The organism is Paenibacillus sp. GCM10027630, assembly GCF_042676305.1.
GTDB lineage: Bacteria > Bacillota > Bacilli > Paenibacillales > NBRC-103111 > Paenibacillus_S.
The window spans coordinates 1-114,520 of the sequence record NZ_JBHTGY010000055.1 but is presented as its reverse complement, the minus strand read 5'-3'; the positions used below and the strand labels follow the sequence as shown (position 1 = coordinate 114,520).

Here is a 114,520-nt window from a genome sequence, read left to right as displayed (position 1 = left end):
GGTGAATAAACCCCAGTAGAGCAGCCATCCTATTACTATGTGCTCAAAATAGACGAAAGAGAGATGATTCTGCCATGCAATCGGCCATGCATCAACCTCAACAGGTAAGTGCGAATCTTGCACAGCGAAAGCTGGAACAAATTCTTAATCCTGCCCACACCTTATGTAAAGAAGATGTCGTTTGGATTTTGGAATTCATTAAAAAAAAGGTGGCTGAAGAGGATCCCCACCTAATGGAGCTCTCCCAGCCACGTTTAATGCAAAATTTCCGTTATTTCGCGGACATTTCTTTAATGCTGATACAACGGCGCAACGGCTTCGACCAGGAAGCTGATCGTTTGAAAAACTGGATCTCAGAGGCAACCTACGGCTTAACTCCTCCACCTAAGTCATCCAAAACCATAAGCCGGTTGTAGCTTTATATTAATTTTCCATCCAATTGAAGTGGAAAGAACCTTCCTTATCCAACCGTTGGAACGTATGAGCTCCGAAATAATCGCGTTGCGCTTGAAGCAGGTTAGCAGGCAGACGCTCTGTGCGGTAGCTGTCGTAGTATGCCAATGCAGAAGCAAACGCAGGAATTGGAACACCGCGGGTAACGGCAGTAGCTATGACCGATCTCCAAGCATCTTGGTAGTTATCAACTACATTGTTGAAGTAATCGTCAAGCAACAAGTTTTTCAGCTCGCCATTTTTGTCGTATGCATCTTTAATATTTTGCAGGAAGCGGGCACGAATGATGCAGCCGCCACGGAAAATCATGGCAATGCTGCCGTAATCCAAGCTCCAGTTATATTCTTCGGAAGCTGCTCTCATTTGGGCAAAGCCTTGTGCATAGGAGCAAATTTTGCTGGCGTATAGAGCTTTACGAACAGCTTCTATAAACTCGCCGCGATCTCCTTCAAATGCAGATGTCTTCGGTCCATTAAGCACTTTGCTTGCAGCAACGCGCTCTTGCTTCATAGCCGATAAGAAACGGGAGAATACCGACTCTGTAATGATTGATAAGGGAATACCCAGGTTAAGGGAATCTTGGCTTGTCCATTTGCCTGTACCTTTTTGACCAGCAGAGTCAAGGATTACATCAACCATTGCTTTACCAGTTTCCGCATCTTTCTTCGTAAAGATATCGGTAGTGATCTCGATCAAGTAGCTGTCAAGCTCACCTTTATTCCATTCAGCAAAAATTTCATGCAGCTCATCCGTGCTCACGTTAAGAACGTCTTTTAGCAACTGGTAAGCTTCGCAAATCAACTGCATGTCGCCGTACTCGATGCCGTTGTGAACCATTTTAACATAATGTCCCGCACCATCGGGTCCGATGTATGTGCAGCAAGGGTCGCCGCCTACTTTTGCGGAAATTGCAGTAAGAATCGGTTCTACCAATTCATAAGCGTCTTTTTGCCCGCCTGGCATAATGGAAGGACCTTTTAATGCGCCTTCTTCACCGCCGGAAACACCGGTACCGATGAAACGCAATCCGTGTTCTGCCAGTTGTTTGTTTCTGCGTTGTGTATCAGGGAAGTATGCATTCCCGCCATCAATTATGATATCGCCTTTATCCAAATGTGGAATCAATGAATCGATCGTTGCATCAGTACCTGTTCCCGCTTGAACCATGATCAACACTTTGCGGGGTGTTTCCAAGGATGCTACGAACTCCTCAATGCTGTATGTACCTACTAAATTTTTTCCTTTTGCTTCCTCGATCAAAGCATCCGTTTTTTCACGGGAGCGGTTATAAACCGACACTGTGAACCCTCTGCTTTCGATGTTTAATGCCAGGTTTTTGCCCATGACCGCTAATCCGATCACGCCAACTTGTTGTTTCGACATTTGTTTACTTCCTCTCCTTCTTTTTATCCAATCTAGTTTATTATACGATTTATAATTGATTTTGAAAATGCAGCATCAAATTGTCATCGCAGTAAATCCGCCGTCAACTGTAACAAGCGAGCCCGTCACAAAGCTGGAAGCCTTCTCGGAAGCCAAGAATACAGCCGCGCCTTGCAACTCCTCAGCATCGCCAAAACGATTCATTGGTGTATGCCCCATAATGGATGCTGTACGCTCCGGAGACAAAATTTTACGGTTCTGTTCAGCAGGGAAAAAGCCTGGAATAATGGCATTAACACGTACACGTGCAGGTGCAAATTCACGCGCCAAAAACTTGGTAACATTGTTAACCGCAGCCTTGGAAGCGGAATAAGTAAACACACGTGACAATGGAATTTCAGAGGAAGCGGATGAAATATTAATAATACTTCCACCTTCACCTTTGTCCACCATATGTTTTCCAAAAACCTGGCAAGCTAATACAACGCTTTTCAAGTTAACTTCCATGATAGAATCCCACTCTTCCATCTGGATATCAAAAAATGGAGTCGGGCTGTTTTTGCCAGGGCAGTTCATTAATATGTCAACGCGGCCTGTCCAAGCCAGAACATCGGCAAGCACTTTTTGCAAATCTTCCGCATTCGTTGCATCGGCTGAGAAAACCTCCGCTTTGCCTCCAGCTTCTTCAACGCTTTTTTTCACGTTCAGCGATTTCTCTTCATTACGGCCGACAACCGCTACATTAGCACCATGACCGCCTAAAGCTACCGCCATAGCACCACCCAAAGTACTGTTTCCGCCGATAATAACAGCAGTTTTTCCTGTCAAATCAAATAAATTCATAGTGAGCCTCCTAATATTTTTGTAAGAATCTTAATCTGATTACTTCGTATATTTCTGTTGGTACTCAGCAATCATGTCAAATTCGTCCTTCAGCTGATGGTACACACGACTATAAATCGTTGTCAGCTCTTGGTAATGCTCATAATTCTCATTGTTGGTTTTATGGCTGTGCTGAATTTGCATCCATTGATGAACCGCCGAGAAATCTTTGATCTCGCCCATAGCTAACAATCCCAATTGTGCTGCACCCAAGCCTGAGCTTTCAATTGAGTTTGGAACAACAACGGAACTGCCAGTTACATCGGACATCATTTGCAGCCAGAAGCTTGAACGTGCGAAGCCGCCCGAAGCGCGAATTTCTTTGGTCGGACCAGAAAGCTCCTCCAAGGCAGTTAGCACCGATTGGATCCGGTACATCACACCTTCCATTACTGAACGGATCATATGCGTCTTCTGATGGTACAATGACAATCCGAAAAAGACGCCGCGAGCATTGGCATTCCAATAAGGAGCACGTTCACCGGCAAGGAGAGGCAAGAAAATCAGCCCATCAGAGCCTGCAGCGACTTCCTGTGCCAAAGAAGTCAAATAATCATATGGGTCCATACCCCTGCGACGTCCCTCTTCTGCCTCTGCAGTTGCCAGCTGATCGCGGACCCATCGGAACATAATGCCGCCGTTGTTAATAGCTCCGCCAACTACCCAGAAATCCTCCTTCAAGGCATAACAGAACAATCTGCCTTTCGGATCTGTTATAGGTTCGCGAACAACACCGCGTACAGCACCGCTCGTACCAATCGTCACAGCGTAGACGCCTTCTTCAAAAGCACCTACTCCAAGGTTAGCCAGAACCCCGTCAGAGGCTCCTACTACGAATGGAGTATCCACTTGAAGCCCCATCGCTTGCGCGTATTCCTGTTTCATGCCGGCAAGGTGATGAACCGTGGAAACGGGCTCAGACAATTGCTCGGGACGAACACCGCATGCTGCCAAAGCCTGTTCATCCCATTGAAGCTTGCGTAAATTAAACAAGCCTGTTGCACTGGCAATCGAGTAATCAATGACAAATTGACCGAACAGCTTGGCAAATACGTATTCCTTGATCCCAATAAATTTATAAGCTTGTTCAAAAATATCCTTACGGTTATCTCTGAACCACATAAGCTTAAGCAATGGCGACATCGGATGAATCGGAGTCCCGGTATTCAGATAGATCTGGTGTCCGTCCATCTCTTCTTTCAGTATGCGTGCATAGTCAACACTGCGGTTATCCGCCCAAGTGATGCATTGTGTTAGCAGATTCAAATCGCGATCAACCGCAATAAGGCTATGCATAGCCGAGCTGAACGAAACACATAGAATTTGGCTCGGCAATATTCGTGCTATTGCAATAACGGCTTGTATTGAGGTCAACACAGCGCGAAAAATTTCATCCGGGTCCTGCTCAGCCATATCCGGTCTTGGCGTATGCAGCGGGTACTCAACCGAATGCGATGCCAGCACGCGGCCGTCACGGTCAATTACAAGCGTTTTGGTGCTGGTAGTGCCGATATCTGCTGCTAAAATATAAGGCTTTTGAACAGACAAACTCATTTCACAAGATTCCCTTCACTGTCAAATTGCAAATCATACGGCTCGCTTAAAATTTCAATATCTGCATGCAGCTTAGCTTCCTCCAACAGATTTACTGAAATCTCGATTTCACCTAAATGCAGCGTATCTTGAATGCGAACCAATCTGCATTTCGTATAATCCAAAATATTGCAAGTTTTCACGCCCGCTTTAATCGCATAGAAGTCATTATCCAATGTGCTCGCTATTTTGGTTGGTGCACACACTGTCGATGTAAGCCCATTGACCACAGTTGCATGCAGGTCTGTCTTATCAACAAGACGTTGTGTTGTAAAATCCGCTGTGCCTACTCCATTCGCATTCCCTTTTGTTTCAGGCGTCAAATCAAGGACTACCATCTTCGAAACATCAGGTCCGCCATGCGCATAAGGAGTTGGATAACGGCCTGTAATATTCGGATCCATACCATCGCCGCTTATGTTCTTACCGATATAATCAATTACGAGCACATCGACTTGATCAAACAAAATTTTGGGCAAACGTGCTTTCGCCTCGACAAGCAGCTCCACTTCACGTGCTTCAATCTCAGCCGCTGGCAGCACTTCAATGCGGCAGGTCTCGTCATAGGCATTCTCGACCAAGGCCACTCCAAAAACAATCGGCAGCTTGTCAATCATAATTTTGGCCATAGCAGGCACGTTCTCAGCCATGTATTTGAAGCCAAGCTGATGGCAAGCTTCTGCACCTTTTTGCTTGCCCAGCCCTATCGCGATCATTTTCATAATACCGCTCTCAATAGGTCCACGGAAAGCCGTGTGAGGCTTAACACGATTTATAACGACAATTGCGTCGGCTGTGGAAGCGATCTGATCGACATAGACCGGCAATCCGTTAGGCAGCTCATCGAGCTTGATTACTTCCATCGAAGAGCGGATTGGAGCGCCCATAGCCTCCTCTGTAACGCCTAAATGATGCAATACGTCCTTTTGTCCTTCGGCTGTTGCACCGCCATGGCTGCCCATGCACGGAACGATGTATGGATGGCCTCCGGCTTTTTTTATAGCATCAATTGTCACTTTTGTAAATAACGCAATATTAGCAACGCCTCGGCTGCCTACAGCAACTGCTACTTGCTGACCTGGTTTAATCTGATCTATCGCACCTGGCTTTTGCAGCTCGTTCTCAAGCCCACCTGCCAAGTCTTCCAATTTTGTGCCGTCAAACTTCTGACGAATTTTTACCATTTGCGGTATTGGAATGTCCTCAAGCACTTTTCTCAGTATACTCATAATCATGCGCCTCCTGTAATCGATTTAACGGAATCTCTAATCACAAGCTCCGTATGGAATAGAATCTTGTCTTTCTCGATCTGCTTGGTGTCAATGAAGGTCAGCAGCTTGGCTGCTCCTTCTCTGCTGATCTGTTCGATGGGTCTGCGAACGGTTGTCAAGGCTGGAGACATAAATCCGGAAAAAATATGATCATCGAAGCCTACAACCGAGATATCACCTGGAACAGTAAGCTGCTTCTCCGTAATTGCCTTAATAGCACCTAGCGCCATGTCGTCATTGCAGCAAAAAACCGCCGTAGGCCTAGCCTCCAGCTTCAACAGATGATTCATAGCCGTATAGCCGCTTTCCAAATCATAATTGCCATGCACCTGATAATCTTCACGTAAAGGAACCTGGTTATGATTCATAGCTTCAAGATAACCATCTAGACGAGATTGTGTAGATTTGAAATTTTGTTTCCCTTCTATAATAGCAATATCTCTGTGACCTTGGCGAATTAAATATTCGACGATTCGGTAAGCACCGCCCTGATCATCAGGAATCAGATTCATAACCTGAACATTGTCAATCTCCCGATTTAGTACAACCAAAGGAATTTCCTTTTCCGCTGCATATTCAATAAAAGATTGATCACTTGAGCTCTGACTCATAACAATTATACCATCATAGCTTTTTCGATTTACTTTCTGAAAACTTGTGTAATCATCAATTCCGCGTACTATCAAATTAAACTGATCTTTAATGACATCATTTACACCCTTGACAGCCTCATAAAGAAAGCCTGCCGAGGTGCCCGTATGGAGAGTTGAAAAAAAAAGTCCCAAGTTGTACGATCTATCCAATACAAGACTTTTTGCATTATAGTTGGGTGTATAATTTAGACCGATGGCAAGCTGTCTAATTCTTTCCTTCGTCTCTTGATTTATAAGAGGGCTATCATTCAACGCCCTGGAGACAGTTGTATGAGACACGTTGGCCAGCTTGGCAATATCCTTTATTGTAACAGTCAACTCTTACCACCTCAGGTTTTATAATATCATACAGCTGCACACGTTAACAACGATCATTTTTTGCGCAGTATGCACTTGTTTTGCTGTATTTTATCATAAAAAAGGTCTGTGCATCTACACAGACCTCGTCAATCATCTAATCTACATTTCCAGCAGCAGCATCTCATGCCTTAATTCCAACAACCTTTCTTTACTCGATCTGATTGCTTCATTGTCTTTGGACTGAATGGCATCATGAAGTGTGGCTAATTCATAGTCAAGCTCCAACCGAAGCACGGGAATACGTTCGTCAGGACGCTTGGATTTGAACGCTTGCATCATTTCCTCTACCGTAACAACCGGCTCCTTCTGAAATAATACTTTATGTTCGACTCCAGAAATTTCAACCATGCGGATAATTTCCCCAAACATAATATTTTCAATCAATATTTGACGGTCCTTAAATCGTTTCACAACAGCGTGCCCTCGAGTATCGCCAATCATTTTTTCCATCAATTCCGCCAGCTTCTCATCTTTAAAGGAATAATTGCCAACAATTTTGTAACGTTCCCCAATGCGTTGAAACTTAAGCTTCACCAGCTTCCTTCCAGTTCGGATTGAAACAATAAATTGCTGCTCGCTTTCATTCCAATATAAAGAATAGCCCTCCTGAATTAACGCTTTGATGAAATTACGGATTAGCCGACGGTCAAATCGTAACTCAAGGTTGCAATATTCCACTTCATGACTCTTACTCACGGCAATCCCCTCCCAAAAATGGCACTCCATACATATTTTGATAGAATTTTCAGATAATTCAGTTACTTACTTCTATCTTATTATGAATCATATGATTTAGCAACTTGGTTTATTGACCTTTTTACTTTTTTATTTTAACCATTTTTTGAACAGGACAAAACCAAGGTGTACAATTTATGACTTACTCCAAAAAGACCGGCTCCCTCTATAGGGATCGGTCTATATTATCACAACATTGGGCTTTATGGCTTTACAGGGTCAAGTACCTTTTTGGCTTCCTCCTCGGTCTTTCTTCTCTCTTTGATATCCAACTGCTCATTTAAATCAGTCATGGCGTGGGTATTAATTGTGTAACCATCGCTATCGAGCTCTCTTTTGGTCAAAGTCAGTTTAGTTCGAACATAACGGTTGTTTATATATTTGTCAAAATAGGTGGTTTGATAATATATATACTGATATTCATTTTCGTTTTCAGTCTTTTCCACGATAATTGGCTTGGAGGTATACTTGAATCCTCTATCCCTGTCCTTATTATCTTTGTTTTGAGAATTCATTGTAGTTTTTATGTAATTTTGAAGAGCGTCGAGCTTCTTTGTATTAAGTTCCCCTGCTATTACATACCGATCAGCGCTTGAGCTTCTGGTTTGGGTCGGCAGCTGTTTCACAAATTGCTTTAATTCGGTTTCAGTCACATACAACTCTTCGGTCAACATTTCCTTCGACTTTTTCATCCCGCCCGTTTCGATCCCCATTTTCCTCAAATCCGACAGACGGTAATAAAGAAGCCGATTAGATATATTATTCTTATCTTCTGCATTTGTTAGTAACAACGGATACTCAGCACCCAAATAATTGACCATAATAGAATAAGGGTTCTTAAACTTAAACTCATCCGTCGTAAGATCCTTCTCATCTACAACCTGCTCGGGATTAATGCGACTGTTAATATAAATGGTTTTATTGACGTCCTTATAAAGGATATTCGCGCCAAGCAAGTTTCCTAATTCCTTTAATGGCAAATAGCTCGCGTCCTGGTAAATAAGCGTTGGGCCATCCAGCTTAACTGGAGTTCCATCCACTACAATATTGAAATCGGGTCGCAAATAAGCTTCCACTCGCTGAAGCACATCTTCTGCAAATACACCTGCGGTGAAAGTGCTGCCTAGCAGCGTTCCAGCGATAAGCACACGTTTCCATTGCTTCATAAATTATCCAAACCCTTTCTTAATAAATTTGCAAAAAAAACCATCCTCCTATAATTCGCCATGTATTGACATTTTTCCTCTTTAAATTTTTTATTGACAAAAGCTTTAATTCCGATAAAATAGGTTGGTATAAGAAAACTTCTTATGGCGAAAGAAACTCTAAAACAATTTTGCTTGATCTTACATAAGAAAAGTACCATTGTTGGGACTTTAGGGGGAGTGAATCAATTTGATCGAAATCAAGGATGTAAGCAAAACCTTTCATCAGCGTACTGGCGGTACGTTTACTGCTATTGATAACGTATCTCTTTCCATTAAAAAAGGGGAATTCGTTTCATTGCTGGGACCGTCGGGATGCGGAAAGTCAACGCTCCTAAATTTGGTCGCAGGCTTGGAGCAAGCACAGCAAGGAGTTATAACCGTAAACGGTAGACCCTGCAGTACACCAGGCCCGGACCGCGTTGTTGTGTTTCAGGAACATGCCTTATTTCCTTGGTTAACTGTATTGGATAATGTTGCTTTCGGCTTAAAACAAAAGGGAGTTTCAAAAAAAGAACGTGAAGAGCTCGCAATGGAGCAGATAAAATCCGTTCATTTAAGCAAATTTGCTGACCGCTATCCACACGAGCTTTCGGGCGGGATGAAACAAAGAGCAGCAATTGCCCGCGCTTTGGCTATGGACCCGGAGATATTGCTCATGGATGAACCGTTCGCAGCACTTGATGAGCAGACAAGGCTCATTTTGCACAAAGATCTGGAAGAAATCTGGATGCGCACACAAAAAACAATACTGTTTATTACACATAATATTCGTGAAGCCGTTATCCTCTCCGACCGTGTTCTTGTTATGTCGACCCGTCCGGGTACGATCAAGAAAGAATTTTCAGTTCGCGCCGCTCGCCCAAGAGATTTGGCCGATCCGATACTCCACCACGTGGAAAACAGCATCATGGAAGCCCTCGCTGATGAGCTGGAAAAAGTGGTAAAGGAGGAAATGGGCGATGAGTACAGCATTAAGAAGAACACTCTTTCTAGTTCTGCTTCTGATAGCTTGGGAGGCGGGATTTAGAATCTTTGATTGGGGCTGGAAGTTTCCTTCCGTTGTCCAAACCTTTCAGGCCTTTTACGATGGTCTTGTCCACGGACGGCTGCTCGAAGCAACATATGAAAGCTTGCGCCGCTTGTTAACCTCATTCGTAATATCGATACTAATCGGTACTACGCTTGGATTCCTGTTTGCAAGATATCGTTTGCTTGATGACACTCTTGGCTTTTTGGTTGTTGCACTGCAAACCATTCCAAGTATCGCGTGGCTCCCATTCGCCATTATATGGTTTGGAATGAATGACTTTTCAGTTATTTTCATCACCACTCTCGGAGCAACCTGGACCATGGCAATGTCCAGCCGTACTGGAATTATGAATATTCCTCCCATCTATATTAAAGCTGCACAAACTATGGGCACAGGAAACGGCTTCCGAATGTTTTACCAAGTTATGGTTCCCGCAGCTTTCCCGCATATGATTACAGGGGTTCGTGTTGCCTGGGCGTTTGCATGGCGGGCACTGGTAGCCGGCGAGCTGATTGCCAAAGGTGTCGGGCTCGGACAATTGCTTCAGGACGGCCGCAATCTCGCCGATACGGCGTTGATGTTATGTATCGTTATTATTATCGCGGCTCTAGGTACCCTTTCCGACCATTTCTGCTTCAAAAGGCTGGAGGATACCATATTAATACGGTACGGATTAGCCGGTCAGAAGAAGTAACAATTACTGAATGTGCGACCTGTCCAGCTAGATGAACAGGCGATATTAAAAAGGAGAGAATACAATGAAAAAAAATATGTCCTTACTTTTAGCTATTATGTTGGTTACCGTGCTGGTGTTATCCGCTTGCGGTAAAAAAGAAGAACCGGCCAAGGATGGGGCCGCAGGAGGAACGAAAGCTTCCGCACCTGCATCTACGGTTAGACTCGGTATTTTTAAAAACGTCACTCATGCACCTGGTTATGTTGCTTTAGAGCAAGGCTTGTTCCAGAAATATTGGGGTGAGAACGTCAAAATTGAAGTTACTGCCTTCGATAACGGTTCCGACTTCTCGACAGCACTTGCTACAGATCAAATCGACTTAGGCTACACAGGTCCTGGTCCTGCTACAAACCAATTTCTTAAAAGCAAAAACTTCCGTATCGTCTCCGGTTCAAATAACGGTGGAGCGGTGCTTGTAGCTGCCAAGGACTCCGGCATTTCAAGTCCAAAGGATTTGTTAGGTAAAACAGTTGCCATTCCAACTAAAGGTAGCACCAATGAAATTTCACTTCGTTTATTGCTTAAAGAGAATAACCTTAATGTAACAACGGATAAAACAGGCGTTCAAATTATTGCACGTGCTCCAGCGGATACACTAATCGCAATGCGCCAGAAAGAAATTGAAGCTACATTGGTACCTGAGCCTTGGGGCACTCAAATGGAGCAAGAAGGAGTAGGCAAAATCATCGTTGACTGGAACAAAATTCCACCGAACAATGGAGACTACCCTCTAACGTTGCTTGCTGCCAGCGACAAGTTTTTGAAAGAACACCGCGATATGGTTAAGCAAGCGATTAAAGCAAACGCAGACGCTGTTGATTTCATCAAGAAGAATCCGGACAAATCTTATGAGCTAATCAATAACCGCCTTAAAGCGTTAAGTGGCAAAGGTATGGAGATCAATCTGATCAAAGCGGCTATCTCCCGTCTGAATTTGACTACAGATGTTAATAAAGCAGCTATTGAGGAAATGGCAAAGGTGTCCATCGATGCCGGTTATATCAAAGATATCAAAAAAGAAGAATTGGATCTGAGCAAATTTCTGGATCTGAGCTTACTTGAAGAAGTAAAAGCTGGAAAATAAGTTGAGTTAGAAGAACCCGTTATCCATCATCGTAATAGATGTTGGATAACGGGTTTTCTTTTTTCATATACAAACAGCCCCGAATTATGCAATAGTATGCACAATTGGAGCTGCTCGACAATTCAGTACCCTTTTTATAACTATCTAGTAAGGCTTTGGAACCTCAATCTTATGCGTAACGCCGTCCTCAGTGAAGTACAGGTGCACACCATGTCCCTGATCGTCCATAAAGTACGAAACATACTTAGGTTCATCCTTACGAATCGGTACAAGTAAAGTTGCAATTCGATGGCTTCGCGCCGTACGCGTTGATGCCGTCAAATGCCACTGGCGATCCAAGCCTTCAATTTCCGAAGGATCCACATCGGTAAATTCACTGCTTTGCGACAGTTCCAAATCTCCTGAGGAGCTATATACAAAACGTCCGTCCATATCCGCCTTCTGTCCTCTTACCTTAAATGACTGCCCATCCAGCTTCATCTCATACAAGGTGTGGAATAACCAGTCGATTTTTCCAGGCTGGGATAAATCCACTTGATCAACAACTACGATATAAGACTCGTTGAAGAAATACAGCTCTCGTACATAACGCTCCAGATAAGGCACATTTTCCTTGTAAGCCGCTGTTGCGTTACAACGAGAATAAGTATAGGCAGGATGTGTTTGAACGTCCTCCACTATGCCGGATGCAGCCATATTCAGTACTTTATTTGTTCCCGCATATTGCCCTAGACCGTCAATTAACAGGTTGTTCGTTGAACGTGTCTGCCTGCGCCAATTCATATGCATCGTGCTGTTAAAAGCGATATAATAGCCGCTTTCAATCGCAAGCGGTTCCCCGTATGCATGGAGCAGGAAGCCGTTCTGGTCGCCATGACTATGACTAATAGAACCATATGGGCTGCTCTTGGTCAAAAGCATGATATGTTGATCAGGCTGGTCCATATTCGCGTGAAAGGCTACCCATCCGATATCACGGAACCATTTGACCGGTTCAATTTCCTTTGGCTGTTGAGCAGGAATGGATGGATAATCATTCAGGTAAACCATTTCGTCAAATCGGAAATCCCACCATCCGTAATTGTAGAACTTCATCTCTGAATCCGTATCGATCGCTTTTGTTTGCTCGAAATACCATTGATACAGTCCGTTGCCCGTAATGCCAGCAAATTGACGGATATTAAACCCTGTTTTCAAGCTGACAGGATCCCCAAGCGTGGATTGATCACCAAAGCTTGCGCGAAGCGTATCGGGACTGAAGCAATAGAGCGGATAATCACCTGTTTTTTGAAAAAATGGACGTTGGTAAAAATCAACCCCGGTATATTTTTTAAGCAAATTGATCGCTTCTGTTACAAATGCCATGCCTGTAGTCCAGTACATCGGCCCTTCAGCCCAGCCTCCGTCAATTCCACCCCACGGAGAATAGAGGCAAGCATAGTATTCTAAAGTATAGTTAAGCCATTGTTCTGCCTTCTCCTCTTCTCCAAGCATTGCAATGCAGCCTGGTACAAGTACAGAAGATAAAGAACGTACGGCATGACTATCAAAAGGAACATGATGGATTTTACTGCGCTCGATAACATGAAAGGCAATCTGCTCTGAACGAAGCAGCAGGTTTGTTCTTACAAGCTCACGCTCTTCATGTGACAGCTCGTTGTACAGCCAATCGTAACCCCAAGCCAATGCACCCGTGATCCGAAAGGATGCTTCATCATTGTAATCGCGGCTTGTCGTTCCATTGACTTCCCAGCTAGTAATATGAAGCAGCCAAGTTTTAGCGCGATCTATAAGGCTCTGATCTTCCAACACTACTCCGGCAACGCTTAAATGGCGAACCGCATAAAGTGCTTCCTGACAATCAATATACATTTGACGCCACAAGCTGGCTACACGTTTGTTGTTAGGATACGGCTGTGGTTCAGCAATAAGATCCCGTTCAATCCAAGGCTTAACAGAACGCTCATAGAATGCTTCCCATCCTACGGATACAGGGTTCTCTCTGACCTTGCGGCGAAAATCCGGCAGCTCACTAGCTTGCAACCACAGTCGTGGATGCTCCTTGGCAGCTTGCGCATATCTTACCCCTCTGCCAGCTAAAGGAGTCTCCGGTAAACCTTCAGTAACCGTAAAGCTGCGAATCGTACTCCATTCGGTTTGAAAAGCTATTCCATCTGGAGCTGCAGTTCCTTCTTCTTTTTCAAGAAGCAGGGCATAACGCCAATAATGCACTCCAGGCTCCAATACATGATCAGGCGTATATAAATTATAATCGATCGAGAGAACCGTCACTGTATCCTCCGTATTGAATTGGGAAGAACGTGAATACTGCAAAACATAGCGATCATGTTCTAATTGAGCGGGTATCCAAGTAAACCGCGGCGGATTTTCAATCAGAATAGATTGCTCATTCGGAGCATATTGGACGGTCAATACGCCGCTCTGCGGCTGGTATAGTGGTTTACTCATTGTCTTCCTCCCATGTCACTTTCAATCCTTGTTGTGCATCCAATTCACAAACAACTCTCTTTTGTTGATCCCCGATAATAATTCGCCCTGAGCCCGTTCCATCTGTTGCAGCAACGGATTGCCAGCTTACAGCAGGAGCAGAGTCAAGCTTATAAATATGAATAAAGCTGGCCTTTCGGCCGTTACGCCGGTGCAATAATCCGTTCAGCTGCTTACTAGGATCAACAGACGTTCCAGGTGTTGCGATCCGGTAGAGAGCATCTGCTTCACTATCGAACTGTACTGTCGATTGATACAATGTGCCAGATGCGGCATCCCCTAGGTTATAGCTAACTGTCAGCACGGGAGATGATTCTCCCGTTCCACTTCCGGCGTTTGCCGCGTAGCGATCAAGCAGCTCTATGCGGTCATAGCCATACTCCTTAGAACCTAATGTCTCCGAAGGATCGCCCTCGATACTAACCCAATTGCCCCCAACAGCTTCAGGCGATGCGATCGCATGCATCCACCAATCTATCGTTTGCTCATTGTCCAGACTAACTTCAAACCAGTCTAACAGCCATTCATCTGTCAGCAGCAAATGGCGTTCAAGCAAACTTCCCTCATAAGCACCTTCAGACTGCAGCCAAGCATAGACAGATTTTTCACTTTCGGTAAATTGCTTGCAGCGCCCTTCATGAATGGCCTGCGACTTACCTCCAACTGAAACTGTGTTGTGGCTAGCTGTCTCTGCAAACCATTCTTTACGCAGCGATGAACCATAAGGAACCATACCCAGATCAGGCGCAAATGCTCCGCCTTGATGCTGTAAACTTAGGTGCAGCTTGTCATAATGTCCATGAGAGCCGCCATGAGGACCGAAATCTACTAGAAATGACAATCCGTTATTCGAGTTCCTACCAACTGCGAATCCGGAATCAGCCAGAAGTAATGAGCTTCTGGCAGGCATGGAACCCGTCAAATCAGCATTCCCTTCGCCGTAGACTAGAGCCTCCAGCGAGATACGGGTGCGCTGCCCATCCATTTGCCGATAAGCTTCTCCCAAGATTGGCGCATAGGCTTCGTTACCATATGCGGCAAGTCCTATCTCCATAATCTCTGCAATCTCTCTAGCAAATGGTACCCTAGCTAGCGGACCGTCATGCAGTGCAGGAAGAACACCTTGATCATCGGAAAGTCCGACAAGCACATCGAACATTCCTTTCATCGACTGTCCCTGCTCACCTTCGGCATGATACAAATCAATATCGAAGCGCTGAGCCATCTCAGCAGAGATCAAATAAGCGCGTAATACAAAAATATGATAATAAGTGCTTCCTTCAAATTCGAATTGATCAGGCTTTACCCCGATCGATAAATGATGCTTCCAGCCTCCCTCATTTTCTATGAGGTCTACTAGCTGCTCGCGCTGCCCTTTTATTGTGTAGACGCAGGAAAGGGCAGCATTTAACCATGCTGTATAATTGTTCTCTGCATTTTTACGTTCATGAATTAATATATACCGATATTGTGTCATACTTGACTCAAGCATCGAAAGAAACATATCCAATGCGGCTTGTTCAGCTTTATCAAGAGTTATGCCTTCATCCTGAAGCAGCACATAGGCACGCAGCAGCGTAGTAGACCATATAGCTTCCGTTAGCGCTTGATGAAATGCTCTGCCCTTGAGCATCCAAGGCTGGGCGTCTGGATGCACCGGATATTGCGGGAACTGGTCTGCATAGCTTACGAGGATTCGCTTCGCGAGATCCGCATAAGCTTGCTCTTTGGTTCCCGCGTACACTGCTGCTGCTTGGAGTGCGACCCGGGCCATGGACTGGTGCTTAAACACCAGCCATGCGCCGCGGTAAGCATCTCCTTCTATGCGGCATCCATGAGGGCAGATGAACACATGCGCATCGCGTTCATTAGGATCGAACTCCAGCTCCGTGTGATGGGTCGGGCATACGTACTGATGCCACCAGCCACCGGGCTCTTGAGGGATATGCAGGCTGCCGTTAGCTTCCAGTTGATCAAGCTCAGCTTTTAGTGCTTGTAACGTTGGTCTTGCCCAAGTTGTGTTAGTTAGCTTCTCTGATATTCTCATCGAATGAACATCCCCCCGTTGATTTCTATCGTCTCACTTTCGATTTGTGCTGCATTTGTCACATCCGCCTGGAATAGCTCAGCTTGTCCTCCCGCTTGACGGATTAGCTTTACCGTTTCTTCGCCCTGCTCTTTGTTGTTTAAGTAGTTGACGCCTACTTTAGCGCCATTGGCAGCCAAAGCAATGGCAATAGCTCGACCAATCCCCACATTGGACCCTGGAACCAGAGCAATCTTGCCGTGTAATTGTGTACTCATTTATTACGTCCTCCTATCATTAGCTGCTTAACCAGCCTTTTATTTATCATTTAAATAGATCTCTTATTGGGCTTATCCGGCATAGTTAATATAAACCTGCTGCCCTTCCCCCACTCGCTTTCAATGCTCAAGCCATATTGCTCACCAAATACCATCTGAATTCTGCGGTGAACATTCATCAAACCGATACCGCCACGTCGATAGTAGCCGGATTGAGTTTCCTCCTCAGCCAATCGGTTCAGCATCAGCTGCTCCTTCAGCTGCTTTAGCCTGTCAGGGGCAATCCCTGCTCCATTATCCTCAACGATGACCTGGAATAACCCATTTCCCTTGTGTGCATCAATACTTATCTTATGATGAGCCTCGATGCCGTTAGGGAAAGCATGCTGAAAGCTGTTTTCAATAATGGGCTGCAAGGTCAGCCTTACCATCTTCTCGAGCAAAAGGGATGGCGGAATGATTACATCGAGCTCAAATTCTCGATCGATCCGGTGCTGTAAGATGATCAAATAATTACGTACATGATTCAATTCATTAGCAATCGTTATTTCTTCCAAATTAGTTTGAATCGAATAACGAAGCATAAAAGCCATCGCTTCAACCATCTCAGTTATCTCATGTGAATCCTGGACAATAGCGTAGCAATTGATCGTTTCCAATGTGTTGTACAGGAAATGCGGATTTATTTGCAGCTGCAGTGTTTGAAACTCGGCTCTATGCCGCTCAAGCTCAGCTTCTTGAATTTGTAGAGCTCCCTTCTGCTGCTGCAGCTCCGCCGCATACACTTTATCAATCATTTCCGATAAACGGGTCACCATTAAGTTATAGCTATGGATAAGCCCGCCTAACTCATCGGTTCGCCCATTTTCATCCAGATGCCGCCAGTTCCCTTTCTCCGTTTCCCGCATGCTTTCCTTTAATTCCCTAATCGGAGCCACAATGGACCGGCCAAATCTAAAGGCAAGCAGCAAAGCCAGTACCAGCGTAACTAAACCAACTACCAAGGTGACAGTACGGATCGTAGAGATCGGCTTGCGCAGCTCATCCAGCGGCATCGAAACAACGAGCCGCCAATTGGAATAATCGGATTTGCGTGCAACAAACATTCGGTTTTCACCTTGATATTTTGTTGTAAACACTTTATTTTCGCTATCGGATATATGGGTTGAAATTTCTTTAAACATGGCTTCATCAGGTTGGAAATTTGGCGGATGGTAGATCGGATTTCCATTGTCATCCATAATAAAAAAATAGCCGTCTTTGCCAATATTCACCCGATCCCAAATTTTGGCCAGCTCCTGCAGCTTAAATTCAATGGCAACAAGCCCTCTATTTCGGTCGTATGAAGCGCCGCGAACCTTCCGCACCATTGTAACAACAGTTCCCTGATCCTCAGGTCGGATGCTGGTATTAAGCAGAACTATTTTATTGTTGTCAGGTGCCGATTTCATCAGAAAGTCGTATTTCTCAGGAAGCAGGCTAGCATCTAGAGATAAAAAGTTCTGATTGTCATATATAACCGATCTGCCCTGTTGGCCTACAACGTAAATCGCATTTAGCTGCTTATAAAGCGTAATAATCGATTGAACCGATTTCGAGGCAAAAGTTCTAATTTGATCGGAGTAATAATAATACTCATACACATCATCTTTTCCGATTTCAAAAAAAGCTCTTACATCCGAATTGGATGAAAATGAATTGCTAAGCAGCTCATAGGTTTGCAAATAAATATCGGTTTGATAAGCTGCATTATCAATCATTTGATCCATATACTGCTCAACCTGGTGATCCAACGCGCGTGACGATTGAACATAGGAGACAATCCCGACGGATGCTAGCGATAGCACAATAACAATTGAGAAGTAAAAAAAAACTTGTCCGGACAGCGATCGTCTCTTCATTATTCAATCCCCAGCTTGTTCCTGAATTCAGATGGCAATAAGCCTGTGTATTTTTTAAACGTTTTAGTAAAATGAGGATGATCCGCATAACCAACTTCACCTGAAATATCGGTAATTCGGTAGTGCGGCTGTGCGAGCAATTTTTTGGCCTTTTCAATTCGTCTGCGAGTACGATATTGGACAAAGGTTTCCTGTGTCGATTGTTTGAACAGTTGGCTAAAATAAGAGGCGTTCAGCCCAATTCGGTCAGCGACCTCCTCTAGTGACACTTCCTCAGCCAAATGATCTTCTATATAATGCTTGGCTTCCTCTACAGGATCCCGCAGCTTTCCCTTGCGTTTAATTCGCAAATCCTGAAATAAGAGCTCCAGGCTGGCTTCAAACCGTGTCCATGCCTCGTCTATACTCGAAACATCATACAGCTGCAACCGCTCCGAAAATGAAAATACATCTCTTTCATTCAAACGTTTATTCAGCAGTACCGAAAATTCGCCCAATAAATCAACCAGCTGGTTCAGCCGAAGGTTATAAGAAGTAAGCTCTCTACGAGCTTTGAGCAGAAGCTCTAACAAAACGGTGTGCTTAAGCGACCAGATTGCATCCTCAGCTACAGCCACCCATTCTTCCAACCGATTAACCGAAACAAATGCCTGAGTCATTTGCTTGGCACGAAGATGTGCAAGCTTAACCAAGGCAGTTTCAACTGCTTTCTTATTAATAGGCTTTAAAATATATTCTTTGACTCCATAAGAAACACATTTTTGTGCATATTCAAAATCATTATAACCGGATACCACTACAATATGGATGTCAGGATCAAGCTCCGCAACTTGTCTGCACAGCTCCAGTCCGTCCATTTTGGGCATGCGGATATCGGTAAATAAAAAATCGGGACGCTCCTCTTGAATCTGCTGCAATGCGTCCGCCCCGTTCTCTGCAAGCCGCAAGCTCGCAATAGGCTGACCGGATTGCTGGATCAGCTTCTGCAGTCCTTTACGGATCATCGGTTCGTCATCTGCAATCAAAATTCTGAACATAAGGAACACCCCTTATTCTGGTGAAGTAGCTAGTAGTTAGTCTTAGTATAGTATACATGGCCTAATGCTGAATAGTTGTAATAAAAACTCACTCCCCACGCTGGTTAGACGTGAGGAGTTGAGGACGAATGTTGTTAGCCCGTGCGCTGCGTAGAAATGGCTGATATTAGCGGCGCGGCATGCTGATCGTTACACTCGGATCTTTTTTATTAAATTTCTCAGTTGCTTCTTTAATTACGTCGTTACCGCCTTTGGACTTCCACTCTTCAAGCACCTTCGGCCAATCGGAGATCGGCTCTTTGCCGTAAACCATTTTGACCATATGCTGAAGAATTACAGGAGGTGCAGTATCGGAAGCAGGCGTAATATCAGGATTTTTCATGTAAGCATCCAGACCTGGATCGATTTGAATACCATCGCGGCCTTCTTTTGCAAGCATATTATCATAGACGCTCATAAGTTTCTTACCTTCTTCGGTCATGCTAAGAGTACCTTTGTTGTAAGTAGTGTCTTGTACCATCCACAAGAAGGCTTGACGGTAACGCTCTTCGTCTACAGCTGCTGGATCCGTAGGTGCTTTGTAGTTGATTTTACCGTTTTCAGTAGTGTAGTTTTCACCTTCAACACCAAATGTAAAGAATTTCTCAGCTTCATCAGACAGCATCCAGTCATAGAATTTAATGATAGCTTCTGGATTTTTTGCTTTTTTGTTAATGAACCATGCGCGGGTTACAGAATTGTACAAATAATGGCCACCCTTGCCATCAGGTCCTGTCGGGGAAGCGATAAGCTCAATTTTGGCAGTTGGAACGTTAGCCTTCAATTGTTGTTCCCATTGCAAAGCTTCGTTAGCATTCATAGACCAGATTCCTGATTTACCAGCAAGAACCGAGTTTTTATAAACAGTCGGGTTAATTGTAGCAAACTCTTTATTGATCAAGCCTTCATCGAACATAGTTTTATACGTTTGCAACGCTTTCATCATGTTGTCACTGTTGAAAAACTTAGGTACGATTTGATCGCCTTGCTGTGTCAACATGGATAAGTAAGGGAATGCATCATATGCCCCAAAGAATGTATCGGCATACTTGAAGTTTTCACGGCCCTGGTAAGGATTCTCAACACCCATTTCCTTGAACTTACGCATGACGTTCAAGTACTCGTCCACTGTTTTAGGAATTGGCAATCCGGCTTTATCCAGCAAGTCTTTACGAATTGCAGTAGTACGGCGGGAAGGATTGGACAAGAACTCAGGAATTGCATAAATCTTGCCATTCAAGGTCTCTTTCTGCCAAGCTTCTTTTGGAATCTTTTTCAATAAATTTTGACCATACTTTTGCAAAAGATCATCAAGCGGCAAGAACACTCCGGCTTGAACGGAACCAGCCATCTCTTTACCTGTTGTACCTCCACTACCTTGTACAACATCCGGGATGTCGTTGGTTGCAAACATTTGAGCCATCTTCTGCTCAAACTCTTTGTGAGGAACAAGCACGATATCCAGATCGGTATTTGTTTTTTGCTCCAATAATTTAACCCATTTATCCTCATTGATATTGGGCGATTTCTCTACGTGATTAAATGCCAATGTACGCATGGAAATGGAGAACTTCGCTTTCTCTCCTGGTTTGCTCCCTTGTGTTGCTGGTGCTTCTTGCGGCTTAGAACAAGCGGAAAGCGTGCTTACTGCCAGCACAGATACCATACTTACTTTTATCCATTTTTTCATTTTTATACCCCTTTTCTCTCAACATGTTTGTCTTTGCAATTATGTTAATAGCGCTTTCACACAATAACTACATTGTAGTGCGGTCTTCTACGATGAACAATGGAGTGACTTTAGTTGCAGTTGTATTTTCTTTAGATTAAGAATTTAAGCTTATAAGACTTTAGGACTTGACAGAACCGATCATCATCCCTTTAACAAAGTGCTTTTGCAAGAATGGGTAGATCAATACAATCGGAACCGTTGCGATAATAATAGTCGCCATTTTAATCCCTTCAGGATTGGAGTGAACCAGTGAACTGAATTGGGATGCTGATGGATCGATATTAATATCGTCAGCCGTAATTAATTGGCGAAGCTTTACTTGGAGCGGCCATAAAGTCGGCTTGTTCACATAATAGAGAGCGGCCATGTAAGTATTCCAATGTCCTACCGCGTAGAAAATTCCTAATGATGCCATAACCGGCTTAGATAAAGGCAGCACGATATTCCAAATCATTCTCAGCTCTGTGCAGCCATCAATGCGGCCAGAATCAATGATTTCCGGAGGGATTTGCATAAAGAAAGCTCTCATTACAAAGAAGTTGAACGCACTGATAGCTCCTGGAATCAAAAGCGCCCAAAGTGAATTTGTCAAACCCAAGCTTTTCATCAAAATAAAGTTAGGAATCAACGGAACACTGAATACCATTGTGATCAGGACAAAGAATACTACATATTTTCTTCCCATATACTCTTGTCTTGAAACAGGATAGGCCAGTGAGGCTGTCGCAATCAGATTGATAATAGTACCTACAACTGTAATATAAACAGTAACAGCAAATGATCTCCAGATTGAAGCATCGCTAAAAACGTACTGATAATTAATCCAAGTGAAATCTACAGGAAGGAAAAATACTTTCCCTGTAACTACGGCTTCCGAATCACTTAAAGATTGAGCCAACACATTCAAGAAAGGTAGAAACATAAGCAATGCCAAAATGGTCAAAAATGTAATATTAAATACATTGAAGGTTTGCTGCCCCACGCTCAATTTCCTCATTCAAGTCACCCCCTTAATAAAGGCTCTCGCCCGTTGTTTTTTTGCTTAACATATTACCGATGACGATCAGGAGTAAACCTACAATAGATTTAAAAAGCCCAACCGCAGTTGTGTAGCTGTATTGTTGGCCTAACAAGCCGGCCTTGTACACATACGTATCTAAAATTTCCCCATTATTGATATTTAAAGGATTCAAGAAAACATATACGCGTTCGAAGCCTAAATCAAGGAACTTACCGATATGAAGCAAGAACAAAATCATAATAGTAGGCATTAAGGAAGGCAATGTAATAGAAATCGTCTGCCGCCAGCGGCTAGCACCGTCAACTTCAGCAGCTTCATACAAATCCGGATTAATACCAGCCAATGCAGCCAAGTAAATAATAGTACCATAGCCGGAATCTCTCCAAATACCAGAACCAATCAATACGGAACGAATGTAGGATTCTTCACCTAGAAAATAAACAGGGTCATAACCCAGCCAGCTGATGAAGTGATTCACAATTCCTGTTGAAGGGGACAAAATACCGATTGCAATCCCACTTACGATAACCCAGGACAAGAAATGCGGCATATAAACAACCGTTTGCAAAACCCGCTTGTACAGTACCAGTCTCAGTTCATTCAGCAGAAGAGCTAGAACGATCGGAGCAGGGAAACCTAGCACTAAATCGTACAAACCTAGAAGTAAAGTATTATTCAAAATATTAATGAAATCATAATGCGCGAACATTCTTTGAAAATGCTCAAGTCCAACCCATTTACTACCGAAAACCCCTTGAAAAATATTGTAATCTTGAAATGCGATAATGGAGCCAAAAAGCGGGACATACTTGAAAATAATAAAATAGATAATCCCTGGCAAAGAAATCAAATAGAGCGCTCTATATTTCCACATAAAGCTTAGAAAGCTCTTTTTCGTTATTGACTTGTAGCTTACTTGATCAGATGCCTGCACTTTACTAGCCATTGAATGGCCTCCTTCTTAAATAATGTCGCTTGCCTTATTTGGTTAGTCTTATCCTAACCTTATAAAAGCGATCCAACAATGGATTCCCTTTTTCACTACTTGTGTTTTTTTTAGGTCACCGGTCAAATTTCGACAAATACACATACAGAGCTCCCCTGTTTTGTTTTTAATATGCTATAGTATGGGTTAGCAAAGTTTACTAATAACAAATCAAGAATTAGAGAATACTTGTGCAGTAATTTTTAGGAGGACCCTATCATGACATTTTCAGGCTTTACACAAACCGACTTTGATGTATTTACCATCCCTGGACTTGAGGCACGAATGGAAGGTATTCAAGGACATATTCAACCGAAATTTAAAGAGCTGGGCAAAGAGCTCTGTGACGAAGCCGCTATGCTGGCAGGCAATGAAATGTTTCTGCATATTGCCAAGCATGCTCGCCGCAAAGTAAACGCCCCAGTTGATACATGGATGGCTGTATGCGATAATAAACGCGGCTATAAGCAGCATCCTCACTTTCAGGTTGGACTTTTCGATGACCGGGTATTTATATGGCTTGCTTTAATCTACGAGCTTCCCAATAAGCAAAACATTGCTCAACGATACTTGAACAACCTGAAGCAATTCCGAAGCAGCATCCCTAAGCAATACGTATTATCCTTCGACCATATGAAGAAAGACGCTATTGCATTTCAAGAGCTCAACGATCAACAATTAACGGAGGCGCTTTGCAGGTTCCGGGATGTTAAAAAAGCAGAGCTGCTTATTGGTCTTAACCTTGATTCCTCCAATCCCGTACTCACTGACGGCGACGCTTTTGTCAAGCTTGCCAAAGAGACGGTTACATCATTGATGCCGTTATACAAAATGGCTTGCCAGGCCTAAAAAATTAATCCAATTCTAAGGTTTTCTTAAAGTGCCTTTAAGCTTGTATGCATACGCTAGAAATGGTTAAGTCTCGAACTAACCAATAAATTTAGGGAAAGGTGGTGTAAGTTATGAAAAGTTTGTCTCCCAAAAGAGTGATCGTTACCAGCCTCGCGCTTGCCCTCATGTTGGGCGGAAGCGTGCTTTATGCAAATCGACAGCCAGCATTAGCCGATCCAGCTGACAATGCTGTGTTATTGCAACCAGCCCCGCAGGATAAGCAGGAAAAGAAGCAAGCCAAAGAAGGCCGCGGCAAGGAAACCAAAGGACACTTCAATAAGCACATGCCGATTATCGATGAAGCCTCTGCTATATTAGGAATCGATAAGGACACTCTAAAAGCTGCTTTAAAGGAAAAAACTCTAGTCGATATTGCAAAAGAAAAAGGGATATCCGAAGCTGATCTAATAGCCAAGCTCAAGGCTGCCCGCAATCAAAAGATCGATGAAGCGGTGCAAGCTGGCAAGCTCGCTGCGGATAAAGCAGAGAAAATCAAAGCAGGCATGGAAAAGCATTTGAAGTTTATGGTCAACCATAAAGACTTAGACTTTTCCCACAAGCACGGCAAAAATCACAAATCGATGATGCCTGCACCCGATAAGTTATCTGCGCTGCTTGGCATCACCGAAGATGAGCTGCATACTCAGCTCAAAGAGGGCAAATCTTTAACCGAAATTGCTCAAGCCAAAGGAATCAGCAAGGATCAGCTCATCGAAAAAATCAAGAACGAAATGACACCATGGATCGAAAAAATGGCCGATCATAAAAAAGAGTCCGCTTCCAACAAGCAGAAATCTAAGTGATGAGAACATATACTACTCTAGGATAGACGTTTCGCAATTCCATCAAAGGGAGAACGTTTATCCGAGGTTGGTCGATAATACTTAACTGCCAAATACTGCCGTCCTTATCATAAGGGCGGCTTTTTTTTCATACTATGGTCCTAGTCCCAGCCTTATCTCAACCGTTTCATAAATTTTCTCACTATTTCACACAATCGTCATATTATTCATTTATAATGGAGAAAAGAATCGAAACGTCCAGGAGGCCCACTTATGAAACGCCCTATTTTTACTAAGCATTCTTCAATTTTTGTACTTGGTGCGGTTGTATTGATTTCCTGCAGCTTTCTATTAGCACCTGCTCCCGCTCGCTCTTCAGAGTCTTTGAATATCATAGCCGCAACATCCTCCTCACTTAATAATGCTCAGAACGGTAAGGAATTGTATGAAATGCATTGTTTGTCATGCCATGCAGCCGAAGGGAAGGGAATCGATAAATACCCTTCTTTAGTAAGTGATCACGCGAAAAATAAGCTTTCAACTTATGATAAAGCATTCGAGTTTATCTCCCGCAATATGCCTCAAAATGCGCCCGGATCATTGCGCGAGGATGATTATAAAGCAATTACCAATTACATTCTTTCGTTAAACGGTATTCCTACCGGATTTAATGACATAGAGGGTCACTGGGCCCAGAAGGAAATCAACGAATTATTCGATAAAAAATTTATTGATGGCTATATAGATAAGCAGGCCGGAACTATGTCGTTCAAACCAAATCAGAACATAACCCGCGCCGAGTTTATTCGCTATTTAGTTAAAGCCAAAGAGCTGTTCTTGTCCAACAGCACGGATTCAGAGTTCAAAGATATTGCAGATACTAACAAGGATAAGGTTTACATCATAACAGCAGTGGAATACGGTTTAATTAACGGTTATCCCGATCAGACATTTAGACCTATGAATAGTATCACAAGAGCCGAAATCGCAACCATCCTTTCCCGAAGTGAAATGCTAAAGGCCTCATCAACGAGCTCATTCACTGATGTTGCGGCCGATTATTGGGCTGGGGATGCAATCCGCGCTGTACAACAGGCTCATTTGTTTAATGGCTACGAGGATGGTTCTTTCCGTCCTGATTTTAAATTGACGCGAAGTGAAGCTGTGGCCGTCGTTTATCGTTTGATCCATCCTGCCTCATGACATACCTTCTATCCTGCAGATTTAACTGCTCAACGAGAAAATCCGCCGAAAGCTCCCAATACGAGCCCGGCGGATTTTTATTTTAATACGGAGCTTCAAGACATCTAAGACATCTTCCGTTATCTTGCAAGCGCTGTTTGTTCCCCATCTGCCGATATAAAACGGTATAGCAGATATAGAGCTCCAAGCGATAAGGCAGCTCCAATGTAAAAAGGAAGCTGCAGGCTGTATTGATATACTCCTACACCTAGCAAGGGTCCCGTAATTCTGCCCAAACTATCCATGGAGGAGCTGAGTCCTGAAGCTACACCTTGCCCTACTTTGGTTTTCTGGGTAATCAATGAAGTAACACAAGGCCGGATCAAGGCATTTCCTGCCGCGAACACGGATAAGTATACGGATGCAGTAAACAAACTTGATGAAAAAATAATGAGGATGAACCCTAGCGCCGATAGCACCAACCCGTAACCAATAACCTTCGCCTCATCACCCTTTTTAATAAAACGTCTAACTACACCCCCCTGAATCAGGGCACCTACAATGCCGCTAACTCCAAACATTATACCTAGCTCCAGTGAAGTGGCATGAATCATATCTTTCTCGAACAGAAGCAGCGTTGCTTCTAATCCGGCTAATGTAAAGGATACGAAAAAAGAAAGCACATATAAATATTTAACCGATCCGACAAAGGCCGACCAACGTGATGTTTTTTCCTGGCTGTACCCGCGGCGCTTCTCAACGCTCAAAGATTCAGGAAGCATGATCAAAGCGAACACAAAAGTACAAAAGGCCAAGCCCGCCGCTGCGAAAAAGGGTATTTGATAGCCCCATTGACTCAGTATACCTCCAACAGCCGGTCCGAAAATAAATCCGAGTCCGATCGACATCCCTACCAGACCCATACCTTTCGTACGGTTCTCTTCCGTTGTAATATCGGCAACATAAGCTACAGCACAAGCAGTGGCAGCGCCGGAGAACAAACCTCCAAGAATACGTGAGACGTACATAAGCAGCAGGCTCTCGCCTGAGATTCCGAATAAGAAGAAGCTGACACTAAATCCTAAGGCTCCGATTATTATTAGCGGCCTTCTGCCAATTCGGTCCGAAATACTTCCCCAAACAGGTGACATCAGGAAAGATGCCAATGAATAGATCGACAAAAGCATACCTAGATGAAAGCTGCTTGCACCTGATCCCGAAATAGCGTCGGGCAGCACCGGAATAATGATGCCGAATCCGATAAATATCGTCATCAGCAGTACCATAATTATGGCCAGCTGTTTTTTCATAAATGATTCCAGACCTCCCGATCAATTGTTATCCAGCATCTTGGTGAACATGCTGCTCTATCGTATCATAACTTTTTTCATCATGGAAACAAATCAGGAGAAGATTAACAAAATGGACAAACCCCGACCCCATATCAGCCCTACTTTTGACAAAAATGATAATAATAACGGTTCCTGCGACAAATACTGAGAAAACTTAATATAACGTTTAACAAAAACCGCTTGCAACGTTGTCAGATTATCGTTACTATGAATTAGATTTGGAGTTTTTATATTATAAGAAAGGTAGGGATGACAGTGGATCATCAACGTACGCCCCTATTCTCCGCTCTAAAAGAGCATGCAGCACGCAATCCGGTTCAATTCCATATTCCAGGCCATAAAAAAGGAGTCGGGATGGATCCGGAATACCGCCATTTTATTGGCGATAATGCCCTATCCATCGACCTTATTAATATAGCACCTCTGGATGACCTTCATCAACCGACCGGAGTCATTGAAGAAGCACAGCAGTTGGCTGCCGATGCATTTGGAGCCGATTATACATTTTTCTCTGTTCAAGGTACCAGCGGTGCCATTATGACAATGATCCTAACCGTATGCTCTGAAGGCGATAAAATTATCGTGCCTCGTAATATTCACAAATCTGTCATGGCTGCAATCATTTTTGCTGGAGCCAAGCCGGTGTTCATTTCACCAGTACGCGATGCCAATCTTGGAATCGACCACGGAATAACGACTCGCTCCGTCAAACGTGCTCTGGAGAGACATCCGGACGCCAAAGCAGTGCTGGTTATTAATCCGACCTATTACGGCGTATGTGCCAATCTGAAGGAAATTGTCGAGCTGGTACATAGCTACAATATGCCTGTATTGGTTGATGAGGCGCACGGTGTTCTCATCCATTTCAGCGACAAGCTGCCGATTTCCGCTATGGAAGCAGGAGCAGATATGGCAGCTACCAGTGTACATAAGCTTGGGGGCTCCATGACTCAAAGCTCCGTGCTTAATGTAAAAGCAGGCCGTATCAATGCCGGACGGGTGAAAACGATCATCAGCATGCTGACCACTACGTCCACGTCCTATATCCTGCTCGCTTCACTTGACACATCACGCCGTCACTTGGCATTAAACGGGGCACAAATGGCAGAGCAAGCCATAGAATTAGCTCAATTCGCCCGCAAGGCTATCAATGAAATTCCCGGCTTAAGCTGCTTCGGGGAAGAGATTCTCGGTACCGAAGCGACCTATGATTACGATCCTACCAAAGTGAATATTCATGTCCGGCACCTTGGTATTACAGGATACGATGCAGAAAATTGGCTTCGTGAGCATTACAATATCGAAGTTGAGCTTAGCGATATGTATAATATACTCTGTCTCATTACGCCTGGGGATACACATGAAAATGTGGACACGCTGCTCAATGCGCTTCGCGAGCTTTCCAGCCAAAATTACAATATCCGACCTGCTACGGATTTGGTTATTAAGGTTCCGAAAATTCCGCAGCTGACGCTTACTCCGCGGGATGCTTTCTACGGTGACACCGAGGTTATTCCGTTCAAGGAATCCGCGGACCGGATCATCGCTGAATTTATTTATGTTTATCCCCCTGGTATTCCCATTCTGTTGCCCGGGGAAGTTATCTCGCAGGACCTGATCGATTACATCACTGAGCATGTCGAAGTAGGTCTGCCGGTCAAAGGTCCAGAAGACCGCAGTATTGAAAATGTAAAAGTTATCGTGGAAACCAACGCTATTTTCTAAAGCAGCATTTGCCCACCCCAAAAAGGGAATAAGCCTGCATTCGTATGCAGCCGCTTATTCCCTTTCCTTTTTCCCTATCAATCCACCAGAATTATATGCGGCTTTCCAGCCATTCAATGACATCGGCCACAGCATGTTCATCATGATGCTTACAGGTGCGATTTGAGACGCTCAGAAGCGACTGATGGGCATTTGCAACAGCGATGCCAACCCCTGCTCTTCTCAGCATTTCCAAATCATTGAGATGATCACCCATCGCTATGCAATTGGTTCGCTCTATCCCAGTGAGCTCCATGAGATGTTCCAGAGCATGTCCCTTGGTGGCATTTGCCGGCAAAATCTCAAAATACTTATCATCGGAACGAACCCAGGTAATATCGGCTACCTGTTCGGATTCAGCGTAAGCTTCAACTTCATCCAACAGCTCGGGCTCCCATGCAAGCAGCACCTTGTACCAAGGTTCTTTAATTTCATTAAATCCATCCTGCTGCAAGGGTCTTGTGAAACCTTCCATCCTCCGATGGTGCTCCGTAATTCGGTTCTCTCTTATAAAATAGGGCTCTTCTCCGCAATAAATCTCTACAGCGAGCTGAGGGAATTGTTTCATTAGCCGTTCTAAAACCGGACGTACCGAGTCACCTAATGTCCTATGCCATACATTCTCACCTTTTATAAAATCATGAATAACTGCCCCATTATATAGAATAGCAGGTGCACCAATCGGAAGCTGATCAGCAAACCTCTTAGCCGAAGATGCGATTCTCCCCGTAGCCAGTGTAAATAAGCCCCCCTGCTCGACAAACCGTTCAATTGCATTCAAATTCTCTTTGCTGATTGTTTTACCGCTGCTAAGCAATGTTCCATCCATATCCGTAACTAACATCGTACCTTGAAACCTTTTCGAATTCATCTTTTCCTCTCCTCTGATTGTCATATTGTCAAATGTATACGCTTAATGCTATGATGTTCATGGCATCCCATGGGATGAAAACCTTTCCAGTCCATTTACAGGCAGGTGTGTCGACATGGCTCAAAGCGCTTATATTAAATTTGTAGAAGGCTCCGCAATACCTTCATTAACGCTCGAAGAACTAAAGGATCAGCTGCTGCATTATAAGGAGCAATTGAATCTTACCGGCAAGCAATTGGGATGGGATTACGAAGACGCTGGATTTCCGTATACGATAGAAGCAAAACCGGAGGCGGAAGGCAAGTGGTTTTATCTCAAAGGAAAAGATCAGCTGTATAAATACATTGTCATGGGTACGGGCAATGATCAAGTTGGCGATAAGAGCCGACACTATGTGCAGGTCGTCCTTCCTGACGATAGTACCCATGGCGATAAAGCCAAAGGCAACGAATTTTGCAAATATCTGGCCAAGCTTTGGAAGGCCGAACTCCATTTGTTCAACGGACGCATTATGTATTTTAACCCACGTAAATAGCAAGTCGTTCACTACAAAAACCGTTTTGCCGGCTAACAGGCAAAGCGGTTTTCTTTCTTTAATTATGTATAACAACAAACCCCTTCCTGTCCACACAAGAAGGGGTTTGTTCTTGCCTATTCCGTTTCTTGTTCCTCTACAATTTGATTGTAGATTTTCACAACTCGTTCCCATTCTTCTTCATCTTCGATACTGGCCAAGAATGCATCTTCATCCTCTTCTTCGATTCTGAAGATTACACCGTCAGCCTCAGGATCGTTGCGGTCCAATAAAACAGCATACGGTTGATCGTTAGCCTCGAAAGTGTATACCATTACCATTTCGTGCTCTACACCGTCTTTATCGGTAACTATAAAAATATCATCTTCGTGGTCATGATCGCAGGATTCATCATGAATATGATCGCTCATGGGAAAACCTCATTTCGTGTAAATTAGTCATCCCTCGTATCGTATCATGTTCCCTCATGCAGGTCAAACCTAAGCTGCACAACCTATAAGCTCTCATTTACTTCGATGTAATTACTTTTTGTGATACTGTAGTATAATCTCCATCATCATCAACCTTAATGGAGAACTTGACCTTATAATTGCCTGCTTCACTAAAGGTAAATCCGGTAAACGGCCAAGGATACCAGAAGTTTTCCTTCTCTCCGTCTACAATTTCTTCCTTAAAAGCACTCTGTTTACCACTTGGTGATTCAATCGATATTTTAAATGAATGAAAAGGTGTGTTTAAGCTATCCACCTGAGCAAATACTGCAAAATCCATTCGAGTTCCCTTTACTACAGCTCCAAATGGGGTTTGAATTGAATAGTCATCTTTCACTTTCTCTGCTACAAACATATGAACATTAGGCTTGTAGACAGATACGGTTTTGGAACCATTATCCCATTTTACAAGTGATTGAAGCGAATCCGCCAACGTACGAACAGGCATTATCGCATTTCCCTTAATTAAAAAAGCAGGCGTTTCGCTGTCCGAGTATTGCTTTTCAACACCATTAATAAGCAATTTGACTTTACCAAATCCCTCGTAGTCGCCCCACATCGAACTGGCAAATGCCCCCGTCGCACCAAAAAGCGAAAGTGATAGCACTAGAGTTAGCAATCGTGGCACTTTCATTCTGTAACCTCCATCGTGACTTGTACTTGTATTCTATTATTTTATACTCCGGATGTTGGCAAGAGTTGCGCTCGTTTCCTGAAAATCACAAAAATATTTTCATCCGTAAACCTAGATATAGTACCTAATTAATAAGTTAAGCAATTACACTACAAAATATGCCAAGCTTCGCTAGATTTCAGTAATAGTCGCTCCCTTTGCTTGGATTCTGCCATTCGGAACAACCGCTCTTTCGGCCTCATTATCAATATGGTGAAAAATAACACAAAATGCATAAAATATCGATAAAATTTGACGAAATGTGTCAAAACTATCTTGAATTAGTTGCTCAAACCATGATAGATTGATAAAGATATGTACGCGCTATGGAACCATGAGTGGAGGATCGTACGTGAGCTTGCAAATCCAAATGATTGGCACAGGAAGTGCCTTTTCCAAAAAATTTTACAACAACAATGCATTGGTTTTTTGCAATGGTTTCACATTATTGATTGATTGTGGAGCGACAGCACCGCGTGCACTATATGAACTTAATATCCCACTGACTAACATTGACGGTATCTTAATTACCCATATTCATGCCGATCATGTAGGTGGTATGGAAGAATTCGCGTTTCGCCTTCACTATGCTCACAACAAGCATCGCATGAAGCTGTTTGTTCCATCTACTCTGCTCTATTCTTTATGGAACCATTCATTACGAGGGGGCTTGGAAAATAAAGCTGAAGGTTTGTTGCAATTGGAAGATTATTTTGAAGTTATTATATTGGAAGAAGCTGTTACCAAAAAGCTTTCACCCGATCTAACAGTTGAACTGATTCCTTCCACGCACATTCCTGAGAAACCCAGCTATTCTCTGCTGCTTAATGAAAAGGTTTTTTACAGCTCCGATGCCAAGTTTGATGAAAAACTGTTGACTGATCTTCACGCAAACGGTCGCTGTGATTACATCCTGCATGATTGCCAGTTTGCAACACCCGGTATTGTTCATGCTTGTCTCGATGATTTATTGACTTTACCCAAATCTGTTCAAGAGAAAGTAATGCTGATGCATTATGACGACAAAGTGGAACAATACATAGGAATGACTGGGAAAATGACCTTCATGAAACAATATACATTATATGATTTCCCATAAAAACCTATCCTCGGATGAGGATGGGTTTTTCCCAGTAACAATTTGAGAAAATTTGCACAGCTTTTTAGGTACATTTAATTGAAAACGTTTACTGAAAGAAATATAAAAACAATTTTATACAAAATTTACTGTCTTTTCTACCAAATGCAGCAGGATTTAGTATGAATACAGAGAATTCCATTAATATCCTTTCATCTCTACAATTTGAGTAAGGAGTTTGAAAGCATGAGCTATAACTGGATCTTATTCGTATATACAACTGTTGTCTGTGCATCTTCCATACTTTTCGACCAAACCTCAAGCCCGGTTTTGCTAAGCATTATTGCGGTCTTGTATGTAATCATCCATTTCGCGGAGAAGCGGATTGCAGCCGCAACAGCTTTTCAGATGAGTCTTTTGATTGCCTTTCATTTGTATAGTCAAATGGATTGGTGTCTCCCACTTTACTTAGCACAAATGGGCAAGCAGTTTTATAAAATTCGCAATATTAACTCGGCTTCAGCAGTAAGCTTGCTCTATACCATTACATATGCGTTAATTTCATTTACTTATATGCCTTATTCAATCTATGGAATGATTACCATTTTGTTCAGTTCTTTTAGCTGCCTCATATTCACTATTCTTTTTTACCGTTACATTCATGTCATGGAAGATCAGACCCAATTGCTGGACAACGAAAAGAAGCATCTCAGCACTCATGATGCCCTAACCGGATTATGCAACTATGAGGAATGCCATCGGCAGCTAGCCCAATTAGTGGCTGCTCGCAAATCAATCGTATTGGTATTAATAGATTGCAAGGACCTTAAATCCTTGAATACAACAAACGGCTTTATTGGAGTCAATCGAATTTTAAAACAAGCCGCGCAGCAGTTGCGTATGATGTTCCCTAAGGCATTAATCATCAGTCGATACGGCGGCGATGAATTTGCTATTGTACTTGAATCCACCGATTCTATACAAGCAATGAATACAATGTCTGAGCAATTTGCTCTGGATTTCCCCAAACTGACCGGTATTGATATTAATTACGGGATGGCATTTTATCCGAACGATGGTTTATCCAAGGACGATCTAATCTTTATTGCCGAACGAAATCTATATACAATGAAGAGAGAATCCTGGCTTAAACGCGAGGAGCATATGCTGCGCTCAGAAAAGCTGCGGGTTGTGGGAGAGCTCGCTTCCGGTATGGCTCATGAAATTCGTAATCCGCTGACTACCGTCAAAGGTTTTTTACAGCTTTCCAAAGCGGACAATTTCAATATAGGCCCTTGGTACGAATTAATTATGGATGAAATCACAAGAATGAGCATGCTGACTGCTGAATTTCTTCAGTTCTCCAAGCCTCATGCTACTAAATTCAAAGTCCATCCGATCGAGCCCTGCATTCAACGTGTTATATCTCTACTTGACTCCGAAACGGGACGTCTTGGCCATCAAATCCATTTTAATGCAGAACCCGCTCCATTCCATATGCTGATGGATCAGGATAAGATGCTTCAACTGCTGCTGAACTTAATCAAAAACTCTTTCGAGGCCATGACTGACCAAGGAAGCGTGAGCATCCAATTATATTCTAGTGATAAACATGCGGTTATTGAAATAGCCGATACTGGAAGCGGTATCCCGGAGGCTGAGCTAGATAAAATTTTTCTCCCTTTTTATACAACGAAAGATTCGGGAACAGGTCTGGGGCTATCGATTTGTCATAAAATAGTTCAAGATCATGAAGGAACTATGGAAGTCGAAAGTGAGCTAGACAAAGGAACGAAATTTATTATTACGGTCCCCTTGGTTTTTGAAGAAGATCAGCATGATCTTCTTCAAGTCCAAGAAGCAAAAACCTCTTCCTTTTAAAGGTTTTAAACAAACACCCTTTCACAATTTGTTGAAGTGCCCCCCTTATAATAGACATTGGAAAAACCCCTGGGTAAACCGATGAATTATAAGGGGGGCATTTTTTATGGCGATTAAAGGACAAACTTTTAAACATTATCCAGAATCCATCAAGACTGAGGCTATCCGATTACATGAGGTGGAGGGATGGAGCTACAGAGAGATCACAGAGCATTTGGAGATACATGACAAGGGACGGGTCAAGAAGTGGATAAGAAAGTACCGCGAATGCGGTGAAGAAAGTTTCAAGGACAAGCGTGGAGGGCCGTTTCGAACAGAAACAGAGCAGGAGCGCTTGATTCGACAGCTGCAGTTAGAGGTAGATGTGCTAAAAAAGTGGTTACAAATCTTGAATCGGGAGGTGCCCAAAAGAGATACTACGTCGTTGATGAACTGAAGGAAGAGCAAAGTGTTAAGAGCCTATGCTCTTACCTGGGAATAAGTAGAAGTGGTTATTACGCCTATGTAAAGCGTGGTACAACAGATCCTGACGGAGAACTAAAGCTCAAAATCTTAGCAATCTATGAGCAGCGCAAGAAGATTCTAGGATACCGCCGTATTCAAGATGAGTTGTATCGTCAATATAACCTTATCGTCAATCATAAGAAGGTTCTGCGCCTTATACAAGAGCTTGGAATCAAGTCGATTATCCGCCGCAAATATGTTTATCAAACGAGTTATGATGCAGCTGTATCCGATGGGAGAGTGGCTGAGAACTTGCTAAAGCGGGACTTCCGTGCCGATGGTCCAAATCAAAAGTGGGTTACAGATGTTACGCAATATCGTGTGTTCGATGATCGAATTTACTTATCCGCCATAAAGGATCTCTGGAACGGTGAAATCGTGGCCTATCACATCAGTAAGCGCAATGACAATCCGCTTGTACTAGAGACGTTTAGAAAGGCGTTTGAAACGCAAACAGACGTAACTGGCAAAATCCCGGGATTGATCGTTCACAGCGATCAGGGATGCCAGTACACGTCTCATGCTTACCACGACATGCTGCCAAAGGTTGGCGCCCGAATCAGCATGTCTCGCCGAGGCAATTGTTATGACAATGCCTCCATGGAAAGCTTCTTCTCTCATTTGAAAGTGGAAGCTCTCTATCCCTATGATATCCGAAGTATCGAGGAAGCACAAAGGCGAATTGAGGAATTCATTCGATTTTATAACGAGGAAAGAGCGCAGAGAAAACTAAATAAGCTGACGCCGGTTGAGTACCGACGCCAGCTTGCAGCCTAGGGCTTTTTTTAGTGTCCATTTAATGGGGGCTTGACCATTGTATGTGAAAGGGTGTTTTTTTGTTTTCCTCAAATTCTTATAGAAACCGCCTTAACAGGCGTCGCTTGGCACTCGGCTTCTCCAGCACATAACTAAGTGCTCCTGTACATATGCCTAGAAATGCACCGCATAGTACTTCCGCTGGCAAATGACCCAAGCTTTCTTCCAATTGGATTTTCTGCTCCTCTTTTTCCATAGATGACAATGAGCTTTCTTCCATAAGTCGTCCAACCGTAACCTCTAACGAGTTCACCTCTGTAGCAATGTTTCCCGCTTGCCTGCGTATCCCCATAGCATCATACATAACGATCAGGCTTAGCATCCCAGCAAGGGCAAATGGAATCGTTTCAATACCTCTTTTTAAACCAACGTAAGTGGCTAAAGAAGTTACCCCGGCTGAATGAGAGCTTGGCATGCCTCCTGTTTTAAACATCTCCTCCCAATCCCATCGTCCGGTTTGCTGCTTGGCAATTGGAATCTTAACAAATTGCGCCAAACCAACCGTCACGATCGATGTAAGTAAAGCTCGATTCATCTTATCACCTCTATGCTATAGAATCCTTAATCGATAAGTATTCTATACACAGGCTTTTTTTAAGCAGACTCAATATATAAACCCATACCGGATTCATCCAATTTGACTGATACCTCGAACATTTGCGCAAGATCGTTTATCGAAATGAAAGGCTCGCTGCCTACCCACTTCACCGGTTTAATCAACGAAGTTCGAATACCATTCACGACAAAGTAATCGTTATCCATAACATATTCCACATTATGCTCATTATAACTAGCCGTAAGCATCCAGACATTCTCAAATCTTAAATCGGTCATCTTGGTATCGGTCGGCAATTCCTCTTTACTGAACAATCGCCAGGAGATGTATACACTTGAATCTTCACTTTCATGTCTTAGGACCGTTGTTACAGGTTTTCCATTAATGAAAATGTTAAGAAGAGGCCAATGCTCCATCCCTTCCTTCTTAAGCTCTTCTTGCCATCCATAAACTTCCATAGGAGGAGAAACAGCATTTAGCTGCTGAGATGAAGCATCATATTGAAACCAGTTCATATAAAACGGCGTATAGGTAAGCTGTTGATTCTCCCGATCCAATGACCAAATTTGAAAGTAGTAATAAGAAGGCGGATGCTCTTGAAACAGGTTAACATCAAGCTGTGTCTCTACTAATTCAGTACCACTTCCTGTCAAACCTGTCGTCCATTTCACCGGAATACTAACTCGTTCGCCAAAGCCCATCGTATTAACGCCATATTTGATTTGCTGCTGGCCGTCCGCTGCGGGTGTGAAGGACACATGAAGCGAACCGCTATTTTCACCTTTAACCCCAACGGTATTCCACTGTTGTATTGTAGGAACTCCAAGAGGCTTCTGAGGCTTCATTCCAGCAATTTCCTCCCAATAGCTTCTGAGTTCTGGAATTGACTGAGGTGAAGGAATATACTCGTTCTCGTGCCTAACTAGATTGACAACATCTTTAGGTTGATCAGGCAATGCAATGCCTCCGACTCCGAATAAAGCAACATAATCCTCCGCCATTATTTCGGCTGGGTCCCATTTATGATTATAGGGCAATTTGCTCCCAAACCATCGTATTGGATAGCCCTCGAGCTGCCTTATTTTAGACCAGCCAGACAACTCTGTTAATAGATTCGGATAAAACCCCTCTTTCTTTTGAAGCCAATAATAGGTAAAATGATGCCCATACTCATGAATTAACGTTCGTTCAACCTGTTGTAAAGAATCCACTTCGTATAGCTGTATTATTTGCGTCTTGCTATTATAGTTCCCTACTCGAAAGCCGCTTTTTCCAGTGCTCGATTTGGAATTTAGAACAACTTCTTTAAGCTCAGAGAATTCCTCTCCATGCCCGCATCTCAGCAGCATTTCATAAAGTCCCTTCAGTTTAGCTTCATTCCAAAGCTTGCTATAGCTTGAAAATTGAATTCCCTCCGGACTAACAAAAACGGCCGTTTTCCCATCTTCTGCATAAACTGGAAATGAAACATTTAGGCTAATAAACAACAACAAAAACCACATTATCGCATTCTTCAAAAGCCATTCCCCCAATTATGCTAAATATGTATACGCTTTCAAAGAATTTATTTATTTAGGCCTATTTTACCATATGGAATAATAAAAATAAGCCCTTTTGCAGCATCTATATCATTTCTTAATATTATTGCTGTACACTCGTTCTCTTTGGAAGAACAAAGGCGCCGCCGCTTTCTATGCAGGACGACTTTGCTCTCAAAGACTGAATAGTTGATAAAACAAGACCTATAAGGATTTCCGGCTTTCGATCGCTCGCTTCCAAGCTTCTTCGCCCAACCGCTTGAGAACCAAAGCCTGCTCCCAACGGTCTGAAATTTCTACTCGTTCACCGCTTACATATTGAGTCTCGGTAATCGCATAGTCAGGAGGTCCAAGCTCTGTTACAAATGGTAATACAGCCCCGGGCTTGGCTTCGGCTAGCCAATAACTCATACCTTGCTGCCACCACTTCATAAAAGGCTCGACCATGCCATGCTCAGCATTCGGACCAATATCTACTTGCACTTGCTCCCCATTTGAGATTCTGGCATGAATGCTTGAAGTGCGCTGCAGTAGAACATTGAACAACTCCCCTGCCAGCTCTAATTCTCTCGAAGCAGCCGCTGTCAATTCGCCAGCCACTATATAATGTGAAAGATCAATAGTTAAACGCAGATCCGGAATCGCTTTTACATAATCTACTGTACGGTGAAGATCTTGCGTCACACGTCCCCTGTGTGTTTCCACTGTGTAAGGTATATCAGCTGATTGCGCTTCTTCTACAAGCCCTTGAAGCAAATCGATAGCCTGCTGGCCAATTACGAATGAATCCATTACTTGAGAATTAACATACAAGACGCCAAATTGCTTAGCTTCCTTCAAAAGCTGAGTCATATCCTCCGGTTTACGCGGAAATGAGTGAATACCGAAATTAAAGCTGTACTCATCCAGTAAGCGCCTCCAACTCTCAGCCTCCTGCTCTTTCGGAAGATGAGCCATAATACCGGTGAATCCGGCTTCAGCGATTTTTTCAAACTTCTCTTCCATCGACCACTCCTTGCCGCCGCTGCCGATGCCATTCATGGCCCACCATGATTGATGTACTTCTATTCTCGGAGGTTTGGAGCTTCCATCCACAATCAAGCCGCTTCTCTGGTTCACGAATACACCTCTTTTTCATCAGACTACTAAAGGTATTTCTTTCCCAAAGAATACGATACATTGCTGCGTCTGTCACGTTATTTTATTCATTTTGCCTTCCTTGTTTAATGACTCTTGAAATTCAATTTTATGTCCGCTAAATAGTGCTTCATCCACCACTCCCCATGAGATCTGCTTCAGCAATTCACTTATGCGATGTTCCTTGGCATGAATCAGCTCAGTGATGATTTGAACACAGCTTTGACTATATACTCCATGAAAAGGTATTGGATTGGCCTGTATTAATGGAAGAGCAGCTTGGTACTCGACAAGCCTTTTACGCTCGCATAATAACCTCGCTGCTGACGATGAGACTGTTCGCATGTAGCAAGCCGTCACCCATAAATCACTATACTTGGCTAATGAGAATGCTGCATGCATGCTGCTCAATACGCCAAAGCCTGGAATAAAATCGGTAATTACCCGGACCCAACGCGGCAGAACAGGCAGTAATAGCCTTGGTTCGTTTGCAACAACAATGATTTCTTGGCATATCGATTGCATTTCATTAATGAGACGGTTAATCAACGGCTTACCATCAATTAAACAAAGTGCTTGGCCGACATCATCCTCGCCACCGGCCAATATGACTCCAGTCAGCATAGGGCGAACACTACCTTTCCGCAAAAAGTTTTCTTATTCTTAATAAATATAGCGGATTAAGCCGCGTCTGGATGTTATATTTATCACAGCACACTACAATATTGAAGCTCACATTTCTATATATCCTACATACTAAGCAAAAGTAAAAGCACCAACTGTGATTATTGTCACATCAATTAGTGGTGAAATACATTAAGGTTATAATAACGAATGTTTTCTAATGATCAGGAGGAATCCAAATGAAGGATTTAAACCATAAAGCGGATGGAATTCATAATACAGAATGCTTCTCCGAGGACAATCTTGCCAGATTAAAAGAAATCATGTATGAGCATAAGGTCGAGGCGGGCTCCCATTTGTTCTGGGAAGGGGATATAGCCGATAAGCTGTATTTTATTAAAAGCGGGCGCATCCAAATTACCAAAACCAATGATGATGGTAAAAGCTTCATTTTATATATGTACGGAAAAAGTGATCTTTTTGGGCAACTGGACCCTTTCCATCACTCTATACACAGCTTTAATGCTGAGGTTATGGAAGATACGGTCATTGGTATCATTCAACAAAAGGATTTAGAAATACTTCTGTGGCAGCATGGGGATTTAGCGGTGGAATTTATGAAGTGGATGGGGCTCATGCATCGGATGACGCAGACCAAATTTCGGGATTTGATGATGTTCGGCAAGCCTGGCGCTCTATGCTCTACACTAATTCGTCTAAGTAATTCATACGGAAAGCCCACTGGCAGTGACATCATTATTACAAAAAAAATTAGCAACAGCGAGCTGGCCGATATGATCGGCGCAACCCGTGAAAGCGTCAACCGGATGCTCAGCGACTTGAGAAAGCTCGACATACTCGCTATGGAAAATAATTATATTATCATTAAAGATATCGACCATTTGAAAAATATTTGCCAATGTGAAAATTGCCCAAAAGATATTTGCCGTATCTAATAAGGCAGCAGCATGGAAAGGGGGAAGCTTGCTTCCAGATCTTCTCCCATTTCCCCCCAACCCATAATCCCATTAATATAGTTCAGCTTAAAGCTTGCATCCACAGGATGTCCTATTACTTTATAAATTCCTGGTGGAAACTCCAATGGATTAAGTGTATAAGCTTTAGCTGTGTAGTATTTGCGCTCCAGCAGCTCCTTTTGACTCGGAAATTCAGCCTTCTCCATCGCCTCCAAGCTTTGCAGCATCTCCAATTCCAACTCTTCACGTGACATTTGGCTGAAAAGCTTTTTCATTCACTCACCTCCTGCTCAAAACTCAGATAACAAAGCTTCAAAATCCGCTCTTTATTATCGCTCATCCAATTATGTACAGTTGCAAAGCTTTTAAGGTACTTCTCCTCAGTATGTATCAGGTCAATACCTGCCCACTGTCGCCCTAAGAAATGGAGGCATAGGACTATACTTCGAAGTAGAATCAGCTGTGGAAGCGCCTGTATTTCATCCGTATTTAAGGTACCCGTTTCAGCATAACCATTGATGAAAGCTTCTATGAGGTCCCATCTATCGCTGTGATACCTTATTATTTCATTGATGAAAACAGCCGCATCCATCACACGTAAATCAGGAGTAACAAATTCAAAATCAAGAACAGCCGAAACCTCTTCTCCTCCTGTAAGCACATTGCCGGCTACTAAATCCGAGTGTACAAGCTGAGTAGGCAGTTGTTGCAAGCTTGAGAGATTATTCAGGAGATTATTAATTTCGTATTCTAGTAGCTCCGCTTCCTTTGTAAGAGAGCCTTCCTGCTTGCTGAGGAGCCATGCTGCCAGCTTTTCACGTGTAACCAAAGGATGTATCTCAAACAGATCATAATAAGGCTCATATGCTGCATCCAAGTCCATGGTTATATTTTCTAATGCAGAGACCAATGCACCCATTGACCGGCCGATCGATGCCACATGTCCTCTATCGTTCAAAACAGCTCGCTTGCCTTCCATGTATTCAAACAAGATCGATATTTTACCTGATGGTGTTAGAACATAATACTCTCCATTTAAAGCTTGTACCGGTTTGGGTATTTGAAAAGCAAGTTTAGCTGTCTGAAGCTTTTGCAATAAACTATATTCGAACCTCACCTTATTCAGATCGGTATGATTTTCATAGATTCGTAATACAAACTTATGGTTACCATGATTAACAAACCGAGTCGTATTATTGACTCCGCTTTCCTTGGCTTCAATACTCCAACTTCTATCGTCAAAATATTGTTCTAACACTGCATCAATTTGCGACTCTAAATCTACTGCCATGAAAACAACTCCTAATTTTCTCCAAAGGTAATAAAATCTTCAACTTTTCTATATGAAAATGAGGTATAATAGGGTATGTACCCAAATAATAGGGAAGGGAGAAATCGTCCATGACAACTGAAATTATGTTTCATGATCAAAAAATCCCCGTCCGCTTTATTTCGAGTGACCAGAAAGCGATCCCGCTCTTAATCCAAGTGCTCGAAAGCTGCCGCACCCAACCTGCCAACAAGCAACAAGATTATGTTTACCATATCGATCTCATTGAAGTAGTAGGCAACAATGCGATTTTGCACACTTCTATAGAAGACGAAAAAATCCATTTGCCGCTCTATTAGAGCGGCTTTTTTGTTAACTTACAGGCGTTCCGGAAAACCCGGCTACTATGAACTTCTTTTCACTTCCTGGCAGCCACACCCAGCTTTTAAACAATTGACCTTCTTGTTTCATTTGATCATGCAAATCCTTAAGCCCCAGAACTGCCGACTCTATCCCATATTGTCCAAAAGCACGGAATAAGAAACTCATGCGCTCTGAGTCGCTCTTCAACCCATATAAACGATCGAAAATCTCCTCATTCTGTTCATCCATTCGGATCATTTCCGACCACATTACCAGCTTGCCGTCTGGTTTCAATAAAGATAGCAGCAGCTTGTTGTAGTCCAATACAAGACTATTGCGCAAATATGCAAGTGCATCTATAATCTGACTTATTTCCAGTTCATTATACTGGCTGGCATAGCTTGCAAATTGGGTTAAAGCATGAATATAAAATAATTGCGTATGTACCGAAGAAGAAACTACTAAATTAAAACTTTTCTTCAAATGGGGCAATGCTTCATGTCTTCGGACTGCAAACGCGCTATCCTTCAAATACCTGATAATCTCAGCAGCTGGCGCTTGATTTAACAGCATGTCCTCCCACGTTTCGTAGAATTGAACTTGGTCCAAACATGTGTAATCCACATTGGTCAAGGATTTAAACTTATTGGATACAGCTATACCGCTCTCCTCCAGAACCTCTTCGATAGAGTTAGCTTCCGTGTCAAACACGCTAACCTGTGAGAATTGGTTCATTAATCCAGGCAGGTCCACATCGCCATGATTACCGGCCCCAAGAACTGCCGCTTTATCTTTTATCGTCATAATCTCCATAGCATGCTCCAGGAGCTGGCGGATTTGAAAGCGGTGTGTACCCCATTCCTGACTGCCCCAATCCACAGCATTCTCAGCATCCAACTGCTGTTGATGCTGCGCAGGATGTATGGGTGATCGGCTAAATTCCTTCATTTTATACCCTCTTCCTACTCTTCTATAATACTGGTATTATAACACAAGGTCCCGTATTCCGCGCAGTTTGATCCTTCTACTGATAACAGCTTTATAGCTATCATGAGACTGGTATGCTTTGTGAGCATCAATATAATACTTAATCGAAATATTAGACATACCTTTCTGTAATGCTCCCCATACTTTCATTCATCAACCCCGAAATCTTCTTTGCTCTATCGCTCATCATAGCAGCGTTAGTAACCCATTTCCCTGCTACTTTTTCTACGTAATCCCCTGTTCCCCATTTTATTAGTCCTTAAACTTAGATGGATTTTCAACATAACTTTCCACAATAAAACCACAACTCAAACAAATAGAATGTATAATAGGTGAACCAGTTTTAAAGAAACTATTTAGAGGGGTTACTACGGCATAGCCAGCTTGCTTTCCTTTACCAATTTCCTTACCCCCACATTTAGGACATTGGATCTCCATATTAGCCAATGGTTCATTCCTCATTTCTCATAAAATGCCAATTTTATTAGCAAAAACAAACAAAGCATGAGTAAAAATATATAATCAATAAGAAACCAATTATTATTATTGTATTTGCCGATGTTTTAGCTATATCTTTGAGTTTATAATGAAATAATATTCTCATAATAAAATTAAAAAATATTAATATTCCGATTCAGAACTATCACTTTGTTTATCCAGTCCATCTCAATCCCATGAAAACGATATTTTATAATAACTTAGTATGTACTTCTTCATGCTCTAATCTACTAAGAATGTTTCTATAAATTATACCAAGCCTATTTGCATTATACTCTTCAAATGTCTCAAAATCTCTTATAGATCTTTTCTGTATTCTAAACTGATAGTGCCATGCTTTATTTGCTGTTACGATAACTTTCTCCTTAACTTCAGGAAATTGATCAGCAGTTAAATCAATTATAATATTTTTGTACTCTAACCATGCATGACTCTGTTCTTTTCTCAGCCCCCATACATAAGAAGCTACAAACCCTTTTGAACTGAGAAATTTCGCAAAAAGATTACTCGTGTCTCCACAACACCCTGTGGGAAAGTTATCAAAAAACGGTGATTTAGGAAATTCATTTATTGGCATAGACTGTATAGCATTGCGAAATAAAACACCGTAGTTTTTTATTTGTTCCTTAATCATTTAAAACATCCTTTCATGATGAAGAAAGAGTATTTTACTTTCGCAAATAATAATTATATTTTTCAAAAAATATTAAACTCATTTAAGTACATTAATATTTTCATACTAGTGTGCTTAAATGATAATTTTGAACAGTTCTTCCTTAAGCTTATCTACTGTGACACGCTGTAGTTGATTGTAATCTCGTGTTCCATAACAAGATGGGAACGTATTACAACTCCAGAATATCCCCCTCTTACCGCTCCTAACAGACATTTTACTTTTGCATTTCGGACATTTAGGTGTAGTTTTCTTTTCCTCCGCGTTGATAAGTCTTCTTAGTTCATTTCGTCTCTCGATCTTATCTAAAACTTCAGGGGTATCAACTACGCCATATAACAGTTTATATTCTTCGTATTTTTCTTTGCTTATTTCATTTTTCTTTACGGTGTAATCTGTTCCTTTGAACATTTTCATCAACTTGTAAATAGATACGCGCATATATCTACCATCGATTATACAAGCAGCCTCTTCATCAGTGTGTTCATCTTGATATCCTTTGCTTTCTTCTCGCCATTCAGAAGATATAATAACAATACCAGAAGCATTTAATTCATCAATATAATAAGTTACGCTAATCACAATTGCACCACCATTCCAAATAAAATAGATTTTTAATGTTTCTTAAAGAATGATGCAGGCTCTCCCAAACGCACATCATATGTTCTCGTAGCACATGTCCATCCAGAATATACAATACCTACCATTAGAGGTTACTTGTGAGCTATTTCAACTAACAGAAAACTTAAAATTTACTCAATTTTATTAAATAAAAGTGTAATGATTTCGACCCACTTTTACTTCAAGAAATTTCTGGGTGGCTAATACTTGGATTGTCTAATAATTTCTTCCTCATAAAACTGACATTTTATCACATACTCCAAATCCTATATAACATGTAGATTCCTACTGGAATACTTACATAACCAGAAACTTTACTGGTTTGCAGATCTTTTTGTGTTGGTTTAACTGAGCGAAAGAAATATCCAAACTGATATTTGACTGCTTGTTCGGGATTTATAATACTATGTATAGCCATAGCGATAAAAGCGAGTATACATACTGAACCTAATATTTGATTTACCATGCTCCTGATCCCACCACAGAAAAAGTAAAATGCTCATGAAATTGACCTTTTATTAGATTATTATTGATAATATCCGATTTGTAATTCCACTCTCATTTGTTTCTGTAATTTGTTCAGATAGTTCTCGATGTGTGCTCTTAGTACTGTCGCATCTTTAAAAGGAACATCATTTTCTAATAAGAATTGAGCACCAATTGAAAAATTTGATAATAATGTGATTAATGAGGATAGTATCTCCTGTACTTCATCTGAGAGGTATAATTTATTAAAGAGAAAATAGTTATTAGCTTCAGTTAATTGAACCTTGGCTTTTGTAACTTCAATCATTGACAGATACTCGTTGATCTCTTTATACAGATATTGTCTCTCATCACCAATACATGTAGACCATTTCCCCAAAAAATCTTCAATTACTTTTTCAAGCAAATTATAATTTCTCAGTCTCTTTTCTATATCAAGAAGACCATATTCACTATAGTCAGGCAATGTCTTAAACCCCATAAGACCACGTATATGACCATCTGCTTTCAGAATTAGATCATAAACATTCATATATGCTTCATGCCTTTTGTTTGTATAGAGATTAAAATCAGCCATTTTACGCTGCAAATCGAATTTATTATTTTCAAGTAATAATTGTAACTCACTTTTATGACTTTCAATTTTTTCTTTAAAACGATTATCTATAAATGAATTCAAATAAAGTTTTGCAAAACCACCTGCTATTATTAAAGTACTTGGAACAGATATAATCACCGTTCCCCAATCCACCTGCATTGTTACCACATCTCATTTCTAGTAAAAGTGAACTTTCATTTGAACTGTTTTTATTGTTAAAAAACTTTAAAACTCTTTTTTCTAAAGAGTTTTCCATATCTTTCTAAAGATTCTTCCCAATGTATTAATGAATCTACACATTGTCCTTTCCGAGAGGCTCGCTCAGCACTTGATAAATCAACATTGGAAATATAGTCAATGCAGCCTAAAATCTCATGGAAAAACTCTTGTCGAAAATGCCAAGCTTTTTTAGTATGCTCATCAAAATTATGAGGACAAAACTTATCTTTTGGAGGATCTGGTAGTCCGTTTAGGTCAATTTCATCAAGATTTGGTAGTGATAAATCCTGGATTAGTGTTATTATTTCGTTGATTGAAACATTGGCTTCACCACCATAATACCCTGCTGCAATATCTAAAAGTCTATCAATTGTTTGCAATCGATCAAGCATTAGTGCAACCTCCTATTTCCCATAAAAGTCAGTTTTTATTGATACTTGCGTTCTTATTTCTATTCTTCCAAAAATCAACCGAAAATGTGTTATCAATCTCTAAGTCTTTAATGCTTCGTTTGTTTTTTTCACACCAATTTACATATTGATGAAATTGTTTAACAGACATACTGTTTAGCTTTGCAAGTCTAGAAACTAATGAATCCCATCTACTAGAATCAATATCATAATGAACGCTTTTAATCCAAAAAAGGGTTTTTGGTATACTTAGATGAATTTATCTCTCGCGAAATAATGAAGATATTTCCATAATAGTTGCCGCCATGCCCCCACGAAACAGGTATAAAATGTTCTATTGTAAGATCATTTGTTGCACCTGTTAATTCACACACTCCATTGTCTCTTAGTTCCTTTAATTCCTCTTTAGAAATGGCACTTTGCAATTTTTTCTCTATAGTTATTCTATTTTTCTTATACTTCGCACTAATAATTTTTTTATAAAACTTTTCATAAACTGCATCATAGATACGATTATCCAAATATTCCCTTTCATCTTTAGAATAACTTGAATCTCTATTCAATTCTGGATAGTACATATTACACTCTTGAATTACATTGATACTTATATCATGAAAACAACTAGCGCATATATTCCAAACATCATCTAGAAAACAATAAGCGTCATAAAATTTTACATCCATTATTTTTTTACAAGTAAAGCATTTCCTCATTCTTACAACTCCTAGAAGGGTTATAAAACTAGTATTTTATCAGAATTAATTAGAGTTCGACTACTTCAACATTTAAAACAGGTTTTTTATAATTTTTCATTAGGGTTCTTTTTTGTTCTTCAAGTTGCTGTACAGACAGTAAGTCTTTCTCCCATCCATCCACCATATTCATGTTATTCGGATCATCAAGACTACCAAGGGTGTAAACATACTTATATTTGAAGCCTTTTCTTTTAAACACTTCACTTAGATTCATTTAATAACTCCTCATAAAACCAGTCTTTCATCAAAGATGTATGAATACTTTTCCTTCACCCACAAGGGGATTGCTGTCGAAACTTTCCATACGTAATTCAATATTCTTAACACGGAGGTACTGAGCGGCAGCATTAAAGACCCAATCTCTATTTGTGTATTTGTGAGACCTACACCACGTTTCGCAACAATCTGCCAGTTCAAGGTATTTTTCATGATTGTCACGTCTGTACTCAAATGCAACATCCCATGCTTCTCCTTCAGAACCTGTAAATGAAGTGCTCCATAAGTCAGATTTCCTCTTGATATGCAACCCTTCTTTATCTGAAGTTGCATCACCTTTGTGATTATGGAATACATGTCCAATCTCAAGAAGTGTTCTAAGTAATATTGTTTGCCCAAGCGATTTAGCATTCCATGGTGGGGAAATATAGTTTGCCCAATATTCCTCTTGTGTTAATAAAAATATCGTTATAGCTTCTCATTGAATTTGAGTGTCTTTCATCATCGAAAAAATTGACACTATTTACGCCATATGATTTTGTTAAATCAATTATTTCTTGAGGAGGGGCAATTAATTCAACATCATGCAAATGTTCTGGAATTATTATTGTTTTCATATAAAACCCCTTAAACATAGATTGAAATCAGTTTTTTTGGTCGAAATTAAATTTTTCAATCAATTCAGGATAATTTTCAACAATCATTTTTTCTATTATTTTCGTTTCATAAATATGAATAACAATTGGCCAATTCAAGTTTTTCCTGATTCTCAATTCAAGTGCTTCTGGATTAGCCACAATATCCTCTTTAGCGGTCTTTCTTAATCCTTTAATGTATTTTTCGATTCTATACGCAGCACTTCGATCATCTAATAACCAACATTGAAGGAGTCTACTCCATCCTCTATGCTTAATATGTACAGCCCCAACACCTTTTATATGATCGCTAAGTCGTCTAGTTACATTATTTGTCGTACCAACATAGTAACTATTATCTTGACATTCAACAATATAGATCCAATTAGCCTCGCCATGCTCCATGTACTAGTACTCCTACATTATCAGAATGAAATCCGTGTTTTATTTAACCTGTTGCTTACAATAAGTCTGAACTAGAAAGTTGAAAGGCAGGATAACTCCGAATGTAGTTTCTAATGATTTCGTCTTTAGGTGACTCATCGGATGAACAGATTACATTTCGACCTTCTTCCTGTGCTTTCGTCACTCTATCTATGAGGAAAGTATCGTTATGAATTCTTTCGCTCACATAGAATAATTTCTTGTCATCATCCCTAACTACAATATGAAAACCATTTTTATATCTTCTCATCAATAATATCTCCTTTTTATGAAATTAGACTTTTATTGTAATTTATCCTATCAGGCCAAAGAATCTCTTATTCTTTTCTAATTTAACCTCTTCAATTGTAATATATTGTTCACCGTAAGAGTTTTGTACAGAATACATACCTAACTTTAGTGATTTAAATAGTATTGCGGCCTCTTTACTAATTCGTCCATTTATAACACATTTGACATAATTCTTAGTAACTTCCACGTCAGCATCATCTTCAGTAAAGTGCTTTATTGAGTGAACTGTGTTTACAGTTAATGCAGAAATGGCAGCTGCAATAATATCAAGTCCATAATTAGTGAACCCTGTAGCACCTTTTGCAGTAAATCCAAAAATTACGCGTTTAGAGTTAATATAGAATGTAATAATAAAAGGATCTCTTTCTTCATCGTCTATAATAGCACTTAGTGATTCAATTTCTTTATCGATGTCATATTTCTCCTGAATGAATGTATTATTGCTTTTTAACCTACCATTCATTGGGCTGCTCCTTAGAATTATGTAATTGATTCATTAAAATCACTTCAACCTGTTTTTCATTTACCAATAAAATCTGAATTTGATTGTACCTCTTACAATCAACAATTCTTAATTGACTAAACCTTCCTAAGTATTTTTACGATTAGTCGCTTATTAATATAGAAAACATAGTCTAAGTGCAAGGATAATAAAAAAAGTCCAGAGGTTCTCTTCCTCATGGACTTGTATGTCGGATACTGTCATAACGTCTATATTATAAAACAATTGGATATATCTGTAAATATTCTTCTATCTCAATATAAAGCGACAATTAGGATAGTTACTACATCCCTTAAAAGATCCATATTTGCCTGTCCTAGCGACAAGTTGACCAGAACACTTAGGACATATATCATTTGTGTTTGCATTAGCTTTTCGAGTTTGATTCGTCTTTAAAGACTTTACATGTTCCTTTCTAGCTGATTTTTCTGTATTATTTGATGCTTGGATTACTTCGGCAATTCTTTTCATTCCTTCATAGTTGGTAAATTCATTTGTTTGCTTCCTAATGGTTTTTAACAAATTGACCGAATAAACTACAGCAGCCGAATTAACTTCGATCTTTTTTAGATCAGCTCTGACACTAAACGAAATGATAGAATGAAATGGTACATGGCTGTAGTCACTAAGGATTTGTTCAAGTGCCTTCACATGACCATAATTCTGTCGGACGGGATTATATAGCTTTTCTTTTCTCTTATAAATCACTTGCGTCCAATACTCGCTATGTTCATTACCATATATCCAGCCACGGTAGTTCTTCGTTTCTATTACAAATATGCCATATAAAGAAACAACCACATGGTCGATTTGTGTCGTCTTCCCTTTAACAGACGGAATCATTACGTCATTTAAGACAATGTATTTTTGAGGATCAAGTTTCTTTAATTTAATACTGATCGAACGTTCGCCAAAGTAACCTTTGACAGAAGGTAATTGTAAAATAGTAAGTACAATAATAAGAACAATCAAGATTATGTATATCATGATTTCATTAACCTCTTCTCCTACATTATTTTACAAATTATAACACAGTCATATATTGGCATGGTGTATGTTTTTTGTCTTAATCTCTATCCCTTGATGTGCTCAGCACTCATAGCACTAATTAATTCGTCCAAATGGTAAAAACCGTATCCCCCCTTGCCCTCCTTCTTCACACAATAAAAAAGCACCACCGAATGGCAGTGCTCGCCTGGATTAAAAGTAATATTATGCCTCTTGATATTGTTCCTCTAATTCCTTAACTCGTCTATAAAAAGTATTAGGCTTCATTCCCACTGTTTTCATAGCAGCCACAGCTGTTATTCTCCCTGCTTTCCATTCGTCATAAATAGCTTTGAACTCGCTTGTTATAGCTTGTTTAGGGCGTCCGAAACTCACGCCAATCGCTATTGCAACCTCAATTCCTTCTGATTGTCGCTGCTTTGTTTTCTTTCGTTCTTGTTCTGCTACGTATGAGAGCAAACTTAGAAATTGATCTTCCATAAGCTTACCGAGATCGCCCATCGTCCTAAATTTACGACTATCGAATAGCGTTTCATTCTCAAGAACAACAATGTCAGCATTCCATTCTCTAGTAAGATACTTCCATTCACGTATGATTCCATCATAGTCTCGTCCTAATCTATCCAACAAATCTAGATAAAGTAAATCACCTTCACGTATTATAAGACGCATAGCTTGGTACTGTGGACGGTTAAAGTCTTTACCACTTTGTTTATCTATAAATATGTATCGTTCCTCAATTCCTAACTCACGCATCTTCTTAACTTGTCGTTCCGTGTTTTGTTCTTTTGTTGATACGCGAACATAACCTAATTTCATGCGTAGGAACCCCCTCTCGCCAATAACAACATGTCAATAAGTATATCAAATATATGACATGTTTCAAATATAAATTTCATATATTTTGACATAATGATTGGAGAGGTTAAAGCAATCTTTCAATAAGTGTACTTTTTGAAAGAGTATGAACACAAAAAGTGGCGCAACAATTTAATTGCACCTGCAATCACCATGCTTTCAGTACTTATTACATTTATTGCCATCACCCAAAAAAAGTTATGTGTATTAAAATCACGAATAGGTACTAAAATTGCCATTTGATTTACCTCCCCCCCATAAAAAAGTATAATTAATTTATCAATCAATTAAAAAATCAAGATTTAAACCGTAGGCCTCTGCATGTTGCTGGATTCTTTCACGCACTACGGATTCAGTAAATGATTCTCCTTCAATCCCTCGGATTATATAGCCGCTGGTGTCAAGCTTATTATAAGTCCTATCCTTTGATAGGTAGACTTTCTGCTTATGCGCTGCAATGGCTGCTTTAATTGATTGTAGGGAAGCTGTGACGTTTTTTAACAATCTTATATCAACCTCTACAAAATTTCATAGTGCTGCTTCCTTCAATAGCCTCGTTCTATAGCGCTGTACAGCGGACTAATGCTCTAATATAATAGAAATATTATTTTATGAAGTTAACGTGAGTCAATAAAGAAAGGAGAATAACAATGGACAACTTTATATCGGGAAAAATGATAAAAGAAGGCGAAGTAACAATCCAAATCGAAATAAGGGAAAAGTTAGGTCTACAGGAGGGTGATAGATTAAACTTCGAGGTAAATGATGACGGAAACAGTGTTACCGTAACTGTCAGCAAACGCAAATTACTTAAAGACCTTTTTGGTTCCTTTAAATCCGAAGCAAATGCAAAGTATGATATGTATAAATCGCGCGAACAAATGCAAAATGAAGTTGCCAAAAAAATAATGGCAGAACTTGAGGAAAGTAAAGAAAACGATTGAGTTATTTTTCTGTTCAGCTGCGGCTACCATGCACAATATTCAAATTTTTCATATTCTCTGTTTTGCAAAATATATGGGATCATAGTTCGGAAGATATTGGTTTGAAATATGCTTTAATAAAATTAATAAATCCTCTTACACAAATAGCTTTAAACTGCTCATATGTTAATTTTACTTCATATACCCTTTTTAGGCCTTCTACTTTCCCTTCTCTCTTTAATTTTACCTCCATTTGATTTTCTGCTACGATTATTGTATTTAAAACTGCTGAGTCACTATCTGCAAAATGGAACCCCCAATAATCTCCTTCATGTGCAAATATATTCCGCAATTCGTTAATTACCCTCGCAAATATCTCCATGTCAATTTCCGTGTTCCATCTATCATTCATCGTTTGGTTGTATTCACCCGAAGTTTCACGAAAGCTATACCTCTCATCACCAAGACTTCTTCTAACACACTTTACAATTAACTGGGCATCTGCTTCTTCGATATACTTATTGAAAAAGTCAATAAGTATCATTGTCTTGTTCATTTCAATGTTAGCCAATGAATACAATGTTTCGATACACACAACAAAGTAGAATATCTTTAAAGAATGCTTCCCTCTGCGTATCACATCCATATCGTCTGCAAGTGATACTAATCTTTCAACACTGTTAAGCATTCTACGTGGACTATTATTGCTTCTGAACTTTAATATGTTGCTTACTAGTATAGTCAACTCCGACTTTTCTTCTATATAGTTGGCAAAGAACTCTACCAGCCGCGGCAAGAGTTCATCATCATTTATTGCTGTTATGAATTGAAAGTACAATTCCATTTGCGCCTCACTATCATTTTCATCCATAAGGCGAAATACTTCTTCTTCTTTTAGAGCTAACTTGTCTACGAAAAATGCCAACGGAACTTGAACTTCTTTCAAAACCTTACGCAATTCAAACATATAAATTCCTCATTTCGTTTCAATAAATATTCTCACTATCATTTAGTCCCCCGCATGTATCTCTCATACCATTCTAATTTATCTTTCTTTATCAAGTTAAGGACTTCGGTTAAGGCTGTACCTTTTAACAACAACAATAAATTGAAGTCAATTTGTTGCTTCCTTAACCATATTTCAGCTAATGATTCGCCACAACTGCCTCTGATCATATCACTAACATTAAAGTCATTCGCTGCATTAAACAAAGCTTGGATTGTTTCTTCATCATCAAAGTCAGCTAAATAAATCGCACAATCGTCTCTATCAGCCTCACTTGCCGTTACATCAAAGAGGGTCTTTATCAATATTCCCTTTTTTTCGTTACTCATTAACTGCTCCCTTAAATTTAAATCATACTTATTTAATAATTAAAACTTCCATATCGAAGAGTCCATTTCCATTACTTCTCCTACACATTTTATTTCTGTATATATGAACACCGAAATTGGCAAGTTCTCTTCAAATATGGTCGCGCACAAATTTTCTAGAGCTATACCCCATTCATTATGTTCTAACAGTTCAAGCTTTGATTGGCAAACCATCAACTTGTCCCACTAAATGAAGGATTCTATTAACTATGTCCAATCCCTATTCCGCCTTAAATTAAAACTTCTCTTTTATTGATTCAAATCCCAAACTATTTCTAATTCAGGAATAGAAAGCACTTCTCCAGAAGAAGTAACCAAATGACCACCATCTGCAAAGAATCCCCAGGACGAAGTCAAGCCAATATTAGTTTTGAAAACTACATCTCCATTTGTATCAAGTTGAACAATTTCCATCCCTTTTCCTTCATTACGATTTCCGAAATGTTGTATCCCTAACCAATGTCCTAGCTTCTTGTGCCAAGTTATTTCCATGAAGTTATTTTCTACATTCCATAATTCCTGCCCATTCAAATTAAAGCATCTTGTACCATCTGCCCATGTTAACAATACTTGTTCGTCATTAAAAGCGGCTCTGTTTAGTCTTCCTTTCTTTTTCCATGCAACCTTCCAATCGGGCAAATTACAAAGTCTTACTTCGCTATCGGTAGTTTGTATTGCAAATTCACCATTTTCGTGCAGATAAACCTCTCTAACTCCACGTAACGATTGTTCTGTTTCTCCTGTCAAAGCATTAAGAATTAAATATGGTTTTGTATCAAAGCCTGCCCCTACTAACACTCCCTTTGAAGAAATAGGCATCCAACGTATAATTTGTACCTTTTTTAAGTCTTTTCTCTGCCATAATAATCCTCCAGTTATTGCATTATAACCACATACCCCGTACCTTTCATATGCACCAGCAACAACTAAAGGATTCTCTGTAGGGATAACAGCTAACCTTGATCCTCCAAAATCCATAACGGTATCAAAAGTGGCTAACTTCTCCATTTTAATCATAGACCATACTGAAACAGTTTTTTCAAATTCTGCTGTTACAAAAATATCATTGTAATTTATTGGACAATTAATATCACAAATTCTACTCACTTACATCACCTATTTCATACAAAATGAAATCCATGTTTTATCCCTTAAAATGATTGTTCCTTAAAGATAACCTGTTTGTAACATATATACTATATTCGTCCTCTATACGATTTAAACAAAACATGAACGCTTCAATAAAGTCTAAATCTGCATTATTACTTTGTTCGTAAAAATAACGCCAGATTGTAAAAGTATCTTTATGTGCTTTTAGGAGCTCTATAAATTCCTCTTCTGAAAGGCGATGAGGTTTACCATGTTTCTCAGACTTGTAATAATATGCTGCTATTGTTCTTTCCATAAAGTCCGAACGAGTTCTTTCATTAAGTTTATTAAAGAGTTTATATAAGTCATGACCTTTTGGTGTTTTCCCACTTTCAGAATGTGAAATACTTTTTAGGGCAAGCTCACAGGAAAAGGCGGCATTTGTAATAGCTGGAAAAAGATATGCCGAAAAAGCATCGTTATAAAATTCGCATACCTCGATGTGTTTATCTATTAGGCATTTGTAAGCTAAGTAGTAGGCACTGGCTGCTGATTGTATTATTTCGCTCATTTTCTCAACTAGACCACCTATTCCTGACAGAATCAGTTCAACTCAATAAAATTGCTCTTTCATTGAACTATCGTAATCCGTTTGTGAAGTCATCTAACACGCATTACTACTGGAAAATAATATACTTTTTCTGACGTTCAATTTTCTTCCTTGTTAATTTTTGTAATGCCTCGATAATCGATTGCTTATGAGTATTAACATAATACCTATTTCCTATTTTTATTTTTCTACCATCACCCAGAACAAGATAATAAACGTTGCTATCTACCTTACCTATTTGTACTATTGTAGGCTTATCAATATCTATACGTTCGACCGCTAATATCGATTTAATATTGGAAAGGCTCTCATCCCAAACTGATAGATATAAAAAGTACTTTTTTAAGTTACCTCCTTCAATTTTATAATGATACAATGATGGGACTGATAATGTTATTACAGCAATGAATATAGATAATCCTCTTGCAATTAGAGATAGATTTAGCGGATATGTTAGAAGAACAGCTACTATGAAGGCTATGATTGCAACCAGCATTCGGTATTTAAAGTGGTATTCAGATGTTGTACCCTTAATTGGATTTACCACTTTCTTAATTTCGTTGATGTATCTCTGTATCACTTTATTTGCCTTCAATATTTTCGTCCTTTCTGATAAAATCGTGCTTTTATTCACTTAATGTAAAAGCTTTATCACTTGTTTAGTTCCTGCACAATTTCATTTATTATATTGCTAATGTGTTCGCCATTTTGTTTTGCATGTTCAAGTTTGTTGATCTTAAACCAGTGTTCTCCTAAATCAACCGCTTCAGGATAGTCCTTAGAATCATCTTCAAGCATTTTCTGTGCTTTCACTTTATTAAGATTACGAAGAATGTAATCAGTTCTTAAAACTCTCTGAAATTCACCTAATCGTTTTTGATCGCATTGTTTAATATCAATTAATCTTTGCTCGATGAAAGTGTTATTTGATTTATTTAGGTTGGAGCCACCTGCCAAAAGATCACTAGCCGCATATCGTACTCTACCAACATTACACATGACAATGGCTCCGAAGCACAAAATACATGGTTCAGTTGTTGTGTATAAAGTTGAATTTCTCATCGTTGTTTCTTTACTTACCTGCATCAATACATTAATTTCGGCATGTGCAAGTTTGTTGCCGCATGTTTGTTTTAAAGGTGCATTGGTTTCATGTATCCGATTTCTCCCCCTACTAATAATATTGTCTTGTTCGTCTACCAATACCGCTCCAATAGGTATAGAACCTTTGCAATAGGCTTCCCACGCTTCCTCAAAGCATATTTTCCAAGGAGTGGTTAGTTCTTCCCACATATGTTCCCCTCCGATACTTCAAATAAAATCATTCTTTTGAGAACCAATCCGCACCCAATCCTTGAAAATAACCAGAATTTCCTCCAAAATGCATGCCCCTTCAAACCAAGCCTCTTTAACTCTACAATTAACCTAATCCTGTTCAGTTCATTCATCTTGTATATTTTGAAAACACTTATTTTCTATCTCTGTATCTACCAAGTAGATACGAATAGCCCAACCAGGATTATCAAGTGCTTCTACCCTTACACCTTAACTATGTTCCTAGTTCCCATCCCGTTCGAGAAATACCAATTTTCAAGCCACTTCAACACGTTCAATTGGAGTCCTCTCAATATTTAACTGATATCCTTAAGCTTACTTCTTAATTTATCTATCCCTTTTGATAGTTCTTGACGATTCTTTGCACTCTTTATCCATTCAGGAAGTCTACTCGCCAAGCTCTGATTCATATAAGGAATACGCTCTCTTAATGATGAGTTAATATAATTGTCCAAGAAAGCAAAATGTTCTTTGTTATATGCCCACAGCACTTGACCACAGCAGCCAGTTCTCAGCCAAAGATTAAGCCCCATGAATGTACAATCCTCTTATAGCTTTTGCGCCATTCAAGCAATCAGGACATTCAATTAAAACATCAGATATATATTGAAAATCGTCTATCCTTTGACCTGTGTCTTTAAATCTTGATTCAGACATGGAATTACCTCTATTCTCATCCTTCTGAAGCTCTGTAAATTAGAATCATAAACCACTCTCATTAAACATTGATCGCATTAGCATTACTGATTAACGTGGCTGCTCAACATTAACATCCTGATATTCCTTTTAATCCCATTTTCGCATAAACATAAAGAAAAAAGCTACCTGATTTTCAGCAGCGATAAAAGGTACTGCATAAATGGTTAGCAGCTCAAACTAGAACACACAATAACTGCTCATGTTTGCTACACGGAATAGTTGTTAGCATACAGTGAAGTATCACTTTCATTTCAAAGCAGCTTCAATAAGAAGCATATGAGAACAAGCAATTAAAAAGAGAATATACCTTCCGTCACTTGATTCCGCGCAGTTTGATGCTTCTACTGATTAGTGTGCAAAAACAGCTTATTAAAAAAATATGAAGAAACTGTTGACAAGCGGCCGTCTCGTTGATATTATATTACTTGTCGCTAAAACATGACTTGTTAGCTCAGCTGGGAGAGCACTATCTTGACAGGGTAGGGGTCAGTGGTTCGAGCCCACTACAGGTCATACAGAAAAAGCCCTTGATTATCAAGGGCTTTTTTCATTATTAAAGAAAGCTTGGCTGTTTTTGAGCTTATTGGTCACGTATTGGTCACATGGGCTATATAAATTAGAGTTTAAATCTTATCATTCTCGTCTTTTTCTTCGTCCACTTCTATCCAATCTGCACTCCAATCAATTAAATCTTTAAATAGTTCCTTGTTTGTCCCCTGGTACTTATATCCAAGATCTATTTTGACGTTTTCAGCAATATCGTTAAAAATTGGCATTAGATGCATAAACTTTTCATAGCTTGAGTTATTGCTTTTCGTTGAAAAATAATTTTCAATAAGTGTGTGTACAGCTCTAAGAGATTGACTTTGAGCGTTTTGATTCTTAGCTTTGTTGCTAATTTCTTGTAAGATAATTGTTAGATTATTACCTTCAAAATCCATATTAGAAATGATCTTTACAGGATAGTCAATATTAAGTCTTAATTTTTTGTAAGCATCATTCATTTTATTTCTCCTCTATTTCATTTTATGTATTAACCAAATAACAATTTACCAAAGTTTTGAGCAGTTTCTTTCTGCATACTCGGCATTAGATGGCTATAAGATTTCTAATGTTATGCGGATATTTGCATGCCCAAGCCTCTCAGCTATAATTTTGGGATTAACACCTTGCTTAAGAAGAAAAGAAGCGTGAGTATGACTTAAATCGTGGAAACGTATTTTGGGAACATCGGCATTATGCGTAATACGATAAAAGGAACGCATCAAATTTCTTGGAATGACAGGTGTACCAAGCTGCGTACATACAATAAGATCATTATCTTGATACCCGTCAATTAACTCCCGTTTTTCAGATTTGATTAATTTATATTGAATCCTAAGCACTCTAAGTGTTTCTTCGGGTAAATCAACCCTTCGAATACTTGCATTTGTTTTTGCACCTGTCAATAATCGTTTTCCATCGTGGCTTAGTGTTTGGACTATACACAGTGACCCGTCATTGAAATCGATGTCTTTCCACCTTAACCCTAATATTTCAGACTGTCTCATTCCCGTTGTTATAGCCAACAAAAATGCAACGTACAGACGATCCTCCTTAGCTTCCTTAAGAAACACTAATACTTCTTCCTGTATCCAGAAGTTCATTTCCTTTTTAGAGGCTCTAGGACGGTCTACAAGGCTTGCAGGATTCCGATTTAACATACCCCATCGTTCAGCACGCTTTAATGAATCATGGACGAGAGAATGCACTTTCTGCACATTTTCTCTAGATAATTTGCCTTGATTAACTAGATCATTATAAAAATTTTGAATAGTCCGGGGTTTAAGATTGCTGAGTTCATACATTCCAAGTGCAGGTAAAATGTATTTATTAATTAACCATGTATAAGTCGATAATGTAGATTCTTTGACCTTAGTTTTCTTATCTTCAAGCCATTTCTCCAAGAAGTCTTTATAAAGAACGTCTGTTTCGACAAACGTTACCTAACTCCAAGATAAGATACCATGTACTACCATCTTTTTTTACTGATCCAGGCATGTCCTCACATCCTTTAATTATCTTCCAACCACTTAATAAAGATTGATTTTACGATCTTGATTCGCTTGCCGATACGTACCACTTTAAAACTGTTCGAATTTACTAACTCGTATGCTTGCCTTCTACCAATTCCTAATATTTTTTGAATATGACTTACGTCAATAACCGGTGGATAATGTTCTAATGCATTGTTCATAGTATTTAGCTCCTTATGGTTAAGTTTGAATGAATCTTAATTTTCGTAAATTCGTCTCGGCTTGAAATGTTGAGTTCTTTTGATCTTGCTTTCTTTGTATCCAATTATCCACTATATTAAGTGCCTCTGGTGTGTCTTCAAACTCATTTCGTGCTGCAAGTGTGATAACTAAGCCTGCAATCTGGTTTAGAGTTCTTGTTGAATCACCTACGATAACCTTCTTACGAATAAGTGGGCATGCTTCTTGATTTAAAAAAGCCCTCTGTATAACCTTCCATTTCCGTTTAATAGGCCAACGTGAAACGTTATCGTCTTTGGGGGTTCTGATTGTCAACCATCCTTGAGTTAAGGATGACCAAAGATTTGCTTCAACAGGTAAAACGTCATCTATTGTATGAATGCCATATTCCTTAAGGACATCACCTCTTAACTGGAACTCAACCCTCCATACATCCTTCTTTTCGTTCCAACCATGTTTAATCCAAATATCCTTAAACCATACCTTAGCTGATTTCTTGATTTCGAGTGACTTATTGTAAATCCGTGCAAGTAACGGATTTCGCCCCACAACGAAACCACTAAACTTTTTCCCTTGAAAATAAGCAGAGTCATCAACTCCATGTATTGCAATACCTTTAGCCCTTGTAACAATTCCTCTCCGATCATTTTCGATAAATTGTGCCTCATCAGTATCTGCACAAATATCTAGCCTTGAGAGCTTGGTTTCTGATATCTGTAAATTGAATTTAGAAAACCAATTATTAAAACTTTTTACACAATCAGCTAATCCCATTGACCATAGGAATCCAGAGAGAAAACGTACTTTTACTGGCGGGAATTCCCCTTTACCTTTGTCACGAAACCAAACAATAAAATCATTCGTCGTTAAACGTATAGGAATAGAAACGAATTCCTGCTCTACCTATTTTTACAGTGACACCATTAAGATCAATTTCTTTGTCTACGCTTGTTTCTTGCGCATTTCTTTTTTGTTCAGAAAACATTAAAAGATAAGGTTCAAATGATTCATCGTAGTTCTTAAAATATAATCCAAACTCAATACTATCAAAACCCTTTAATATCAAGGACTCGCGCCTCCATCTTATGTAAAACACCCTGCATGTTATAAGGTTGCTGGGCGGCGATACTATCGCCTCAGCCTTGACATGGAGCCTCTGCAAATCATGCAGGACAGGCTTTGCGGCCATGCCACGGTGTGGCCTGTCCGCTAAATCAGCCTTGCATGACTTGCCCCTCCATATCAAGGCCAAGCCGGTGCGTCGCTCTGCTCCTTACCGGTATCGGCTGCGCTTTCCAAGCTACGCCGAAGTTGATTAACTAATCTCAAAATCTTTCTTTCACTTACCATTTGGATTGCTCTTGTTTTGGAACACGTTAGGAAATACTTCTCAATCTCATTAATAATCTGTTGATTAAGCTGAATAAGTTTCACCACACATTCTTGACTATTTAGTTATTATCGAATGATTATTCAATCTCAATAAAGTTAATATTATTATAGAGTGACAATGTTGTCAATTGAAAATGACAAACTGGTTATTTAATTAATGGTGGTTGACTGAATTATTCAATAATCATATAGTTAGAATCAAGGGGGAATTAAAATGGACTATTACGAATCATTATCGAAAATGATTAATTCTAGTGGATTAACCTTAAAGGAAATAGCAGAAAAATGTTTTGAATATGGGGTTAAAATAACACCTTCTTATATAAGTAAACTCCAATCAACCAGACAAGCTCCCGCATCCGATGATGTGAATGTTGCACTAGCAAAAGTATGTCAGTGGAATGTCGAAAATTTTCTTTATGAAAGCTATCTGGAAAAATCCCCAATTTTATTACAAAACCTTCTAAATGACACAGAATTATTTTTCAGACAATTGATATTGCAATTAAGTTATAGACATTATCCAACTGATTTAATACCCGCAATACGAAAACAGCAAGATGTTTTGACCCAATATGAAATAATAAAACATATTCTAAATAACAAAGATGATTTAATTAGTCTGATGGATTCAAAATCTGAAACAATAGAAAGTGAATTTACATATGAATTAGGTTACACAATGTCGGATGATTCGATGGCTCCTATTATACAGAAAGATGCACTTTTACAAATTGAAGTATCTGAGCACTATAAAAATGGTGAATTTGTTGTATGTTTACTTAATAATAAAGAGCTATTAGTTAGACGATACATTGAAACAGATAATAATATAATTTTAGTACCGGAAAACAAAAAGTTTTCTCCAGAAATACTTAAAAAAAATGATGTGAAGGTACTCGGAAAAATAAAATCAATATCTATAATTTTATAAATAGAGGAGGTAAATAAATCGTTGAGCAAATGACTTGATCGAGGATTTAAAAATAAAATTACTGAACCATTGGTACTTCTCAGTTTTTTGTAGGTTTGGTAATCAAGACGACATTTAAATGCTTCTAGCAGGATAGGATTACATAGATTAGTAAGGGATAAATGGACAGAATCTTTGAATATTATTACAAAGGATCGTTTAAAAATGCATAGTACCAACTTGACGCACCACCTGCATTGTTGAGTGATAATATTTTAATAAAAGTATTACGGAAATTATAATTTAAGAAAATAATAAAAATCCTTGTGAAACAAATGCATGTCGCATATATAAAAAGAAGGTGGATATAAAATCCACCTTCTTTTATAATGCATCCGGATTAAAATCATAACCAAAATAATTTAATATAGCTGCAATTCTTCTTTTTCTAGAATGCCTATATTTGCTTGCAGATTGCATTGATCTATGGTATTCACTTGTGTTGGCATTTTCGCGATTGTTTCTAAGATCATCATAAAATTCATTTAACTGGGTGATTAATGTTTCTGTTACCTCTATATTATGCTTAAATATGTAATAGGCAAGATACCATACTGCATAGAGGTGACTAACGCCTCTAATCCTATAATTATCGTAATCCAAATTGAATCTAGAAACAATCTGTTTGATTTCGTTAAGTTTATGAACCAATCTGGCTGATTCTTCTTGATCTATTGATTCCACAACTTGCTTAAAATAAGTATCTATTTGTGCTTCTGTTCCATCAATGATTCTCTCAAGCTTTACCAATAGGTAGAGCTCAGTGATAAAACTAATATCATCTAACCGATTTTTGTTTAGATTACGCAATTGATCAGACAAGAATTCATCGTTGCGCATAATATCTATATCCTTGTAAACAATGCTGTCATAAAAATTTGCTTTTCTTAATTCTTGTGGATTAAGTCTTTCTCCACCTCGGTTTAGTCGATCAAAGATATTATCTACCACTTTGACATCAGGATTTTCTATATATTCAATACTAATAACATATCCCCAGAAGCCTGAAATAAACTCCTGAACTTCTTCATGTGAGGCTGCCAATGTCTTAATTTCATCAAAAGTTTTCCCGTTGAGCAGCTCTGAACCATAGTCATCTTTGCCGAATGTTATAGGTAATCTAACCTTACTTTCAATAAACTCAATTAATGCAAACAATCTCTGTTTACCATCAATTACATCATAATGGGTTTTACCATTCGATGTATCGATTCTTTGTTCCAAGAAAATAGGGGGCATCGGAAAGTTTTTTAAGACTGTATCGATTAGAAAGGACTTTTGTTCGTCACTCCATACATTATAATCTCGTTGATAAGGAGGATCAAAGTTATATTTGTTAAGCTGATAGTGTTCATAAAATATTGATATAGTTATTCCAGTTGTCTTTCTGTTATATCTATTCTTCATCGACTAGCCACCTCCATAATTGATTCAGATTGTCCTGTAGTAGCCTTTTGTTCAGAGTTATTTATAAGTTCAGACTTTTGATAATGAACATAATTTTTAAAAAGACTCGTAAGCACTGCATTAAAACTGCTTGGAGGATTGGGGTTAATTAAATTAACATCAACATTTGGGTTTATTCTTGTTATTATTTCGTCGATCTCCGCCCTATCAACATGCCAGTATGATATTCCAAAAATAATAAGTTTATCTCTACCCTGGGATTCTTGAACGTAATGATTAATTTTTTCCCTTAGTAATTTCACCCAACCCATACTAACCCTATTAGAGTCTCCAGCAGGTGGAATTATGGCATTAACAATTGGAAAGTCATTACTAAGGTCATATTTCACTTGAAATTGCGCCACATCTTGTGAAAAAAAGTCTGCTTCAGAATTTCTTATTGTAAATGGACCTTCTATTTTCACATTAAATGAAAAGCTTATTGATCCATGTGGTTTTATAATCTTGATCTTAGAATTTACATCTTGGAAGCCTTCTATATTGAAGTCCATGCCATTAATCATTAGAAGTCTCTCTAAGAAAATATCATAATTATAATTAATAATAACTATGTCATCATATTTATGTAGGCAATCTTTAAGATAATTTATGAACGGTATTTCAACTCGATTTAGATCTTCGTTTGTAATCTTTGAATTATAATAAGTAAATAAGTATCTTAAATATGTCGTTAGTTCCCCATATGCATTAATATATATATTATTCGTATTAGTAGAAGAGCCCTCATATTCTTGGACGTTTTGTAATCTAGATAAATTATATACGTTAATACAAGTAATAATGTCTTCAATTAACTTCATACTTTCTATACTATCCATGTTTGTGCGAGCACCGAGAGTCCAAAGAGCTTTACAATATTTATACGATAGAAAACCATTTGACTGAGAAGTCGGCCAAGGGACTTCTGCACCATATGAAAATAAATTCCTAACATCTATGCAGTCTGATTTCTCTATCTTATTTATTAAATCTATTGAAAAACCATTACCTAATAAAACATATAATCTACTAATGTCCTTTACCCCCCAAAAATAAATATAGGAATATTATACTAAACAGACTAATAATAAGCCATTTTTTATTTATTTTGTATTATTATGTATGTATCAATAATCACTCCATACCAATCACATTTTTGGTCACAAACTAAATGATTTTGTTGGAAATTACAGATAACTTAAAGAGATTGTGAGTTCAGTTTGCGTCGTATTTATTGGGCAATAACGACCACTTCGGAGTATGTGCAGATAAGAATCTATTTATCTTGACAGGTAAGTGGTCATAGGTAAAGAAATCAATAGCTTAGTTTTATTTTCTTAGCCCTTATGCGAACAAGGGTTATTTATTTTATCAAATAAATAGAGGTTACTTGGATTTAATGTCGAATTACGGAAAGCTAATCGGTCAGTTTTAGAAACTCATTTTCACCACGTTTAGGGGGCAACCATGTTAAAAAAAATATTAGATTTTTTTATGCCTTCATCAAAAAAAGAAGTCAAAAAAACTTCAACAAAACAACACAAAAAGCCAAATAGAAAGATTGAATCAACTCGTATTGGTGAATTAGGTGAACTCAAAATAAATATCCAGCTAGATCAGCTTCCAAAGGTTTGCAAATACTTGAGTGATATCCTAATAGTAAATTCCAAGTCCAAAACTGGGTATTCTCAAACCGATCACGTAGCTATTACGCCCTATGGTCTATTCATAATCGAAACCAAGAACTACAATGGTGAAATTAAAGGTAATAAAAATGATAAGTATTGGACTGTAAGCAACCGATTTAAAATGTATAATCCTTTTATGCAGAACTACGGACATATTAAAAAGTTAGAACAAATTTTAAGTGAGTTTAAACCCCTAACATTTATTTCAATGATCTCATTTACGATGCGATGCAGATTTAGCGTTGACCCAGAACTAAGAAAAATTCATTCTAATGATCTAATTGTGTACGATGTAGAACTTTTAGAATTCATACAGAGGAAGCTATTGAGATTCAAAGCGGAATCACCAGAACCTACACTTGGAGAGAGCCAAATAAATAGAATTTATGAAATCATTCAAAATGCTAATATTACCGATCCTATGATTAGAAATGAACACAACAAAAAAGCTTCCGAAAATAAGAAAGCCTCTACGAAGTAATAGTTGTTTATGGTCACAATTCTGGTCACAAACTTGCGTTTCTTATAGGATATTTACGGTTATTAAAAGAATTATAGTAGCTAATAAGCCTAATGAATTAATCTCCTAGGAAATATATAAGGAAATCAACAAACCTTTGCCAATTAATCTTGACAGGGTAGGGTCAGTGGTTCGAGCCCACTACAGGTCATACAGAGAAAGTCCTTACTTCGTAAGGACTTTTTTGCTTGCTTAGGACATTTAAGATACATGAATAAATGCCGAATTCGGCTCCGGTCAAATTTTAGTCAATAATACATTTTTTTGGTCAAAACTTGACTCTTCCATGCTTCTTTCCTCCAACAATAAAATAAAAGCCCACTCCGATTTGCTGAGTGCTCTGCCGAATCATTTCATTCTGCTTTAAGTCAAGAATATTTTTCCATACAATCGTGCAAACTATCGCCTAAAGGTGGTGAGTAATTTGGACGAAAAAGAAAATCATGAACCAACCATTGCGCCTGGTATGAGTGATCACCAAGAGCTCGAAGAAAAAGCTACAGAGGAAGAAGTAAGGGAAGGTGAATCGACTTCAGTAACGCAATTATATTTGGACCGCACTCCTGAAAAATAAGCATCGAATCCACTTTTGCCCCAGCCGGAGGAGTAATTTCCTCCTTATCTCCCCCTCTCATTTCCTTATTTCGATTCCTTATTATCCCGCCACTCTGGAGCTAAGCGCCTCTATTTTTTTGTTTTGGAATTGAAATATATATTGTGGATATAAGCCTTCTTATGGAGCATTTCCCTAAAAATAGTCATGCTACGACAACGAACTTCGAGAATCTTTTTACCTGAATTCGGATAATCTATTAATATATCAGACATTGATGGAGGTGCTTTGATTTGAAAGAGATTATTCAATGTGGTACCCGCTCTACGGATGAATTATGTAAACCATTATTTGAATCAAAAGCATCCAAAATTCGGTTTGAGATAGAGGATGATGATTCCTTGACCGAATCTGCTCTCGATTCAGAAGCATCGACAATCCAAGAAGGAGAAGAGGATAAGGAAGCGAAATTGGTCAAAACCCAAAATAAAATTATGTCTTTGTGGAATGAAATCCTTCATTAATTTGTAAATGGATGGCTGCTTTTGGGTGAAGCCCTCATGATCCATTCTAGGGTTAGGGCATCAGCAAATGAATAACTTCGATAAGCACAGGTAGCACTACCACTTTCCATAGAAAAGTGGATTCGAGCTCCTTAAGTCAAGACGCAAGCGTTAGCTGGCTTGAGAAAACGTAGAATAAGCTCATCCCGATCAATCGGAGATGAGCTTATCTTTACTTAAATAATAAGGACCCACATACTAACGTTTAAGAACCACGTCATCCGCAATGAACTGGCGAATTTCCGCCAATAATGATTTAGAGTCGAATGATCCCTTTTGAATAACATTCTTCACATAACCGTTCAATTTATTTCGATCTTCCGACGTGATTGTTTTCGCAGTCAGCACCACAATGGGAACTGCACTCCAAACCACTTGCCTACGCAGTTCTTCAATGAATTGGAAACCGTCCATTTCCGGCATCATCAGGTCAAGTAAGATAAGCGTAGGCACTTCCTTCTCCATACACTCCAATGCCAATCTGCCATTTCCAGCTTGAGTTACCCTATAGCCCTCTTTGTGCAGCAGCTTGGTCATCAGTTCACTTGTCGTCGTATCATCTTCGATAACGAGGATGGAGTGGTTGGTATGCTGAGGTACATATTTCTGCATCACATCGATCAGCCGTTCCCGTTGCACAGGTTTCGTCAAAAATTCGGAAGCGCCAAGCGCATAACCTAACTTCTTATCGTTTGTCATGGACCAAATTACAACGGGGATGTCTGCCAGCTCAGGGTCGCTCTTCAGTGCCGACAGCACACTCCATCCATCCATACTCGGCATAAGAATATCTAGACAGATCACTTGGGGGCGAAGCTTCCTGGCCAGTAGGAGCCCTTCCTGGCCACTTTCAGCGAACGCCATTGTCCATCCCTCTTTGGAGAGATAACGTTCCATCAATTGCTTGTTAAACGGCTCGTCATCGATGAGAAGAACGCTCACCTTACTGTCTTTTTCCACATTTACGAGCTCGGTTTCTGCAGATGTGGCCGTAGCAGCTTCTTGTTCTTTGGGAGTTGTTGGAATCCAGCATATAAAGGTGCTGCCGGCTCCAAACTCGCTTTCCACGCGAATGTCACCACCCATGATGTTGCAGAAGCGTTGACTGATTGCCAGGCCAAGTCCGGTGCCTCCATATTTTCGCGTTGTTGAAGAATCGGCTTGCGTGAACGGCTGAAACAACTTATCAAGCTGCTCCTGTGTCATCCCAATTCCCGTGTCTTTAACACGGAAACAATAACCCGCTTCGTCCCCTCGTGCTTGTGGGAATATATCGAAGTCGATATGGCCGGACTTGGTGAATTTACTTGCATTACTGAGCAAGTTGATCAAGATCTGACGCAGCTTCGTTACATCAGTTGTAATATTACCTTTCTCACAACGGGTTTCCACCTGATTGCCGTTCCCCTCAATCAATGGTGTGACTGTCATCATCACATCCTGAATAAGTTCGGACAACTCGTAGGTCTCCAGGTGAATTTCCATTTTGCCAGCTTCGATCTTCGAAATATCAAGGATATCATTAATAAGTGCAAGCAGATGATTTCCCGCCTTGCTGATTTTCCCGAGATCATCCACGAAGGTAGGCTCGTTAAGTTCCTCCGCTTCTTCTTTCAACATTTCGCTGTACCCGATGATGGCATTGAGTGGCGTTCGTAGTTCGTGACTCATATTGGCCAGAAATTGACTTTTGATCTTGTTCGCATTGATGGCTTCATCATGGGCTTTCTCAAGCTGAGCGGTGCGTTCCGCAACCAACTCTTCCAAATGCTCATTTAACTGCCGCAGTTCCTGATTAATGATATAAATTTCATCTGTTTTTTGCTGGATTTCGGAATCTTTATATGAAAATCGTCTGGAAATGTATATCCCAAGCAGCGATAATCCGAGTGTGAATAGAGTTCCGCCCGCTATGAAATAAGCAAGCCATTTCTGGTCCAATACCATGCCGGAAGATAGCTCCGTTTTTCCGCCCAAATGAAAGTCAGCGGCCATCATACCAGTATAATGCATACCTACGATTGCGGCTCCCATAATCAACCCGCTTCCGAGCTTCTTCCAACCATCACCGCTTTCCCCATCCTTGCGGAAATAAAAAGATAACCATAATGCTGCTATAGCTGCAGCCAAAGCGATAATAATAGAGAGCGTAAAATAGATGGGGTTATATGTAATATCAACCTGCATCGCAGCCATTCCAATGTAATGCATCACTGAAATACCTACCGCGAGCAGCAGTCCTCCAATGAGTAATTGTCGCAGGGTTAACTGATTGCGGCCGACAATATACAAAGCAATAAAGGATGCAACGATAGCTGCCAACATAGATATCAGAACAAGCGTCAAATCATAAGCGATAGGTACCGGAAGCGAGAAGGCAAGCATCCCGACAAAATGCATCGACCAAATGCCCATACCCATAGCCACGGCACCAAACAAGAGCCATAGCCAACGGTTTCTCCCATGGGATGTACTTATCCTCCCTGTCAAATCCAGAACTGTGTAAGAAGCTACAACTGCAACGATATATGAAAATATTACAAGTACCGTATCATGTGAACCATGAATATGCTCCACCTAAAATCCCTCTTTCCATTATATTGCCTCCAATCAGGCTCGCGGGCCAAGGAAAGCTTTTTCCTCACCGCCACCAGACAAAGGTAAGTTCAACATGCTTGATTTCAATCTGGCAAGCCACTCTTGTCCATCCTTTGCGAGCAACTCTAATCCTTTTTGCAAAATACCCCCCATCTATCTGACCGTCGAACATAGATATTATTCAAGAATGAAATGGACATTTAACCATTTTGCTTTTTCTACTCCCCTTCACATTCAAAAAAGATAATAGTTGCCGCTGGCGCAGGCAAGCCTATTATTAGTTCAAGTTATTTTATCATAACACTATACACTGTATCTCGGCATTTTGATTTTGAATTATTACTATTTATATCATCTGGGCGAAATTTTCCTGAGTCTCCTACTTACATATCACTAAATTTACATATTGTATACAATCATTTTATATAGAGGTGATGAAACAAACTTATACTAATACTTAACCACCCTTAGAAAGGAGAGGTAAATCATTCATTTCTATTATTATGATGAAGACAAGGAACTCAATGAAGAGTCTGTTGAAAATTCTTCTCCCAAGAATGAAGTACAACCGGTCGTGATATCCCTTCTTTATTTTAATGAAGTTATAGATGAGTAATCGAATATTTGAAAAGAAGCCTGGAGGAGACTGTATGATCGTATTCGACGTAATTGTGAACGGACAGATTCAAGAAACTTTACAACCTAAAGATCAAAGACTTCAGGAAATGTATTGGTTCATGGTAGATCAAGTTCAACTTATTAAAGAAAAATACGGAGAAAACTTCCAGATTTCAAAAAGAACAATGGAGGTTTACCCTCAATAAACGTTGATTTTCATTCACTTAGAGGTTGGCTTTCTTGCGAGACCCGAAAGGAAAACCTCCGGTTCAAACTATACGTTCTTATCTCAAAAAAATAGGTGAAGGAATAGTTCCTTCACCTGCCTTATCACTATATTCGGATAGTCTTTCCCCCTATTGTAATCTTGACTCGAGAGAGCCGAGTTTTTGCTTGATGCTGTCGATAAAAATTAAAATTCAGCTCCTTGATGTTGTCGGTCAAGTAAGCTGATTTTTTGCTGTCTTTCACTCTATACTTATTCAATGCTGCGATCATTTCGGTATCGGACTTTATTCCAATGCCGTGACCATAATACTTACCATCTTCCAACAAAACAACATTCTCCCCTCTCCACCATGGAGTTACGGGAGAGAAGTCGGGATTTTTGAAATACAGTAAATCACCAGCCTCGGCTTCCTCTTTATTGTTTTTTTCCAATAGTCGTAAGTTGCTGTTTAAATGCCAGTCAAATATTAGCAAATCCGCGAACAGCTTATTAAATTCCTCAGGATCGATTGAATCCAATATTGCTTTGTATAATACGATAAGGACAGCGGTTGAGCACTCAAACGCATACTTTTTACCGTTCGAGAATATATCATTTATCGCATTTTGTGGAGTAACCCCATCCTTCAGCTGAAATCCTCCGGACCCCGTAAGTTTCCAAAAATCTTCATTGCAGCGTGATTCTTTAAAACTTGCGAAGCGGGCACCGGATTTACTCAGCAGCCGAGCGGCTGCCACAATTCGAGCGCGCATATGCAGCTCAAATATAAGCTCATCCACAGTTTCATAACGCTGTTCAGTAGGACTACTTTTCTTTTTTTGGAAAATGATCCGCTCCTGCTCGGAAAGCATACTCTCGTCGAAATCAGCAAGTTTGTTCCCGGAGATAACGATCATGGGCTATCCCTCTTTTTCATGTAGTTTCTCTTAGTGTATGGCCCATATTAGAATAGGTGACTGGAATCTCATTGACTGTTAATTTGTTAAATTATTCACAGAAGATTTTGGCTCAATCTGGTAGAATAATGTCGAATAATATCGAATAAGGGTGGATGCTCTCTGGACAACCAAGGCGTGACTCAAGAAGAACTATCGCTACTCCTTTTCGGAAACAATGATAAGGCGCAAACTTTTGAGCTAACAAAAGATAATGATTATTTACCAAGAGCAAAGCGGCGCAGAAAAAAGAAAGTATGGATAAATCGATTTTTTACAAAGTAGATAAGAAGTACTTGTGAGACCACGTTCATTTAACTGCAACTTTCTGGAAATACAGAGCGTATACTTAATAACCAAGTAAAAGGAGATTGTTTATGAACCCCTCTGCGCTTTGTATGATTGGTGTTGCATGTTTAGGGTTTGCTTTTGCAGGAAAGGATCTTTGGAACTCAGCTCCTGCGTTTGGTTGGCTCCTTGCTGTGTTCTTTTTCTCAGGCGCTTTTTTTAGTGCCCTTAAAAGAAGACGCTAATGACACAACCTCTAGAAGAACGTGCCCCGATGACGACCATTGCCAGGAACATGAAAAAAGATTGCCAACCATCTACCCAAACGGGCTCGATAAGCGGCAATCTTTTATTTCATTTAGCCTTACTTAACTAGTGCGAAATAAATGACATACAACCAACTCAGCAGGCCGTGAATAATGGCCCAGAGAATGGATTTGTTTGTAGTGTAGGAAATAACCATTGCCAATGCTGTACCGAAGCTGATACCGGTCTTGACATAATCTGAACCCTTCAATTTCGTCACCCCTTAAAAAGATTATTGCCAACTTGTATTATTTATCATCGCTATAGAATCATTTCCCCTCATAATCCTTCCGTATAGATGATATTCGCATGTAAACGAAAATAGCCCATTCAGATTAAATGAGCTGCATTATGTTTTCAACCATAGATAAGTGGAACAATTTAAGTTTATCGTTCTGTTTTTAATAAGGCTTCGATTTCGCTTTTCAATAATAAATATCTATGGGCACTTCTCATAACTTTAACTTTTGTAAGTCCTTTTTCAACTACATATTCCTTCATCTTGTCCTTGGACAGGTTAAATAAATTTCCTGCCTCAGTAACTGTCATCACTTCTTTGTTGCTTGTGTTTTCGAAAGTCTTTTTCAATTTTTGATTCCAATCCTCAAAGACTGCCATCATGTATGCCCCCTCTTCTTTGAAAAGAATATACCTGTTACTTATTACACAGAACTATTCTCCGCATCTGCTGTACTTTAACCTAGTATACCATGTATTGACCAATAAACTGTAAAACAAACGAAAAGTATAACTGCTCGCTTTTTGGCCGTCACAATTAATATTTCTTTTACGTATGGCTAATACTCCAATTACATTCGCCAATTACAATGAAGACATCTCAGGGTGCCGGAGGTATCGATATTATGAGGAAAACAAAATTACTTGCGATTATCTGCTTGGCTTCTTTATCTATCCTGGTTATAAATGAACTGAAAAGTAATTTCGTACTCGTAAATCCTATCCCAGCCGATCCATTTGAATATGAATTTGAGTTGTTAAATGGACAAGTCATAGCAAATCCATACGGCGTTACAAAATAATAACTTTGGGATTCAGCTTCCTAAGAGGGCCGCAAAAGCGGTTCTCTTTTTTTTAATTTAATTAGTGTTAATACCTTATTTATTTGGTAAAATTAACCTAAAGGGTCCGAATCCATAAAGGAGATGTTTATCGTGAGTAATGATCACCAAAAACCAGTTTACTATGATGGAAGCGGCGTCCTCTCAATGCCTGTCAGATTATTTGAAATCAAGGATATAGTGATCAAGCCAACTAATATTGCAATTGAACCCCTGCTTTTCCCTGTATTTCCTCATCCTATCCATTCTTAAAATTTTTCCATTTATTCTCACGCTGAACTTAATGTTAACTTCATTATATTATGTTATTCACAGACCGATATATTACAGCAGAAGAGTTATTGATTAGGGGGCTTCCTGCCCTCTTTTTTTATTTCACAAAAGTTCATTAAATTTGGATATTCAGTTTGTAGTTGGTTACCCTAAGATTAAAAACCACACTGCATAAGGAGTATATTATGATTAGTAATCGTGAAATTAAGGGCCAGATCGATGAGCTGACTGAGCATAATCAAATGCTGACTCAAGAGCTGCAAGAAATTAAAGAAATGCTGCAAAATCAGGACTCTAGCCAGAAGCAAGCACAAAATAAAAATAAAAGCGATCAACAAAATCAAAGCAGCAATAGCAGCAGTGACAGTCAAAGTGATAGCGGCGGAAATCAAAACGAAAGTAACGATAATCAAATATTTAATATCGCCAATGATTTTATAAAGCTTAAAGGTTTAATAAGCAGTCTAGAGAAGAAAATGCAAGATTACACTTCAAATAGTTCGAATAGCTCCAACAATAAAAGTTTAACAGAAGAGGACGTTATTAACTTAATGCTAACAATGATGAATGGAATGATTGATTGGACAGTGGATTTTGTATCCAGTCAGAATAATAAAACGTCCAGCCCTCTTCAGTAGCTTCAACTATACATGACTAAATGGACCTGACCCTGTAGAGGGAAAGGTCTATTTTTTATGACAAATAATATTTATTAAGAAATCTGTTAATAATGGATACTATCTACTGGAAGGATGTGCTGTTTATGAAAACAATCAAGCGTATTCCACTACTGTATCCTATTTTTTTCACCTCACAGCTTGTTAAATATACAGGAATTATTATTTTCCTTATCGTCTGCTCGATTCCTAAAGGAACCTATCATTTTACCCGCTACGCTTTAGGTTACTGGAGATGTGACTGCTGCAATAAAACTTATTGGGCTAACCATGAATACTCCTTATCAGGCCATTCCGATCATAAAAACTGCCACAATTGCTATAGCCCCAAATATATGGACTGAAATGAATGTATGAGCCCAATAGAATGGCCCTCAATCCTTTACACCGGAGGATCAAGGGCCTAATTATTTATTTAGCGTTGCCAAAGCTATTAATACCTACCACTTTACAAATATAGCGGCCATCCAGCTCTTTGCGTAAAACTTCCCAAAAAACATTCGTTTGCCCCTCCATCTGGCCGCGTGATTTAAACACTTTTCCTTTAGGCAACTCCACTTTGGATCTCACTTTAAGCGTCTCAATATCTCCGAGTTCATAGCCTATTTCTATCATCGTTATCTCCTTGTTGTGGGAACCGGTTATTTGGGTTTGGTCAATATGTGCGAATGAATGCTCTTAGTACTAACTTTCATATATTCGACAATATTTGGAATTTTCCTTTTTTAAATTATTAATTAAATTGTCAGAATCTTTAAAATAATTAGCTTGACTTGAAAATGCTTACAAATATAAGCTTTATTTGTAATATTCTTTAGAGAAAAAAATTAGGAGAGTGACTGTTATGAGTAATTATGTGCTAAAGACTGAGGTAGAGATCGATCCGTCAAACAGCTGCCTTGATGATTACAACAGATTCATTACACTATCATCTAAAGAGCTAGACACTCTCCAAAAGGATTATACTTCAGAGCTTCACAAACTCCAAATTGAATTTGACAATCTTCTGGATGAATTAAGATCAATGATCAAGACTTATCCATCAACCAACTACTTAAATTGTGCTTGACCTAACTATGCTTGCTAACATTATATTAATGTGAAGACCTGACCCCGTTTAAAGAGTCAGGTCTTTTGTACATAAAAAACCCCTCTTATTAATATAATTCGAGGGGATTGTCATCTATTTTATAAAATGCTCATGCGTTCGCTTTTGTATTTCTTCAATCCATTACAAGCTGTTTCCAATTGGCTATATACATGAGCTTCACGGGATGAATCTGTCATCATCTCACAGGCCCGTACCAGACTATCAATGACACTGAATAGCTCAGGGTCCGTTCGATAACAATCGAATGTTAAATCCTGCATCTCTTCGAGCTTTTCCTTATATCCTGCATAAGTATTCCATTGCATCATGTTAATCAATTCCCTTCTCCTAAGAATGAATTAAATTAATACATAATATATAAGGTTTAGTGTGTCTTAATTATCATTGTAGCGCTTACAATAATATTTTACAATATCTTTCAAAAATATATTAATCCAAAGCTCGTCTTTATGAAACATAGTAAACTGCTTCTTATCCATTTGGCAGCTCCCCCTTATATAAACCTTTCCCAAGCACCATGACTTTGGGTGTAGTTCTTTTTACTCATTAATATGCTAAAAATATGCTATAATCAAGAAATTAACACAATTCTAATGATTTTTTTATTTTTAGCTTCACTATTATAGAAAAAGGCTGATTACTTATGTCTAAAGCAAACAAAAGAGAATATTTTCGGATAGGACTAAAAATCCCACTCTCGGCTCAATTAAAAATTGTCGGCATTAACAATATTTTAGTCGATACCAAATATGCCCGTATTTTTGTAACCGATATTAGCGCAGGCGGTTTACGCGTCCACTCCAAATTAGACCTTCCCCTAAATATAGACCTGCTCCTGGAATTTATGTTTTCACTGTTTCATAGTGAATTGAAGGTTCTCGGTACTATAGTACGAAAGTCTGCCATATCATCCACCATGTACGAGTATGGTATCCGGTTCTCCTTGGATGAAAATCAGCATACTCTGCTTATGGGACATTTGAACCTTCTAAGCATTCGTCTGAGGCAATCCAATATTATTTCGAGCTGCAGCTTCTGTTCGGAGGAAGAAATGAAGCAATTTTATTCGGCTAAGTAATTCTTATAGTATGAAAAAAGAGGCAGTGCTAAAGCTGCCCCTTCTATCCCAAACATTCATTTTCCAATTACAGCTACACCTGTAGCCTAATTACTCCCTTAAAGCGTCTTTCAGCTTAGTAGACATGCTGCTAAGCGTCTTATTATAGTATAAATCCCGCAGCTTCTTCACTTCCTGCTTTAAACGAATGTTCTCTGTTTCCAGTGCATTCAACTGATCCAGCTTCAGAGCTTGCTGTTCAGAAGCATCAATCCATTGTACAAGATCCGGGTTTTCATAGCCCGCATCTTTACACAGCTGCTCCAATGCAGCTCGTAGTTGTTTATAATTGGCCTGGTATGTCTCTGGCATCGGTTGCCTCCACTTTACATTACTTCATCTTTAGTACAGTTCTACTGTTCTTGAAGCCTACATCCTGTACGTTCAAGGGTTAATATAAAAAATTTTACCACATTGCTCCCATTCCCTCCACACTGAACAGGAAAAAATCCATTCTGGCAACATAAATCGGCTTCTCAAGGGTCAATAATGATCAAAAAAAAGCATCCCTCCAATAGAAGAGAGACGCTTTATTCGCCTTTATTAAGGCTAGACGTATGCCTTGCCTCTGGTAAGAATACATGGAACACCTTTGCCAACCGCCCCGGGCTGTGACATTTTCTCCAGATAACGGAGCCCACGTTCACATTTTCTGCATTTATTGCATACATCGGAGGTCACTACCTTCATGTTAAAACGCTGCTTATCACCATTAGGCGGTGGCGTATTTTTCTTCTTCACTTTTTTGCCGCTCATCACGTTCACCTCAACATAAGTATTGATGTATACTATGTCACTTGAGGCGAATTGGCTACAGAAGGAGCGTTACATAGCGGGCTTACGAGGAGCAGGTACTCCACTTAACAGACGGCCGATACGAAAGCGGCTTAGTAGAACAGCCAAACCAACAGATAATAATATACATAAGACGAAAGCTATAAGTGTCCGTACGGATACATTCCAACCAGGGAATAAGGAGTCTGCTATGTAAGTTGCTGCAGTGAGCATCAGAGCATGAGCCAAATACGCGCTGTATGAATAATGTCCTAGAAATGTTAGCATCCTCTTAATCCATTGACCTGCCGATTGCTGAATAATAACTGAAATAATGCTCATCACGATCACAGAGAAAATTAAGAACAAGGCCATAAAAGGCTGCACCAGCAGCGTATCATTATATTGAATTACCAATCCGGATTTCGTTTGGAAGCTCGCAGTAATTTTATAAAGCAACAGCCCTGAAATGAACACATAAATGAAAATGAAACTCGCTTTCCAGTTCATGATCCGCCTTTTCCAGCCTTCAACATTCAATCCCACTACTGCACCCATCAAGAAATATAAATAAAAGTAAAGGGCATTGCGATCTGCATATTCCGTAAATAACGAGCTCAAGACGGGAATATGTAGCATCTCAGCAGCATTACCTATCACTGAAACCTGCCCAGTAAGCAGCACATAACCAATAGTCAAAAGCCCAAATCCTACTGCTAGCTGCCATGGCTTGCATGATCGACGGATTCGTAACAAAGCTTTTTGAATCAACGGGAATAAGAAATACAGTTGAATAACCATAGCCACATACCAGAGGTGATAGCATGCCGTACCCGTGAATAGGTACAAGACGATCTGTTTAGTTTCCTTCCACAGCTCGAAATGATCGCCCCCGAAGATTAGCGCATACACAATCGACCAGACCGCATAAGGCAGTACGATATCTTTACACCGTTTCCATACGAAAGCTCCATAAGCAATATCTTCTTTATAATTATAGAAAAGCACCAGCCCGGTAATAAAAATAAATAAAGGCACGGCAAATTTAGCTGCAATTAAAAAAACGGCGAGCATGACGCCATCCTGTAAGCCCGCCTCCGGCAAATATGCATAGTGTCCAATGGCATGCTGAAGCACAACGGCCAGAAAAGCGAAGCCGCGCATATATTGAATTTCTTCAATTTTGGCCTGTTTGGCCATAACGATTCTGCTCCTCTCGATGTCATCTTGATGGAATCGATCCAAAGTTAGCGGGTTGATTGGAAAAATTCAATCCATTCCCCATCTGGACCATGAAAGAAAAAATAACGTGAGCCATTCGGCAGCGTTATAATCTCTGAATCAATAAGCTTAACATGCTGAAGCAGCTTAATACGTTCGAATTCTTCCTCCACATTGTCGACAGTGAAAGCAATATGATGAACTTTCCCTTCCTGCGGCAGCTTATCGTTATACCCCTGGATAAGCTCAACTTCGGTTTCACCGGATTGATCGAATCCAAGAAATGCAAGTTGAATAACCCCATTGGTATGAAGCAGCGTGTCTTTTAATACGAGCCCTACCACTTCCCGGTAAAACCGGATTGATTGCTGTAAATCGGACACCATAATTCCTATATGCTCAATTTTTTTCCGTGCCATATGGTTACCTCCCAATTATTGTTTATTATCCATCTTATCCAATATTGGACACGTATACAACTCAGGTCGACCTTTCATTCAAAAGAGTTGGTAATTCACTTGTAATTATTTCGTAACTTCGATATAGTTAGTTATAGAAGAACATGGTGTTATACTACTTAAGGAGTGATTTTATGATCCGTATTTATCCTTCAACTTCCCGCCATTCTTCCGATCATGGCTGGCTGCAGAGCAATTTCAGCTTTTCCTTCGGCGATTATTACGATCCCGATAATACAGAGTTCGGGCCGCTGCGGGTGTATAACGATGATGTGATCGCTGGGCATCGAGGCTTTGGAGCACATCCTCATCGGGAGATGGAGATTGTGAGCATCGTCTTGGAAGGACAGCTTAAACATGAGGATAGCACCGGACACACAGCGATTACCGGCTTCGGCGGCGTGCAGCGTATGTCCGCAGGTACTGGAATCATTCATTCCGAAGTAAATCCGTCGGATGAGCCCGTTAGCTTACTGCAAATATGGTTCACACCGGATCAGCGCCAACTAGAACCCTCTTATGAGACCTCTAACTATGACCCTGCCAAGCTGACAAACAACTGGTTGCCTATCGTATCCAATCAATCAGGCCCTGGTGTAGCCCACATTCATCAGGATATGACTATCTATATGACCAAGCTTGAAGCAGGCAAATCCCTTTCCTTTCAACAGAAGGAAGGACGCAGAATCTATGTGCACATAATTGAAGGTACCGTTACCCTTAATGAAGGCAACCGCTTGAATCGCCGTGACGCAGCTCGAATTTCCGATTTATCTTCTCTTACCGTAAATAGCGAACAGGATTCCATGCTGTTGCTGATTGATTTGCCATAATCGATTGAAAGAAAGGAGATGATGGCCTCATGCAAGCCGAAACGAAAAAACATTTATATATAAAACATGCCGTAGGCAGCCGAATGTTATTTGATGTTTCCGGAAGGAATAAAACATTCGAATTATCGGATTGTTCAGGAGGCTGGAAGATTGTCATAGCTGACGTGGAACCGGAAACTGCCCAGCTTCTGGTATCCAACGATATGGAGCTTAATATTTTTTATTTTGTAGAGCAGCCTGGACAGCCCGTCCAAAAAAACTGGTTATATGATAAGGATCGTCCATTAATTTCCTATGATAATGTTTCGCGCCAATGTGTAATTCAGGTCGACTCCAAAATGGACTATAATAACGAAAAAGTGTGACCAATCAATCCCTCCATCCCGCTCTGAACGGTTGTTATTTGTATACACAATCTTACAAAAAAACCGCCAATCATCTAAACTCTCAGATGATTGGCGGTTTGGCCGTTCTTAGGAGCCTAACACTTTTTTACCGCGAGGTTTCGTGCCCACAGCATCAGGCTCCAAAGTAATGCCTATCGTATCGAATTCACTCTCTGCAGGATTCAGATCATGCGTCAAAACGCCGCTCCCATCGTCATTAACCCTGAAGGTCCCCCCGTTGAACCTGGTTCCTTTCTTGACGATCCAGACCTGGTAAGCTTGATCTCCCGCATTTTCTCTAAGACCATTGACCTGTACTACCAACTGCTGCTGCTGCCCCTGCTGCTTGATCCAGCAATGACCATTCGCTGCAGGCATATTAGGGTCGAAGGCTTTCAGTGCATATTGCTCTACTACCTGTGCAGGAGCCGCAATTTTACTGCCTGAAGGGAAACGTGCTATACCGTATTCATTGAGTCCCCAGCCCACCGTAGCCCCTACCAGTATGCATACGACTGCCGCAGCGGCAAATGACCATCTACTTCGCCTTGGAGCCGATCTAATTTTGTTCACTAATGGAGCCGCTTCTGGCTCGGTCACTATTTGCCCGATTGAATTCACAGACTCATGAATCTCTTGCAAAATATGATTCAGCATTTGTTCTTTAACCGAATCCTGAAGCTCCACTTCCTCCATCTCAAAGGGGAGTGTTCGCCAGATCTGTTGCAGTTCTATTAATTCATCTCTGCACACCTGACAAGAACTCAAGTGAAGATTGAAGGTTTCTTCCTCTTCTGGCGGTAATTCTTTCAGGAAGTAGGGAAATACTTGCTCGCAGAGGTTATTTCCTTCAGTCATGGCCGTTCACTCCTCTCCGTCAGGTTTCAGTTGCTTGCGTAAAGTTTTTAACGCTTGATGCAATCTGCTTTTTACCGTTCCCAAAGGCTCTCCGTTACTCTCAGCAATTTCATTTAACGTATAGCCCTCCCAATAGAAAAGGCGAATAAGCTTGGCTTGGCTTTCCGTTAAAAAGCCGTAGGCCGCCTCGATCTGCTGTTTAAGCAGCATACGTGAGATTGCATCCTGAAGCTCATCCTGCTTATACAAGCCTGCGAGCTCAGCTTCCGTCGAGGTTTGTTCAAAAGAGACAAGACATTCCTGCTTACGCTGCTTTCTGAGTTGATCTATAGTGACATTTCTAGTCACAGTAATAAGCCAGTTAACAAACTGGCCTTTGCTCGGATCATAGCCCTTCTCCGTCGTCCAGATGCGGGTGAATACCAATTGTACGATATCCTGAGCGAACTGGGGATCACTTCCCGCTCCTGATTTGACGGCAAACGAGTAGACGAGCCGCACGTAGCGTTCATATAACATACGCAGAGCAGCGCTTTGCTTTTCTTTTATCTGCTGCATCAATTGCTCATCCGAATATAGCTGCACGTGATCGGCGCTCCTCAAGTCGCTAAGGACTCCCTCAATATAAGTAACGAATAAAATAGCCTTACAGTTTATTGTTATCTTCTTATATTTATAATTTTTTTGCAATAGGTTGGCCCTTTGTTTGCATAAAAAAAGCCCGATAACCCGGGTTACCCCAGTTATCGGACTCGCCTTGAATCACTTGACTATAATCGTAGCTTTCATTCCTTCCTTATGTGGTTGGCAATAGTAAGTGTATACACCAGGTTTTGTGATCGTAATGGATTCCGATTCTCCCTTGCCCAGCAGCTTCGTTTCAAACACCGGCTTACCATCTTCATTTAGCAAGTCGGACACCGCATTATGCATGACTGGATCGTTATTTGTAAAAGTAATAGTTGAGCCGGCCTCAACAGTAAGTTCTTTCTCAGAAAAAGCAAATTTGGCAATTTCAATTGAGTATGATTTAGGGTCAGCTTTAACGGCTGGCTTTGCGGCGGCAGTCGGATCAATTACATACCACACCTTGCCGACATCTTGACCTTTTACCTCGCCAGGCTTCATGTCTTTAACATAATAATACAATGGCCAGCCTTGGTAAGTAGTTTGCTTAGTGCCGTCTTCACGAGTTATGGTTGCGAAATCAGCGGCTTTCAACTCGCCCATTACAGGCAGATGTTCCGTATAGAAGATCGGCCAGTTAACTTCGCAATTGCCTTTACAAACGCTTAAATTTGTCGAGTCCTTCGTATACAAATACAATGCCATCCCTCTGGAGTCTGCTATATACTTGCCTAGCCCTTCCTGACTGGCAACTGTAACCGCAGAATGATTCAGGACCATCCATACTTGATTTACGCCCTGCCCTTTGACATCCCCAGCTTTTTCGTCCTTGGCATAGTAATATAATGGCCATCCCTGGTATGTAGTCTGCTTTTTGCCATCCTCGCGAACAATTGTCTTGAAGTCGGCCGCTTTCAACTCGCTTGGAACCTGGATACTCTCCGAATAATAAATCGGCCAGTTCGTTGCGCATTGGTCTTTACAAGTACTTACATCCGTTGTGTCCTTCATGAACATATATAATGTCTTGCCCGCTCCGTCTACCAAATAAGAGCCAAGCGCTGCATCCGTTGCTATACGGATTGATGCATACTGTGCGCCAGACGCTTTTGCAGCATCAACGACCTTTTGTTCGACCAATGTATCGAGCAGCGTCTTGCTGCCCCCCTTTACTTTCACTTTCAAAGCTTCAACTGTAGCGGTTGCAATATGCCCATTACGAAGCGAACCCGCATTCGCTACTTGCGACAATCCTAAGCTACCCGAAAAAGCCACTGTTTTGTCATATGTAAAATCGCTATCTTGCTTGTAGCCTAGTGATTCCAGCAGTACTTTGTAGTATTGCTGTGCGGTTATTTGTCCAGCAGGCTCGAACTTACCGTTGCCGATTCCCGACCAACCCAGCTGCGGGTTCGCTTTCAAATAAGCAAGTATAGACTTGTTGCTGTCGCTTACCAGATTAGCATCGGTGAAGTTGTCTTTACCGCTGAAGCTGGCAGCGGCTGTTTCCAATCCTTTTAGACGAAGAAATAAAATAGCTGCCTGCAGTCTTGTAGTCGCTTTGGCCAAATATGCGTCGCTTACACCATTGCCATCACCTTGCAGTACGCCTAAATCTGCGACAATTTGTACATCCGTTTTAACTTGGCTAGGAGTTGCTGCTTCCGCTGCCCATGCTGGAAATGCGCTGCCAAGCATGAAAGCACCTGCCAATAACCATGCTGCTGCTTTGCTTCTTTTGCCCATACGAATTCATACCTCCCAAGAATAATAAAATTATGTTCAATTAATCTACTCATCTCAGGAAACGTACATAGTAATGAAAGGGTTTTATCACAAGTAAAAAATATATCCTGAACTTCAATTGCAATCAATAGATCGTCTTATGGTGCCAAGATAATTACATGAATCTCATGTGGACATTAACGATAATTCGAACCATAGGAAAAAGAGCCCTACGTGGAAATACCACACAGAGCTCCTTATGTACTATTGTTTAAATGTTCTCTACAATAGGAGTAGAGGATTGTGATGCCGAAGGCGGGACTCGAACCCGCACGATAGTCACCTACCGCAGGATTTTAAGTCCTGTGCGTCTGCCATTCCGCCACTTCGGCAAAGGCATAACTTAAAACCAACTATTATCGTACTTCCACGTTTGTATAGGATAAGTCCATACAATGATTAATTCAAGGGAATTGGGGTTATGGGCCCTGAGGGACTCGAACCCCCGACCAATCGGTTATGAGCCGACCGCTCTAACCAACTGAGCTAAGGGCCCTTGATGAATTGGTTGCGGGGGCAGGATTTGAACCTGCGGCCTTCGGGTTATGAGCCCGACGAGCTACCGGGCTGCTCCACCCCGCGTTGGTTGGTTAGCCTGTCATAGCGACGAGACTTATTGTACAACAGATGAAAAAGAAATGTCAAGGAAATATTTTCACATTATTTTATATTAAATAACGCACGCCAAATCGACCCTTTTTTGACCGGAATACTTCAACCTCTTGAGGGCATTCATAACCGTAAATCCACCAATCTTCTTCCATTCGTTTAGCCAAACATCCTGCTTGAAATTTACTCTCGTATAATTTAACCCAATAAATCCAATTCATAAGGTCTCACTCCACTTTATTAAATGTATATTACTGCTTATGGGGCATATGGTTAGCATAACCAAAAAGAAGTTCCCTTATTTGATTCAGGAAACAAATTTTCCCCACTTGGAGAGGCGATTAATCAAAGGTATAATATTACATAAGATATGCACATGCTTACCATATCAGTGTATTACGTTGTCTCAACATGTGCTTTCTAAAGATTACTTAGTGCATATTTGAGCTCACGCATTTCATCTCAGTTTGAGCCCGCCAGGGCATTTTAGGAGGTGACCCATATGTTATATGGCATAGCAGTTTTTCCATCACAAGAAATTAAAGAATTTGCGAATCATTATCGAAGAAGATACGACCCGCAATTTGCATCTATCGAGCCGCATTTGACGCTTCGTGCACGTGAAGACTGGACAGAAGAGCAGCTGCATAAGGTCCATAGCCATTTGAAGCATGTAACGGCAGCCTGCAAGCCACTTGAGCTTCATTTCAACCGGTTCTCCACCTTTTTCCCGGTTAATAATGTAATCTACATGGCTTTATCCGATCCTGAACCACTGGAGGCTTTATACAACCTGTTATGCAGCGGGGTTCTTGAGGAAATGAACAAACCCTACGCCTTTACACCCCATCTGACCGTAGCTCAAAATTTGGACGATGATGAGCTGCATGATGTGTTCGCCAGTCTTAGACCGAAATCTTTGGACATGGGCTGTACCATCGATCGTATAATGCTCTTGAAGCTATCAGATGATGGTATATGGCAGCCATTGGAACAATTTGCATTGGGTGTTTAAATCAATCCTAAGCCTTTGTNCTTAAACGTAAGAGCAACTCTTGTTCCCTAAACAAACAAGCCGACCCTAGAGGGTCGGCTTGTTTGTTTAGGGAACTATTCAATAGGGATAAGGACGGAAACTATTGAGTAAACACTCCAAGCAATCGTTTGGAGTCACCCGCAGGTGTTGAGAACCATTCATACAGCTTAATCGTTAAAGGACGTTCCAACTGCTCGGAAGTCGCGTCCAGCATAATGTTATTTTCACCTGTTATAAGACGGTTAGCACCGATAAAGCTAATTTGCTTTGTTCCTATTAAATTATTCGTAGAGTTGTAAATTTCCAACTGCAGCTTGGAGAAGCTTGCATCAACCTGTATTTGCTCGGCCCTCTTCAATTCAAGATCAAATCTGGCTTTGTACGAATAAGTCATATCACCTTTACGATTATACAAAGGTGAAACTGTCCAATAATTGATTTTCGCATCAAATGGGTACACGCTGAACTTATCGTTGCCATCCATTTGCTGCAGATTGATTCCGTATGCCGCAATTGTTGTTTTGTATGGCGCAGCTTTTTGTGTATCATTGACTCTTATGACAAGACCTGTGCCCTTTTCAGAAGCCGGAAGTGTGAAAGCATAGTTGATAACTAATCCAGAATTTGGCAATATTCGCTGAGTTGCTATGTTTTGGCGATTACCTGTATAGGTAAATCCGTCGGAGCTTACCAGATCGGTTTGGAATACAGGAACAGCTATTGGCTGATCGCTCTTGTTAAAGAGTTTGAATTTAGCAGTAACACTCTTGGACCCTTCGTCTTCATTGTCATTCATGTGCATTTCAACTACGGAAACATTTAAATTCGGATGAATTAATTCACTCAACGTATCAAATTTCATCGTCTCACCCATTTGGTAAGATGAATATGATGCCGGTGTGGAAACATTAGGTAGAAGTATGCTCAATCTGCCAACATTGTACTTGACCGTTACGGGCTGTCCTCCTTGACCACCACTCGATTGTGAGAACTGTTCAGGTGTCAATACATTGATGCTGGACAATACGGTGTCATTATCCGTAGGGACGGCATAGTGAATATATTTTTTTTCATTAGCCTCAAGGATAATCTCGTCTTGTTCAATTTTTTTACCTGAAAAGGACTGGGTTTCCGACCTACCGTCAATTACAAATTCAGGAAGTTTTTCACGCTGCTGAGCAGGATTCGTTACCAGAAATTGAACGACCTGAACCGTTCCCTTATCCGTTACTTCCTTCTCAATGCTAACCGGCTGGTATTGAAGCGGTGAAAGCAAGGATGGAACCGCAAACGGTTCGCCCCACTTCTTAACTGCTGCAGGATTCGTAATTGGCATGTCACTGCCCTTCCAAGCTTGACCATTGATAGGTACGGATACCATTAACGTTTCCTTCTTCGGGTACACGTAATAGTCTACATCGGTCCAGTTAACCTCAGACAGAGTAACTGTATCCGTACGATCAATATCGCTCAAATAGCTCAGCTCAGTATTGGCCTTAGGCTGAATGGACTTAGGATTCGAGGCGCTTGCCTGCAAGGTGTATTCCACGCCTTCATTCGTTTTCACACGCACCTCATATTCCGGTACACGGGAGATAGAGGAACCGTTATTCCTCATTCTTACTATAACGCCAATCCTTGTTCCTCCGAGCACACGTTCGTTCAAAACACTCTTAATCTCCACACTCAAAATATCATTAAGCTGATAGGATGTGCTCCCAAGTGCTTCTGCAGCACTGTCTACTGGTTCTGCTGCTATAGCTGCATAGCTTGATGTCATTAGTGAAGTAGATATAACTACAGATGCTACTGTCTTTTTCCAATTTATTTTCACTTGTTTCTCCTCCAGTTAGTAGAAATTATTTCGCTAATTGAACTTTTTCTTTATCCTTCAGCTGATTTTGTCCGAATATGATTAGCTGCTCCCCTTCCTTAACCCCGGAAAGCACCTCTTGATTCGTTTCATTCAAGCGTCCCAGCTGTACCTTGCGTTTCTCTGCCGTGTCGCCCACAAGCACGAATACGAAAGTATCCCCGCCTTCGCGCACCACACTTAGTGTTGGTACTGTAATAACCACTTCGTCCTTCTCCTCTGTCAATAAAAGCTGTACCTTGCTGCCTGGTTTAAGCTTCGTATTCGCATTAGGCACTTCCAACTCTAACGAGTAAGATTTCGATTGAGTGCTCATAACATTAGCTAAGTAGCTGACCGTTCCTTTTAGCTTTTCTGTGCTGCCTGGAATATAAAAGCTCAATTCGTTTTTGCCGCGAACTAATGCAGCAGACGCCTCAGTTAATTCAGCTTTAATTTTAATAGGGTCCAGCTGTTGAACCTGTGCGGCTCTAAACCCACCGGACAAGCTCATGCCCACCTCGATAGGAAGCTCAGTTAACACACCGCTGACCGGAGCTTTTAGCTCCAGATTGTCTAAAGTACGATCAGCTTCGCGAACAGAAAGAGTGGATGATTCCATTTGAGTTTCCAGTTGTGACAAAGAATTTGTTGTTTCCAAAGTGTTCAGCTTATTTTTGGCGCTTTCCAAATCCAGCTTGATGTTGTTGAACTGCGTTTCCATTTGATCTAATTGGAACTTGGTAATAAGACCCAAATCATAGTCATTGCGTGCTTTGCTGTAATTTTTTTCGGCGTCTTTTACGGCTGTCTCTGTTTTAGTTACGGCATTTTGCAAATCAACCTTTGAGTTAGCCAAATCTTCCTTGGCTTTTGTCAGCTGCTGAGAGGCACTTTTTACACCCAGGACTCCTCTTTGCTTTTGCAATTGCACATCAGTAGGGTCCAACTTAACAATAACTTCACCCTTTTGAACGGAATCTCCACGTTTCTTATAAATTTCCAGCACATCGCCATTTACTTTCGTTACTATATCCATGGAGATTGAAGAAACAATGTCAGCAACTTGCTCCTGTGGATCTCCAATTGACTTTTTAGAAATCTTATCTACCTTTACTGTCTTTAAGACCGTTTCTGCAGCATTTGGCTGTGGCTGGGCAGCCGGACTGGTGCAGCCTGTTATTAGAGCTGCGCTCAAGACAACGGCACCCACCACTTTCGTACTTTGTTTAACTGTATTCATGAGTGTCAAGTTCATTTGCCGATTCTCCTTTTCCTTATATCCCTAATAGTTATTAGTGTGTAACGGGAGCTGACTGGGATGCAGACTCAGTATCCGCTTGATTCTTTTTATTAACTAGTCTTGATGCTCTGCGTTTTAATCCTTCTATTAATTCATAAACAATCGGTACAACAAGCAAAGTAAGGAAGGTTGAAGTTGTCAATCCGCCGATAACAACAACCGCCAAGCCCTTCGAAATAATTGTACCTTTGGATAATCCAAGTCCTAGTGGTGTAAGAGCCAGAACAGTAGCTCCCGCTGTCATTATAATCGGTCTCAAGCGTGTCATTCCCGCTTCTACTAAAGCATCACGAACGCTGTAACCAGCTTCACGCAGCTGCTGCACGCGGTCTACAAGTACAATCGCATTCGTTACAACGACACCTATCAGCATGAGGAAGCCGATCAAGGATGTAATGTTTATCGATTCTTTAGTGAATAGAAGCCCGAACAAACCGCCGATCGCCGCAAGAGGAAGCGAGAATAGTATCGCGAACGGCGCGCTCGCATTACCAAAAGCAAGCACCATAACCAAATATACAATAAATATGGAAGCACCCATGGCAATAAACATTTCACCAAAGCTCTTCTGAATATCGTCAGTTACCCCTTTAACTTCAGTCCGGACGCCCGAAGGAAGCTCTACCGATTTTAGAGCAGCAGCAACCTTCTGACTGACGCCTCCCTTATCCACATTATCAATTTTGGCCGTTACGCTGACGATCTGTTCTTGCGCTTCACGACCGATTGCCACTGGCGCATCGATTTGGCGTATTTTTGCAATATCATTAATGGATACTGTCAAGCCAGTCGCCGTTTTGATCGTAAACTGACCCACCTTTTCAATGGAATCTTTAAAGCGGGAGTCCAGCATTACCTTCGTTTCATAAGTAATATTATCAAACTTCAGATCTCCGATCGCTTCTTCAGCCAACCAACTGCGAACAGTCTCCATTATTTGTGGTGAGGTTAATCCATACATTCTGGCTTTATTTTGATCAACCGTAATTTCTACCTCTGTTTTGGATTCACTTAGACTATCTTTTATATCTATCAGCTCAGGGAATTCTTTCATTTTCTCTCTTACCGCTGCTGCACCCGCCTTTAATTGGTTAAGATCCTCACCTTTCAAGGCGTAAGAGAAATCCGCTCCTCCACTAGGAGGCCCTCCGGAAAGCAGCATTACTTCAACATTCGCACTTTTTGGTACTGCATATTCGATGTTTAGTTTTAAATCTTTCACAACCTGTTTAGCATCCGATGCTTTGGAAACTTCAGCAAAAAACTGAGAACGGTATGGAATCCGGTCCGAACCGCCATTGTAACCCGTTAGTGATTCGATATATACGAAGGTGGGCTTTCCGGCAGAATCTTTTGATTCTCGCATCATGGCTTCAATTTCTTTTACTTTGGCGTCCATCGTTTCCAATTTCGTTTCACGTGGCATTTTGATCGTAACCTGCATTAACTTATCTGCTTCACTCTCCGGCATAAAGCCTACTGCCAAGTTAGGAATAGTTACAACAAGTGTTACTATAAACATGAGGAATGCAAGCAAAAGTGTTTTAATTCGGTTTCTTAGTGACCAGTTCAATGCTTTTTTATAAGTTAATGCCATTTTTCCTACATGATTTTCATCGTGATGAGGAATTTTCTTACTGTTCATTACCAATAGCTTAGCCAGCATAGGAATTACCGTTAATGCCACAATCAAAGAAGACATCAGGGCACATACCAGGGTAATTGCGAAGGGCCGGAACACTTCTCCGAGCACGCCGCTTACCATAGCAATCGGTGCGAATACCCCTACCGTAGTAATAGTAGAAGATGTAATCGCTGAGGCTACCTGCTTGGTCGCCAGCTTGATGACAGATTCATTACGATCCTGCGCTTTCAACAGCTGGCTGTATATATTTTCAATAACGACTATACTGTCATCTACGACCCGTCCTACGGCAATCGCCATACCGCCCAAAGTCATAATGTTTAATGAAATATTAAGTGGAGCCATCAACAATAGCGTAGTTAAAATAGATAAAGGAATGGAGACCAAGACGATCAAGGTCATACGAATATTTCTTAAAAAGAGTAAGATCATTACGGAAGCCAGAATGGCACCAAGCGAGCCTTCCTGTAACATTCCGCGTACCGAATCTTTAACATCAACCGCAGAGTTGTAAATGGTATGGAACGTAATATTCGGATAAGCTATCTTCCATTGTGCCATTAGCTTATCTGCATCATCAGCAAATTGTACGGCATTAGCATTTTTTGTTTTAAATAAATGGATCCCAATCGCCGGCTTGCCGTCCAATCTTGAAATGAAGGTTGATTCTTGAATCGCTTCTATTTTGGCAAACTGCTTCAACAGTAAAGTGTCACCAGATGGTGCGCTGATTTTCATATTTTCCAAATTGTAAATCGTGTTCAATTCCGTTTTTACGCGAACCATTTGTGTATTTCCACTAAAATCAACGGATCCCGTAGGACTTGACATCAATGCAGCCTTGATGCTGCCTGCAACCTGTCCCGGTGTAAGGCCATAGTTGTTAATTGAGTTGGCATCGAGTTTCAGAGTTAATACCGCCTCCTGATTCCCGATCGAATCGACATGGTCAATCCCTTTGATGCCGTTAAAGCCTGGTAAAATAACGTCCTTGTATACCTTATCGAGATCATTCTGGTTCATACCGTTGTTGGCATAAGCCGACAAGTAATAAACCGGTTCCGATGCAAAGCCCATGGTAGCTACTTTAGGCTTTTCGGAGCTCTGTGGCAGCTTAACGTTAGAAATCAGGCTTTCAACATCTTTCTTAACATCATCGGGCTTCTTGTCTTGCTCCAGCTCGATAACCACCTGTGAAAAATTGTCGCTTGAGTTAGAGGTTAATTTCTTAATCCCTTCCAAACTGGCAATCGCTTTTTCAAGCGGCTTTGTTACATCCTCCAGCACATCTTTAGGCGGCGCTGTATATTGGGTCGTAACAATGACAACCGGGAACGTAATGTCCGGCATACTTTCCATCTTGAGCGTGGTCGCTGCATAGGTCCCGCCCCCAAACAGCAGCAGAATCAAAATGATAACAGCTGCGACGTTTTTCATCGAAAACTCAGTTAACTTATTCATCTCTCTACTCCTCCATTACTTTTGCTGACTTTTTAGACGAAGATTTTTTGGCTACCCCTTCAATTTTATAATTAAAAAATGGGAATACTTATTCACTTGGTGGAAACAGCCGTTCTCGTCTTTCATTCCATTCCTCCTCCAAGCCATCCAAACGATTCAAAAACATCTGGTGCAGCTCTTTCATTTCGATAAATCTTCGTTTAGAAATGTCATGAGATTGCCGCTCTGGCTGTTCAATATTTTCCAAGCTGTTAAACAGATGTAAAGTTGATTCAATTTGCTGCAAAACGCGCCTCATTTTAATAATGCTGTTCTGAACCGCGGTCATACTGAAATCTTCGGATATGTAATAATAATCTTTGCGGTCGCTGCTGGTGGGCAGTTTTTGGCACATTAAATGCTTTTCAAGAGTTCTCACCTGAACGCTGATTGCTGCTTTAGTGACACCGAGTTGATCCGCCATTTCTTGAAGACTGACCGGTTCCGCTGCAAAAAGCAAATAAGCAAAAATTCTCCCAACCAATGGGCTGAATCCTTCATTTTCAAAGCTCAGTGACATGTGGTCGCTCATTTGCTGCTTAAGGCTGGAAAATGAATGATCTGATGGTTTCATAGCAATCCCCTCAATTTTGCACATTATGATCGTTAAGATTGTTGTTAACGATAATAACATAAAACCTTTTGAAAAATGTGTCAATACATTTTTAGAAAAATTAACCAAAGGTTCATAAATGGGACCAACCTCAATAAACCGCCCTATCATGCTTATCGCATTGTCGACAGGGCGGTTTATTCTAATTTTTGTTATTAATCTGTAGTTGAGAACCAATCAATTTTTTTAGTAGCCAGCAGCTTTTTCTGACCCTGGAACGAGTCGTATATGCTGAGCTTGTAGGTTTTAAGCGTTTCTAATTTATAGATAAGATCTTGGTCACGCTCGATAATTTTAACGCCGTCATGCTTGCCCAGCTTCAGCTTCGTAATGTTAACATCATCACCAGTACTTTCAACAATAGAGTCGCTAGTATCAAAGTCTTTAAAATCAAATTCTCTGCTAAACGTTTTATTGCCGTTTTCATCTTCTAAACCAATAATCAACTTGCGGCCTTCTGTATTGGATTCCATCAATAAATTTTTGGTTAGTTCATAGTTAAAGGTGAGCTTCAGTTGGCCTTGCAGCAACCAGGTGTTAATATGGTTCATTGAGAACGTATACGGCAATATGTCGACATTCATCAAATCATCCTGAACAGTCCGAATTTCGTTCGGCAGCCAGAAAGCTGCGGCATTAACATAAGCATTAGGTACGGCATCCTTCTCGGTATATTTATCGTCCGTTACTGCCTCCCCTATCATAATATGCACATTGGAGGACTGGAAGCCTCTAGGGAGCGTTCCAGATAGAAACAGTAAGGCAGAGGCGTTAGGACCGATCTTTTTCTTAATTTCTGATACAGCTGCAGGATATACGGTACCATCCGTCGTCTTGAATTGAGCGACCAGCTTGGATATATCCGTGAATCGTTTCTCCAGGTTCGTAGCTTCAAGCTGGACAGTGAAAATATCGGCTGTGTCACCTGAGTAGGTTTTGATGCTTCTTACGTTGTAGCTCGCATTGCGACCTACGTTTGTCATCTTGTGTGTTTCTCCGACATTCAGATAAGGGATATTCAGCAGCTCGGAGCTATGCGCAAACTCCAGCAGCTCCTCCTTCTCCGTTTCACTTGTCTTCTCCTCAAGAACGAGCTTAACCGTAGTAAATTCATAGGTGTAAGGCATTTTTCCAATGAATTGAAAATTAGCCGAAGCCCCTTTGGCCAGCCCGATCGTTTTATCCGTCTTGATCAGCTTGGCTTCTACCTTCACGTTATCATCCAGCATGAAATAACCGGCCAAATCAGGAAGAGGAAGCGCCTCTACTCCCTTATTCAGCAAAGTAATATTAGCCGCCAAAATATCCTGGTCCTCCCAAGGTAAACGTTGGAACGAGTTCAGCTTGGTTGTGTAGGTGCCCTTCTTGTTTGAAAAGTTATATTCAATACCCGTAGCAACCGTATCCGTGGCCGATACAGGCGGAAGCTGGAAATAAGCAATCGGCAGATTAAGCTTTAATTCAGCAGACTCCTGGACAATTACCAGCTGCCAGCCTTCTGTACTGACGGCAATCGGAACGGAGCCGGATAGCTCCACCTCTTCTTTTACTTGAGGATTAATGGTTAATTCTTTATTTTTCTTCGCATCCAGCGGGTACATGTACCCTTCTGCTGTACGCAGCAAGTATTGATACCCTGGAACTTTAGCAGAACGATTGCCTATATTCTCCATGTTTAGGATGACGGTTGGCGAATAGTTCTTCTCATTTTTGGTCAGAAGCACTTTTTTTATCGATGTTTTCACTTCGGTTCCAGTCATATTAATTGCATGTGAATCATCTGCCGGTGTCACAGTCGAATAATTGTCAGGAACAGCAATATCCCCTATCTTACGTTCGAAATTGGGCTGGCTGAAATCCCATTTTATGAATTCGAACATCAGATCATTAAGCTCTGTAGTCTCATTAAGAGCTGCATAAAAGTTTATATCCTGCACGGATTTGGCCGAAATTTTGTTTTTGTCTTTATCCTGGGGCAGTACTCGGACCGATATTTGATTTCCGGACTTTGTCAGCACATGAACCCAGTAATCAATGAAGAGTAAATCGGTACTGCTTTCATTATGGACACTCACTGTAAAAGTAACGGTCTTGCCTTTCTGCTCAGTAAGCATAATAACATTCTTCAGTTCAAAAAAACTGCCGCCGTTCAACGATACTGTCCCGAGAGATGGAGCACTGCCTGTAGATAAAGTTGATGAACTTCCATTTGAGGACGGAGCTGACGAGCTGTCAGCGGCAAATGCCGGGACAGCACTGCCGAAGCTCAGTACAGCTGCTATTAATAGTACAACGGTTGCATTCTTCTTACTTCTCATGGTGTAATTACCCTCTTCCTCCATTTATGGGTCCATCGGGGTTATTTTTGAGCTGCTGGAGCATCGCGTCGCCATCGGTCTGCCATTTTTTCAATGCATCCCGAACTTGAATTTTTCCTTGGGTTACATCGTTAAACAAACGCCGTCCAATATCTTGCACTTGATACAGATTTCGGTTGTCTCTATAAATCTTGCTATCCGGTTGAGGAGCCGGTGTTAGTGTTGTGAAAGCTTCGATGTGGAATTGCACACCATCTTTAGGTTTGATGTACTTTTTACGGGTAACAATCTGGTAAGAGCTGCTTGACTTGAGACGAGCCCAATCCTCACCATTAATAAACTTAATGAACTTCCAGGCATCCTCAATATTTTGAGCCTTGGCATTGACTCCCATGATCCCATTCATTCCGATTTGGCCGCCCATATCCGGCGCTTCAGGATGGACAGGTAATGTTACAACATCCCAGTCGATTGGTGTAAATCCTTTTACATTTTGAGCATTTTTATTGGCATTATTGATTTGACTGATTTGCCCATAATTAATAATCGACATAGCCACCCGACTTGACAAGAAGTCGTCGAATTGGAACGGGTTAAATACCTCACCACTCGCACTGTTCATGGCACGACTTTTCATCATCGCCGGCTCTTGCTGACTAGGTGTCACTTTGTCCTGCGATAGCTGGAGCATCTTCTTCCATACTTTTTCCCACTGGTCGGTATCAACGGTCATATGCTCGGCTTTCTCATCGAACATACTCAGCTGCAAGGGAGCCGTGTACATTTGCATCGAGTAAAACATATCCCCCATGGATTGGGTAGAAAACGAGAAGCCATATTTGCGGTCTTCTCCCTCCCCTTTAGTTAAACGTTTTGCCAGATCAAATGTTTCATCCCAAGTCATTTTATCTTTCGGATAAGCTACGCCCGCTTCGTCAAACATCCTTTTATTATAAATAAGAGCGGATGAACTAAAGTTCGGCGCCAGCGCATACAGCTTGCCATCGCCCATCTTCTTTAATCCGTCAATTACAGCCGGAACCATATCCGAGGTATCGAATTTATCCTTGGTGATCATAGGGTCCAACTGCGTTAATAGATTGCCCCCGATCAATTCACCAAGCTGGTCATAGCCTACCATCACGACATCCGGCGGATTAGCGCCCTGCATCACTTCTTTAAGCTTAACCATTGGATCAACTGGCTTTGCATTAGGGTCCTGCCTTCCGTAGCGGAAGCTTTCATCCATCGTAGGTATCATTTCCAGCTTGATAGTTGGATTGGCAAATTCAAAAACCTCCGTAAACTGCTGGCGGAAATATTCATCATCACCATATCCGAAGCTCGTTGCGATTCTAAGCACTCTTTCCGTCTTGCTGTCACCGCTTTGCGTCTTGCTGCATGCAGCCAATAAAGGCAAGGTAAGACTCGTACATACGGATAATACCAAAGCTTTTTTTACATAGGGTTTCATTCTAGCACTCCTCCAAATATATCATTCTTAAATCTGTATAAAATATAGTACTATAATGCTTTAGGTGGGCGTATTATGATTTTCTCCCCATCAAATTCCATCGAAGCTTTGTTATCAATTTTGAGTGCTTGCAGGTAGGCTTTTGGAATTTGCATTCTCCCCGCTCGGTCTAATACGACATATTCCTCATGCGCATCTTGAATGGTATTCGAATGCGGCCCATCAGAGGCCCCAAACTCTACCTGATCCAAATTCGGATTGCGTTTGATAAATTCCGTGCTGGTCATGCCATCGCGGATAGCTACTACACGATCCACTTTACCGGCAAGCGCCATATCATGGGTAACAATAACGATTGTGACTCCAAGCTCCTGGTTCAACTTACGGAAAATATCCATAATCATATCGGAGGTTTTCGTATCGACAGAGCCAGTTGGCTCATCAGCCAGCAGAAGCGACGGTCTGTTAGCCAGAGAGATGGCAATAGCGACACGCTGCTGCTCCCCACCTGACAACTGCTGAAGCTTATTGCCCATCCGTTCCTTAAGCCCAACCCATTCAAGCAGCTGCTTGGCATAAGCCCGGTCATACTGACCGCTCAGCATCATTGGCATTTCAACATTTTCCAACGCTGATAAATAGGGCACTAAATTGCGCGCGTTATTCTGCCATATGAAGCCAACCGTTTTACGTTTATACTGTACAAGCTCTTCGTCGCTGATCTTTAGCAAATTCCATTCTCCAACCTGTACCTGGCCGGCCGAGGGACGATCAAGACCACCCAAAATGTTGAGTAGCGTTGATTTACCACTGCCGCTGTTTCCAATGATCGCCATCATTTCGCCGTTGGTAATAGAGATGTTAAGCCCTTTTAATGCAACAACTTCGATATCATCCGTTTTGTAAATTTTGACGAGCTCTTCACATAAAATCACCGCTTATTTCTCCTCTCCGAGTTTCACGGCTTGATGCACCCTCAGCCTACGTATATGAAGGAACAATAATCCTGCTCCCGTAAGCATCATAAAAGCTACCACAATATAAAGTTGATCTGTATCTCTCGCGTTAAATACGACCCGGAAAGGCGGAACCTGAGTCTTAACATTCTCTGCAGTTTGCAAGAAAGGCAGGAATAAATAGCTGGTCAGCTTGCCGATTCCAACTCCAAGTGCAATTGAAAGCCCTGCAGTAAAGCCTTGCTCGAGAAGGAGCATGCCCGTCAGCTGTCTACGGGACAGACCCATTGCCCTAAGCACCCCAAACTGCACAACCCGGCTGGAGAGATTGAAGAACCAGTACAGAATGTAACCAACCAATGACACAAGCACGGATACAAGGAAGCCGAGACTCAGAATCCCGAATACACCGCCTCTGGCAGGATGTTTGTTCTGCGTTATAAGCTCGTTGCGGACATCCTTCATACTTGCTATTTGAATTTGCTTCGCATTCAACGCTTCAATAAGCGGTGCTGCCTTCGCCCCATCTTTCATCTTTAGCCAAACCTCATAAGGTGTAACGGGTGCTTGATCATAAATATAATCCAAATTAGCAATGAAGAACGGCATCTGATCCGGATATTGACTCGGCCAATAAGGCACAGTTGCTACGACAACAAATTCAACCAGCTGCTGCTGGATGGAAATGCTAATGATATCGCCTTCCTTGATGTGGTTCTTCTCAGCAAAGGAGGTTGGCACAATAACAGCCTGCTCATAGGTTCCCAACAGGTTCAAATATTGATAAGGATGCGCCTTGAACAAGTCATTCCGGAACCAGGCCACCTTCGCAAAATCAACATTATCAATCCCCATCAGCATCCCCTGTCCAAAGGATTTGCCGGATACTACAACATTACCTTTAGTACGCAAAACGCGGGCTGCATGTTCAACTCCCTCCATCTGCTGGTACACTACAAAGGGCGGCTCAACGTACCGCAATTTAGGAGGTGGTTCTTCCATCCCACCTCCAGGGTTCCCCCCGCCGGCTCCGCCGCCCTGCTGTCCACCGCCAGAATTGCCCCCGGATCCTCCACTGCCTCCCTGCGACCCACCTGCCCCGCCGTTTCCGCCTGAGCCATTACCGGAGCCGCCAGCTCCTCCATTTTGTCCGCCGGATTGATCCTGTGGCAGGTCGTCAGAAACACCATCCCAGACAGCCTGAATGACAATGTCCGTTCCATAAGCATAAAGCGTTCGATCTGTTGAGTTCAGATCAATCGTCCGGGCCGCCGAGGAGTTATATACGCCGAGACCTAATGTCAAGATCAACAATAGCATCAGCGGATAATACGATTGTGCGGAACGAGACAGCTGTGTCAATGTCAAGTAAACCGGAACTGGCAAGAAGCGCTTGCCCAACCAATTCCACAGCTTTAGCAGCCAAGGAAAGATGCGAAGAAAAAATAACCCTAACGCAATAATGGACAATGCCGGTACAAAAAATAACAAAGGATGTACCTGCAGCTGATCGGTGGTCAATCCGGTTTGAGCGGATAACACTTGCCGTTGGTCAAACAAATAGTAGCCATAGCCCACAATTCCGATCAGCAGTACATCCAGAAACCATTTTTGCCAAAATGGAGACCGATCCGAACGGGCCAGCTTTTGCTTATAGCTAACAATTGACGCCCGTGCAAATACAACTGCGGGTATGACACTCGCAAGCAAAGCTATTACAACGGCAACCACGCCATAGGTTATAGCTTCGACCGATACACCTATCGGTACTGATTGACGATCCACAAAGGTCAGGAATCCGCTTGAGGAGCCAATGCTCTTAGCCATGAACCAGCCAAGAACTGGACCGATAATCAATGCTGCAACTCCGAGCAGCAGTCCTTCCAGTAAATATATACCAATAATTTGCCTTGTGCTGCCCCCCCTGCTGCGCAGAACAGCAATGACACTGCGCTGGCGGTCCAACGACTGTCGGGCATTCATCACAATATAATAGAACACCATTGCAATCATCGGGGCTGCTAATGTAAATAGCAGGATTTGAAGCTGTAAGCTTTGTGTTTTGAATTCCTTAAGAATCGGGATAAACGACAGGTCTACCCTAGTGTTTTTCAATTTTTGATACAAGGTGACATCAAGTCGCTCCAGCGTATTTTCCAACGGCGACAGCTGGCTCGTTTGAATATTACGTAAATCAAATGCGTAGTACCAATTCGCCAGGTTCAAAGGAATTTTTTTCTGCTTCAATATGTAATCTTGAAAACCGGACTCGCTCATAAAAAAAGTATTAATGAGGCCTTCCATCCCTTGAAACCAGTAAGGATCATTATCATCCTTGGCCTTAATGGTGCCGGCTACCCTAATCTTTAGCGGAGCAATACCAAGCCCTCCACTGATCGGATACGTAAACACATCCCCGATATGTATATCATTACGATACATGGCTTCTTCCAAAATAACCGCTTCAACAATACCACCGGTTACTTGATCAGAGAACCATGCACCCTGCTTAATTTCGGCACGTTCCTTCAGGCTGTTTTGTGATAACAGAGTCATCTGCCGCTTTTTGCTGGGATCTACCTTCTGGGGATCATCCGGAGTCAGCTGAGAAGCCCTAATGGAATAGCTCTTGACGTAAGCTTGGTATGGAAATGCGATGTCCTTAGGAAGTTCATTCTGTATGTATTGGTCTGCATCGTTCAATGAGTCCAGATCAGCCTTGTCATTGCCCGCCACTTGAAAGCGGATCAGCACGGAGCCGGCAGGTAAGCCGCCTGTTTTCTCTTGCAGAGACTTAGTGACGACCCTTTTCAAAGAACCGTCCGCGTACATGGGAATGCTCGTCGTAAAAGCTACCGCCATTATCAAGCCAAGCAAGGAGCTTAAAGTCAACCAGCGCGTATTCCACATTTTACGGTATAAAAAACGAAGCATTGGGATTGACATTATCGGCCCACTACTTTCTGTCCAGACGTTAGTCCTTTAATAATCTCGACGTCAGTAGCCGTTTGCTGACCTATTTCCACATCCACTTCCTTCTTATTTCCTTGTTCATCTACGACCTGTACATAATTACGACCCGAGTAGGAACGCAGTGCAGCTAATGGAATAGTGATTGCTTTTTCTTTGCGCTGGGTAATAACGGATACGCTTAGAGGCGTTCCTCTATTCAATCCTTGAGGCAGAGCATCCAGCTGTACGACTAAATAATTATCTATCGTATCTATAGGCTTCGGCTGTCCATTGCCTCCATTATTGCCTTGAATATAGCCTCCGTTATTATTCCCATTGCCATTACCATTGTCCACCTTAGGAATGGGCAGCTGCGTAACTTTCCCCTTGTGCTGGCCGGCTCCATTAATATCAACAACCGCCTCCATTCCGACGGAAACCTTCTTCAAATCCTCGGTGTTCAATGTTGCCACAACCGTTAACTGCGATAAATCTGCTATTGTCGCAACAACATCATAGGCTTGGGCGGAATCCCCTTTTTTCATATAGATCGTAACGACTGTCCCCGCAAAAGGTGCAGCCAATTTGGCATTCGCAATTGTGGTTTCGAGCTTAACCAATTCTTCTCGTCTCAGCTCAAAATCTATTTTGGCCTGCTCCAGCGCCTCAGCGCTCATTTCATCCGCTTTGCGCATGGATTCAATCATAGCCAGCTCATCCTTGCGTGTTTGCAGCCTTTGCTGCTTCAGCTTGCTCTCCTGCTCGGTGACATCCAGCTCGGCAATGATCTGTCCTTGCTCCACCTTGTCGCCATTCTTTACATTCATAGCTTTTATGCGGCGGTTGGCTTCGTCGGTAAAATACAAATCCTCTTCCTTGGTTGCCATCATTCTGCCGGAGCCTCTAACCTTTGTTTCCAATGTTTCAGTTTTTACTACATATTCCGGCTTCTTAGACAGCTTGGGAGGCGCGATAGCTGGAAGTGTCTCCTCCTCATCCTCCTTGGGCAGCAGCGAACAGCCGGAACCAACTGCCAATAAGGCAGCCATACATGCGATTAAAACAGGCCTCGCGGCTCGTCTATGTGTTAATAAATTTCCCATCCACCATTTCGAATACATGGTCGGCAACCTCCATAATTGTCGGATCGTGTGTTGTCATACATATGGTAACTTGCTCGGTTTGAATAATATCACGGAAAACGGCCATTACCTGTGCCCCCATTTGGGAATCCAGCTCGGCCGTTGGCTCATCCGCTAATAAGAGACTCGGCCGGTGGGCAATCGCTTTAGCAATAGCAACACGCTGCTGCTCGCCTCCCGATAGCTCGAAGGGACGATGGTGCATTCGCTTGCCTAGCCCTACCAAATCAAGGCAGTGAGCTGTACGTTTTTTCCATTCAGAACGAGGCACATTAGCCATTCGGAGTGCCAGCTCTACATTTTCCCAAGCCGACAGCAGCGGCATCAAAGCAAATGACTGGAATATAAACCCAATTTCCTTGCGCCGTACCAATGTCCTCTGGTCGTCACCGCTTTGATGGAATGGATGCCCCATGAAAACAATCTCTCCCTTATTAGGCTGATCCAATCCGCCAATCATATTAAGCAGTGTAGTCTTCCCTGAGCCCGACCGACCCTTCAGCATAACAAGCTGCATCGGAAACAAGGCCATATCGATTCCCTTCAGAACATCCAATTGACGACCTCCTACTGAAAAAGAACGTTCTACACCCGTTACAGTAAGCAGAGGTTTGGTCTCATCAAATTGGCGTGGGGCGAATAAAGATCCGCCGCTTGAAGAAGCTGATGATTCTGAAGCATTCTTATCAATTAGCATTGATAATTCCGCTGCGTCCGTTTCACCAAGAGATCCCCTCAAATCATCTTGTCCCGATACTTTTGTTACATTTTGATTCATTCCATCTGTTTCTGATTCTGATATCACCTCTGTAGAAACCTGTGCCGTGGAATCAGGATCCCGCTTCGCTGCGGTACTTCTGGTTATGCTTTTGGATCGAAGCCAACCCATCATCTCGCAATGCCCTCCTGCCGGTAATATCTATGTATCAAGTGCCTTTGATATATTCCCAATTATAGACGACTTAAATCTTCTAAAAGTTACAATATATATCAATAAAAATTATTTTTGAATATATGCGATCGTTATTTCCATTTATTTCCATTTTAGTGGGACCTATAAGGGAAATTAGTTTCATGGCCTTTTTTTGGTGTAAACTCATACTTTTGTTGGGGAGGGCTGGATGTGGGGCCACCGATTATTTAAGTGAATCTATTAAGTTTTTTTACAGGGGACTTATTCTTCCCATAATGAATCAGTCAAAGTATTAGCGGACGTAATCATTCCGCTATGGCATGGAAAACACAAAAAACAGAGAGTTAACGGAAGACCTAATTCCGTTATCTCTCTGTTTATTTGCATAGTACTCGTCATTCCCCCACATAGCCTTAGCGCATAGAGCGAAACTTCTGCGAATGCTCCTTCGCTTGCTCCACAGTTGTGATGCGGTTGCGGCCCCATTCCATCAAAATTCGATCAATGTAGCGGAAGTGCACCTTACCGGCAAACACAGCTTCCTTCAATCCGGCCAGAATAAGCTGTTCTGGATACTGATCCTTGTCGAGCCACCCTGTAATGGACTCAAGCTCCATAGGAGTGAGCGGACGACCAAATTCCTTCTCGAAAATGCTGAAAATATCTTTGCGCACCACCGGCTCGATTTGCTCCCGCGCCTTCTGCCGCTCCATCTGCTCATCATACCAGCAGCCTGCCAGCCGTTCCAGCAATGGGCTGAAGTTATATTTCTCGCACTGCATCCCGGTGACAAGATCAATGTCTTCATCTATTGTCAGCAGCCCTTCCTTCAACAACTTCTGAAGTGCTGCGATAACTTTCTCCGGACCTACGGACATCCGTCCTTGCAATTCCTCCAGCGTAGGGAAATCTTTACGCTCTTTTTCGATTAAGGCCATCACATGAATCATTAGCATGACCTCAACCTCATTCAATTTCAATTGAGAGTAATACTTCAGCAGCAGGTAGGGAACTTCAATGTTCCCTTCCCTCCAGCCTGCCACAAATGCGTTCTGCAGGCCAATCCGCTCAGCTTCGTTTCGTTTCATCCGTTCACCTCTTTATTCGATACTTCTATGGATACAGCCTATATAGCAGCCTTGGAAAAGGTATCGTCTCCCGTACATGATCCAAGCCGCAAATCCAGGCTACTGTGCGTTCCAAGCCCAGCCCGAAGCCGGAATGCGGTACAGAGCCGTATTTGCGCAAATCCAGATACCATTGATACGCTTCTTTGGACAGTTCATGCTCCGTAAAGCGTTCCTCCATCAGCTCCGGATCATCGATCCGCTGGCTGCCTCCGATAATTTCTCCGTAGCCTTCCGGCGCAATCATATCGGCACATAACACCACTTCAGGACGGTTAGGATCCGGCTTCATATAGAATGCTTTAATTTCAGTCGGCCAATGAGTAATAAATACCGGCCTGTCATAGTTTGCTGCAATAGCTGTTTCATGAGGAGCCCCAAAGTCCTCTCCCCACTCGAATTCATGACCGTTCGCCTTCAAGAAATCAACCGCTTCATCATAGGTAATACGCGGAAAAGGGGCCGTGATTCTCGCAAGCTTCGTTACATCTCGTTCGAGTACCTCGAGCTCCTTCGAGCAATGCTTCAGCACAGATTCAATAATATAGGAGACGAACTGCTCCTGCACCTCTAGATTTTCCTCATGCCCTACAAAAGCCATCTCAGGCTCAATCATCCAAAATTCGATGAGATGACGGCGCGTTTTGGATTTTTCAGCGCGAAACGTCGGGCCGAATGAATAAACACGGCCAAGCGCCATCGCTGCGGCTTCCATATACAGCTGTCCACTTTGAGTCAAATATGCATCCTCATCAAAATATTTGGTGTGGAACAAATTCGTTGTTCCCTCACATGAGGATGGCGTCAAAATCGGCGGATCCACCAGTTGGAAGCCTCGTTCGTCAAAAAACTGCTGAATAGCACGAATAATTTGCGCACGCACAACAAGAATCGCCCGCTGCCGGGGAGTACGAATCCACAGATGACGGTGATCCATCAAATAGTCGACTCCGTGCTCCTTGGGTGTAATCGGATAATCGCTCGTAATTTGGATGATCTCGACTCCAGTAACATTCAGCTCAAAGCCGCCTTTACTTCTCGTGTCTTCACGCACTGTTCCGGTCACGTACAACGAGCTTTCTTGAGTCAGCTTTGCCGCAGCCTCCCATACCTCTGGCGCTACTTCACTTTTAACAACTACACCCTGGATATAACCGGAGCCATCACGCAGCTGTAAAAACTGAATTTTACCGCTTGAACGCTTGTTGTGCAGCCAGCAGCCAATCGTGACGGTATCATTTATATGCTTATCAACATCACGGATCATGGATAATTTTCGACTCATGTGGACCAATCATCCTCTCTAATTGTATTTCCAACCTTTTGTATGCCTGGCTAAACCCTTCATTTATTATACTACATCTTCCTTGCGGTCTAAAATCAGCCGATGCGTGTCGCGGGCGATCACCAGCTCTTCGTTGGTTGGAATTACCATCACCTGTATACGTGAATCTCCCGTAGAGATGATGCGTTCCTCGTCGGATCTCTGAACATTAGCTTCTTCATCCAGTTTTAAACCAAGGAAAGTCAAGTTGCGGCATACGGCTTCCCGCAGTTCGGCCGAGTTTTCCCCGACTCCCGCTGTGAAAACCAATATATCCAATCCATTCATTGCAGCTGCATAGGCGCCAATATATTTACGCAGCCGGTATTCATACATTTCAAATGCAAGCGTAGCATTCCGGTCACCGGCTTCCATCGCCCTTACAATTTCCCTCATGTCGCCGCTTATGCCTGATATCGCCATTAAGCCGCTATGCTTATTGAGCATCAAATTAACCTCATTGAGAGTAAGCTCTTCCTTACCCATAGCGAACGGGACAATAGCCGGATCAATATCCCCGCTGCGAGTTCCCATCATGAGCCCTTCAAGAGGTGTCATACCCATACTTGTATCTACGGAGCGTCCGTTCAATATAGCTGCACAGCTTGCCCCATTGCCGATATGGCAGGTCACAAGCTTTAGTTTATTTAATGGCTTTTGGACTAAAGCTGCCGCTCTCTCGCTGACATAAGCATGAGAAGTACCATGAAAGCCATATCTGCGAATTTGATGCTTCTTATACAGCACCATTGGAATCGGATATAAATAAGATTGCGGCGGCATAGTTTGATGGAAAGCTGTGTCAAACACAACGACCTGGGCTACATCTGGCATATTATTCTCAACCGCTTGAATTCCTAGCAAATGCGCTGGATTATGAAGCGGCGCGAGATCGAATAATCGTTTGATCTCCCGTTTTACTTCCTCATTGACGATAACCGAGCTTGAGAATGATTCACCGCCATGCACAACCCGATGCCCCACGGCATCGATTTCTCCCATCGATGACAGTACTCCATGGTCTTTATGCATAAGCATGCCGAGAACCTTTTGGATAGCTGTCGTATGCTCCAGAACCTCAGCTACTTCCCTGATTCCTTGCCCATCTGCAGGATCATAGCTAATAATTGCAGAATCCATGCCGATCCGTTCTACTTTCCCTTTTGCCAGAACCTCTTCATTATCCATATTGTACAGTTGAAATTTTAATGACGAGCTTCCTGCATTGATAACTAAAATATTCACAAGCGGTCGCCCTCCCTGTCGTAGCTGAAAAATCCTTGTCCTGTTTTTGTACCCAGCTGTCCAGCACGCACCATTTGCTTCAGCAATACAGACGGTCTGTATTTTACATCCCCAAACTCCCGGAACATCCGTTCCATGGCATCCAGGACGGAATCCAACCCGAAGCGATCCGCCATCTCCAATGGGCCGTAATGAAAATCATAGCCAAGCCTCATCGCTGAATCAATATCCTCAGCAGTTGCCACCCGCTCCGATAAAGTATGCATAGCCTCATTAATAAGCACGCAAATCAGTCTAGTAGTTACAAATCCAGGTGATTCATATACTTGAATGCCGCGCTTTTGAATCGTATTTTCAACAAATTGCTTCGTAAGCGAAAATGTCTGCTCGGAGGTTTTCAACCCGCGAATGATTTCTACCAAATGAACCTTGGATACGGGATGCAGAAAATGAACCCCAATTACTCGTTCCGGCTGTGTCGTAACAGCCGCAATCTCGGTCAAGCTAAGCGTGGACGTGTTGCTGGCAAGAATGACCTGCGTAGGACATATTGCATCCAATTGCTGAAAGAGCATTTTTTTCTGGTCTAGATCCTCGCTGATAGTCTCAATAACCATCTCGCAATCAGCCAATTTTTGCATATCTATCTCTTTATGTATTCTGGACATAATCAGCTTCTTCTCCGAAGTAGTAATCGCCCACTTCTCCAGCCGCTTATCAAGGCTCATTTCGATATATTCGAAAGCCTGCTCTAACTTCAACGGAGTCCTCTCCATGAGAAAAACTTCCAAACCTTGCTCCGCCAACATCTCAGCTATTCCCTGGCCCATTGTACCGGCTCCGATAACGCCAATTTTATTAAATTGCATAGCTTAATCTCCCCCTGCCAAACAACAATAACTACGGCTCATTCCTTCATTCAAGCTGGAACTACCGTAACCATCTTATTATACAACAACCTTGTATTGAAATGAAAAACCTCACACCGTTTAATTAAAAAAAGAAAGGTAAGCCAGAGCAGCTGAACCACCCTGACTTACCTTGTTCATACCTTATTGTACTAGTCTTGCATTCTTACTTGACAAGTACGTTCTGTTTAGTAGCTTGCGATTCGAATGCCGCCAAAATAACGTTCAACGATTTCAAGCCCTCTTCACCGGAAATGCTTGGAGGCGTATTCGTCACAATGCTGTTGATGAATGCATCAATAACACCACTTGCCGTTTGCTTATCATTGGTTGCCATTGCACCGACCCGATGCTTCTCAACGGAGCCGTCACGAAGTTCTACGATCACTTGATCCTCGGGATGAGTTCCGATATGCATAGCACCGTTCTCGCACCATAACACAGTGCTGTTGTCTTGACCTTTATAGTAGGTCCAGCTGGCTACCAGCGTACCGATTGTTCCACTTTTCATACGAAGCAAGCAGGTCGAGTTGTCATCACATTCTGTTCCATCTTTATGAATCGTTCCAACAAATGCGGCAACCTCGGTCACCTCATCTTCCAGCAGCCAACGGATCAAATCGGACTTATGTACGCCAAGGTCTCCCATTGCCCCCATAATCGCTTCTTCCTTGCGGAAGAACCAGCTATTGCGTCCATCAATACTCCAGCCTTCCGGGCCTGGATGTCCGAACGATGTACGGAATGTCAATACTTTACCCAGCTTACCCGTTTGCAAAATTTCTTTCGCTTTTACATGCGGGGGCATCAAACGTTGGTTGTGGCCGACCATCAGGAATACGCCATTTTTCTTAGCGGCCTCAATCATTGCCAAACCTTCTTCGTAAGTTGTTGCCATTGGCTTCTCTACCAGAACATGCGCACCTGCGTTGGCAACGGCGATCGAAACCGGAGCATGGAGTACATTCGGCAGATTGACGCTTACTGCATCCGGCTTCTCTGCTTGCAGCATTTCTTCATAATTCATATAAGCTTTTGCTCCGTATTGATTGGCATAATGTTCAGCACGTTCCGTTACGATATCGCAAAAAGCTACCAGTTCAACGTTCGGATTAGCTGCATACTCAGGAATATGACGATGCTTGGAAATCGAACCGCAACCTATTACAGCAACTCTGACTTTACCCATGATTAATATGCACCCCTGTTATAATTGTTTATAATTTAGACAAATAATTTTCTTTCACCCAGTTCAAGCTCGTAGCAACGCTTTCTAACGGAGGATTTGCACAGCGATCCTGTTCAACAATCAGCCATTCAACCCCGGCATCGGACGACGCCTGAATTACTTCGGGCAAATCAACCTCGCCAAGTCCCAGCTCGACTGTATCCATTTGATTTTCTGCGCCGCGGTTAAAATCCTTCAAATGCAGCAGCGGTAATCTTCCGGCATACGTGTTAATATAGGCAAGCGGATCTTGACCCGCATATTTGACCCAGCAAACATCCATCTCAACTTTAACAATATCTGCAGAGGTTGTTGAGTACAAAGCGTCGAACACAAACTCATCATCAATGTTTTCTTCAAACTCAAATGCATGATTATGATAACCGAACTGTAATCCCGCTTCTTTAATTTGATGGCCAGCCTGCTCAAAAAAAGCAAACAGTGCCTTCCAAGCCTCAGCATCCTTGCGGTCTTCCAATGCAATATGAGGACAAATGAAATAAGGGGCGCCGATTGTTTTCAAGTAAGCGATTTCTTTTTCAAGGTTTTCACGCATATTTTTAAGACTTACATGAGCCCCAATTGCTTTTAAGTTGAGTTCTTTAAGTAAATCTCTCAGTTCTTCTGCTTCCAAGCCACCGTATCCGGCGAATTCCACACCTTCGTATCCAAGCTCAGCTACCTTGCGCAGCGTACCACGGAAATCTTGAGCCAAGTCATCACGCAATGTGTATAGCTGTAAGCCAACTCCCATTCTTCTCATGCAGACGCACACTCCTTAAAAGTTTTTGGATTTGATACCATTGTACCTACAAATGCCCTATAATGACTATGAACGATGTGCTTCCAACATGAACTATTTGGCTACAAAGTAGACGAGGTGTTTATTATGATCTCCCAGATCCTAACCTGCGGATATTCTTATCACTCACAAAAGTTTCATAACAGCCATAGCGATGGCGTTCCCTGCTATTTATTCCGGCTTCAGACAGAAGGCTGCAGCTATGCCTTGGTTGGAGGCAGTATGACCCTTATCGAAACAGGTGACCTGCTCCTTTTTAAACCTGGCGATAAATACGACCTGCGTGTAGAAGAACATACTAATTCCATGCAGCAAACCCTTGTTTCCAGCGGAGATTATTATATTTTATGCAAGGGTGAATGGATTGACGAATGGTGGAGCAGCTCCAGGAAGCCACAGAAAGTCCGCATCGCTGTCAATGAACCGCTGCTCACTCTATGGCGGCAAATAATTTTGGAGAAACGCCGCTTTGAGGATGAAAACAAACAATTATCCGAATATTTACTGCGAGCCTTATGCCTTCACATTGAGCGCGCTGTAGCCGATCATATTTCATTCCGTGGCAGCTCTTTCCTAGCAACCCGGATGAAAAGCTTCATAGAGGAGCATGCGGTACTCCCTTTCAAAGTCGAGGATGTGGCTCAGCATGTCGGTATCAGTGTATCCCGCGCCGTCCATTTGTTTAAGGAATGCTTCGGTAAGACCATCATCCAATACGCGCAGGAAATCCGCCTCTCTTCATCCATTGAGAGAATGGTTTACACCACTATGACACTGGAGCAGATTGCCGAAACAACGGGCTTTGGCAGTTATTCCTATTTCCACAGAGTCTTTCGAGATAAATACGGCTTATCTCCAAAAGCATATAGGGTTAAATTTGCTGAAGGCGGAATTGATGAGCACAAGCCATTATAGCTGTGAACTAAACAACCAGCTTTTTTGGTTATATTCAAGTTATCCATATCGAATCGTCTGTCTCCCATGCTATATTGAAGGCAGCCTTCATCAATCAACAATTTAGGCCATGGAGCTGCTCCACGGTTCTTTTTTTATTTAAGCAGTAGGCTCTGGAAAGGAATACCAATATTATGAATCCAAGTCTTCTCTCTCGAAATATTCCTCTATTTTACTTGTATCAGTTTTTAAATTCATTTATTCTGGACCGTGGTATTTGGATGCTCTACTTGGCTGCTCGCGGCTTCACCTTAACCGAAATCGGCATTATTGAAGCGTTATATCATGCGGTCATTTTTATATTTGAGGTACCTACAGGTTATATCGCCGACCGCTTTGGAAATCGGACCAGCTTGCTGCTCTCCCAAGTACTTGGTCTGCTTGCATCTGGATGTCTGGTTCTCGCTTCCGATCCCCTTTATATTGTTGCCGGCTTCATACTTGGGGCTTTTGTAGGTACACTTCAATCCGGCGCTACCAGTGCATTGGTGTATGAAACGCTTAAAATGCAGGGTAAAGAGGATGCATTTAAGAAGCTTATTTCAAGGCTGTCTGCTATCGTTCTTATATCGATGGGGCTCAGTGGCAGTGCTGGCGGTTTTTTATCCGACCTTCATTGGGAATGGGTTTACATAGGTAAAATGATCATCCATTTAATCTCGTTTCTTATAGTTCTTATGATCATAGAACCACTGCACATTGGGAGCAAAGATGCGGGGAGCGAATCGTTACTCTCAGGGGTAACCAAACTATCCTTTGTCAACCAATTGCGCGAAGGGGCTTCATTCATACGGGGAAGCCGCCCTTTTCTAACTATGAGCTTATTTGGCGCACTGCTCTACTCCATGTCGTGGTCCATTTCTTTTTACAGCCAAATATTGTTTCAAAAAAACGGCCTCGCCAACTCAACTATAGGAACGGTTAATGGTTTGGAAACATGGATCTCAGCGGCCATTACTGCTGTTGCTTATCTCGGTGAACGTTGGCTCGGCAAAAAGATTTCTCTGATTCTAAGCGCTTCAGGATTTGCCTGCTGCCTGGTGCTGTTTTCCGCGAGTGAAGGCTCCGTTATGATTATCAGCTGCTTTTTCCTGCTATCTATTTTTATCAGCTATTTGGAGCCTCTATTGGAAGCCTATCTGAATGAGCTTGTCCCCTCCTCTATGCGCGCTACGATGCTTTCTGTATTTAATATGATGGTATCTGCCGGTATGATGGTTACCTTCTTGCTGCTTGGCGTACTAGGGGATCATATGGGTGTGTTCATTGCTCTTCGATCGGTTCTCATCGTGTGGATACCACTGCTCGTCCTTACCATGTTATGGTGTCTCAAAAATAATCTTAGTAAAAGTGCAAGCCTCTCGAATGTTGAGTAATACCAAATAGGATAAGTAAGGCTTCTATCCGACAACTCGTTGTTCTATAATATGGATGGAGTGTAAAATCACAGTCCGGTTGGTAGTCCGGGCGCATAGGAGCAGCAGCTTATGTAAGTAGCCTTCCCCCCTCGGGATGTCCGTCACTCTATTATTTCTATAGAGGGGGAAGCTGGATGAAGCTTACCGTATATTTTGATGATGGGTTGCAATTATGGGTGGGAGTAGTAGAAGCAGAAGAAAATAACCATTTGAAAGCCTGCCGGCACATGTTTGGTCAAGAGCCTAAAGCTGAAGAAATTATTGCTTTCATTAATTTTCAAATGCTACCGCTGCTTCACAAAACAACACAAGCAATTGAGGTCTCGAAGACTAAGAAAAAAAGCACTGCCAATCCAAAACGGCTTTTAAAGCAAGCTGCTCTAGAGCTCAAACAACGCGGTGGATCGACCTATGCACAGCTGGTGATCAAACAAGAGCTGGAGCACAGGAAGGTTGAACGCAAAAAACGATCAAAGCAGCTCATAGAGCAGCAAAAAGAATTAAAGTATGCCTTAAAGGTTCAAAAAGCAAAGCAGAAGCATCGTGGAAAATAGTCAATTTTCATACAAGTGAATTCTTGCAATCCCAAAAGCAACTGGTCTCCTGCGGGGGGCGGTTGCTTTTCTCCTATACGCAAAAATAGCTGTTGAGAGGATTACCTCCCAACAGCTATTTCATTATTTTAAAACTTATTTGTAAGCTAGTCTTGCTTGATGAGCGGCTTCATAAGCGCCGATTTTATCATCATGCTGAAGCGTCAAGCCAATGTCGTCCAAACCTTGCAGCAGGAACTGACGGCGATGCTCATCCAGATCAAACTCAATGCTAAGACCTTGATCATCGGTAATCAGATTGTTTTCCAGATCAATAGTCAGCTTGTAGCCTTCTGTTTTAGCTGTGCGCTGGAACAACTCTTCCACTTGCTCTTCGCTCAGCTTGATAGGCAGAATGCCGTTTTTGAAGCAGTTGTTGTAAAAGATATCGGCATAAGAAGGTGCAATGACAACTTTGAAGCCGTAATCTTGAATCGCCCATGGCGCATGCTCACGAGAAGAACCGCAACCAAAGTTCGCACGGGAAATCAAGACGGAAGATCCTTGATAACGCGGCTGATTCAATGAAAAGTCAGGAATGACATTCCCTTGATTATCAAAACGCCATTCAAAGAACAAGAACTGGCCAAAGCCGGTACGCTCGATCCGTTTCAAAAATTGCTTAGGAATAATCGCATCTGTATCTACGTTTACGCGGTCTACCGGACCTACAAGGCCGGTATGCTTTTTAAAAGCTTCCATGTCGTTCGTCTCCTCACATGAGTGACAACCAACTTCGGTCTGTCTGAAGTAACGGCTGCACTAAAGTTAAATTTTAGGCTTGCTGCTTCACTTTAAAGTTCCAATCGCGCACGTCAACGAAATGCCCTTTGATAGCAGCCGCGGCAGCCATAGCCGGGGATACCAGGTGAGTACGTCCGTCACGTCCTTGACGACCTTCAAAGTTCCGGTTAGAAGTTGATGCACAACGTTGGCCCGGCTTCAATACATCCGGATTCATCGCTAAGCACATACTGCAGCCGGCGTCACGCCATTCGAAGCCCGCTTCGATGAAAATTTGGTCCAAGCCTTCTTTTTCAGCTTGAATTTTTACGCGTCCTGAGCCAGGAACAACGATAGCCGTTAAGCTGGAAGAAACTTTGTGACCTTGAGCAACCGCTGCCGCCGCACGCAGATCTTCGATACGGCCATTCGTACAGGAACCGATAAACACATAATCAACAGCCAATTCAGTCATCGGAGTACCTGGTGTTAAGCCCATGTATTCGATTGCTTTTTCAGCAGCTTTTCTTTCGTTTTCTGTTGCGAAGCTTGTTGGATCTGGTACAAGCGAAGTAATATCAGCACCCATACCAGGGCTTGTTCCCCAGGTAACTTGCGGGATTAGAGTGCTTGCATCAAATTCAACGACACGGTCAAATTGAGCACCTTCATCGGTAATAAGCTTCTTCCACTCGGCAACTGCATGATCAAACGCTTCGCCTTGCGGTACATATTCACGTCCACGCAGGTATTCAAATGTTTTTTCATCCGGTGCGATCAAGCCGGCTCTTGCTCCGCCTTCAATCGACATGTTGCAAACAGTCATACGCTCTTCCATGGAAAGGTTGCGGATAGCTTCACCTGTGTATTCAATAACATAGCCAGTAGCAAAATCCGTACCATACTTGCCGATTACACCAAGAATCAAGTCCTTAGCCGTAATGCCAGGATTTAAGCTTCCGATGATGCGAACTTCCAAAGTTTTAGCCTTTGATTGCTGCAAGCATTGTGTTGCCATTACGTGCTCAACTTCACTTGTACCGATACCGAATGCAAGTGCGCCAAATGCACCGTGAGTAGATGTATGGCTGTCGCCGCAAACAATCGTTTTACCCGGATGAGTCAAACCAATCTCAGGTCCCATAACGTGTACAACGCCTTGGTCGATGTTGTCCAAATCGAACAGCTTCACGCCAAAATCCTTACAGTTTTGTGACAACGTATCAATTTGCTGCTTGGAGATAGGATCTGTAATGTTGAAACGGTCTTTCGTAGGTACATTGTGGTCCATAGTAGCAAATGTCAGGTCAGGACGACGAACCTTGCGGCCGCTTAAACGAAGACCTTCAAATGCTTGCGGGGACGTTACCTCATGCACAAGCTGCAAGTCGATATAAATGATGCTCGGCTTGCCCTCTTCCTGATGAATAACATGGTTGTCCCAGATCTTTTCGAACAAAGTTTTTGCCATCAGTTTCACCTCATTATCATGAATGCGAATCAATTCATTTTATTTTATTATACTAGCATTACTTTATTGATTGATCCAAGATATAATATCTATAAGCTTGATAGATGTTTCCTATAATTTGTGCCTATAAAGGAGTAATCTTACATGGAACTAAGACAGTTGCAGTACGCGCTGCAAATAGCAATAGAAAAAAACTTTTCCAGAGCAGCGGAGAAGCTTCATATCGCCCAGCCCTCTCTCAGTCAGCAGCTATCCAAGTTGGAGAAGGAAATCGGTGTGCTGCTGTTCCATCGAACCACTAACTCCGTTGAGGTAACTCATGCCGGCCTGCTGTTCATGGAGAAAGCGCAAGCGATTCTCGACATGGTTGAGCAATTGAAGCGGGAAATGGAGGATATATCGCAAATGCGTAAAGGCAAGCTCATTGTAGGCAGTTTGCCGATTACCGGAGCTCATGTGCTGCCGCTTGTGCTGCCCGTATTTCAAGCGAGCTACCCTGAAATCGAAATTATGCTGATGGAGGAGACTTCCGCAAACCTGGAGCATATGACAGCGAACGGTCAGATTGATATCTCCTTGCTATCTTTGCCACTTCAAGATGAGGCATTAACTTATGTCCCTTTAATAGAAGAAGAAATAGTTTTAGCTGTGCCTCCACAGCATCGGTTAGCTCAGTCCGCAAAAAATCCGCAGCAAACAATTGAGCTTAACGACCTGCGTGATGAACCCTTTATCGCATTGAAAAAAGGGCAAGGTTTCCGGCAAATTACTATTGAGCTGTGTGAGAATGCCGGCTTTACGCCCAGAATCGTTTTCGAGAGCAGCAATATCGAAACGGTGCAGTCGCTAGTTGCCGCAGGAATGGGGATCGCATTCGTCCCCCACATGGTATCTCGCGGGGGATGGAGCGAGCTTGCGCCGCGTTATTTGTCACTGTCACATCGTCCAACAAGAACGCTCGTCATCACATACCGCAAAGGGCGGTACTTATCCAAAGCGGTAGAAGCCTTTATGACAACCTTCCGTGAGGTTGTGGAAAAACAGCAGCAAGAGAAACGCGGCTGAACCAGCCCACTCCGTTTGAATAAGCGGTAGCCGAACAAGGAGCTGTCCCTTATGTCATTTTGAGACAGCATACCCACTTTATCCTGAATATAGCGTTGCAAATGAACCCTCAATTTCGCTTTGAAGTTGGAGGAATAAGCCCCTTATAATATAAATTGGATAAAACCTTGGTTTTTCTGATGCAACTCATTGGGTGTGAGTCTATGATTTTCGAACCGACTGCCGAAAGAAATGCAATAGATGGAAATTTTCAGGCTGTCGAGAAAGTCTCGGCAGTCTTTTTTTTCTTTAATACAATTCACCAATTCACCGCGTTAATTTGATATAATATAGTAAATAAGTTGGAAAGTGGTGA

122 protein-coding genes, 4 tRNA genes and 1 pseudogene are annotated in these 114,520 nt (G+C 41.4%); 34 read left to right on the top strand and 93 right to left on the bottom strand.

The genetic code is table 11. The features are described from left to right. The first annotated feature begins 74 nt into the window (after positions 1–74). Positions 75–416, top strand: a complete 342-nt coding sequence (locus tag ACFQ0C_RS26670) for a hypothetical protein (protein ID WP_379371148.1) — start codon at positions 75–77, stop codon at positions 414–416. A 7-nt stretch (positions 417–423) separates the two neighbouring features. Here the strand turns inward: ACFQ0C_RS26670 and gndA are convergent, their stop codons facing one another. The 7 genes from gndA to ACFQ0C_RS26635 form a co-directional block, all read right to left on the bottom strand. Then, positions 424–1,836: an NADP-dependent phosphogluconate dehydrogenase gene (gene gndA, locus ACFQ0C_RS26665; RefSeq protein WP_258215145.1), complete on the bottom strand. Its 1,413-nt coding sequence runs from the start codon at positions 1,834–1,836 to the stop codon at positions 424–426. A gap of 75 nt (positions 1,837–1,911) precedes the next feature. After that, positions 1,912–2,679, bottom strand: coding sequence for an SDR family oxidoreductase (locus tag ACFQ0C_RS26660; protein ID WP_379371145.1), 768 nt, complete (start codon positions 2,677–2,679; stop codon positions 1,912–1,914). Positions 2,680–2,718: 39 nt separating this feature from the next. Further along, the gene (gntK, locus tag ACFQ0C_RS26655) at positions 2,719–4,272 is read right to left on the bottom strand and encodes a gluconokinase (RefSeq protein WP_379371143.1); all 1,554 of its coding nucleotides are present in this window, start codon (positions 4,270–4,272) and stop codon (positions 2,719–2,721) included. Next, positions 4,269–5,540, bottom strand: a complete 1,272-nt coding sequence (locus tag ACFQ0C_RS26650; RefSeq protein ID WP_258215142.1) for a nickel pincer cofactor-dependent isomerase, group 22 — start codon at positions 5,538–5,540, stop codon at positions 4,269–4,271. Before ACFQ0C_RS26650 ends, gntK begins: the two co-directional genes overlap by 4 nt. A 2-nt stretch (positions 5,541–5,542) precedes the next feature. Further along, the gene (locus ACFQ0C_RS26645) at positions 5,543–6,553 is read right to left on the bottom strand and encodes a LacI family DNA-binding transcriptional regulator (protein ID WP_379371141.1); all 1,011 of its coding nucleotides are present in this window, start codon (positions 6,551–6,553) and stop codon (positions 5,543–5,545) included. Between the two features lie 141 nt (positions 6,554–6,694). Further along, positions 6,695–7,291: a hypothetical protein gene (locus ACFQ0C_RS26640; protein ID WP_258215140.1), complete on the bottom strand. Its 597-nt coding sequence runs from the start codon at positions 7,289–7,291 to the stop codon at positions 6,695–6,697. A gap of 242 nt (positions 7,292–7,533) precedes the next feature. Further along, complete coding sequence (locus ACFQ0C_RS26635; RefSeq protein ID WP_379371138.1) at positions 7,534–8,496, bottom strand: stalk domain-containing protein; 963 nt, start codon at positions 8,494–8,496, stop codon at positions 7,534–7,536. Between the two features lie 229 nt (positions 8,497–8,725). On the opposite strand from ACFQ0C_RS26635, the gene ACFQ0C_RS26630 reads away from it, so the two are divergent. From ACFQ0C_RS26630 to ACFQ0C_RS26620, 3 genes are all read left to right on the top strand, one after another. Further along, positions 8,726–9,565: an ABC transporter ATP-binding protein gene (locus ACFQ0C_RS26630; protein ID WP_258215138.1), complete on the top strand. Its 840-nt coding sequence runs from the start codon at positions 8,726–8,728 to the stop codon at positions 9,563–9,565. Beyond that, positions 9,498–10,262 carry an ABC transporter permease gene (locus tag ACFQ0C_RS26625; RefSeq protein ID WP_258215137.1) on the top strand — a complete coding sequence of 255 codons (765 nt, stop codon included), beginning with the start codon at positions 9,498–9,500 and terminating at the stop codon, positions 10,260–10,262. The genes ACFQ0C_RS26630 and ACFQ0C_RS26625 overlap by 68 nt, the downstream gene beginning before the upstream one ends. 64 nt (positions 10,263–10,326) lie before the next feature. After that, positions 10,327–11,388 (top strand): ABC transporter substrate-binding protein, encoded by a 1,062-nt coding sequence (locus tag ACFQ0C_RS26620; RefSeq protein WP_258215136.1) that lies wholly within the window; start codon positions 10,327–10,329, stop codon positions 11,386–11,388. Positions 11,389–11,532: 144 nt separating this feature from the next. Here ACFQ0C_RS26620 and ACFQ0C_RS26615 read toward each other — a convergent pair whose 3' ends face one another. From ACFQ0C_RS26615 to ACFQ0C_RS26580, 8 genes are all read right to left on the bottom strand, one after another. Further along, entirely contained in the window at positions 11,533–13,857 is a 2,325-nt protein-coding gene (locus ACFQ0C_RS26615) for a DUF4962 domain-containing protein (protein ID WP_379371135.1), read from the bottom strand. Next, positions 13,850–15,943 carry a heparinase II/III domain-containing protein gene (locus ACFQ0C_RS26610; RefSeq protein ID WP_379371133.1) on the bottom strand — a complete coding sequence of 698 codons (2,094 nt, stop codon included), beginning with the start codon at positions 15,941–15,943 and terminating at the stop codon, positions 13,850–13,852. The genes ACFQ0C_RS26615 and ACFQ0C_RS26610 overlap by 8 nt, the downstream gene beginning before the upstream one ends. After that, on the bottom strand, positions 15,940–16,200 hold the full coding sequence (locus ACFQ0C_RS26605; RefSeq protein ID WP_379371131.1) for an SDR family NAD(P)-dependent oxidoreductase: 261 nt from the start codon (positions 16,198–16,200) through the stop codon (positions 15,940–15,942). The genes ACFQ0C_RS26610 and ACFQ0C_RS26605 overlap by 4 nt, the downstream gene beginning before the upstream one ends. Before the next feature lie 50 nt (positions 16,201–16,250). Then, positions 16,251–18,101: a cache domain-containing sensor histidine kinase gene (locus tag ACFQ0C_RS26600; protein WP_379371129.1), complete on the bottom strand. Its 1,851-nt coding sequence runs from the start codon at positions 18,099–18,101 to the stop codon at positions 16,251–16,253. After that, a complete protein-coding gene (locus ACFQ0C_RS26595) occupies positions 18,101–19,138 on the bottom strand; it encodes a response regulator transcription factor (RefSeq protein WP_379371127.1) in 1,038 nt (345 codons plus the stop codon). Before ACFQ0C_RS26595 ends, ACFQ0C_RS26600 begins: the two co-directional genes overlap by 1 nt. A 166-nt stretch (positions 19,139–19,304) precedes the next feature. Next, the gene (locus ACFQ0C_RS26590) at positions 19,305–20,867 is read right to left on the bottom strand and encodes an extracellular solute-binding protein (protein ID WP_379371125.1); all 1,563 of its coding nucleotides are present in this window, start codon (positions 20,865–20,867) and stop codon (positions 19,305–19,307) included. Positions 20,868–21,027: 160 nt separating this feature from the next. Next, complete coding sequence (locus tag ACFQ0C_RS26585; protein WP_379371123.1) at positions 21,028–21,906, bottom strand: carbohydrate ABC transporter permease; 879 nt, start codon at positions 21,904–21,906, stop codon at positions 21,028–21,030. A gap of 13 nt (positions 21,907–21,919) precedes the next feature. Next, positions 21,920–22,876, bottom strand: coding sequence for an ABC transporter permease (locus tag ACFQ0C_RS26580; protein WP_258215128.1), 957 nt, complete (start codon positions 22,874–22,876; stop codon positions 21,920–21,922). Positions 22,877–23,134: 258 nt separating this feature from the next. On the opposite strand from ACFQ0C_RS26580, the gene ACFQ0C_RS26575 reads away from it, so the two are divergent. The 3 genes from ACFQ0C_RS26575 (at position 23,135) to ACFQ0C_RS26565 (ending at position 25,791) form a co-directional block, all read left to right on the top strand. Beyond that, a complete protein-coding gene (locus ACFQ0C_RS26575) occupies positions 23,135–23,764 on the top strand; it encodes a YktB family protein (protein ID WP_379371121.1) in 630 nt (209 codons plus the stop codon). 113 nt (positions 23,765–23,877) lie between these two features. Further along, complete coding sequence (locus ACFQ0C_RS26570) at positions 23,878–24,609, top strand: hypothetical protein (RefSeq protein ID WP_379371119.1); 732 nt, start codon at positions 23,878–23,880, stop codon at positions 24,607–24,609. Between the two features lie 252 nt (positions 24,610–24,861). Next, entirely contained in the window at positions 24,862–25,791 is a 930-nt protein-coding gene (locus ACFQ0C_RS26565; RefSeq protein ID WP_379371117.1) for an S-layer homology domain-containing protein, read from the top strand. 119 nt (positions 25,792–25,910) lie between these two features. Here the strand turns inward: ACFQ0C_RS26565 and ACFQ0C_RS26560 are convergent, their stop codons facing one another. Continuing rightward, positions 25,911–27,080 carry an MFS transporter gene (locus ACFQ0C_RS26560; protein WP_379371115.1) on the bottom strand — a complete coding sequence of 390 codons (1,170 nt, stop codon included), beginning with the start codon at positions 27,078–27,080 and terminating at the stop codon, positions 25,911–25,913. Between the two features lie 297 nt (positions 27,081–27,377). On the opposite strand from ACFQ0C_RS26560, the gene ACFQ0C_RS26555 reads away from it, so the two are divergent. Then, positions 27,378–28,847 (top strand): aminotransferase class I/II-fold pyridoxal phosphate-dependent enzyme, encoded by a 1,470-nt coding sequence (locus ACFQ0C_RS26555; protein ID WP_483875018.1) that lies wholly within the window; start codon positions 27,378–27,380, stop codon positions 28,845–28,847. Between the two features lie 91 nt (positions 28,848–28,938). Here the strand turns inward: ACFQ0C_RS26555 and ACFQ0C_RS26550 are convergent, their stop codons facing one another. Next, positions 28,939–29,757, bottom strand: a complete 819-nt coding sequence (locus ACFQ0C_RS26550; protein ID WP_379371111.1) for a Cof-type HAD-IIB family hydrolase — start codon at positions 29,755–29,757, stop codon at positions 28,939–28,941. A gap of 115 nt (positions 29,758–29,872) precedes the next feature. Between ACFQ0C_RS26550 and ACFQ0C_RS26545 the strand changes: the two genes are divergently transcribed. Then, positions 29,873–30,292 carry a DUF1885 family protein gene (locus ACFQ0C_RS26545; RefSeq protein WP_258215121.1) on the top strand — a complete coding sequence of 140 codons (420 nt, stop codon included), beginning with the start codon at positions 29,873–29,875 and terminating at the stop codon, positions 30,290–30,292. Positions 30,293–30,408: 116 nt separating this feature from the next. On the opposite strand, the gene ACFQ0C_RS26540 is transcribed toward ACFQ0C_RS26545, so the two are convergent. Then, complete coding sequence (locus tag ACFQ0C_RS26540) at positions 30,409–30,702, bottom strand: DUF1292 domain-containing protein (RefSeq protein WP_258215120.1); 294 nt, start codon at positions 30,700–30,702, stop codon at positions 30,409–30,411. 97 nt (positions 30,703–30,799) lie between these two features. Further along, positions 30,800–31,417 carry a copper amine oxidase N-terminal domain-containing protein gene (locus tag ACFQ0C_RS26535; RefSeq protein ID WP_258215119.1) on the bottom strand — a complete coding sequence of 206 codons (618 nt, stop codon included), beginning with the start codon at positions 31,415–31,417 and terminating at the stop codon, positions 30,800–30,802. 391 nt (positions 31,418–31,808) lie between these two features. Here ACFQ0C_RS26535 and ACFQ0C_RS26530 point away from each other — a divergent pair, with 391 nt between their 5' ends. The 4 genes from ACFQ0C_RS26530 to ACFQ0C_RS26515 all read left to right on the top strand — a co-directional run bounded on the left by ACFQ0C_RS26530 (position 31,809) and on the right by ACFQ0C_RS26515 (position 35,696). Beyond that, positions 31,809–32,555, top strand: coding sequence for an MBL fold metallo-hydrolase (locus tag ACFQ0C_RS26530; RefSeq protein WP_379371108.1), 747 nt, complete (start codon positions 31,809–31,811; stop codon positions 32,553–32,555). Between the two features lie 225 nt (positions 32,556–32,780). Continuing rightward, on the top strand, positions 32,781–34,415 hold the full coding sequence (locus ACFQ0C_RS26525) for an ATP-binding protein (RefSeq protein WP_379371106.1): 1,635 nt from the start codon (positions 32,781–32,783) through the stop codon (positions 34,413–34,415). A gap of 106 nt (positions 34,416–34,521) precedes the next feature. Further along, positions 34,522–34,851, top strand: a complete 330-nt coding sequence (locus tag ACFQ0C_RS26520; RefSeq protein ID WP_379371104.1) for a helix-turn-helix domain-containing protein — start codon at positions 34,522–34,524, stop codon at positions 34,849–34,851. Then, positions 34,791–35,696: an IS3 family transposase gene (locus ACFQ0C_RS26515; RefSeq protein ID WP_379371102.1), complete on the top strand. Its 906-nt coding sequence runs from the start codon at positions 34,791–34,793 to the stop codon at positions 35,694–35,696. Before ACFQ0C_RS26520 ends, ACFQ0C_RS26515 begins: the two co-directional genes overlap by 61 nt. Before the next feature lie 76 nt (positions 35,697–35,772). Here ACFQ0C_RS26515 and ACFQ0C_RS26510 read toward each other — a convergent pair whose 3' ends face one another. From ACFQ0C_RS26510 to mobA, 4 genes are all read right to left on the bottom strand, one after another. Then, positions 35,773–36,270, bottom strand: a complete 498-nt coding sequence (locus tag ACFQ0C_RS26510; RefSeq protein WP_379371100.1) for a divergent PAP2 family protein — start codon at positions 36,268–36,270, stop codon at positions 35,773–35,775. Between the two features lie 59 nt (positions 36,271–36,329). Next, on the bottom strand, positions 36,330–37,808 hold the full coding sequence (locus ACFQ0C_RS26505) for a hypothetical protein (protein ID WP_379371098.1): 1,479 nt from the start codon (positions 37,806–37,808) through the stop codon (positions 36,330–36,332). 225 nt (positions 37,809–38,033) lie between these two features. Beyond that, entirely contained in the window at positions 38,034–38,948 is a 915-nt protein-coding gene (locus ACFQ0C_RS26500) for a sugar phosphate isomerase/epimerase family protein (protein WP_379371096.1), read from the bottom strand. Between the two features lie 72 nt (positions 38,949–39,020). Continuing rightward, positions 39,021–39,590, bottom strand: coding sequence for a molybdenum cofactor guanylyltransferase (mobA, locus tag ACFQ0C_RS26495; protein WP_379371094.1), 570 nt, complete (start codon positions 39,588–39,590; stop codon positions 39,021–39,023). 239 nt (positions 39,591–39,829) lie between these two features. On the opposite strand from mobA, the gene ACFQ0C_RS26490 reads away from it, so the two are divergent. Then, the gene (locus tag ACFQ0C_RS26490) at positions 39,830–40,546 is read left to right on the top strand and encodes a Crp/Fnr family transcriptional regulator (RefSeq protein WP_379371092.1); all 717 of its coding nucleotides are present in this window, start codon (positions 39,830–39,832) and stop codon (positions 40,544–40,546) included. Here the strand turns inward: ACFQ0C_RS26490 and ACFQ0C_RS26485 are convergent. Next, the gene (locus ACFQ0C_RS26485; RefSeq protein WP_258215111.1) at positions 40,543–40,842 is read right to left on the bottom strand and encodes a YfhH family protein; all 300 of its coding nucleotides are present in this window, start codon (positions 40,840–40,842) and stop codon (positions 40,543–40,545) included. The two genes, ACFQ0C_RS26490 and ACFQ0C_RS26485, sit on opposite strands and share 4 nt — an antisense overlap. Next, positions 40,839–41,858, bottom strand: coding sequence for a phosphotransferase (locus ACFQ0C_RS26480; RefSeq protein WP_379371090.1), 1,020 nt, complete (start codon positions 41,856–41,858; stop codon positions 40,839–40,841). The genes ACFQ0C_RS26485 and ACFQ0C_RS26480 overlap by 4 nt, the downstream gene beginning before the upstream one ends. Positions 41,859–41,968: 110 nt before the next feature. On the opposite strand from ACFQ0C_RS26480, the gene ACFQ0C_RS26475 reads away from it, so the two are divergent. After that, positions 41,969–42,196, top strand: coding sequence for a hypothetical protein (locus ACFQ0C_RS26475; RefSeq protein WP_379371088.1), 228 nt, complete (start codon positions 41,969–41,971; stop codon positions 42,194–42,196). Between the two features lie 13 nt (positions 42,197–42,209). Here ACFQ0C_RS26475 and ACFQ0C_RS26470 read toward each other — a convergent pair whose 3' ends face one another. From ACFQ0C_RS26470 to ACFQ0C_RS26385, 18 genes are all read right to left on the bottom strand, one after another. After that, positions 42,210–43,148 (bottom strand): hypothetical protein, encoded by a 939-nt coding sequence (locus ACFQ0C_RS26470; RefSeq protein WP_379371086.1) that lies wholly within the window; start codon positions 43,146–43,148, stop codon positions 42,210–42,212. Between the two features lie 291 nt (positions 43,149–43,439). Beyond that, complete coding sequence (locus ACFQ0C_RS26465; protein ID WP_379371316.1) at positions 43,440–43,625, bottom strand: transcription initiation factor TFIIIB; 186 nt, start codon at positions 43,623–43,625, stop codon at positions 43,440–43,442. 250 nt (positions 43,626–43,875) lie between these two features. Beyond that, the gene (locus tag ACFQ0C_RS26460; RefSeq protein WP_379371084.1) at positions 43,876–44,319 is read right to left on the bottom strand and encodes a hypothetical protein; all 444 of its coding nucleotides are present in this window, start codon (positions 44,317–44,319) and stop codon (positions 43,876–43,878) included. 114 nt (positions 44,320–44,433) lie between these two features. Next, on the bottom strand, positions 44,434–44,940 hold the full coding sequence (locus ACFQ0C_RS26455) for a topoisomerase DNA-binding C4 zinc finger domain-containing protein (protein ID WP_379371082.1): 507 nt from the start codon (positions 44,938–44,940) through the stop codon (positions 44,434–44,436). Between the two features lie 289 nt (positions 44,941–45,229). Further along, on the bottom strand, positions 45,230–45,445 hold the full coding sequence (locus ACFQ0C_RS26450) for a hypothetical protein (RefSeq protein ID WP_379371080.1): 216 nt from the start codon (positions 45,443–45,445) through the stop codon (positions 45,230–45,232). Between the two features lie 60 nt (positions 45,446–45,505). Next, a complete protein-coding gene (locus ACFQ0C_RS26445) occupies positions 45,506–46,222 on the bottom strand; it encodes a hypothetical protein (protein ID WP_379371078.1) in 717 nt (238 codons plus the stop codon). A gap of 56 nt (positions 46,223–46,278) precedes the next feature. Continuing rightward, positions 46,279–46,674, bottom strand: a complete 396-nt coding sequence (locus ACFQ0C_RS26440; protein WP_379371076.1) for a hypothetical protein — start codon at positions 46,672–46,674, stop codon at positions 46,279–46,281. A gap of 239 nt (positions 46,675–46,913) precedes the next feature. Further along, positions 46,914–47,405 carry a hypothetical protein gene (locus ACFQ0C_RS26435; protein ID WP_379371074.1) on the bottom strand — a complete coding sequence of 164 codons (492 nt, stop codon included), beginning with the start codon at positions 47,403–47,405 and terminating at the stop codon, positions 46,914–46,916. A gap of 49 nt (positions 47,406–47,454) precedes the next feature. Continuing rightward, entirely contained in the window at positions 47,455–47,661 is a 207-nt protein-coding gene (locus ACFQ0C_RS26430; RefSeq protein WP_379371072.1) for a hypothetical protein, read from the bottom strand. An 11-nt stretch (positions 47,662–47,672) separates the two neighbouring features. Then, complete coding sequence (locus ACFQ0C_RS26425; protein WP_379371070.1) at positions 47,673–47,906, bottom strand: hypothetical protein; 234 nt, start codon at positions 47,904–47,906, stop codon at positions 47,673–47,675. Positions 47,907–48,067: 161 nt separating this feature from the next. Beyond that, positions 48,068–48,280: a hypothetical protein gene (locus ACFQ0C_RS26420; RefSeq protein WP_379371068.1), complete on the bottom strand. Its 213-nt coding sequence runs from the start codon at positions 48,278–48,280 to the stop codon at positions 48,068–48,070. 27 nt (positions 48,281–48,307) lie between these two features. Continuing rightward, positions 48,308–48,703 (bottom strand): GIY-YIG nuclease family protein, encoded by a 396-nt coding sequence (locus ACFQ0C_RS26415; protein WP_379371066.1) that lies wholly within the window; start codon positions 48,701–48,703, stop codon positions 48,308–48,310. Between the two features lie 55 nt (positions 48,704–48,758). After that, the gene (locus ACFQ0C_RS26410; protein ID WP_379371064.1) at positions 48,759–48,992 is read right to left on the bottom strand and encodes a hypothetical protein; all 234 of its coding nucleotides are present in this window, start codon (positions 48,990–48,992) and stop codon (positions 48,759–48,761) included. Positions 48,993–49,034: 42 nt separating this feature from the next. Further along, complete coding sequence (locus tag ACFQ0C_RS26405; RefSeq protein ID WP_379371062.1) at positions 49,035–49,496, bottom strand: ribosomal-processing cysteine protease Prp; 462 nt, start codon at positions 49,494–49,496, stop codon at positions 49,035–49,037. A 288-nt stretch (positions 49,497–49,784) separates the two neighbouring features. Further along, on the bottom strand, positions 49,785–50,522 hold the full coding sequence (locus ACFQ0C_RS26400) for an NERD domain-containing protein (RefSeq protein WP_379371060.1): 738 nt from the start codon (positions 50,520–50,522) through the stop codon (positions 49,785–49,787). A 225-nt stretch (positions 50,523–50,747) separates the two neighbouring features. Beyond that, on the bottom strand, positions 50,748–51,362 hold the full coding sequence (locus ACFQ0C_RS26395) for a recombinase family protein (RefSeq protein ID WP_379371058.1): 615 nt from the start codon (positions 51,360–51,362) through the stop codon (positions 50,748–50,750). Between the two features lie 119 nt (positions 51,363–51,481). Further along, positions 51,482–51,640 (bottom strand): hypothetical protein, encoded by a 159-nt coding sequence (locus tag ACFQ0C_RS26390; RefSeq protein WP_379371056.1) that lies wholly within the window; start codon positions 51,638–51,640, stop codon positions 51,482–51,484. A gap of 40 nt (positions 51,641–51,680) precedes the next feature. Then, a complete protein-coding gene (locus tag ACFQ0C_RS26385) occupies positions 51,681–51,905 on the bottom strand; it encodes a hypothetical protein (protein WP_379371054.1) in 225 nt (74 codons plus the stop codon). A gap of 146 nt (positions 51,906–52,051) precedes the next feature. Here ACFQ0C_RS26385 and ACFQ0C_RS26380 point away from each other — a divergent pair, with 146 nt between their 5' ends. Beyond that, on the top strand, positions 52,052–52,345 hold the full coding sequence (locus ACFQ0C_RS26380; RefSeq protein ID WP_379371052.1) for an AbrB/MazE/SpoVT family DNA-binding domain-containing protein: 294 nt from the start codon (positions 52,052–52,054) through the stop codon (positions 52,343–52,345). Positions 52,346–52,424: 79 nt separating this feature from the next. On the opposite strand, the gene ACFQ0C_RS26375 is transcribed toward ACFQ0C_RS26380, so the two are convergent. The 9 genes and pseudogenes from ACFQ0C_RS26375 to ACFQ0C_RS26335 all read right to left on the bottom strand — a co-directional run bounded on the left by ACFQ0C_RS26375 (position 52,425) and on the right by ACFQ0C_RS26335 (position 57,265). Next, positions 52,425–53,291, bottom strand: coding sequence for a hypothetical protein (locus ACFQ0C_RS26375; RefSeq protein WP_379371050.1), 867 nt, complete (start codon positions 53,289–53,291; stop codon positions 52,425–52,427). A 38-nt stretch (positions 53,292–53,329) separates the two neighbouring features. After that, entirely contained in the window at positions 53,330–53,659 is a 330-nt protein-coding gene (locus ACFQ0C_RS26370; protein WP_379371048.1) for a hypothetical protein, read from the bottom strand. 39 nt (positions 53,660–53,698) lie between these two features. Continuing rightward, the gene (locus tag ACFQ0C_RS26365) at positions 53,699–53,872 is read right to left on the bottom strand and encodes a MafI family immunity protein (protein WP_379371046.1); all 174 of its coding nucleotides are present in this window, start codon (positions 53,870–53,872) and stop codon (positions 53,699–53,701) included. A 75-nt stretch (positions 53,873–53,947) separates the two neighbouring features. Next, positions 53,948–54,805, bottom strand: a complete 858-nt coding sequence (locus tag ACFQ0C_RS26360; RefSeq protein WP_379371044.1) for a hypothetical protein — start codon at positions 54,803–54,805, stop codon at positions 53,948–53,950. Between the two features lie 37 nt (positions 54,806–54,842). Continuing rightward, a complete protein-coding gene (locus ACFQ0C_RS26355) occupies positions 54,843–55,358 on the bottom strand; it encodes a hypothetical protein (protein WP_379371042.1) in 516 nt (171 codons plus the stop codon). Between the two features lie 106 nt (positions 55,359–55,464). Further along, on the bottom strand, positions 55,465–55,977 hold the full coding sequence (locus tag ACFQ0C_RS26350; protein ID WP_379371040.1) for a hypothetical protein: 513 nt from the start codon (positions 55,975–55,977) through the stop codon (positions 55,465–55,467). A gap of 71 nt (positions 55,978–56,048) precedes the next feature. Beyond that, positions 56,049–56,690 (bottom strand): nucleoside deaminase, encoded by a 642-nt coding sequence (locus ACFQ0C_RS26345; protein WP_379371038.1) that lies wholly within the window; start codon positions 56,688–56,690, stop codon positions 56,049–56,051. A 147-nt stretch (positions 56,691–56,837) separates the two neighbouring features. Next, positions 56,838–56,930, bottom strand: a pseudogene (locus ACFQ0C_RS26340) (immunity 53 family protein); the annotation flags it as partial. A gap of 98 nt (positions 56,931–57,028) precedes the next feature. After that, positions 57,029–57,265, bottom strand: coding sequence for a hypothetical protein (locus ACFQ0C_RS26335; RefSeq protein ID WP_379371036.1), 237 nt, complete (start codon positions 57,263–57,265; stop codon positions 57,029–57,031). A 606-nt stretch (positions 57,266–57,871) separates the two neighbouring features. Here ACFQ0C_RS26335 and ACFQ0C_RS26330 point away from each other — a divergent pair. Continuing rightward, positions 57,872–57,944: transfer RNA gene (locus ACFQ0C_RS26330), tRNA-Val, on the top strand. A gap of 110 nt (positions 57,945–58,054) precedes the next feature. Here the strand turns inward: ACFQ0C_RS26330 and ACFQ0C_RS26325 are convergent. From ACFQ0C_RS26325 to ACFQ0C_RS26305, 5 genes are all read right to left on the bottom strand, one after another. Next, on the bottom strand, positions 58,055–58,435 hold the full coding sequence (locus ACFQ0C_RS26325; RefSeq protein ID WP_379371034.1) for a hypothetical protein: 381 nt from the start codon (positions 58,433–58,435) through the stop codon (positions 58,055–58,057). 93 nt (positions 58,436–58,528) lie between these two features. Then, the gene (locus ACFQ0C_RS26320; RefSeq protein ID WP_379371032.1) at positions 58,529–59,377 is read right to left on the bottom strand and encodes a tyrosine-type recombinase/integrase; all 849 of its coding nucleotides are present in this window, start codon (positions 59,375–59,377) and stop codon (positions 58,529–58,531) included. A 107-nt stretch (positions 59,378–59,484) separates the two neighbouring features. After that, the gene (locus ACFQ0C_RS26315) at positions 59,485–59,667 is read right to left on the bottom strand and encodes a helix-turn-helix domain-containing protein (protein WP_379371030.1); all 183 of its coding nucleotides are present in this window, start codon (positions 59,665–59,667) and stop codon (positions 59,485–59,487) included. 19 nt (positions 59,668–59,686) lie between these two features. Beyond that, on the bottom strand, positions 59,687–60,460 hold the full coding sequence (locus ACFQ0C_RS26310) for a replication initiation factor (RefSeq protein ID WP_379371028.1): 774 nt from the start codon (positions 60,458–60,460) through the stop codon (positions 59,687–59,689). Between the two features lie 82 nt (positions 60,461–60,542). After that, positions 60,543–60,752: a hypothetical protein gene (locus tag ACFQ0C_RS26305; protein ID WP_379371026.1), complete on the bottom strand. Its 210-nt coding sequence runs from the start codon at positions 60,750–60,752 to the stop codon at positions 60,543–60,545. Positions 60,753–61,292: 540 nt separating this feature from the next. On the opposite strand from ACFQ0C_RS26305, the gene ACFQ0C_RS26300 reads away from it, so the two are divergent. Next, the gene (locus ACFQ0C_RS26300) at positions 61,293–62,012 is read left to right on the top strand and encodes a LexA family protein (RefSeq protein WP_379371024.1); all 720 of its coding nucleotides are present in this window, start codon (positions 61,293–61,295) and stop codon (positions 62,010–62,012) included. Between the two features lie 363 nt (positions 62,013–62,375). On the opposite strand, the gene ACFQ0C_RS26295 is transcribed toward ACFQ0C_RS26300, so the two are convergent. Both ACFQ0C_RS26295 and ACFQ0C_RS26290 read right to left on the bottom strand, forming a co-directional pair. Next, positions 62,376–63,458, bottom strand: a complete 1,083-nt coding sequence (locus tag ACFQ0C_RS26295) for a GmrSD restriction endonuclease domain-containing protein (RefSeq protein ID WP_379371022.1) — start codon at positions 63,456–63,458, stop codon at positions 62,376–62,378. Next, on the bottom strand, positions 63,455–64,336 hold the full coding sequence (locus tag ACFQ0C_RS26290) for a hypothetical protein (RefSeq protein WP_379371020.1): 882 nt from the start codon (positions 64,334–64,336) through the stop codon (positions 63,455–63,457). Before ACFQ0C_RS26290 ends, ACFQ0C_RS26295 begins: the two co-directional genes overlap by 4 nt. A 628-nt stretch (positions 64,337–64,964) precedes the next feature. Between ACFQ0C_RS26290 and ACFQ0C_RS26285 the strand changes: the two genes are divergently transcribed. The 3 genes from ACFQ0C_RS26285 (at position 64,965) to ACFQ0C_RS26275 (ending at position 66,782) form a co-directional block, all read left to right on the top strand. After that, entirely contained in the window at positions 64,965–65,666 is a 702-nt protein-coding gene (locus ACFQ0C_RS26285; protein WP_379371018.1) for a nuclease-related domain-containing protein, read from the top strand. A 463-nt stretch (positions 65,667–66,129) separates the two neighbouring features. After that, positions 66,130–66,279: a hypothetical protein gene (locus ACFQ0C_RS26280; protein ID WP_379371331.1), complete on the top strand. Its 150-nt coding sequence runs from the start codon at positions 66,130–66,132 to the stop codon at positions 66,277–66,279. A gap of 272 nt (positions 66,280–66,551) precedes the next feature. After that, entirely contained in the window at positions 66,552–66,782 is a 231-nt protein-coding gene (locus tag ACFQ0C_RS26275; RefSeq protein WP_379371016.1) for a hypothetical protein, read from the top strand. 237 nt (positions 66,783–67,019) lie between these two features. Here ACFQ0C_RS26275 and ACFQ0C_RS26270 read toward each other — a convergent pair whose 3' ends face one another. Next, positions 67,020–69,398 carry a response regulator gene (locus tag ACFQ0C_RS26270; RefSeq protein ID WP_379371014.1) on the bottom strand — a complete coding sequence of 793 codons (2,379 nt, stop codon included), beginning with the start codon at positions 69,396–69,398 and terminating at the stop codon, positions 67,020–67,022. 671 nt (positions 69,399–70,069) lie between these two features. On the opposite strand from ACFQ0C_RS26270, the gene ACFQ0C_RS26265 reads away from it, so the two are divergent. Beyond that, positions 70,070–70,243, top strand: coding sequence for a mechanosensitive ion channel protein MscL (locus ACFQ0C_RS26265; RefSeq protein ID WP_258216432.1), 174 nt, complete (start codon positions 70,070–70,072; stop codon positions 70,241–70,243). A 127-nt stretch (positions 70,244–70,370) separates the two neighbouring features. Here the strand turns inward: ACFQ0C_RS26265 and ACFQ0C_RS26260 are convergent, their stop codons facing one another. The 3 genes from ACFQ0C_RS26260 to ACFQ0C_RS26250 form a co-directional block, all read right to left on the bottom strand. After that, positions 70,371–71,162, bottom strand: coding sequence for a protein-glutamine gamma-glutamyltransferase (locus tag ACFQ0C_RS26260; protein WP_379371012.1), 792 nt, complete (start codon positions 71,160–71,162; stop codon positions 70,371–70,373). A gap of 691 nt (positions 71,163–71,853) precedes the next feature. After that, positions 71,854–72,006: a hypothetical protein gene (locus ACFQ0C_RS26255; RefSeq protein WP_258216434.1), complete on the bottom strand. Its 153-nt coding sequence runs from the start codon at positions 72,004–72,006 to the stop codon at positions 71,854–71,856. A 176-nt stretch (positions 72,007–72,182) separates the two neighbouring features. Beyond that, complete coding sequence (locus tag ACFQ0C_RS26250; protein WP_258216553.1) at positions 72,183–72,413, bottom strand: DNA-binding protein; 231 nt, start codon at positions 72,411–72,413, stop codon at positions 72,183–72,185. A 245-nt stretch (positions 72,414–72,658) separates the two neighbouring features. Here ACFQ0C_RS26250 and ACFQ0C_RS26245 point away from each other — a divergent pair, with 245 nt between their 5' ends. The 4 genes from ACFQ0C_RS26245 to ACFQ0C_RS26230 all read left to right on the top strand — a co-directional run bounded on the left by ACFQ0C_RS26245 (position 72,659) and on the right by ACFQ0C_RS26230 (position 74,168). Continuing rightward, positions 72,659–72,835: a hypothetical protein gene (locus ACFQ0C_RS26245; RefSeq protein ID WP_258216435.1), complete on the top strand. Its 177-nt coding sequence runs from the start codon at positions 72,659–72,661 to the stop codon at positions 72,833–72,835. A 132-nt stretch (positions 72,836–72,967) separates the two neighbouring features. Then, the gene (locus tag ACFQ0C_RS26240) at positions 72,968–73,126 is read left to right on the top strand and encodes a hypothetical protein (protein WP_379371010.1); all 159 of its coding nucleotides are present in this window, start codon (positions 72,968–72,970) and stop codon (positions 73,124–73,126) included. A 206-nt stretch (positions 73,127–73,332) separates the two neighbouring features. Further along, positions 73,333–73,785, top strand: coding sequence for a hypothetical protein (locus tag ACFQ0C_RS26235; protein ID WP_379371008.1), 453 nt, complete (start codon positions 73,333–73,335; stop codon positions 73,783–73,785). 125 nt (positions 73,786–73,910) lie between these two features. Beyond that, positions 73,911–74,168: a hypothetical protein gene (locus tag ACFQ0C_RS26230; protein ID WP_379371006.1), complete on the top strand. Its 258-nt coding sequence runs from the start codon at positions 73,911–73,913 to the stop codon at positions 74,166–74,168. 67 nt (positions 74,169–74,235) lie between these two features. Here the strand turns inward: ACFQ0C_RS26230 and ACFQ0C_RS26225 are convergent, their stop codons facing one another. Both ACFQ0C_RS26225 and ACFQ0C_RS26220 read right to left on the bottom strand, forming a co-directional pair. After that, on the bottom strand, positions 74,236–74,439 hold the full coding sequence (locus ACFQ0C_RS26225; RefSeq protein WP_379371004.1) for a hypothetical protein: 204 nt from the start codon (positions 74,437–74,439) through the stop codon (positions 74,236–74,238). Between the two features lie 573 nt (positions 74,440–75,012). Next, complete coding sequence (locus ACFQ0C_RS26220) at positions 75,013–75,252, bottom strand: hypothetical protein (RefSeq protein ID WP_379371002.1); 240 nt, start codon at positions 75,250–75,252, stop codon at positions 75,013–75,015. 326 nt (positions 75,253–75,578) lie between these two features. On the opposite strand from ACFQ0C_RS26220, the gene ACFQ0C_RS26215 reads away from it, so the two are divergent. Then, positions 75,579–76,013 (top strand): PilZ domain-containing protein, encoded by a 435-nt coding sequence (locus ACFQ0C_RS26215; RefSeq protein WP_379371000.1) that lies wholly within the window; start codon positions 75,579–75,581, stop codon positions 76,011–76,013. Positions 76,014–76,103: 90 nt separating this feature from the next. On the opposite strand, the gene ACFQ0C_RS26210 is transcribed toward ACFQ0C_RS26215, so the two are convergent. From ACFQ0C_RS26210 to ACFQ0C_RS26195, 4 genes are all read right to left on the bottom strand, one after another. Next, complete coding sequence (locus ACFQ0C_RS26210) at positions 76,104–76,364, bottom strand: hypothetical protein (protein ID WP_379370998.1); 261 nt, start codon at positions 76,362–76,364, stop codon at positions 76,104–76,106. Between the two features lie 237 nt (positions 76,365–76,601). Beyond that, on the bottom strand, positions 76,602–76,808 hold the full coding sequence (locus tag ACFQ0C_RS26205) for a hypothetical protein (RefSeq protein ID WP_171653531.1): 207 nt from the start codon (positions 76,806–76,808) through the stop codon (positions 76,602–76,604). Positions 76,809–76,877: 69 nt separating this feature from the next. Next, complete coding sequence (locus tag ACFQ0C_RS26200; protein ID WP_379370995.1) at positions 76,878–78,026, bottom strand: acyltransferase; 1,149 nt, start codon at positions 78,024–78,026, stop codon at positions 76,878–76,880. A gap of 47 nt (positions 78,027–78,073) precedes the next feature. Further along, positions 78,074–78,466, bottom strand: coding sequence for a VOC family protein (locus ACFQ0C_RS26195; RefSeq protein ID WP_258216444.1), 393 nt, complete (start codon positions 78,464–78,466; stop codon positions 78,074–78,076). Between the two features lie 173 nt (positions 78,467–78,639). On the opposite strand from ACFQ0C_RS26195, the gene ACFQ0C_RS26190 reads away from it, so the two are divergent. Together ACFQ0C_RS26190 and ACFQ0C_RS26185 are read left to right on the top strand one after the other, a co-directional pair. Then, complete coding sequence (locus tag ACFQ0C_RS26190; protein ID WP_379370993.1) at positions 78,640–79,338, top strand: pirin family protein; 699 nt, start codon at positions 78,640–78,642, stop codon at positions 79,336–79,338. 29 nt (positions 79,339–79,367) lie between these two features. Beyond that, a complete protein-coding gene (locus ACFQ0C_RS26185; protein WP_379370991.1) occupies positions 79,368–79,703 on the top strand; it encodes a hypothetical protein in 336 nt (111 codons plus the stop codon). A 108-nt stretch (positions 79,704–79,811) separates the two neighbouring features. On the opposite strand, the gene ACFQ0C_RS26180 is transcribed toward ACFQ0C_RS26185, so the two are convergent. The 6 genes from ACFQ0C_RS26180 to ACFQ0C_RS26155 form a co-directional block, all read right to left on the bottom strand. After that, positions 79,812–80,582, bottom strand: a complete 771-nt coding sequence (locus ACFQ0C_RS26180; RefSeq protein WP_379370989.1) for an anti-sigma factor — start codon at positions 80,580–80,582, stop codon at positions 79,812–79,814. A gap of 6 nt (positions 80,583–80,588) precedes the next feature. Next, positions 80,589–81,167 carry an RNA polymerase sigma factor gene (locus tag ACFQ0C_RS26175; protein WP_379370987.1) on the bottom strand — a complete coding sequence of 193 codons (579 nt, stop codon included), beginning with the start codon at positions 81,165–81,167 and terminating at the stop codon, positions 80,589–80,591. A 177-nt stretch (positions 81,168–81,344) separates the two neighbouring features. After that, positions 81,345–82,955 carry a plastocyanin/azurin family copper-binding protein gene (locus ACFQ0C_RS26170; RefSeq protein ID WP_379370985.1) on the bottom strand — a complete coding sequence of 537 codons (1,611 nt, stop codon included), beginning with the start codon at positions 82,953–82,955 and terminating at the stop codon, positions 81,345–81,347. Positions 82,956–83,241: 286 nt separating this feature from the next. After that, a tRNA-Leu gene (locus ACFQ0C_RS26165) sits at positions 83,242–83,326 on the bottom strand. Positions 83,327–83,416: 90 nt separating this feature from the next. Then, positions 83,417–83,490 (bottom strand) — tRNA-Ile (locus tag ACFQ0C_RS26160). Between the two features lie 9 nt (positions 83,491–83,499). After that, positions 83,500–83,576 (bottom strand) — tRNA-Met (locus ACFQ0C_RS26155). A gap of 529 nt (positions 83,577–84,105) precedes the next feature. On the opposite strand from ACFQ0C_RS26155, the gene ACFQ0C_RS26150 reads away from it, so the two are divergent. Further along, positions 84,106–84,618, top strand: a complete 513-nt coding sequence (locus ACFQ0C_RS26150; protein ID WP_379370983.1) for a 2'-5' RNA ligase family protein — start codon at positions 84,106–84,108, stop codon at positions 84,616–84,618. A 121-nt stretch (positions 84,619–84,739) separates the two neighbouring features. Here the strand turns inward: ACFQ0C_RS26150 and ACFQ0C_RS26145 are convergent, their stop codons facing one another. From ACFQ0C_RS26145 to ACFQ0C_RS26070, 16 genes are all read right to left on the bottom strand, one after another. Then, a complete protein-coding gene (locus ACFQ0C_RS26145; protein ID WP_379370981.1) occupies positions 84,740–86,473 on the bottom strand; it encodes a hypothetical protein in 1,734 nt (577 codons plus the stop codon). Between the two features lie 25 nt (positions 86,474–86,498). Beyond that, positions 86,499–87,749: an efflux RND transporter periplasmic adaptor subunit gene (locus ACFQ0C_RS26140; protein ID WP_258216452.1), complete on the bottom strand. Its 1,251-nt coding sequence runs from the start codon at positions 87,747–87,749 to the stop codon at positions 86,499–86,501. 37 nt (positions 87,750–87,786) lie between these two features. Beyond that, positions 87,787–90,900: an efflux RND transporter permease subunit gene (locus ACFQ0C_RS26135; RefSeq protein WP_379370978.1), complete on the bottom strand. Its 3,114-nt coding sequence runs from the start codon at positions 90,898–90,900 to the stop codon at positions 87,787–87,789. Between the two features lie 88 nt (positions 90,901–90,988). Then, a complete protein-coding gene (locus ACFQ0C_RS26130) occupies positions 90,989–91,513 on the bottom strand; it encodes a GbsR/MarR family transcriptional regulator (RefSeq protein WP_258216454.1) in 525 nt (174 codons plus the stop codon). Between the two features lie 194 nt (positions 91,514–91,707). Continuing rightward, positions 91,708–93,870, bottom strand: coding sequence for a hypothetical protein (locus ACFQ0C_RS26125; protein WP_379370976.1), 2,163 nt, complete (start codon positions 93,868–93,870; stop codon positions 91,708–91,710). A 7-nt stretch (positions 93,871–93,877) separates the two neighbouring features. Further along, a complete protein-coding gene (locus ACFQ0C_RS26120) occupies positions 93,878–95,344 on the bottom strand; it encodes an ABC transporter substrate-binding protein (RefSeq protein WP_379370974.1) in 1,467 nt (488 codons plus the stop codon). 50 nt (positions 95,345–95,394) lie between these two features. After that, on the bottom strand, positions 95,395–96,279 hold the full coding sequence (locus ACFQ0C_RS26115) for an ABC transporter ATP-binding protein (RefSeq protein WP_379370972.1): 885 nt from the start codon (positions 96,277–96,279) through the stop codon (positions 95,395–95,397). A gap of 3 nt (positions 96,280–96,282) precedes the next feature. Beyond that, positions 96,283–99,246: an ABC transporter permease gene (locus tag ACFQ0C_RS26110; RefSeq protein ID WP_379370970.1), complete on the bottom strand. Its 2,964-nt coding sequence runs from the start codon at positions 99,244–99,246 to the stop codon at positions 96,283–96,285. Beyond that, positions 99,246–100,373: an efflux RND transporter periplasmic adaptor subunit gene (locus ACFQ0C_RS26105; protein ID WP_379370968.1), complete on the bottom strand. Its 1,128-nt coding sequence runs from the start codon at positions 100,371–100,373 to the stop codon at positions 99,246–99,248. The genes ACFQ0C_RS26110 and ACFQ0C_RS26105 overlap by 1 nt, the downstream gene beginning before the upstream one ends. Then, positions 100,333–101,286 carry an ABC transporter ATP-binding protein gene (locus ACFQ0C_RS26100; protein ID WP_379370966.1) on the bottom strand — a complete coding sequence of 318 codons (954 nt, stop codon included), beginning with the start codon at positions 101,284–101,286 and terminating at the stop codon, positions 100,333–100,335. The genes ACFQ0C_RS26105 and ACFQ0C_RS26100 overlap by 41 nt, the downstream gene beginning before the upstream one ends. Positions 101,287–101,720: 434 nt before the next feature. Then, positions 101,721–102,395, bottom strand: coding sequence for a DnaD domain-containing protein (locus ACFQ0C_RS26095; RefSeq protein WP_258216461.1), 675 nt, complete (start codon positions 102,393–102,395; stop codon positions 101,721–101,723). Positions 102,396–102,420: 25 nt separating this feature from the next. Beyond that, positions 102,421–103,719, bottom strand: a complete 1,299-nt coding sequence (asnS, locus tag ACFQ0C_RS26090; RefSeq protein ID WP_379370963.1) for an asparagine--tRNA ligase — start codon at positions 103,717–103,719, stop codon at positions 102,421–102,423. A 66-nt stretch (positions 103,720–103,785) separates the two neighbouring features. Beyond that, the gene (locus ACFQ0C_RS26085; RefSeq protein WP_379370961.1) at positions 103,786–105,003 is read right to left on the bottom strand and encodes an acetate/propionate family kinase; all 1,218 of its coding nucleotides are present in this window, start codon (positions 105,001–105,003) and stop codon (positions 103,786–103,788) included. Continuing rightward, the gene (locus ACFQ0C_RS26080; protein ID WP_379370959.1) at positions 105,000–105,872 is read right to left on the bottom strand and encodes a 3-hydroxyacyl-CoA dehydrogenase family protein; all 873 of its coding nucleotides are present in this window, start codon (positions 105,870–105,872) and stop codon (positions 105,000–105,002) included. Before ACFQ0C_RS26080 ends, ACFQ0C_RS26085 begins: the two co-directional genes overlap by 4 nt. A gap of 205 nt (positions 105,873–106,077) precedes the next feature. After that, positions 106,078–107,100 carry a Gfo/Idh/MocA family protein gene (locus ACFQ0C_RS26075; protein ID WP_379370957.1) on the bottom strand — a complete coding sequence of 341 codons (1,023 nt, stop codon included), beginning with the start codon at positions 107,098–107,100 and terminating at the stop codon, positions 106,078–106,080. Positions 107,101–107,128: 28 nt separating this feature from the next. After that, on the bottom strand, positions 107,129–107,902 hold the full coding sequence (locus tag ACFQ0C_RS26070; RefSeq protein ID WP_379370955.1) for a sugar phosphate isomerase/epimerase family protein: 774 nt from the start codon (positions 107,900–107,902) through the stop codon (positions 107,129–107,131). 126 nt (positions 107,903–108,028) lie between these two features. Here ACFQ0C_RS26070 and ACFQ0C_RS26065 point away from each other — a divergent pair, with 126 nt between their 5' ends. The 3 genes from ACFQ0C_RS26065 (at position 108,029) to ACFQ0C_RS26055 (ending at position 110,867) form a co-directional block, all read left to right on the top strand. Beyond that, entirely contained in the window at positions 108,029–108,856 is an 828-nt protein-coding gene (locus ACFQ0C_RS26065) for a helix-turn-helix domain-containing protein (protein WP_379370953.1), read from the top strand. Between the two features lie 173 nt (positions 108,857–109,029). After that, positions 109,030–110,271, top strand: coding sequence for an MFS transporter (locus ACFQ0C_RS26060; RefSeq protein ID WP_379370951.1), 1,242 nt, complete (start codon positions 109,030–109,032; stop codon positions 110,269–110,271). Between the two features lie 176 nt (positions 110,272–110,447). Further along, the gene (locus ACFQ0C_RS26055; RefSeq protein WP_379370949.1) at positions 110,448–110,867 is read left to right on the top strand and encodes a YjdF family protein; all 420 of its coding nucleotides are present in this window, start codon (positions 110,448–110,450) and stop codon (positions 110,865–110,867) included. 135 nt (positions 110,868–111,002) lie between these two features. Here ACFQ0C_RS26055 and leuD read toward each other — a convergent pair whose 3' ends face one another. Both leuD and leuC read right to left on the bottom strand, forming a co-directional pair. Then, positions 111,003–111,608: a 3-isopropylmalate dehydratase small subunit gene (leuD, locus tag ACFQ0C_RS26050; protein ID WP_379370947.1), complete on the bottom strand. Its 606-nt coding sequence runs from the start codon at positions 111,606–111,608 to the stop codon at positions 111,003–111,005. Positions 111,609–111,681: 73 nt separating this feature from the next. Next, positions 111,682–113,100, bottom strand: a complete 1,419-nt coding sequence (leuC, locus tag ACFQ0C_RS26045; RefSeq protein WP_379370945.1) for a 3-isopropylmalate dehydratase large subunit — start codon at positions 113,098–113,100, stop codon at positions 111,682–111,684. A 144-nt stretch (positions 113,101–113,244) separates the two neighbouring features. On the opposite strand from leuC, the gene ACFQ0C_RS26040 reads away from it, so the two are divergent. After that, positions 113,245–114,165, top strand: a complete 921-nt coding sequence (locus ACFQ0C_RS26040) for a LysR family transcriptional regulator (RefSeq protein WP_379370943.1) — start codon at positions 113,245–113,247, stop codon at positions 114,163–114,165. The last annotated feature ends 355 nt before the right edge of the window (positions 114,166–114,520 follow it).

Bases quoted from the DNA above. Each gene is read 5' to 3' on its own strand.
- ACFQ0C_RS26325 (WP_379371034.1), bottom strand. From the start codon at position 58,435: ATGAATGATGCTTACAAAAAATTAAGACTTAATATTGACTATCCTGTA.
- ACFQ0C_RS26310 (WP_379371028.1), bottom strand. From the start codon at position 60,460: ATGGGATTAGCTGATTGTGTAAAAAGTTTTAATAATTGGTTTTCTAAA.
- ACFQ0C_RS26105 (WP_379370968.1), bottom strand. From the start codon at position 100,373: ATGTATTCGAAATGGTGGATGGGAAATTTATTAACACATAGACGAGCC.
- ACFQ0C_RS26450 (WP_379371080.1), bottom strand. From the start codon at position 45,445: ATGGTAAATCAAATATTAGGTTCAGTATGTATACTCGCTTTTATCGCT.
- ACFQ0C_RS26600 (WP_379371129.1), bottom strand. From the start codon at position 18,101: ATGAAGAGACGATCGCTGTCCGGACAAGTTTTTTTTTACTTCTCAATT.
- ACFQ0C_RS26370 (WP_379371048.1), bottom strand. From the start codon at position 53,659: ATGAGTAACGAAAAAAAGGGAATATTGATAAAGACCCTCTTTGATGTA.
- ACFQ0C_RS26065 (WP_379370953.1), top strand. From the start codon at position 108,029: ATGATCTCCCAGATCCTAACCTGCGGATATTCTTATCACTCACAAAAG.
- ACFQ0C_RS26595 (WP_379371127.1), bottom strand. From the start codon at position 19,138: ATGTTCAGAATTTTGATTGCAGATGACGAACCGATGATCCGTAAAGGA.
- ACFQ0C_RS26055 (WP_379370949.1), top strand. From the start codon at position 110,448: ATGAAGCTTACCGTATATTTTGATGATGGGTTGCAATTATGGGTGGGA.
- ACFQ0C_RS26395 (WP_379371058.1), bottom strand. From the start codon at position 51,362: ATGAAATTAGGTTATGTTCGCGTATCAACAAAAGAACAAAACACGGAA.
- ACFQ0C_RS26435 (WP_379371074.1), bottom strand. From the start codon at position 47,405: ATGAGGAAATGCTTTACTTGTAAAAAAATAATGGATGTAAAATTTTAT.
- ACFQ0C_RS26410 (WP_379371064.1), bottom strand. From the start codon at position 48,992: ATGAGAAGATATAAAAATGGTTTTCATATTGTAGTTAGGGATGATGAC.
- ACFQ0C_RS26060 (WP_379370951.1), top strand. From the start codon at position 109,030: ATGAATCCAAGTCTTCTCTCTCGAAATATTCCTCTATTTTACTTGTAT.
- ACFQ0C_RS26315 (WP_379371030.1), bottom strand. From the start codon at position 59,667: ATGAACAATGCATTAGAACATTATCCACCGGTTATTGACGTAAGTCAT.
- ACFQ0C_RS26650 (WP_258215142.1), bottom strand. From the start codon at position 5,540: ATGAGTATACTGAGAAAAGTGCTTGAGGACATTCCAATACCGCAAATG.
- ACFQ0C_RS26200 (WP_379370995.1), bottom strand. From the start codon at position 78,026: ATGGCCAAACAGGCCAAAATTGAAGAAATTCAATATATGCGCGGCTTC.
- ACFQ0C_RS26190 (WP_379370993.1), top strand. From the start codon at position 78,640: ATGATCCGTATTTATCCTTCAACTTCCCGCCATTCTTCCGATCATGGC.
- ACFQ0C_RS26075 (WP_379370957.1), bottom strand. From the start codon at position 107,100: ATGGGTAAAGTCAGAGTTGCTGTAATAGGTTGCGGTTCGATTTCCAAG.
- ACFQ0C_RS26635 (WP_379371138.1), bottom strand. From the start codon at position 8,496: ATGAAGCAATGGAAACGTGTGCTTATCGCTGGAACGCTGCTAGGCAGC.
- ACFQ0C_RS26430 (WP_379371072.1), bottom strand. From the start codon at position 47,661: ATGAATCTAAGTGAAGTGTTTAAAAGAAAAGGCTTCAAATATAAGTAT.
- ACFQ0C_RS26285 (WP_379371018.1), top strand. From the start codon at position 64,965: ATGTTAAAAAAAATATTAGATTTTTTTATGCCTTCATCAAAAAAAGAA.
- ACFQ0C_RS26390 (WP_379371056.1), bottom strand. From the start codon at position 51,640: ATGGCAATTTTAGTACCTATTCGTGATTTTAATACACATAACTTTTTT.
- ACFQ0C_RS26605 (WP_379371131.1), bottom strand. From the start codon at position 16,200: ATGAGTACACAATTACACGGCAAGATTGCTCTGGTTCCAGGGTCCAAT.
- gntK (WP_379371143.1), bottom strand. From the start codon at position 4,272: ATGAGTTTGTCTGTTCAAAAGCCTTATATTTTAGCAGCAGATATCGGC.
- ACFQ0C_RS26380 (WP_379371052.1), top strand. From the start codon at position 52,052: ATGGACAACTTTATATCGGGAAAAATGATAAAAGAAGGCGAAGTAACA.
- ACFQ0C_RS26580 (WP_258215128.1), bottom strand. From the start codon at position 22,876: ATGGCTAGTAAAGTGCAGGCATCTGATCAAGTAAGCTACAAGTCAATA.
- ACFQ0C_RS26195 (WP_258216444.1), bottom strand. From the start codon at position 78,466: ATGGCACGGAAAAAAATTGAGCATATAGGAATTATGGTGTCCGATTTA.
- ACFQ0C_RS26300 (WP_379371024.1), top strand. From the start codon at position 61,293: ATGGACTATTACGAATCATTATCGAAAATGATTAATTCTAGTGGATTA.
- ACFQ0C_RS26440 (WP_379371076.1), bottom strand. From the start codon at position 46,674: ATGCTTGATCGATTGCAAACAATTGATAGACTTTTAGATATTGCAGCA.
- ACFQ0C_RS26670 (WP_379371148.1), top strand. From the start codon at position 75: ATGCAATCGGCCATGCATCAACCTCAACAGGTAAGTGCGAATCTTGCA.
- ACFQ0C_RS26375 (WP_379371050.1), bottom strand. From the start codon at position 53,291: ATGTTTGAATTGCGTAAGGTTTTGAAAGAAGTTCAAGTTCCGTTGGCA.
- asnS (WP_379370963.1), bottom strand. From the start codon at position 103,719: ATGAGTCGAAAATTATCCATGATCCGTGATGTTGATAAGCATATAAAT.
- ACFQ0C_RS26565 (WP_379371117.1), top strand. From the start codon at position 24,862: ATGAAACGCCCTATTTTTACTAAGCATTCTTCAATTTTTGTACTTGGT.
- ACFQ0C_RS26205 (WP_171653531.1), bottom strand. From the start codon at position 76,808: ATGAGCGGCAAAAAAGTGAAGAAGAAAAATACGCCACCGCCTAATGGT.
- ACFQ0C_RS26140 (WP_258216452.1), bottom strand. From the start codon at position 87,749: ATGAACTTGACACTCATGAATACAGTTAAACAAAGTACGAAAGTGGTG.
- ACFQ0C_RS26245 (WP_258216435.1), top strand. From the start codon at position 72,659: ATGAGGAAAACAAAATTACTTGCGATTATCTGCTTGGCTTCTTTATCT.
- ACFQ0C_RS26570 (WP_379371119.1), top strand. From the start codon at position 23,878: ATGAAAAGTTTGTCTCCCAAAAGAGTGATCGTTACCAGCCTCGCGCTT.
- ACFQ0C_RS26415 (WP_379371066.1), bottom strand. From the start codon at position 48,703: ATGGAGCATGGCGAGGCTAATTGGATCTATATTGTTGAATGTCAAGAT.
- ACFQ0C_RS26660 (WP_379371145.1), bottom strand. From the start codon at position 2,679: ATGAATTTATTTGATTTGACAGGAAAAACTGCTGTTATTATCGGCGGA.
- ACFQ0C_RS26290 (WP_379371020.1), bottom strand. From the start codon at position 64,336: ATGGATAGTATAGAAAGTATGAAGTTAATTGAAGACATTATTACTTGT.
- ACFQ0C_RS26445 (WP_379371078.1), bottom strand. From the start codon at position 46,222: ATGCAGGTGGATTGGGGAACGGTGATTATATCTGTTCCAAGTACTTTA.
- ACFQ0C_RS26550 (WP_379371111.1), bottom strand. From the start codon at position 29,757: ATGAATTCGAAAAGGTTTCAAGGTACGATGTTAGTTACGGATATGGAT.
- ACFQ0C_RS26095 (WP_258216461.1), bottom strand. From the start codon at position 102,395: ATGAAACGAAACGAAGCTGAGCGGATTGGCCTGCAGAACGCATTTGTG.
- ACFQ0C_RS26210 (WP_379370998.1), bottom strand. From the start codon at position 76,364: ATGCCAGAGACATACCAGGCCAATTATAAACAACTACGAGCTGCATTG.
- ACFQ0C_RS26170 (WP_379370985.1), bottom strand. From the start codon at position 82,955: ATGGGCAAAAGAAGCAAAGCAGCAGCATGGTTATTGGCAGGTGCTTTC.
- ACFQ0C_RS26420 (WP_379371068.1), bottom strand. From the start codon at position 48,280: ATGAAAACAATAATAATTCCAGAACATTTGCATGATGTTGAATTAATT.
- leuC (WP_379370945.1), bottom strand. From the start codon at position 113,100: ATGGCAAAAACTTTGTTCGAAAAGATCTGGGACAACCATGTTATTCAT.
- mobA (WP_379371094.1), bottom strand. From the start codon at position 39,590: ATGCTGACTGGAGTCATATTGGCCGGTGGCGAGGATGATGTCGGCCAA.
- ACFQ0C_RS26100 (WP_379370966.1), bottom strand. From the start codon at position 101,286: ATGATGGGTTGGCTTCGATCCAAAAGCATAACCAGAAGTACCGCAGCG.
- ACFQ0C_RS26265 (WP_258216432.1), top strand. From the start codon at position 70,070: ATGATCGTATTCGACGTAATTGTGAACGGACAGATTCAAGAAACTTTA.
- ACFQ0C_RS26535 (WP_258215119.1), bottom strand. From the start codon at position 31,417: ATGAAAGTGCCACGATTGCTAACTCTAGTGCTATCACTTTCGCTTTTT.
- ACFQ0C_RS26185 (WP_379370991.1), top strand. From the start codon at position 79,368: ATGCAAGCCGAAACGAAAAAACATTTATATATAAAACATGCCGTAGGC.
- ACFQ0C_RS26465 (WP_379371316.1), bottom strand. From the start codon at position 43,625: ATGGAGATCCAATGTCCTAAATGTGGGGGTAAGGAAATTGGTAAAGGA.
- ACFQ0C_RS26150 (WP_379370983.1), top strand. From the start codon at position 84,106: ATGTTATATGGCATAGCAGTTTTTCCATCACAAGAAATTAAAGAATTT.
- ACFQ0C_RS26475 (WP_379371088.1), top strand. From the start codon at position 41,969: ATGACAACTGAAATTATGTTTCATGATCAAAAAATCCCCGTCCGCTTT.
- ACFQ0C_RS26235 (WP_379371008.1), top strand. From the start codon at position 73,333: ATGATTAGTAATCGTGAAATTAAGGGCCAGATCGATGAGCTGACTGAG.
- ACFQ0C_RS26610 (WP_379371133.1), bottom strand. From the start codon at position 15,943: ATGAGAATATCAGAGAAGCTAACTAACACAACTTGGGCAAGACCAACG.
- ACFQ0C_RS26460 (WP_379371084.1), bottom strand. From the start codon at position 44,319: ATGATTAAGGAACAAATAAAAAACTACGGTGTTTTATTTCGCAATGCT.
- ACFQ0C_RS26125 (WP_379370976.1), bottom strand. From the start codon at position 93,870: ATGAGAAGTAAGAAGAATGCAACCGTTGTACTATTAATAGCAGCTGTA.
- ACFQ0C_RS26345 (WP_379371038.1), bottom strand. From the start codon at position 56,690: ATGTGGGAAGAACTAACCACTCCTTGGAAAATATGCTTTGAGGAAGCG.
- ACFQ0C_RS26560 (WP_379371115.1), bottom strand. From the start codon at position 27,080: ATGAAAAAACAGCTGGCCATAATTATGGTACTGCTGATGACGATATTT.
- ACFQ0C_RS26400 (WP_379371060.1), bottom strand. From the start codon at position 50,522: ATGATATACATAATCTTGATTGTTCTTATTATTGTACTTACTATTTTA.
- ACFQ0C_RS26180 (WP_379370989.1), bottom strand. From the start codon at position 80,582: ATGACTGAAGGAAATAACCTCTGCGAGCAAGTATTTCCCTACTTCCTG.
- ACFQ0C_RS26405 (WP_379371062.1), bottom strand. From the start codon at position 49,496: ATGAATGGTAGGTTAAAAAGCAATAATACATTCATTCAGGAGAAATAT.
- ACFQ0C_RS26625 (WP_258215137.1), top strand. From the start codon at position 9,498: ATGAGTACAGCATTAAGAAGAACACTCTTTCTAGTTCTGCTTCTGATA.
- ACFQ0C_RS26070 (WP_379370955.1), bottom strand. From the start codon at position 107,902: ATGAGAAGAATGGGAGTTGGCTTACAGCTATACACATTGCGTGATGAC.
- ACFQ0C_RS26620 (WP_258215136.1), top strand. From the start codon at position 10,327: ATGAAAAAAAATATGTCCTTACTTTTAGCTATTATGTTGGTTACCGTG.
- ACFQ0C_RS26080 (WP_379370959.1), bottom strand. From the start codon at position 105,872: ATGCAATTTAATAAAATTGGCGTTATCGGAGCCGGTACAATGGGCCAG.
- gndA (WP_258215145.1), bottom strand. From the start codon at position 1,836: ATGTCGAAACAACAAGTTGGCGTGATCGGATTAGCGGTCATGGGCAAA.
- ACFQ0C_RS26425 (WP_379371070.1), bottom strand. From the start codon at position 47,906: ATGTTGCATTTGAGTACAGACGTGACAATCATGAAAAATACCTTGAAC.
- ACFQ0C_RS26525 (WP_379371106.1), top strand. From the start codon at position 32,781: ATGAGCTATAACTGGATCTTATTCGTATATACAACTGTTGTCTGTGCA.
- ACFQ0C_RS26120 (WP_379370974.1), bottom strand. From the start codon at position 95,344: ATGAAACCCTATGTAAAAAAAGCTTTGGTATTATCCGTATGTACGAGT.
- ACFQ0C_RS26490 (WP_379371092.1), top strand. From the start codon at position 39,830: ATGAAGGATTTAAACCATAAAGCGGATGGAATTCATAATACAGAATGC.
- ACFQ0C_RS26215 (WP_379371000.1), top strand. From the start codon at position 75,579: ATGTCTAAAGCAAACAAAAGAGAATATTTTCGGATAGGACTAAAAATC.
- ACFQ0C_RS26575 (WP_379371121.1), top strand. From the start codon at position 23,135: ATGACATTTTCAGGCTTTACACAAACCGACTTTGATGTATTTACCATC.
- ACFQ0C_RS26335 (WP_379371036.1), bottom strand. From the start codon at position 57,265: ATGGGGCTTAATCTTTGGCTGAGAACTGGCTGCTGTGGTCAAGTGCTG.
- ACFQ0C_RS26545 (WP_258215121.1), top strand. From the start codon at position 29,873: ATGGCTCAAAGCGCTTATATTAAATTTGTAGAAGGCTCCGCAATACCT.
- ACFQ0C_RS26615 (WP_379371135.1), bottom strand. From the start codon at position 13,857: ATGAGTAAACCACTATACCAGCCGCAGAGCGGCGTATTGACCGTCCAA.
- ACFQ0C_RS26355 (WP_379371042.1), bottom strand. From the start codon at position 55,358: ATGAGCGAAATAATACAATCAGCAGCCAGTGCCTACTACTTAGCTTAC.
- ACFQ0C_RS26365 (WP_379371046.1), bottom strand. From the start codon at position 53,872: ATGGTTTGCCAATCAAAGCTTGAACTGTTAGAACATAATGAATGGGGT.
- ACFQ0C_RS26295 (WP_379371022.1), bottom strand. From the start codon at position 63,458: ATGAAGAATAGATATAACAGAAAGACAACTGGAATAACTATATCAATA.
- ACFQ0C_RS26470 (WP_379371086.1), bottom strand. From the start codon at position 43,148: ATGAAGGAATTTAGCCGATCACCCATACATCCTGCGCAGCATCAACAG.
- ACFQ0C_RS26230 (WP_379371006.1), top strand. From the start codon at position 73,911: ATGAAAACAATCAAGCGTATTCCACTACTGTATCCTATTTTTTTCACC.
- ACFQ0C_RS26225 (WP_379371004.1), bottom strand. From the start codon at position 74,439: ATGATAGAAATAGGCTATGAACTCGGAGATATTGAGACGCTTAAAGTG.
- ACFQ0C_RS26040 (WP_379370943.1), top strand. From the start codon at position 113,245: ATGGAACTAAGACAGTTGCAGTACGCGCTGCAAATAGCAATAGAAAAA.
- ACFQ0C_RS26260 (WP_379371012.1), bottom strand. From the start codon at position 71,162: ATGATCGTTATCTCCGGGAACAAACTTGCTGATTTCGACGAGAGTATG.
- ACFQ0C_RS26110 (WP_379370970.1), bottom strand. From the start codon at position 99,246: ATGTCAATCCCAATGCTTCGTTTTTTATACCGTAAAATGTGGAATACG.
- ACFQ0C_RS26510 (WP_379371100.1), bottom strand. From the start codon at position 36,270: ATGAATCGAGCTTTACTTACATCGATCGTGACGGTTGGTTTGGCGCAA.
- ACFQ0C_RS26540 (WP_258215120.1), bottom strand. From the start codon at position 30,702: ATGAGCGATCATATTCATGATGAATCCTGCGATCATGACCACGAAGAT.
- ACFQ0C_RS26135 (WP_379370978.1), bottom strand. From the start codon at position 90,900: ATGAATAAGTTAACTGAGTTTTCGATGAAAAACGTCGCAGCTGTTATC.
- ACFQ0C_RS26250 (WP_258216553.1), bottom strand. From the start codon at position 72,413: ATGGCAGTCTTTGAGGATTGGAATCAAAAATTGAAAAAGACTTTCGAA.
- ACFQ0C_RS26480 (WP_379371090.1), bottom strand. From the start codon at position 41,858: ATGGCAGTAGATTTAGAGTCGCAAATTGATGCAGTGTTAGAACAATAT.
- ACFQ0C_RS26590 (WP_379371125.1), bottom strand. From the start codon at position 20,867: ATGAAAAAATGGATAAAAGTAAGTATGGTATCTGTGCTGGCAGTAAGC.
- ACFQ0C_RS26585 (WP_379371123.1), bottom strand. From the start codon at position 21,906: ATGAGGAAATTGAGCGTGGGGCAGCAAACCTTCAATGTATTTAATATT.
- ACFQ0C_RS26520 (WP_379371104.1), top strand. From the start codon at position 34,522: ATGGCGATTAAAGGACAAACTTTTAAACATTATCCAGAATCCATCAAG.
- ACFQ0C_RS26130 (WP_258216454.1), bottom strand. From the start codon at position 91,513: ATGAAACCATCAGATCATTCATTTTCCAGCCTTAAGCAGCAAATGAGC.
- ACFQ0C_RS26485 (WP_258215111.1), bottom strand. From the start codon at position 40,842: ATGAAAAAGCTTTTCAGCCAAATGTCACGTGAAGAGTTGGAATTGGAG.
- leuD (WP_379370947.1), bottom strand. From the start codon at position 111,608: ATGGAAGCTTTTAAAAAGCATACCGGCCTTGTAGGTCCGGTAGACCGC.